The sequence below is a fragment of the Sphingomonas cellulosilytica genome, from assembly GCF_052321755.1.
Taxonomy (GTDB): domain Bacteria; phylum Pseudomonadota; class Alphaproteobacteria; order Sphingomonadales; family Sphingomonadaceae; genus Sphingomonas.
This window is the reverse complement of record NZ_JBQRTT010000002.1, coordinates 323,847-438,611: the sequence shown is the minus strand read 5'-3', so window position 1 is coordinate 438,611 and position 114,765 is coordinate 323,847. Positions and strand designations below refer to the sequence as shown.

The 114,765-nt window shown below is 69.0% G+C and carries 93 protein-coding genes, 1 tRNA gene and 1 other RNA gene (2 of these 95 running past the window's edge); 29 read left to right on the top strand and 66 right to left on the bottom strand.

Annotated features, from left to right (window positions below; all coding sequences use genetic code 11):
- Positions 1–689 carry the 3' portion of a copper resistance protein B gene (locus ACTZQ5_RS05355; RefSeq protein WP_443584124.1) on the top strand. 376 nt of this gene lie to the left of the window's left edge, so only the last 689 of its 1,065 coding nucleotides appear in the window; its start codon lies off the left edge, out of view; its stop codon occupies positions 687–689.
- Positions 690–858: 169 nt separating this feature from the next.
- Here the strand turns inward: ACTZQ5_RS05355 and treY are convergent, their stop codons facing one another.
- From treY to ACTZQ5_RS05310, 9 genes are all read right to left on the bottom strand, one after another.
- A complete protein-coding gene (gene treY, locus ACTZQ5_RS05350) occupies positions 859–3,153 on the bottom strand; it encodes a malto-oligosyltrehalose synthase (RefSeq protein ID WP_443584123.1) in 2,295 nt (764 codons plus the stop codon).
- Positions 3,150–5,045, bottom strand: coding sequence for a 4-alpha-glucanotransferase (malQ, locus tag ACTZQ5_RS05345; protein ID WP_443584122.1), 1,896 nt, complete (start codon positions 5,043–5,045; stop codon positions 3,150–3,152). The genes treY and malQ overlap by 4 nt, the downstream gene beginning before the upstream one ends.
- A gap of 307 nt (positions 5,046–5,352) precedes the next feature.
- Positions 5,353–7,059 (bottom strand): malto-oligosyltrehalose trehalohydrolase, encoded by a 1,707-nt coding sequence (treZ, locus tag ACTZQ5_RS05340; RefSeq protein ID WP_443584121.1) that lies wholly within the window; start codon positions 7,057–7,059, stop codon positions 5,353–5,355.
- Positions 7,056–9,170 carry a glycogen debranching protein GlgX gene (gene glgX, locus ACTZQ5_RS05335; RefSeq protein ID WP_443584120.1) on the bottom strand — a complete coding sequence of 705 codons (2,115 nt, stop codon included), beginning with the start codon at positions 9,168–9,170 and terminating at the stop codon, positions 7,056–7,058. Before glgX ends, treZ begins: the two co-directional genes overlap by 4 nt.
- Positions 9,171–9,276: 106 nt before the next feature.
- Positions 9,277–9,504, bottom strand: coding sequence for a hypothetical protein (locus ACTZQ5_RS05330; protein ID WP_443584119.1), 228 nt, complete (start codon positions 9,502–9,504; stop codon positions 9,277–9,279).
- Between the two features lie 146 nt (positions 9,505–9,650).
- On the bottom strand, positions 9,651–10,250 hold the full coding sequence (locus ACTZQ5_RS05325; protein WP_443584118.1) for a DNA-3-methyladenine glycosylase: 600 nt from the start codon (positions 10,248–10,250) through the stop codon (positions 9,651–9,653).
- Between the two features lie 17 nt (positions 10,251–10,267).
- Complete coding sequence (locus ACTZQ5_RS05320) at positions 10,268–11,230, bottom strand: alpha/beta hydrolase (RefSeq protein ID WP_443584117.1); 963 nt, start codon at positions 11,228–11,230, stop codon at positions 10,268–10,270.
- Position 11,231: 1 nt separating this feature from the next.
- Positions 11,232–12,314 (bottom strand): rhamnogalacturonan acetylesterase, encoded by a 1,083-nt coding sequence (locus ACTZQ5_RS05315; protein WP_443584116.1) that lies wholly within the window; start codon positions 12,312–12,314, stop codon positions 11,232–11,234.
- Positions 12,315–12,454: 140 nt separating this feature from the next.
- Complete coding sequence (locus tag ACTZQ5_RS05310; protein ID WP_443584115.1) at positions 12,455–13,240, bottom strand: rhamnogalacturonan acetylesterase; 786 nt, start codon at positions 13,238–13,240, stop codon at positions 12,455–12,457.
- Between the two features lie 163 nt (positions 13,241–13,403).
- Here ACTZQ5_RS05310 and ACTZQ5_RS05305 point away from each other — a divergent pair, with 163 nt between their 5' ends.
- Entirely contained in the window at positions 13,404–14,060 is a 657-nt protein-coding gene (locus tag ACTZQ5_RS05305; RefSeq protein WP_443584114.1) for a DUF6250 domain-containing protein, read from the top strand.
- A gap of 11 nt (positions 14,061–14,071) precedes the next feature.
- Positions 14,072–16,789: an exo-rhamnogalacturonan lyase family protein gene (locus tag ACTZQ5_RS05300; RefSeq protein WP_443584113.1), complete on the top strand. Its 2,718-nt coding sequence runs from the start codon at positions 14,072–14,074 to the stop codon at positions 16,787–16,789.
- A 27-nt stretch (positions 16,790–16,816) separates the two neighbouring features.
- On the opposite strand, the gene ACTZQ5_RS05295 is transcribed toward ACTZQ5_RS05300, so the two are convergent.
- Positions 16,817–17,071, bottom strand: a complete 255-nt coding sequence (locus tag ACTZQ5_RS05295) for a glutaredoxin domain-containing protein (protein ID WP_443584112.1) — start codon at positions 17,069–17,071, stop codon at positions 16,817–16,819.
- Positions 17,072–17,148: 77 nt separating this feature from the next.
- On the opposite strand from ACTZQ5_RS05295, the gene ACTZQ5_RS05290 reads away from it, so the two are divergent.
- Positions 17,149–17,532 (top strand): reverse transcriptase-like protein, encoded by a 384-nt coding sequence (locus tag ACTZQ5_RS05290; RefSeq protein ID WP_443584111.1) that lies wholly within the window; start codon positions 17,149–17,151, stop codon positions 17,530–17,532.
- Between the two features lie 82 nt (positions 17,533–17,614).
- Complete coding sequence (locus ACTZQ5_RS05285; protein WP_443584110.1) at positions 17,615–17,905, top strand: CsbD family protein; 291 nt, start codon at positions 17,615–17,617, stop codon at positions 17,903–17,905.
- A gap of 428 nt (positions 17,906–18,333) precedes the next feature.
- Here ACTZQ5_RS05285 and ACTZQ5_RS05280 read toward each other — a convergent pair whose 3' ends face one another.
- Both ACTZQ5_RS05280 and ACTZQ5_RS05275 read right to left on the bottom strand, forming a co-directional pair.
- Entirely contained in the window at positions 18,334–18,828 is a 495-nt protein-coding gene (locus ACTZQ5_RS05280) for a group I truncated hemoglobin (protein WP_443584109.1), read from the bottom strand.
- A 44-nt stretch (positions 18,829–18,872) separates the two neighbouring features.
- Entirely contained in the window at positions 18,873–19,757 is an 885-nt protein-coding gene (locus ACTZQ5_RS05275) for a DUF3034 family protein (RefSeq protein ID WP_443584108.1), read from the bottom strand.
- A gap of 86 nt (positions 19,758–19,843) precedes the next feature.
- Between ACTZQ5_RS05275 and ACTZQ5_RS05270 the strand changes: the two genes are divergently transcribed.
- Both ACTZQ5_RS05270 and ACTZQ5_RS05265 read left to right on the top strand, forming a co-directional pair.
- On the top strand, positions 19,844–20,449 hold the full coding sequence (locus ACTZQ5_RS05270) for a methylamine utilization protein (RefSeq protein WP_443584107.1): 606 nt from the start codon (positions 19,844–19,846) through the stop codon (positions 20,447–20,449).
- Positions 20,449–22,815, top strand: a complete 2,367-nt coding sequence (locus tag ACTZQ5_RS05265) for a putative bifunctional diguanylate cyclase/phosphodiesterase (protein WP_443584106.1) — start codon at positions 20,449–20,451, stop codon at positions 22,813–22,815. Before ACTZQ5_RS05270 ends, ACTZQ5_RS05265 begins: the two co-directional genes overlap by 1 nt.
- Here ACTZQ5_RS05265 and ACTZQ5_RS05260 read toward each other — a convergent pair.
- From ACTZQ5_RS05260 to ACTZQ5_RS05250, 3 genes are read right to left on the bottom strand one after another with little or no spacing between them, the layout of a single operon-like run.
- Positions 22,812–24,284 (bottom strand): tryptophan halogenase family protein, encoded by a 1,473-nt coding sequence (locus tag ACTZQ5_RS05260; RefSeq protein WP_443584105.1) that lies wholly within the window; start codon positions 24,282–24,284, stop codon positions 22,812–22,814. The genes ACTZQ5_RS05265 and ACTZQ5_RS05260 overlap by 4 nt on opposite strands.
- Positions 24,281–25,717: a tryptophan 7-halogenase gene (locus ACTZQ5_RS05255; protein ID WP_443584104.1), complete on the bottom strand. Its 1,437-nt coding sequence runs from the start codon at positions 25,715–25,717 to the stop codon at positions 24,281–24,283. The genes ACTZQ5_RS05260 and ACTZQ5_RS05255 overlap by 4 nt, the downstream gene beginning before the upstream one ends.
- Positions 25,714–27,213: a tryptophan halogenase family protein gene (locus ACTZQ5_RS05250; RefSeq protein WP_443584103.1), complete on the bottom strand. Its 1,500-nt coding sequence runs from the start codon at positions 27,211–27,213 to the stop codon at positions 25,714–25,716. The genes ACTZQ5_RS05255 and ACTZQ5_RS05250 overlap by 4 nt, the downstream gene beginning before the upstream one ends.
- Before the next feature lie 228 nt (positions 27,214–27,441).
- On the opposite strand from ACTZQ5_RS05250, the gene ACTZQ5_RS05245 reads away from it, so the two are divergent.
- Complete coding sequence (locus ACTZQ5_RS05245; RefSeq protein WP_443584102.1) at positions 27,442–30,825, top strand: TonB-dependent receptor; 3,384 nt, start codon at positions 27,442–27,444, stop codon at positions 30,823–30,825.
- A gap of 104 nt (positions 30,826–30,929) precedes the next feature.
- A complete protein-coding gene (locus tag ACTZQ5_RS05240; RefSeq protein WP_443584101.1) occupies positions 30,930–31,952 on the top strand; it encodes a cupin-like domain-containing protein in 1,023 nt (340 codons plus the stop codon).
- On the opposite strand, the gene ACTZQ5_RS05235 is transcribed toward ACTZQ5_RS05240, so the two are convergent.
- Together ACTZQ5_RS05235 and ACTZQ5_RS05230 are read right to left on the bottom strand one after the other, a co-directional pair.
- On the bottom strand, positions 31,927–33,759 hold the full coding sequence (locus ACTZQ5_RS05235) for a glycoside hydrolase family 9 protein (RefSeq protein ID WP_443584100.1): 1,833 nt from the start codon (positions 33,757–33,759) through the stop codon (positions 31,927–31,929). The genes ACTZQ5_RS05240 and ACTZQ5_RS05235 overlap by 26 nt on opposite strands.
- Positions 33,756–34,997 carry an ROK family protein gene (locus ACTZQ5_RS05230; RefSeq protein ID WP_443584099.1) on the bottom strand — a complete coding sequence of 414 codons (1,242 nt, stop codon included), beginning with the start codon at positions 34,995–34,997 and terminating at the stop codon, positions 33,756–33,758. Before ACTZQ5_RS05230 ends, ACTZQ5_RS05235 begins: the two co-directional genes overlap by 4 nt.
- A 238-nt stretch (positions 34,998–35,235) precedes the next feature.
- Between ACTZQ5_RS05230 and ACTZQ5_RS05225 the strand changes: the two genes are divergently transcribed.
- Entirely contained in the window at positions 35,236–36,135 is a 900-nt protein-coding gene (locus tag ACTZQ5_RS05225) for an ROK family protein (protein ID WP_443584098.1), read from the top strand.
- A gap of 35 nt (positions 36,136–36,170) precedes the next feature.
- On the opposite strand, the gene ACTZQ5_RS05220 is transcribed toward ACTZQ5_RS05225, so the two are convergent.
- From ACTZQ5_RS05220 to ACTZQ5_RS05205, 4 genes are read right to left on the bottom strand one after another with little or no spacing between them, the layout of a single operon-like run.
- A complete protein-coding gene (locus ACTZQ5_RS05220; RefSeq protein WP_443584097.1) occupies positions 36,171–37,643 on the bottom strand; it encodes a carboxylesterase/lipase family protein in 1,473 nt (490 codons plus the stop codon).
- Positions 37,640–38,383: an SGNH/GDSL hydrolase family protein gene (locus ACTZQ5_RS05215; protein WP_443584096.1), complete on the bottom strand. Its 744-nt coding sequence runs from the start codon at positions 38,381–38,383 to the stop codon at positions 37,640–37,642. The genes ACTZQ5_RS05220 and ACTZQ5_RS05215 overlap by 4 nt, the downstream gene beginning before the upstream one ends.
- Positions 38,384–38,403: 20 nt before the next feature.
- Positions 38,404–40,353 (bottom strand): glycoside hydrolase family 97 protein, encoded by a 1,950-nt coding sequence (locus ACTZQ5_RS05210; RefSeq protein ID WP_443584095.1) that lies wholly within the window; start codon positions 40,351–40,353, stop codon positions 38,404–38,406.
- A complete protein-coding gene (locus ACTZQ5_RS05205; RefSeq protein WP_443584094.1) occupies positions 40,350–43,760 on the bottom strand; it encodes a glycosyl hydrolase 2 galactose-binding domain-containing protein in 3,411 nt (1,136 codons plus the stop codon). Before ACTZQ5_RS05205 ends, ACTZQ5_RS05210 begins: the two co-directional genes overlap by 4 nt.
- A gap of 196 nt (positions 43,761–43,956) precedes the next feature.
- Between ACTZQ5_RS05205 and ACTZQ5_RS05200 the strand changes: the two genes are divergently transcribed.
- Complete coding sequence (locus ACTZQ5_RS05200; RefSeq protein ID WP_443584093.1) at positions 43,957–46,425, top strand: glycoside hydrolase family 3 protein; 2,469 nt, start codon at positions 43,957–43,959, stop codon at positions 46,423–46,425.
- Positions 46,422–47,384, top strand: coding sequence for an alpha/beta hydrolase (locus tag ACTZQ5_RS05195; protein WP_443584092.1), 963 nt, complete (start codon positions 46,422–46,424; stop codon positions 47,382–47,384). The genes ACTZQ5_RS05200 and ACTZQ5_RS05195 overlap by 4 nt, the downstream gene beginning before the upstream one ends.
- A 147-nt stretch (positions 47,385–47,531) precedes the next feature.
- On the opposite strand, the gene ACTZQ5_RS05190 is transcribed toward ACTZQ5_RS05195, so the two are convergent.
- From ACTZQ5_RS05190 to ACTZQ5_RS05175, 4 genes are all read right to left on the bottom strand, one after another.
- A complete protein-coding gene (locus ACTZQ5_RS05190; RefSeq protein ID WP_443584091.1) occupies positions 47,532–50,390 on the bottom strand; it encodes a TIM-barrel domain-containing protein in 2,859 nt (952 codons plus the stop codon).
- 8 nt (positions 50,391–50,398) lie between these two features.
- Positions 50,399–52,027: a DUF5597 domain-containing protein gene (locus ACTZQ5_RS05185; protein ID WP_443584090.1), complete on the bottom strand. Its 1,629-nt coding sequence runs from the start codon at positions 52,025–52,027 to the stop codon at positions 50,399–50,401.
- Positions 52,028–52,283: 256 nt separating this feature from the next.
- Positions 52,284–53,156 carry an NAD(P)H-hydrate dehydratase gene (locus ACTZQ5_RS05180; RefSeq protein WP_443584089.1) on the bottom strand — a complete coding sequence of 291 codons (873 nt, stop codon included), beginning with the start codon at positions 53,154–53,156 and terminating at the stop codon, positions 52,284–52,286.
- On the bottom strand, positions 53,153–53,917 hold the full coding sequence (locus ACTZQ5_RS05175) for a histidine phosphatase family protein (RefSeq protein ID WP_443584088.1): 765 nt from the start codon (positions 53,915–53,917) through the stop codon (positions 53,153–53,155). The genes ACTZQ5_RS05180 and ACTZQ5_RS05175 overlap by 4 nt, the downstream gene beginning before the upstream one ends.
- A gap of 65 nt (positions 53,918–53,982) precedes the next feature.
- Here ACTZQ5_RS05175 and ACTZQ5_RS05170 point away from each other — a divergent pair, with 65 nt between their 5' ends.
- The 4 genes from ACTZQ5_RS05170 (at position 53,983) to ACTZQ5_RS05155 (ending at position 59,292) form a co-directional block, all read left to right on the top strand.
- Complete coding sequence (locus tag ACTZQ5_RS05170; protein ID WP_443584087.1) at positions 53,983–54,480, top strand: methylated-DNA--[protein]-cysteine S-methyltransferase; 498 nt, start codon at positions 53,983–53,985, stop codon at positions 54,478–54,480.
- A 224-nt stretch (positions 54,481–54,704) separates the two neighbouring features.
- A complete protein-coding gene (locus tag ACTZQ5_RS05165; protein WP_443584086.1) occupies positions 54,705–56,048 on the top strand; it encodes a dicarboxylate/amino acid:cation symporter in 1,344 nt (447 codons plus the stop codon).
- A 132-nt stretch (positions 56,049–56,180) separates the two neighbouring features.
- The gene (locus ACTZQ5_RS05160) at positions 56,181–57,674 is read left to right on the top strand and encodes an alginate export family protein (RefSeq protein WP_443584085.1); all 1,494 of its coding nucleotides are present in this window, start codon (positions 56,181–56,183) and stop codon (positions 57,672–57,674) included.
- 10 nt (positions 57,675–57,684) lie between these two features.
- Positions 57,685–59,292 (top strand): NAD-dependent malic enzyme, encoded by a 1,608-nt coding sequence (locus ACTZQ5_RS05155; protein WP_443584084.1) that lies wholly within the window; start codon positions 57,685–57,687, stop codon positions 59,290–59,292.
- A gap of 135 nt (positions 59,293–59,427) precedes the next feature.
- Here ACTZQ5_RS05155 and ACTZQ5_RS05150 read toward each other — a convergent pair whose 3' ends face one another.
- Positions 59,428–62,424, bottom strand: a complete 2,997-nt coding sequence (locus ACTZQ5_RS05150; protein ID WP_443584083.1) for a PAS domain-containing protein — start codon at positions 62,422–62,424, stop codon at positions 59,428–59,430.
- A 105-nt stretch (positions 62,425–62,529) separates the two neighbouring features.
- Between ACTZQ5_RS05150 and ACTZQ5_RS05145 the strand changes: the two genes are divergently transcribed.
- From ACTZQ5_RS05145 to ACTZQ5_RS05135, 3 genes are all read left to right on the top strand, one after another.
- Complete coding sequence (locus ACTZQ5_RS05145; RefSeq protein WP_443584082.1) at positions 62,530–63,573, top strand: enoyl-CoA hydratase/isomerase family protein; 1,044 nt, start codon at positions 62,530–62,532, stop codon at positions 63,571–63,573.
- 18 nt (positions 63,574–63,591) lie between these two features.
- Complete coding sequence (locus ACTZQ5_RS05140) at positions 63,592–64,368, top strand: enoyl-CoA hydratase (RefSeq protein ID WP_443584081.1); 777 nt, start codon at positions 63,592–63,594, stop codon at positions 64,366–64,368.
- A gap of 251 nt (positions 64,369–64,619) precedes the next feature.
- Positions 64,620–65,723 carry an IS630 family transposase gene (locus ACTZQ5_RS05135; RefSeq protein ID WP_443584080.1) on the top strand — a complete coding sequence of 368 codons (1,104 nt, stop codon included), beginning with the start codon at positions 64,620–64,622 and terminating at the stop codon, positions 65,721–65,723.
- A gap of 10 nt (positions 65,724–65,733) precedes the next feature.
- On the opposite strand, the gene tmk is transcribed toward ACTZQ5_RS05135, so the two are convergent.
- Genes tmk through ACTZQ5_RS05120 form a run of 3 tightly spaced genes read right to left on the bottom strand, consistent with a single transcriptional unit; the run spans position 65,734 to position 67,072 of the window.
- Positions 65,734–66,375, bottom strand: coding sequence for a dTMP kinase (gene tmk, locus ACTZQ5_RS05130; RefSeq protein WP_443584079.1), 642 nt, complete (start codon positions 66,373–66,375; stop codon positions 65,734–65,736).
- Positions 66,376–66,379: 4 nt separating this feature from the next.
- Positions 66,380–66,769 carry a DUF2147 domain-containing protein gene (locus ACTZQ5_RS05125; RefSeq protein ID WP_443584078.1) on the bottom strand — a complete coding sequence of 130 codons (390 nt, stop codon included), beginning with the start codon at positions 66,767–66,769 and terminating at the stop codon, positions 66,380–66,382.
- Positions 66,770–66,793: 24 nt separating this feature from the next.
- Complete coding sequence (locus ACTZQ5_RS05120) at positions 66,794–67,072, bottom strand: chorismate mutase (protein ID WP_443584077.1); 279 nt, start codon at positions 67,070–67,072, stop codon at positions 66,794–66,796.
- A 101-nt stretch (positions 67,073–67,173) separates the two neighbouring features.
- On the opposite strand from ACTZQ5_RS05120, the gene ACTZQ5_RS05115 reads away from it, so the two are divergent.
- Positions 67,174–68,184, top strand: a complete 1,011-nt coding sequence (locus ACTZQ5_RS05115; protein WP_443584076.1) for a polyprenyl synthetase family protein — start codon at positions 67,174–67,176, stop codon at positions 68,182–68,184.
- 79 nt (positions 68,185–68,263) lie between these two features.
- On the opposite strand, the gene ACTZQ5_RS05110 is transcribed toward ACTZQ5_RS05115, so the two are convergent.
- Together ACTZQ5_RS05110 and ACTZQ5_RS05105 are read right to left on the bottom strand one after the other, a co-directional pair.
- A complete protein-coding gene (locus tag ACTZQ5_RS05110; RefSeq protein ID WP_443584075.1) occupies positions 68,264–69,211 on the bottom strand; it encodes a cation diffusion facilitator family transporter in 948 nt (315 codons plus the stop codon).
- 93 nt (positions 69,212–69,304) lie between these two features.
- The gene (locus tag ACTZQ5_RS05105) at positions 69,305–69,622 is read right to left on the bottom strand and encodes a hypothetical protein (RefSeq protein WP_443584074.1); all 318 of its coding nucleotides are present in this window, start codon (positions 69,620–69,622) and stop codon (positions 69,305–69,307) included.
- A gap of 88 nt (positions 69,623–69,710) precedes the next feature.
- On the opposite strand from ACTZQ5_RS05105, the gene hrpB reads away from it, so the two are divergent.
- The gene (gene hrpB, locus ACTZQ5_RS05100) at positions 69,711–72,152 is read left to right on the top strand and encodes an ATP-dependent helicase HrpB (protein ID WP_443584073.1); all 2,442 of its coding nucleotides are present in this window, start codon (positions 69,711–69,713) and stop codon (positions 72,150–72,152) included.
- A 10-nt stretch (positions 72,153–72,162) separates the two neighbouring features.
- Entirely contained in the window at positions 72,163–72,444 is a 282-nt protein-coding gene (locus ACTZQ5_RS05095; protein ID WP_443584072.1) for an ETC complex I subunit, read from the top strand.
- A gap of 54 nt (positions 72,445–72,498) precedes the next feature.
- On the opposite strand, the gene ACTZQ5_RS05090 is transcribed toward ACTZQ5_RS05095, so the two are convergent.
- From ACTZQ5_RS05090 to ACTZQ5_RS05075, 4 genes are read right to left on the bottom strand one after another with little or no spacing between them, the layout of a single operon-like run.
- Entirely contained in the window at positions 72,499–73,035 is a 537-nt protein-coding gene (locus tag ACTZQ5_RS05090; protein ID WP_443584071.1) for an NUDIX hydrolase, read from the bottom strand.
- A complete protein-coding gene (locus tag ACTZQ5_RS05085; RefSeq protein ID WP_443584070.1) occupies positions 73,032–73,703 on the bottom strand; it encodes a TPM domain-containing protein in 672 nt (223 codons plus the stop codon). The genes ACTZQ5_RS05090 and ACTZQ5_RS05085 overlap by 4 nt, the downstream gene beginning before the upstream one ends.
- A gap of 1 nt (position 73,704) precedes the next feature.
- The gene (locus tag ACTZQ5_RS05080) at positions 73,705–74,622 is read right to left on the bottom strand and encodes a TPM domain-containing protein (RefSeq protein ID WP_443584069.1); all 918 of its coding nucleotides are present in this window, start codon (positions 74,620–74,622) and stop codon (positions 73,705–73,707) included.
- A gap of 5 nt (positions 74,623–74,627) precedes the next feature.
- Positions 74,628–75,233, bottom strand: coding sequence for a LemA family protein (locus tag ACTZQ5_RS05075; protein ID WP_443584068.1), 606 nt, complete (start codon positions 75,231–75,233; stop codon positions 74,628–74,630).
- 110 nt (positions 75,234–75,343) lie between these two features.
- On the opposite strand from ACTZQ5_RS05075, the gene mscL reads away from it, so the two are divergent.
- Positions 75,344–75,778: a large conductance mechanosensitive channel protein MscL gene (gene mscL, locus ACTZQ5_RS05070; protein WP_443584067.1), complete on the top strand. Its 435-nt coding sequence runs from the start codon at positions 75,344–75,346 to the stop codon at positions 75,776–75,778.
- Positions 75,779–75,931: 153 nt separating this feature from the next.
- Here the strand turns inward: mscL and ACTZQ5_RS05065 are convergent, their stop codons facing one another.
- The gene (locus ACTZQ5_RS05065) at positions 75,932–76,363 is read right to left on the bottom strand and encodes an RrF2 family transcriptional regulator (protein WP_443584066.1); all 432 of its coding nucleotides are present in this window, start codon (positions 76,361–76,363) and stop codon (positions 75,932–75,934) included.
- A 42-nt stretch (positions 76,364–76,405) separates the two neighbouring features.
- Between ACTZQ5_RS05065 and ssrA the strand changes: the two genes are divergently transcribed.
- Positions 76,406–76,776, top strand: a transfer-messenger RNA (tmRNA) gene (ssrA, locus tag ACTZQ5_RS05060).
- 168 nt (positions 76,777–76,944) lie between these two features.
- On the opposite strand, the gene ACTZQ5_RS05055 is transcribed toward ssrA, so the two are convergent.
- The 8 genes from ACTZQ5_RS05055 to ACTZQ5_RS05020 form a co-directional block, all read right to left on the bottom strand.
- Entirely contained in the window at positions 76,945–78,486 is a 1,542-nt protein-coding gene (locus ACTZQ5_RS05055; protein ID WP_443584065.1) for an MFS transporter, read from the bottom strand.
- Between the two features lie 130 nt (positions 78,487–78,616).
- Complete coding sequence (bglB, locus tag ACTZQ5_RS05050; protein ID WP_443584064.1) at positions 78,617–79,732, bottom strand: beta-galactosidase BglB; 1,116 nt, start codon at positions 79,730–79,732, stop codon at positions 78,617–78,619.
- A 1-nt stretch (position 79,733) separates the two neighbouring features.
- Complete coding sequence (locus ACTZQ5_RS05045) at positions 79,734–82,559, bottom strand: beta-galactosidase (RefSeq protein WP_443584063.1); 2,826 nt, start codon at positions 82,557–82,559, stop codon at positions 79,734–79,736.
- A 274-nt stretch (positions 82,560–82,833) separates the two neighbouring features.
- A complete protein-coding gene (gene rhaM / locus ACTZQ5_RS05040; protein ID WP_443584062.1) occupies positions 82,834–83,148 on the bottom strand; it encodes an L-rhamnose mutarotase in 315 nt (104 codons plus the stop codon).
- Between the two features lie 74 nt (positions 83,149–83,222).
- Entirely contained in the window at positions 83,223–84,728 is a 1,506-nt protein-coding gene (locus ACTZQ5_RS05035; protein ID WP_443584061.1) for a rhamnogalacturonidase, read from the bottom strand.
- A 13-nt stretch (positions 84,729–84,741) separates the two neighbouring features.
- Positions 84,742–85,503: an L-rhamnose 1-dehydrogenase Lra1 gene (gene lra1, locus ACTZQ5_RS05030; RefSeq protein WP_443584060.1), complete on the bottom strand. Its 762-nt coding sequence runs from the start codon at positions 85,501–85,503 to the stop codon at positions 84,742–84,744.
- Positions 85,504–85,522: 19 nt separating this feature from the next.
- On the bottom strand, positions 85,523–86,323 hold the full coding sequence (locus tag ACTZQ5_RS05025) for an IclR family transcriptional regulator (RefSeq protein WP_443584059.1): 801 nt from the start codon (positions 86,321–86,323) through the stop codon (positions 85,523–85,525).
- 90 nt (positions 86,324–86,413) lie between these two features.
- Positions 86,414–89,656, bottom strand: a complete 3,243-nt coding sequence (locus tag ACTZQ5_RS05020; protein WP_443584058.1) for a TonB-dependent receptor — start codon at positions 89,654–89,656, stop codon at positions 86,414–86,416.
- A gap of 350 nt (positions 89,657–90,006) precedes the next feature.
- Here ACTZQ5_RS05020 and ACTZQ5_RS05015 point away from each other — a divergent pair, with 350 nt between their 5' ends.
- Positions 90,007–91,932, top strand: a complete 1,926-nt coding sequence (locus ACTZQ5_RS05015; protein WP_443584057.1) for a rhamnogalacturonan lyase — start codon at positions 90,007–90,009, stop codon at positions 91,930–91,932.
- Here ACTZQ5_RS05015 and ACTZQ5_RS05010 read toward each other — a convergent pair whose 3' ends face one another.
- Positions 91,933–93,240, bottom strand: a complete 1,308-nt coding sequence (locus tag ACTZQ5_RS05010) for a DUF418 domain-containing protein (protein WP_443584056.1) — start codon at positions 93,238–93,240, stop codon at positions 91,933–91,935. It lies immediately after the preceding gene.
- Positions 93,241–93,459: 219 nt separating this feature from the next.
- Here ACTZQ5_RS05010 and ACTZQ5_RS05005 point away from each other — a divergent pair, with 219 nt between their 5' ends.
- The gene (locus tag ACTZQ5_RS05005) at positions 93,460–95,310 is read left to right on the top strand and encodes a YhjD/YihY/BrkB family envelope integrity protein (RefSeq protein ID WP_443584055.1); all 1,851 of its coding nucleotides are present in this window, start codon (positions 93,460–93,462) and stop codon (positions 95,308–95,310) included.
- 13 nt (positions 95,311–95,323) lie between these two features.
- Here the strand turns inward: ACTZQ5_RS05005 and ACTZQ5_RS05000 are convergent.
- From ACTZQ5_RS05000 to nusB, 9 genes are all read right to left on the bottom strand, one after another.
- Positions 95,324–95,399: transfer RNA gene (locus ACTZQ5_RS05000), tRNA-Phe, on the bottom strand.
- A 41-nt stretch (positions 95,400–95,440) separates the two neighbouring features.
- Positions 95,441–95,614 (bottom strand): DNA gyrase inhibitor YacG, encoded by a 174-nt coding sequence (gene yacG, locus ACTZQ5_RS04995; RefSeq protein WP_443584054.1) that lies wholly within the window; start codon positions 95,612–95,614, stop codon positions 95,441–95,443.
- Positions 95,611–96,552: a ribonuclease gene (locus ACTZQ5_RS04990; RefSeq protein ID WP_443584053.1), complete on the bottom strand. Its 942-nt coding sequence runs from the start codon at positions 96,550–96,552 to the stop codon at positions 95,611–95,613. Before ACTZQ5_RS04990 ends, yacG begins: the two co-directional genes overlap by 4 nt.
- The gene (locus ACTZQ5_RS04985; RefSeq protein ID WP_443584052.1) at positions 96,545–97,114 is read right to left on the bottom strand and encodes a Maf family protein; all 570 of its coding nucleotides are present in this window, start codon (positions 97,112–97,114) and stop codon (positions 96,545–96,547) included. The genes ACTZQ5_RS04990 and ACTZQ5_RS04985 overlap by 8 nt, the downstream gene beginning before the upstream one ends.
- Positions 97,115–97,173: 59 nt before the next feature.
- Positions 97,174–97,419, bottom strand: a complete 246-nt coding sequence (infA, locus tag ACTZQ5_RS04980; protein WP_017977808.1) for a translation initiation factor IF-1 — start codon at positions 97,417–97,419, stop codon at positions 97,174–97,176.
- Positions 97,420–97,719: 300 nt separating this feature from the next.
- Positions 97,720–99,387 carry a DNA methyltransferase gene (locus tag ACTZQ5_RS04975; protein WP_443584051.1) on the bottom strand — a complete coding sequence of 556 codons (1,668 nt, stop codon included), beginning with the start codon at positions 99,385–99,387 and terminating at the stop codon, positions 97,720–97,722.
- A gap of 159 nt (positions 99,388–99,546) precedes the next feature.
- Positions 99,547–101,715 (bottom strand): sodium-translocating pyrophosphatase, encoded by a 2,169-nt coding sequence (locus ACTZQ5_RS04970; RefSeq protein WP_443584050.1) that lies wholly within the window; start codon positions 101,713–101,715, stop codon positions 99,547–99,549.
- 108 nt (positions 101,716–101,823) lie between these two features.
- Positions 101,824–102,723 carry a thiamine-phosphate kinase gene (gene thiL, locus ACTZQ5_RS04965; protein ID WP_443584049.1) on the bottom strand — a complete coding sequence of 300 codons (900 nt, stop codon included), beginning with the start codon at positions 102,721–102,723 and terminating at the stop codon, positions 101,824–101,826.
- A 40-nt stretch (positions 102,724–102,763) separates the two neighbouring features.
- Entirely contained in the window at positions 102,764–103,216 is a 453-nt protein-coding gene (gene nusB / locus ACTZQ5_RS04960) for a transcription antitermination factor NusB (protein ID WP_443584048.1), read from the bottom strand.
- Between the two features lie 356 nt (positions 103,217–103,572).
- Here nusB and ACTZQ5_RS04955 point away from each other — a divergent pair, with 356 nt between their 5' ends.
- Positions 103,573–104,127 carry an outer membrane protein gene (locus tag ACTZQ5_RS04955; RefSeq protein ID WP_443584047.1) on the top strand — a complete coding sequence of 185 codons (555 nt, stop codon included), beginning with the start codon at positions 103,573–103,575 and terminating at the stop codon, positions 104,125–104,127.
- A gap of 38 nt (positions 104,128–104,165) precedes the next feature.
- Here ACTZQ5_RS04955 and ACTZQ5_RS04950 read toward each other — a convergent pair whose 3' ends face one another.
- From ACTZQ5_RS04950 to hisG, 3 genes are all read right to left on the bottom strand, one after another.
- Positions 104,166–104,522: a PilZ domain-containing protein gene (locus ACTZQ5_RS04950; RefSeq protein WP_443584046.1), complete on the bottom strand. Its 357-nt coding sequence runs from the start codon at positions 104,520–104,522 to the stop codon at positions 104,166–104,168.
- Positions 104,523–104,611: 89 nt separating this feature from the next.
- Positions 104,612–105,907: a histidinol dehydrogenase gene (gene hisD / locus ACTZQ5_RS04945; protein ID WP_443584045.1), complete on the bottom strand. Its 1,296-nt coding sequence runs from the start codon at positions 105,905–105,907 to the stop codon at positions 104,612–104,614.
- The gene (gene hisG, locus ACTZQ5_RS04940; protein WP_443584140.1) at positions 105,904–106,644 is read right to left on the bottom strand and encodes an ATP phosphoribosyltransferase; all 741 of its coding nucleotides are present in this window, start codon (positions 106,642–106,644) and stop codon (positions 105,904–105,906) included. The genes hisD and hisG overlap by 4 nt, the downstream gene beginning before the upstream one ends.
- Positions 106,645–106,736: 92 nt before the next feature.
- Here hisG and ACTZQ5_RS04935 point away from each other — a divergent pair, with 92 nt between their 5' ends.
- Positions 106,737–107,837: a DUF2332 domain-containing protein gene (locus ACTZQ5_RS04935; protein ID WP_443584044.1), complete on the top strand. Its 1,101-nt coding sequence runs from the start codon at positions 106,737–106,739 to the stop codon at positions 107,835–107,837.
- A gap of 363 nt (positions 107,838–108,200) precedes the next feature.
- Here ACTZQ5_RS04935 and ACTZQ5_RS04930 read toward each other — a convergent pair whose 3' ends face one another.
- The 4 genes from ACTZQ5_RS04930 to ACTZQ5_RS04915 form a co-directional block, all read right to left on the bottom strand.
- Positions 108,201–108,683 (bottom strand): RcnB family protein, encoded by a 483-nt coding sequence (locus ACTZQ5_RS04930; protein WP_443584043.1) that lies wholly within the window; start codon positions 108,681–108,683, stop codon positions 108,201–108,203.
- 144 nt (positions 108,684–108,827) lie between these two features.
- Entirely contained in the window at positions 108,828–109,712 is an 885-nt protein-coding gene (locus ACTZQ5_RS04925; RefSeq protein WP_443584042.1) for an alpha/beta fold hydrolase, read from the bottom strand.
- A gap of 34 nt (positions 109,713–109,746) precedes the next feature.
- Entirely contained in the window at positions 109,747–110,646 is a 900-nt protein-coding gene (locus ACTZQ5_RS04920; protein WP_443584041.1) for a pirin family protein, read from the bottom strand.
- Positions 110,647–110,648: 2 nt separating this feature from the next.
- Positions 110,649–110,939 (bottom strand): BolA family protein, encoded by a 291-nt coding sequence (locus tag ACTZQ5_RS04915; RefSeq protein ID WP_443584040.1) that lies wholly within the window; start codon positions 110,937–110,939, stop codon positions 110,649–110,651.
- A 95-nt stretch (positions 110,940–111,034) separates the two neighbouring features.
- Between ACTZQ5_RS04915 and ACTZQ5_RS04910 the strand changes: the two genes are divergently transcribed.
- A complete protein-coding gene (locus ACTZQ5_RS04910) occupies positions 111,035–111,589 on the top strand; it encodes a J domain-containing protein (protein WP_443584139.1) in 555 nt (184 codons plus the stop codon).
- A 443-nt stretch (positions 111,590–112,032) separates the two neighbouring features.
- Here the strand turns inward: ACTZQ5_RS04910 and ACTZQ5_RS04905 are convergent, their stop codons facing one another.
- The 5 genes in view from ACTZQ5_RS04905 to ACTZQ5_RS04885 are tightly spaced (at most 15 nt apart) and all read right to left on the bottom strand, a layout consistent with a single transcriptional unit that may run on beyond the window.
- Entirely contained in the window at positions 112,033–112,485 is a 453-nt protein-coding gene (locus ACTZQ5_RS04905) for an SRPBCC family protein (protein WP_443584039.1), read from the bottom strand.
- The gene (locus tag ACTZQ5_RS04900; protein ID WP_443584038.1) at positions 112,482–112,979 is read right to left on the bottom strand and encodes a VOC family protein; all 498 of its coding nucleotides are present in this window, start codon (positions 112,977–112,979) and stop codon (positions 112,482–112,484) included. Before ACTZQ5_RS04900 ends, ACTZQ5_RS04905 begins: the two co-directional genes overlap by 4 nt.
- Complete coding sequence (locus ACTZQ5_RS04895; protein ID WP_443584037.1) at positions 112,979–113,773, bottom strand: VOC family protein; 795 nt, start codon at positions 113,771–113,773, stop codon at positions 112,979–112,981. The genes ACTZQ5_RS04900 and ACTZQ5_RS04895 overlap by 1 nt, the downstream gene beginning before the upstream one ends.
- Positions 113,774–113,788: 15 nt before the next feature.
- Entirely contained in the window at positions 113,789–114,502 is a 714-nt protein-coding gene (locus tag ACTZQ5_RS04890; protein ID WP_443584036.1) for a DUF1428 domain-containing protein, read from the bottom strand.
- Positions 114,499–114,765: the 3' end of a glutathione S-transferase family protein gene (locus ACTZQ5_RS04885; RefSeq protein WP_443584035.1), read on the bottom strand. The gene runs 429 nt beyond the window's last position; only the last 267 of its 696 coding nucleotides appear in the window; its start codon lies off the right edge, out of view; the stop codon is at positions 114,499–114,501. The genes ACTZQ5_RS04890 and ACTZQ5_RS04885 overlap by 4 nt, the downstream gene beginning before the upstream one ends.

The window sequence follows — 114,765 nt, the reverse complement described above, 5'->3', positions numbered from 1 at the left end:
GGGATCCCGCGGCGATGGCGCGGGGCCGTGCGATCATGATGGGGCGTGACGGCGGCGGGCGCCGCTTCGCGCAGGTGATGGTCAACATCGCCGAATATGCCGTGCGCGACGGGCGAGACGGCTATCGCTGGGACGGCGAGGCGTGGCTGGGCGGCGATATCGACCGGCTGGTGGTGAAGAGCGAGGGCGAAGGCGACGTCCGCGGCGCGCTCGGATCGGCGGAGGTGCGGGCGCTCTACAGCCATGCGATCGGGCCGTACTTCAATCTGCAAGGCGGCGTCCGGCGGGATATCCGGCCGACTCCGGCACGCACCTATGCGACGGTCGGCATCGCCGGCCTCGCACCCTATTGGTTCGAGGTGGAGGCTGCCGCCTTCGTCTCCACGCATGGCGAGGTGTCGGCGCGGCTGGAGGGCTATTACGACCAGCGGCTCACCCAGCGGCTGATCCTGCAACCGCGCGCCGAACTCAACCTGTCGGCGCAGCGGGTGCGGGCGACCGGCCTCGGCAGCGGCCTTACCTCCGCCGACCTGGGCCTGCGCCTGCGCTACGAGATCCGGCGTGAATTCGCGCCCTACGTCGCGGTGACGTGGGAGCGGCGGCTGGGCGACACCGCACGCATGGCGCGCGCTCAGGGGCAGGACACGGGCGGGCCGGCGCTGGCGCTCGGTATCCGCGGCTGGTTCTGACCGCGGCCGGGTCGTCAGCGAGCTCACGCGGAGGCGCGGAGGCGCGGAGGCGTCGCGTCTGCCGCGCATGCAGCCCTCCGTCTACGGCCGCTTGTTGATCGAATAGCGCTGCCGCGTGCGAGACATCTCCGCGCCTCCGCGCCTCCGCGTGAACCATGCATTCAATAAGCTAAGCGACCTCGTACCACACCGGTCCGGCAGCGAAGATCGACGGCGCGCTCGCCACAGGTGCATCGGCGAAGCGGATCGTCGCGTCCGGCACGTCCGTCCCGCGGATCAGCACCGCGACGCGCAGGCGGCGGTCGCCCGCGCTGCGGGTGAAGGCGAGGATGCGGTCGCTGCCCTCGACGCCGGCGGGCGCATAGTCGCCATCGGCGAACAGCGCCGGATCGGCGCGGCGCAGCGCCAGCAGGTCGGCGATCAGGCGGAACTTGGCGGGCGCCGTGTCGCTGCCCAGCGCCGCTTCGCGCGCGGGGTAGTCGACGGCGCGGCGGTTGTCCGGATCGACCAGCGTCAGGTCGGCGAACTCCGTGCCCTGATACAGGTCCGGCACGCCCGGCAGCGTATAGCGCAGCGCCGTCTGCACCAGCGTGTTCGCCGCTGCCACCGGCGCGAGGTCCGCGACGAAGGCGCCGACCTCAGCCACGAACCGCGCATCGCCGAGCCAGGCTTCGGCCAGCGCAGCCGCCGCCTGCTCGTAATCCTCGTCCGGCGCCTCCCATGACGAGCGCAGCTTCGCCTCGCGCAGCGCCTTCTGCTGCCACGCCTTCACCCGCTCGACGAAGTCGGGGGTGACGCCGCTTTCCGGCCAGGCGCCGACGATCGTCTGGAGCAGCATGTAGCGGTCGCCGCCATCGACATCATGGCCCCAGCCCCAGGACAGTGCGTCCCACGCCTCGACGCGCGCAGCCCACGCCTCCGGCATCGTGCTGATCGCCGCGAGCCGGGCGCGCACGTCCTCGCCGCGCTTGTGGTCGTGGGTGGCGGTGGTCAGCATCGCATGCGGCACGTCGCGCGCACGCTCGACCATCAGCCGGTGGAAATCGTCGACCGGCAGGCCGAGGATCGTCGCGTCGAAGCCGACGTCGTTGCGCGACAGCAGCCGGCCGGAGCGGTAGAAGGCGGTGTCCTCCACCGCCTTGGCCGCGATCGGTGCGGACAGCTGCTGGAAACGGCGCACGGCGTCGGCGGCATCGCCCGGTCCTTCGCCGGCGAGCCAGGCGAGGATGCGGTCGACGACATGCGCCTCGCCCGGCGGCACCAGCCAGGCGACGCGCTCACGCACGCTGCCGCGGATCGCCGCATCCTGCGCAGGGGCGGCATCGCCGGTGCCATAGGTGCGATAGACGGGGAACACCCACAGCAGCCGCTCGATCGCGCGGCGCAGCATCGCCGGCGTCACCGCCTCATCCGTGTTGAGCGCCACGAATGCGGCGACGCAGCCGTCGAGCTGGCCGGCGAACTGCCACGCCAGCAGGTCCTGCCGCGCCTCGAATTCCTCCGTCTCGAAACTCTGGTAGCGGCCGCTGACGTCCTGCCACAGCTCCTCCAGCGGCAGCGCGCCGAGCGGATCGTGGATCAGCGTCGCCACCTGTTCCATGAAGTCGTAGCCGCTGGTGCCGTCGACACCCCAGCCGACCGGCTGGCCTTCGCCGGCGCCCAGGATCTTCTCGATGACGATCCACGCGTCGGGACCGAGCCGTTCGCGCAACCGCCGGCAATAGCCGATCGGGTCGGTCAGGCCGTCGACGTGGTCGATGCGGACGCCCTGGATCAATCCTTCGTCGTACAGCCGGAAATACAGCGCATGCGTCGCCTCGAACACCGCCGGATCCTCGATCCGCACCCCGGCGAGATCGTTGACGGTGAAGAAACGGCGCCAGTTGAGCAGGTCGTTGGCGACGCGCCAGCTGGCGAGGCGATAATGCTGCCGGTCGAGCAGCGCCGCCAGATCGTCGGTAGCCCCGCGATCCTCCAGTCGGATCGGGAAGCGGTGTTCGCCATAGGCGACGATCTGGTCGCCCTCGACCGTTATGTCGCCATTGGCGAGCGTCGCCGCCAGCGTGTCGCCCAGCACGGGGAGCAGGATCGGCCGGCTCCAGTCGATATCGAACACGCGCGCATGCTCGCTCGCTCGTCCCTGCGCGAGCACGTCGTTCCACCAGGCGTTGCCGCCGCCGGCGACGCCCATGTGGTTGGGGACGATATCGATGACGACGCCCAGCCCGCGCGCCTGTAATGCGGCGACGAGGCTGCGGAAGCCGTCCTCGCCGCCCAGTTCGGGGTTGATCCGCGTCGGATCGATCACGTCATAACCGTGCATCGATCCCGCCGCCGCGACGGTGATCGGCGAGGCGTAGAGGTGGCTGATCCCCAATCGGTCGAGGTAGGGCACCAGCGCCTCGGCATCGGCGAAGGTGAAGCCCTTGTGGAACTGCATCCGGTAGGTGGCGCGCGGGATCATGCGGGGCTTTCCGTGGAGAGGATGGCGGTGCGGCGTGCGACCTCGGGCCGGGTGAGCAGGCCCACGGTGGTGTCGGGCATGCGGCGGCGCCAGTTGGGATGTTCGTCGGTGGTGCCGGGCAGGTTGGGCTGTTCCTCCAGCCCGACCAGATCCTCCAGCGGCACGATGGTGAGCGGGCAGGGCGCCTGCGCGACGAAGCGGAGTGCGGCATCGATCGCCGGGGCGGCGTCATTGGGCAGCGGGCCGGTGGCGGCGACCGCGGCCTCGCATGCGGTCCACAGCGCCTTCTTCTCGCCGATGCGGCGCAGGCGCTCGGCGGGTTCGTCGCCGCTGCTGCGCTTCAGCTTGTGGTTCCAGGTAATGTCGCGCCCCGTCCACCAGCCGGCGAGCGTGGCGGTGTCGTGCGTCCCGGTCATCGCCACCGCCTGCGCGTCCCACTCGCGCGCCGGCGTGAAGCCCGCCTCGTCGCGCTCGAACGGCAGCACGCGCATGCCCAGCATGCCCTTTGCCGCCATCGTGTCGCGGAAACCGGGCGGCACGGTGCCGAGGTCCTCGCCGATCACGATCGCGCCGGCACGGTGCGATTCGAGCGCGAGGATGCGGAGCAGGTCGTCGAACGGCATCGACAGATAGGCGCCGTCGCTGGCCTTGCCGCCTTCGGGGATCACCCACAGCCGCTTGAGGCCCAGCGCGTGATCGATGCGGAGGCCGCCGGCATGGCACAGGCTGGCCCGCACCGTGCGGATAAAGGCGTCGAATCCGGTGCGGCGCAGTGCGAAGGGTGACAGCGCGGTGATCCCCCAATTCTGGCCCAATGGCCCCAAGGGGTCGGGCGGCGCACCGATCGACAGGCCGGTGAGCAGGTCGCCGCGCCGGCTCCACGCATGGCTGCCGCCCGCATCCATGCCGACGGCGAGGTCGGCGATCAGCCCGATCCGCATGCCTGCATCGCGCGCCGCGGTGTGCGCGGCGGCAAGGCTATCCTCGGCCAGCCATTGCAGGAAGGCGTAGAAGGCGACCTCCGTCGCACGATCGGCGACGAAGCGCTCGACCGCGGGAGCGGCGGGGTCGTGGAAGGCGGCGGGCCAGTCCTGCCATCCCGATACGCCGAAATGCGCGTGGAGCGCATCGTAGCGGGCATGCTCCTCCCAATCGGGCCGCTCCGCGCGCGCCGCCTCGAAGCGCCGACGCAGCGTGTCGGGCGCGGAATCGAAGGCGGCACGCAACGCGGCGAGGCGGGCGGGCAGCGCCTGTTGCCAGTCGATCAGCGCCCCGCCGTCCGCTTGCGGCTGCGTGATCCCGGCCCGCGCCGGGTCGGCGAGCAGCGCATGATGGAACAGCCGGCTCGACGGCGCATACGGGCTGAACCGCGTGGGATCGTCGGGGAACAAGGCGTGCGTGGGGCTGATGGCCAGCGCATCGGCCCCCGCCGCGGCAAAGGCACGCACCGCCTCGGCCAGCGTGCCGAGATCGCCATAGGGGCCGGGCGTCGCGCCGCGCAGGGCCGGGATCTGGACCGCCGGCCCCCAGCAATGCCCCGCCGGCGGTGCGACGCAGCGCGCGGGCGCGATGGCGAGGGCGATGGTGGCGCCGCCGGTGTCCAGCCGGTGATAGCCGGGCATGGCGATGGCGGGAATCGATCCATCCGCGGCGATCGTCACCGCGCGGCGGGTGCCGTCCTCCAGCACCAGTTCGGCTGCGCCCGCCGCCGCGCCGGTCGGGATCGCCATGCCGACATCGGCGGTGACGAACGCCTGCCCGCCGGTACGCGTATCCAGCGTATCGAGGATCGCCCGCAGCACCGCGTCGGCGACGCGATGCCGCTTGCCGTCGGCGTCCTCCCACTCGGCCTGCAGTCCTGCCGCTGCTGCATCGCGTGCGAGATCACTCATGCGGCAGGCACCTGCGCGCCAGTGCACCCCAACCCATCCGTTCGCCCCGAGCCTGTCGAAGGGCACGCTGCCGCGAGCGCATCACTCGTGGAGAGCCGCCCTTCGACAGGCTCAGGGCGAACGCGAGCGGCGTCGTGTACGTCGCCGACGTGGGAGCCGAGAGGTTCGCGCGAAGCCGCGAAGACGCGAAGGACGACATCTTCGCGTCTTCGCGTCTTCGCGTGAACCTCTATCCTGCGACGGAGACAGGCACCGCCGCCGGCAGCGGGTACGGCATCGCCGCGTCCTGCGCGCCTCCGCGCGACCATCATCGTCCCAGCCATGCCCGGAAGCGCTCGCCCTCGGTGTGCAGCACCTCGCCATCAAACGTGGGCAATGCGGCAGGTTCCGCACCGAGATCGATCGCGATCGTCAAAACGCTGCCATCGCCAAGCCGCCAACGCGCGGTAACCGCCGCGTCGCCGGTCGCCTCCGCGCCGAGTGCCGTGGCGCCCGCAAGATGCGGCACGATCGCCGTCTGCCGCAACGCGATCAGGTCGCGATACAGCGCACGCCACGCCGCCGCATCGGGGCCGGGCTGCGGGCGGCTCGCTTCGAAGGTCGCCAGTGCGTTGGGATCGGGGATGCGTTCGCGCGCCGCCGGATCGGCGAAGGCGTCGAACTTGGCGAATTCCTTGCGCCGGCCCTCGCGCACCGCGTCGGCGAGTGCGTCGTGGAAATCGGTGAAGAACAGGAACGGCGTCTCGCTGCCGTCGACGTCGCCCATGAACAGCAGCGGGATCTGCGGGCAGAGCAGCAGCAGCGCCGTCGCCGCGCGCAGCGACTCGCGATCGGTCAATTGGGTCAGCCGCTCGCCCAGTGCCCGATTGCCGATCTGGTCGTGATTCTGGAGGAAGGACACGAAGCGCGTCGGCGGCAGGTGGCCGCTCGGCTTGCCGCGTGGCTTGCCGTCGTGGTTGGGCGAGCCCTCGCCCTGATAGATGAAGCCTTCCGCCAGGCAGCGCGCCAGCCGCTCGGCGGGACGTTCGGCGAAGTCGCCGTAATAGGCGCTGGTTTCGCCGGTCAGCAGGACGTGCAGCACGTTGTGGAAATCGTCGTTCCACTGCGCGTCATAGCCGCCCTCGTCTCTGTCCGCTCGCAGGCGCTCCGCGTCGTTCTCCTCGTTTTCGAGGACGAGGTGAACGTGGCGATCGGGCAGGCGCTCGCGGATCTCCGCGGCCATCGTGTCGAGGAAATCGGGGTTGGCGATGGCGTGCACCGCGTCGAAGCGCAGGCCGTCGATGCGATACTCGTCGAGCCACATCAGCGCATTGTCGACGAAGAAGCGCTGCACGGCCGGGCGCTCCACCGCGACCGCGCCGCCCCAGGGGGTATGCACCTCGGCATCGAAGAAGCCCGCGGCATAGGCGCCGAGGTAATTCCCGTCGGGGCCGAAGTGGTTGTAGACGACATCGAGGAACACCGACACGCCGAAGCCGTGCGCGGCATCGACCAGCGCCTTGAGGTCGGCGGGCGAGCCATAGGCCTCCGCCGGCGCATAGGGGAGGACGCCGTCATACCCCCAGTTGCGCGTGCCGCCGAAGGCATTGACCGGCATCAGCTCGATGGCGGTCACACCGAGCGCGGCGAGGCTCGCCAGTTGGTCGATGACCCCGCGGAACCCGCCGCACAGACCGGCATGGAGTTCGACCAGCACCGTCTCCTCCCAGGGCCGGCCACGCCAGTCGTCGGTCGTCCATGGATAGGCGGGGTCGATCACCAGGCTCCAGCCATGTACGCCGCCCGATTGCGCACGCGACGCAGGGTCGGGGACGGCGAGGTCGCCGATGCGGAAGCGGTAGCGCGTACCGGCCGGCGCGTCGGTGGCGAGGACGAACCAGCCCTCGTCCGCAGCCGTCATCGGCTGCGGCGCGGCGCCGTCGATCTCCAGCAGCACCGCGTCGCGATCGGGCGCCCAGAGCGCGAACCGCGTGCGTCCGTCGTCCAGCAGGCGAGCGCCCCAGGCCTGCGTCATGCCGCCGCATCCTCCGTGGCATCCACGGTCCACGTCACCAGCACCGCGCCCTGCGGCGACACCTCATAGCTGTCCTCGATGCCGATCTCGCCCTGTTCGGGCTTGGCGCTGTCGATCAGCACCGTCCGGCCGGCATGCGGCGGCGGCAGGTGGAAGGTCACCGGATCCGGCGATCCGTTGAGCAGCAGCGACACCGCCTCCACTTCGCCCGCGGCGTTGCGGCTGGCGCGGCGCATCATCAGCGCGCGGCCTTCCGGGTTCTGCCAGTCCTCGGGCGACAGCTGCTGACCGCGCTCGTCCCACCATTCGATGTCGTTGATGCCCTGGCCCGGCGAATCCTGGCCGTAGAGGAAGGTCGCGGCGCGCAGCACCGGATAGCGGCGGCGCAGGTCGGTGAGCCGCGCGACGTAATCGATCTGGCGCTGCCCCTCCGGGCTGGCCGCGGCCTCCCAGTCGAGCCAGCTGATCGCATTGTCCTGGCAATACGCGTTGTTGTTGCCGCCCTGCGTGCGGCCGAACTCGTCGCCCGCCACCAGCATCGGCGTGCCGAGCGAGGCGAGCAACGTCGTCAGCATGGAACGTTGCACCCGCCCGCGCGCATCGTTGATCGCGGGATCGTCGGTCGGCCCCTCATGGCCCCAGTTGCGCGAATGGTTGTTGTCGTGGCCGTCGCGATTGTCCTCGCCGTTCGCCTCGTTGTGCCGCTCCTCGTAGGCGACGGTATCGGCGAGGGTGAAGCCATCGTGTGCCGACAGCAGGTTGATGCTCGCCCACGGCCGCCGCGCGCGCCGGTCGAACAGGTCGCCCGATCCCGACAGGCGTGCGGCAAGGTCGGCGCGCTGCCCGGCATCGCCGCGCCAGAACTGGCGCACGGTGTCGCGGTACTTGTCGTTCCATTCGGCGAAGCCCGGCGGGAAGTTGCCGAGCTGGTAGCCGCCCGGCCCCACGTCCCACGGCTCCGCCATCAGCTTGAGGCGGCCGAGCACCGGATCCTGCCGCACCACGTCGAAGAAGGCCGCGCCGGGATCGAACCCCGTCTCCTCGCGCCCCAGCGTCAGGCCGAGGTCGAAGCGGAAGCCGTCGATGCCGAAGCTGGTCGCCCAATAGCGCAGCGAATCGGTCACCATCTGGATGACCCGCGCCTTGCTGAGGTTCAGCGTATTGCCGGTGCCGGTGTCGTTGATCGAATAGCGCGGGCTATCCTTGACCAACCGGTAGTAGCTCGCATTGTCGAGCCCGCGCCACGATAGCGTCGGCCCCTTTTCGCTACCCTCGCAGGTGTGATTGTAGACGACGTCCAGGATCACCTCGATCCCCGCCTTGTGCAGGCGGTGGACGGCGCGGCGCAGTTCGTCCTGGCTGTCGGAGGACATATAGGCCTGTTCGGGCGCGAAGAAGCCGAGCGTGTTGTAGCCCCAATAATTCTTCAGCCCCTTTTCCTGCAGGAACCGGTCCTGCGTGAAGCTCTGGATCGGCAGCAGTTCCAGCGCGGTGACGCCGATCCGCTTGAGATGCGCGATCACCGCCGGATGGCCGAGGCCCGCATACGTGCCCCGCTCCCGCGGCGGCACCAGCTCCATCAGCTTGGTCAGCCCCTTGACGTGCGCCTCGTAGATGACGGTTTCCGACCAGGGCGTGTTGGGTTTGGTATCGCGCGACCAGTCCCAATGGTCGTCGACCACCACCGCCTTGGGCATCGCCGGCGCGCTGTCGCGCTTGTCGAAGCTCAGGTCTTCGCGTGCGTGGCCGACCTTGTAGCCGTGCAGCGCGTCGGTCCACTTGATCTGGCCGGCGAGCCGCCTCGCATAGGGGTCGAGCAGCAGCTTGTTGGGATTGAAGCGGTGGCCGTTCTCGGGCTCGTAGCGGCCGTGCGCGCGATAGCCGTAGAGCAGCCCCGGCGCGGCATCGGGCAGATAGCCGTGCCACACCTCGTCGGTGCATTCGGGCAGGGTGATGCGCTGCATCTCGCGCTTGCCGGACGGGTCGAACAGGCACAGCTCGATGCGGTCGGCATTGGCGGAATAGACCGCGAAATTGACGCCCAGTCCATCGAACGTCGCGCCGAGCGGATAGGGCGAGCCCGGCTCGAGCCGGTCGGGCAAGGTGTGCAAGCGGATGGCCCCCATTGGATCGTTGAGGCCGTGTAACGCGGGTGCAGCATGGAAGGTCCCGACCCGCGCCGGACAAAAGGTCCGGCGCGGCCGGTGCGGTCGAGGGTCAGCGCTTGGGCAGCGGATCCACGCCGTCGGCGCGCCAGTCGTTCAGGCGCTTGCAGACGCGCAGCGGGATGCGCGAGCCGGTGACGTCGTCGACGATGCAGACGCGCGGGTTGCGGCTGACCCGGCTGGCCTGTGCCGTGGCCGCGGGAGCGGGAGCGGGGGCGGGCGTCTCGCTGGCGGTCGGCGTGGCGGTCGAGAGGATGGCGGCGGCGATGGTGATGAGCATGGACGTTCTCCCTGGCGAGCAGCCCGTCTTGGCTGCACGTGTAGCAGTGCATTATGCATGCCAAACACCTCGCATGAGGGAAATCAGGGACTTAGTCGTTCCACACCCGTGATGATGCGCCAGAAGTTGGCGTTTGGCGCCGATCGTCAGCCATTCCGCGCCGGCTTGCTGAGGAAGCGCGACCCGATCAGGCAGAACCGCCATGGCGTGTCGATTGCGCGGGTGATGCCGATCCGCGGCCCCGCGTGGATCGGCAGCGGGGTAGGGGCGCCCTCCAGACGAAACGGCGGCCGAGCGAGCGGCGCTCCGTCCAGTGCGATATCCACGCCGAGCGCCTGGCACAGCCGCCCCGGCCCGGCGCACAGCAGGCGCGGATCGGCCAGTCCGCGGCGGCCGATCATCGCGTCCAGCCCGTGCGTCGGTTCCAGCGCCCGGATCAGCACCGCGCTGCCCGGTCGGCAGACCAGGTTGAGGCACCAGTGGATGCCGTAGCTGCGATAGACGTAGGCGTGTCCGGCCGGCCCGAACATCGCCGCATTGCGCGGCGTCGGCCCGCGCGCGCTGTGCGAGGCGGGATCGGCCGGGTCATAGGCCTCCGTCTCGACGATCGTGCCGCCGACGCCGTCGACCAGCAGGGTGACGCCGATCAGGTCGCGCGCCACCGTCGCCACGTCGCGATCGAAGAATGAGGGGGCGAAGAATGAGGGGGCGAAGGACGAGGGCGGCAGCATAAGCGTGACGCTCAACGCCCCACCGCGCGCCGCTATCCCGCCCAGCCGTGATCGTTCGCCCAGGCGACGAACAGGTCCTGCCACGGCACCGGCCGGCCGTCCTTGTGCGCCGCGGGCGGGCCATGACCGCCGCGTTCGAAGATCATCAGTTCGGTCGGCACCTTGGCGGCGTGCAGCGCCTCCCACATCAGCACCGCGTTGCGCGGCGGCACCACCGGATCGTCGGCATTGGCGGCGACGAAGGTCGGCGGCATGTCGGCGGGCAGGTCGATCTGCGCGGCATAGCGACGCTGCCAGGCCGGATCGTCGGCATGATCGCCGAGCAGTTCGCGGCGCGACTGCGCATGGACGCCGTCGTCGAACATGGTGATGACGGGAAAGAAGAGGCCGGCGACATCCGGGCGCGCCGACAGCCGATCGGCGGCATCCACGGCGTCGTAGACCGGCGTCCCGGCCCGCGCGGCGAGCCGCGCGGCGACGTGTCCGCCCGCCGAAAAGCCGGTCGCCGCCACCCGCGCCGGATCGACCTGCCAGCGGGTGCCGGCACCGGCGCGGATCACCCGCATCGCGCGCTGCGCATCCTGCAACGCTACGTCGGGGCCTGCGGCCCAGCCGTCGTGCGGCAGGCGATAAAGCATCTCGAACGCGGTCACGCCGCGTGCCGCGAAATCGCGGGCGATGCCGCCGCCGGTGCGGCCGACGGCGACGCGTGCATAGCCGCCGCCCGGACAGATCAGCACCGCCGCCCCGTTGGGCCTGGCCGGCCGGACCACGGTGAGCATCGGCGTCCCGACGTGCGGCCAGGCGATATCGTCCGGCCCGCCGGTCGGCGACCGCTTGACCCATTGGTCGGCGATGCTGCGGCCTTCGCCACCCGGCGGCGCCTTGGGCCAGAGCGGGAAGCGCTCCACCGCGGAAGGCTGCGTTTGTGCCGTAGCGGGCAGGGGCAGCATCGCGGCAAGGCTGCCGGCGATCAGGGTGCGGCGTGTCGTCATCTCAATTCCCGTCCGGACGCGTCGCGTCGCGCGTCATGCTGGCAGCGAGGCGAAGGCGCGCCGGATCGGGCGGCCGGTGCGGATCGAAGGGCGTCAGGTCGCCGCGCAGATGCGTACCGACGGGCAGGGCGGCGAGCCCCTGCGCCACCGCCCGCGCCAGCACCCAGGCGCCGTAATTGTCGTGGTGCGTCGCGTCCTTGCCGCCGTCGTTGAAGGCGAGCGGCGCGCGAGCCGGTCCCAGGGCCTCGTAGAAGGCGATGCTGGCGGCGTTGAGGTCGATCACCGGCACGCCCGCTTCGGCGCCGACCGCGCGCACCGCGGCGGCATAATCGCCGAGCGTCGGCTTGATCCGGTCGCCGCTCCACATCCGCCGCTCGGGCGAGGTGACGAGGATCGGGGTGACCCCGCGGCGGCGGAACTCTCCGATCCATGCGCGCAGATAGTCGCGATACGTCGTCTCGGCCGCGGCATAGGTTTGCGGCCACTGCGCCTTCTGATCGTTGTGGCCGAACTGGATCAGCGCGACATCGCCCGCCTTCACCGATTCGAGCACCTTGGCGAAGCGCAGCTCGGACATGAACGATTTCAGCGTCTCGCCCGATTCGGCATGGTTGGCGACCGCGATGTCGGGCTTGAAGAACACCGGCAGCATCTGCCCCCAACTCGCCGCGGGTTCGGCAGGCTGGTCGGTGACGGTCGAATCGCCGAGCAGGAACAGCGTCGGCACCGTCACCGGCTCGACTGCGATCTGCGTCACGCCGGGATGCTCGCCGAGGATCTCCAGGCTCAGCCGGTCGTCCCAGTTGAGCGAATCCCGCTCCCGCGGCTTGAGCAGCACTGCGGTGCCGCCGGGTGCATTGGCCGGCGGCGGCGTCAGCGCGGAATCGCGGACGTTGACGACGAAGCTGCGGGTGACGCTGCGTCCGGCGGGGACGGCGACGGCGTCGAGCATCAGCCGGCGCGACTCCGCCTTGATCGTGGTGACGGTGGCGGCATGCGGCAGCCCGAGCGTGACGGTGACGCGATAATTGCCCGGCGTGGCGGGAACGGAGAAGACGCCGGGGGACGTGAAGGACTTCGTCACTCCGGACGCGTTCCGGTGTCCACCGTTCCGCGCGGCCATCGGCTGCGACACCTGCGGCGCGGTCGACGCCGGAACAGGTCCGGGGTGACGGACGGGCGTGGCGTGCGCGCCGGACGCCATTATCAGCGCCACTATCCCGATCAGCCGCACGACGGCCCGCCCGCCGGCGTCGTCCGCGTCAGCGCGGGCACGTGCGGGGTGATCCGCTTCGCGATCGGCAACCGCGTCGCCTTCAGCCCTACCGCGACCAGATCGGCAACCCGGCGCGCCCCCAATTCGCTGAAATGCGTATCGTCGGACACGCCATTGGGATAACCCGGCGCACCGGCCGCGCCTTCGTAATGCAGGTAATAGGCCTTGGCCGCGTCCGGCCCCGCCGCCTGTACCCAGGCCTGCGATGCCTTGCCGAGGTCGATCAGCGGCGTGCGCGTGCTGCGCGCGACCTCTCGCGCCGCGTCGGCATAGGTCGGAAAGCTCGGCTGCTCGACACCGTCCTTGAAGTCCCGGCGGGCGACCGGGGTCAGGATCACCGCCTTCGCACCCGCGGCCTTGGCCACATCGAGGAAGCGCAGCAGGTTCGCCTTATACTGGTCGATCGTGGTGTAGCGTTCGGGCTTGTCGATGCTGGCGTCGTTGTGGCCGAACTGGATCAGCAGCGTATCGCCCTTGCGCAAATCCTTGGCGATGCCGTCGAGCCGCCCTTCGCGGATGAAGCTGTTGGTGCTGCGGCCGCCGATCGCGCGATTTTCGACCGTGACGCCGGGCACGGCGCAGCGCAGCATCGTGCCCCAGCCGGACTGCGGGTATTTTTCCGGCTTGTAGTCCTGCGCGGTGGAATCGCTGGCGATGAAGATGCGCGGCTGCGGATCGCTCGCTCCCGTCGCGAGCATAGCCAGAACCATCGCCAGCGCGCCGCCAAGCTTCATGCGATCTCTCCACATCCTGTTGTCGTGTTCCGCATCATGCGCGCCTCTCTCGGCAACCGCAATGGCCATAATATGGGACTGATGGCGATTATCCGGGATAGGCTTGGCAGGCTGACCCAATCCCCCTAAGCTGGACCGCAAGGCGAGAGGATGCGCAGCCACGATGAACAGCCGCACGATGCTCCTGGCGATGGCGACGGCTCCGATGCTGGTCGGGGCGGTGCCCGCACCCACGTCTCTGCGCGACTGGGTGGTGGAGGCGGAATCGCCGGACACTCGCGTGACGGTGCGTGCCGGGGTGATCGACGTCGACAGTCCCAAGGGCGTGACGCTCTGGTCGCGGCGGCCGGTGACCGCACCGGTGACGATCGCGTTCGAGGCGATGGCGGTGCAGGCCGGCGGCGCGAACGATCGGGTCAGCGATCTCAACGCCTTCTGGATGGCGAGCGATGCGGACGGCGGATCGGTGCTGGCGCATCGCCGCAGCGGCGCCTTCGCCGCCTATGACGACCTCAAGACCTATTACGTCGGGATCGGCGGCAACCGGAACAGCACGACGCGCTTCCGCCGCTACGTCGGCCAGCCCGGCAACCGGCCGTTGCTGCCGGAACATGACCTGTCGGCGCCCGACACCCTGCTCCGCCCCAACGTCTGGACGCGCATCCGCCTGATCGTCGACGGACGTCATGTCGCGGTCGAGCGCGACGGGCGGCGGCTGTTCACGCTGGCCGACGATCATCCCTACACGCGCGGCCATTGGGGGCTGCGCACCACCTGGAGCCACTTGCGCATCCGCCGGATATCGGTGACGCGCCGTTGACGGAGACTGCCATGCACCCGAGCCGACGCGATACCATCCGGGCAGGGCTGCTCGGCGGGGCGACCGCCTTGCTGCCGTCGCGGCTGGTCGCCGCAGCGCCGCCGGCGTTCGCGCCCGCGCCTGTGCGCTGGATCGATGGCGCCGCACCGGCGCTGCATGCCGGGCAGACGTTCGGCGTCGCCTGGCCGCGCGGCGTGGTGAAGGCGGGCACGCGCCTGGCGGTGCAGGGCGCCGGCGGAGCGGCGGTGCCGGCGCAGAGCTGGACCACCGCGACCTGGCCCGATGGTTCGATCAAGTGGACCGCGCATGCCATCCCCGCCGACGTGACGCCCGCCGATCTCGTCGTCACCCGCGGCCGCGAAACCGCGCCGCGCCAGCCGGTGCGCGTCACCGAAACCGCCGATGCGGTGACGATCCAGGTCGGCGACCTCGCGTGGGAGGTCGGCAAGTCGGGCGAGGCACTGGTCCGCTCCGCGCGCGTGGCGGGCAAGCCGGTGCTCGGCCCGGTGACGCTCGTCGGCGCGGTGCGCAGCGATCCCCTGCACGGGGAGGCGACGCCGTTCGCCGGTGCGGTTGAGCGGGTGACGGTGGAGCAGCGCGGCCCGGTCCGCGCCGTGGTGAAGATCGAGGGGCGCCACCGCGCCGCCGACCGGCAGTGGCTGCCCTTCACCGTCCGCCTCTACGCCTATGCGGGCAGCCAGGCCCTGCGCATCGTCCACAGCGTGGTGTTCGACGGCGATGCGTCCAGGGACTTCCTGTCGGCACTCGGCGTTCGCGCCGCGGTGCCGCTGGCCGGTGCGCTGCACGACCGCCACGTCCGTATCGTCACCGACGGCCAGACCTTTGCCGAAGGGGTGCGCCCGCTCACCGGCCTGCGTCGCGATCCGGGCAAGGCGTTCCGCGACGCGCAGATCGCCGGGCAGGCGGTGCCGCCGCTCGGCCGGATGGCGCCGGCGGTGCGCGACACGCTGGAGCGCATTCCGGCTTGGGGCGACTTCCGCCTCGAACAGCCCAATGCCAACGGCTTCGCGATCACCAAGCGGACCGGCCCCGATCACGGCTGGATCGACAGCGCGCAAGGGCGGCGTGCGCCCGGCCTCGCCTATGTCGGCACGCCTGCGGGCGGCGCGGCGATCGGCGTGCGCTATTTCTGGCAGCGGCATCCGACCGCGCTCCACATCGACGGCGCCACCGGCGACACGGCGCAGCTCACCGCCTGGCTCTGGTCGCCCGAGGCTCCGGCGATGGACGTGCGCCCCTATCACGGTACGATGGGGATGGAGGGCTTTGACGCCCAGAACGAAGGCCTGTCGGTCACCTACGAGGATTACGAGCCCGGCTGGGACGATGCCTCCGGTATCGCGCGCACCGCCGAGCTGATGCTCTGGGCGCTGCCCGCCACCCCGCCGACCGACACGCTGGTGGCGATGGCCCGCATGCAGGCCGAGCCGCCGCAGCTGATGACCGCACCCGCGCACCTCCACGCCGCGCGGGTGTTCGGCGACTGGACGCTGCCCGACCGCTCGACCCCCAATCGCACCGCGATCGAGAACCAGCTCGCCAACCTGATCGATTTCTACACGGGCGAGGTCGATCGCCGGTCGTGGTACGGTTTCTGGAACCACGGCGACGTGATGCACACCTATGATTCCGACCGGCATCAGTGGCGCTACGACATCGGCGGCTTCGCCTGGGCGAACAGCGAACTATCCCCCGACCTCTGGCTGTGGACGCAGGTGCTGCGCACCGGCGATGCCAAGGCGTTCCGCTTCGCCGAGGCGATGACGCGGCATACGGGCGAGGTCGACGTCTACCACACCGGCCGCTTCCGGGGGCTCGGCACCCGCCACGGCGTGCAGCATTGGAGCGACAGCTCGAAACAGCCGCGGGTCAGCAACGCGAGCTACCGCCGCATCTTCTATTACCTCACCGCCGACGAGCGCGTCGGCGACCTGCTGCGCGACCTCACCACCTCCGACCAGGCGCTGACCCGCGTCGAGATCGGCCGCAAGGTGCCCGGTGCCAGGCGGCCGCAGCTGCCGCCCGGCACGATCGAGATGACCTTCGGCACCACTTGGTGTCCGCTCGCCGCGGCGTGGCTGACCGAATGGGAGCGCACCGGCGACACCCGCTGGCGGGATCGTATCCTGGCGGGGCTCGAAACGATCGGCCGCCTGCCGCACGGCTGGATGACCGGCAGCGCGCCGTTCGACATGGCGAGCGGCCGCTTCATCGACCAGAACCGCAAGATCACCCTGTCGCACCTCAACGCGGTGTTCGGCGCGGTGGAGGTGAGTTCCGAACTGATCCGCCTGCTCGACGTCCCGCGCTATCGCGCCGCCTGGCTGGAATATTGCCGCTGGTACAATGCGCCGCAGGCCGATTACCTCGCCAAATTCGGCGCGCCCTACGGCCCGCGCAACCTTCGCGAGGGGCAGTCGCGGCTCACCGCCTATGCCGCCTTCCAGGACAAGGACGCCGCGCTCGCCGCCCGCGCCGCGGAGGAATTCCTGTCGGGCGATGCCGGCCTCGGCACCTGGCCCGCCGATCCGCGGCACACCGTCGATGGCGTGCTGGAATGGCCCGGCGTCTCGACCAACGCCGCCTCGCAATGGGGGCTCGCGGCGATCCAGACGCTGGCGCTGATCCCCGAAGCGCTCGATCGCACGACCATCGTGCCGCCGGACGCTCCGGGGCGCAAACGGCAGAAGGACGCCGGCCGCGACTGACGGCCGGCGCGTGGCCTCGGCTCCGGCTCAACCCGCCCCGCTGGCCAGATAGCGTTCCAGATCGTCGCTGCCGCCGATCGTCTCGCCGTCGATGATGACCAGCGGGGTGGTGTCGACGCCCCGCTCGGCCTTGAACGCGTCCACCTCCTCGCGCGAACGCAGGATCCGGTCGTCGACCTCGAAGCCCTCCGACTGCAGGATCTGCTTGGCGCGCACGCCGAACGGGCAGGTGTGATCGGGCAGGACCATGCGGTACAGCGTGGCGTGGCGGCGGTCGGCCATGGGCGATTATCCTTGCAGAGGTCGGTTCGGTCCTACAGCGCGGCAGCGCACCCAAGCGTTCCATGGAAAGGGGCAGGATGGCCGAACGGATGACGCTCTATTTCGATGGCGGCGCGCGGCCCAATCCGGGGCGGATGGAGATCGCCGTCGTCACCGGCGGTCGTGCCGTCATCCGCGACGATTGCGGCGAAGGCGACAATTGCACCGCCGAGTGGCTCGCCCTGCTGCATGCGGTGGAGATCGCGCGGGCGGCCGGTGCGCAGGACGTGCTGCTGATCGGCGATGCGCTGTCGGTCGTCGAGCAGGCGCGGGGCACGTGGCGGCCGCGCAGTCCGCAGATGCAGGCGCACCTCGCCGCCTTTCGCGCCGCGACCGCCACCCTGGCGCGGGTGACGGTGCGCCACGTCGGGCGCTCCAAAAACCTCGCCGGCATCGCACTCGCCAGCCGTTATCCGCGCTGATCGCTTGCCGCGTTCGCAGTTGCGGAAACTCTCCACGCCTTGCGCGTTTGTCGCCGTCTCATCATCACAGGAGCGAGCCGAGATGAACCAGGACCAGATCGAAGGCACCGCCGGCGACCTCGCGGGCAAGGTCAAGGAAACCGTGGGTCAGGCGACCGGCGACACGCAGACCCAGAACGCCGGCCTCGCCGACCAGATCAGCGGCAAGGTGCAAAAGACGTTCGGCGACACCAAGGAAACCGTCGCCCGCAACGCCGCCCCGCTCGCCGACAAGGCGCGCAAGTTCGCCAACGAGCGCCCGTTCGCCACCGCGGCCCTCGCCGGCGTCGTCGGCCTGGCGATCCTCAACACGCTCCGCGGCAAGACGGCGTAAGCGAACCGCCCCGAAACCCTCCTTCGCGGCAGCGGGGGAGGGCGTCCCTCTTCATCCTCCCCCGCCAGGGGGAGGTGGCGCCGAAGGCGACGGAGGGGGAGGACTCCCAACGTTGGTCGTTGCTTACCTCCCCCTCCGTCAGGCTGCGCCTGCCACCTCCCCCTGGCGGGCGAGGATGAATGTCGTTGGTCCCAATATTTCCCGTCACCCCGGACTTGTTCCGGGGTCCACCGTGCCGCAAAATCAAGAGCGTATTGGTGAGCGGCCCGGTGGATGCCGGACCGAGTCCGGCATGACGGAGGACTGAAGAATACCGCCGCGGATCAGACAGCCGATAAGTGCTGGCCCCGTTTCAGCGGGCAGGGGACAAAAGGCCGCAATGCCGAACCGTGGCGGCACGACACCACCGGCGGCGATGCAGCCCACGGCTATTGCGCCGGCCGCGGCCCGCGGATCTTCACCACGTCGCGGTGCATCGGCGCGAGCTTCGCAAGGAAGCGGTTCTGCGCCGCGAACCCGACGCCCTCACGGCGCATCGCCGCCTGCAAATTCTCGACCAGCGCCGCCATGTCGGCCTGCTGCACGCCCATGTCCTGATGCGCCGCGCGCATCGTCCGGCCGCTGTAACGGCAGCCGCCGTTGAGGATGTAGCAGAACTGCTCCTTCAGCGTCCGCCGCAGCCGGACGAGGTCCTGCCCCTTGAAGATGTCGCTGATCCGCGGATCGGCGACGTTGCGCGCCACCATATCCTCGACGATCCGATCGACCCCGTCGCGTCCGTGAAAGGCGCGCCACATCCCGTCGCCCGCGAACGGTGTGGCGCCGGCATTGGCGTCCGCCGCGACATAGGGCGCGACGGGCTCTTCGCCCGGCGGCGGCGTCGCCGGCACGGCCTGAAGCGCGAGGAGGAGCGGGAGGATCATCGGCAGGTCCTTGGCAGGATAGGGTTACGGCACGGGCCGAAGGGTCAGAACGCGCCTTGCAGCGACAGGAACAATCCGCGCTGCCCGCGCACCGTGGCGATATCGCCCAGGTCGACATAGGCAGCCGTCACCGACACGTTGCGATGCACGGCCCAGGCGGCGAACAGGTCGTAGCTGTCGTCTTCCTGCGCGAAGCCGAGCGTGTCGGGCTTGGTGCGATATTCCGCGCCGACGACCAGCTTGCGGGTGAGCATCTTGCCGAGCGACCCTTCGAACTGCGCGCTGCGGGCCTGCCCGCGCGGGCCGCCGAAGCCGAGCAGGCCGAACTGGTTGGCCTTGGTGAAGCGCACCGTCGCGTCGGCGACCACGCCCTGCGCCAGCCACACCTTGGTGGCGGCGACGTACAGGTCGGTGCCGCGCGTCCGTTGCGCGCCCACGGCTCGCAACACGGCGCCGCGCTCGGCCGCCTTGTATTGCACGCCCAGCGCGATCTGCGGCAGGATCGTATCCTGCGCCCAGACGGCATCGCCGGCGATCTTCAGCTTGGCGCCGACGATATGCTGGCCGAAGGTGAAGCCGCGGCCCAGCCCCAGCGCGGCCCCCGCGGCACGCGTGTCGAAACGCTGATAGGCATAGGACAGCTCGACCCGGTCGGACAGGCCGATCGCGGCTCCGGCGCTGGTCAGATCGAAATCGGGCAGCGCCACATAGGTCGCGTGCACGGCAGCGCCGTTACCATCCTCGGTTTCGTTGCCGGCGATCACCGCCCAGGTCGCCAGCCCGCCGCCAGCCGCTCCCTCGACGGAGGACACGCCGTTGGTCAGCAACAATTTGCCGCCGTTTCGGCGCTGATTGGCCGCCGCCGGACCGGCGGTCATGGCCGCGGCCAGCATCAGGACACCGGCAATGCAGGACTTGGGGAACACCATGCCGCGGCTTTATGTCCGTTATGGTGAAGATTGTGTAAGTACCGGTTTCAGGAAGTTTCAACGTCGCATGCGCTACGGTTGCGCACATGCGTGTCCTGTCCCCCGTCGCCTGCCTGCCGCTCGTCATGTTGACCCTGCTGTTGCCATCCCTCGCCTCGGCGGCGACGGTGACCATCGCCGTGCGCCAGCCGGACGGATCGCCGCTGACCGACGGCGTGGTGATGATCGAAAGCGCGGCCGCACCGCGTGCCGTGCCGCGCGGCCCCTATGTGATGGAGCAGAAGGCGATCGCCTTTCAGCCGCACATCCTGGTCGTGCCGGTGGGGGCGCAGGTCTCCTTCCCCAACCGCGATACCGTGCGCCACCACGTCTATTCCTTTTCCAAGGCCAAGCGCTTCGACCTCAAGCTCTACGGGCGCGAGGATCAGCGCAGCGTCACCTTCGACACCGCCGGTGTCGTCGCGCTGGGGTGCAATATCCACGATACGATGAGCGGCTTCGTGGTGGTGACAGCGACGCCTCTTTATGCCCGGACGGATGCGCAGGGGCGGGTCAGCATCCCCGACGTGCCCGCCGGCGCGGTGACGCTCCGCCTGTGGTCGCCGTCGATCCGCGCGCCGGGCAATACATTGGCGCAGAGTGCCAGCGTGCCGGCATCGGGCTATGCGACGACGCTGACGATCCGCCGCTGATGCGTCTGCCGAGATCCCTGGCCCGTCTGTTGCCGTTGCCGCTGCGGTTCCGCACGCTGCGTGGGCGGCTGGCGGTGCTCTATACCGGCATGTTCGCCGCGGCGCTGGCGGTGCTCGGGATCACCGCGCAGGTGATGATCTGGACGCATGCGCGCACGTCGGTGGCCGCCGAACTGACGGCCAGCGGCAGCGTCTACGACGGCCTGTGGACGCTGCGTGCGCGCACCATCGCTGGCATCGCCGACGTGCTGGCGCACGATTTCGGCTTTCGCACCGCGGTGGCGACCGGCGACCGCGCGACGATCGAATCGGCGCTCGAAACGCTGCGGGCGCGGGCCGGCGTCGAACAGGCGATGGTGGTCGAACCGGACGGACGGGTGATCGGCGCGGGCAGCGCGCTGGCGCCGGCGCTCGCCCGCCTGCCGGATCAGCTGCAGGACGGCCGGCGCGACGCTGTGCTGGTGGCGCGCGGCCGCATCTATCGCGTCGTCGTCTCGCCGGTGCTGGCGCCGATGCAGATCGGTACGGTGGTGCTCGCGCTGCCGCTGGACGCGGCCGAGATGCGCGGGCTGGAGCGGCTGTCCGCCATTCCGCTGACCGCGACCATGCTCCACCGCGACGCGGGCGGTCAGTGGCGCGCATCGGACGGCTCGGTGCCGTCGAGCCGCGCGGTCGACGCACTCGTCGCGCGTTCGGCGACGCAGCGGCCGCTGGTCACGCTGTCGCTGCCGAGCGGCCATGCCTTTGCCATCGCCAAGCCGCTCGCCGGGCCGGACGGGCGCGCCGATGCGGCGCTGCTGATCCGCTATCCGTTGCAGGCGGCGCTGGCCCCGTATCTGCCGTTGCAGCTCGGCCTTGCGCTTGCCGGGCTCATCGGCGTCGCGCTGGTGGTGCTCGGCAGCCTCAGGCTCGCGCGCACCATCACCCGGCCGCTGCACGCGCTCGACGCCGCCGCACGGACGCTGGAGGAAGGCGCCCGGACCGAGGTCGCGGTGACCGGCGAGGACGAGATCGGCCGCCTCGCGCAAAGCTTCAACCGCATGTCGCAGGGGATCGTCGACCGCGAGAATCGCATCTCGCACCTCGCCTTCCACGACACGCTCACCGGCCTGCCCAACCGCATCTCGTTCCGTCAGGCGCTCGACCAGGCGATGGCGCTTGCCGCGCGCAACGACGACAAGGTGGCGGTGCTCTGCCTCGACCTCGACGGGTTCAAGGGCGTCAACGATACGCTCGGCCATCCGGTCGGCGACGCATTGCTCCGCCAGGTCGGCGCGCTGCTGTCGCGGCTGGCGCCCGACGGCCTCGTCGCCCGGCTGGGCGGCGACGAATTCGCCATCATCCTCTCGGGGAGGGTCGATCCCGACCGGCCGCGAGCGCTCGCCCAGTCGATCCTCGATGCCGCGGCGCAGCCGATCGAGGCCGCCGGCCATCAGATCGCCACCGGCTTCAGCATCGGCATCGCGCTGTCCCCGTCGGATGGCCGCGACTCCGAACAGCTGCTCAAGAACGCCGATCTCGCGCTCTACCGTGCCAAGCGCGACGGGCGCTGCGTCTACCGCTTCTTCGAAGAGGCGCTGGACATCGCCGCGCGCAAGCGCCGCCAACTCGAACTGGACCTGCGCGAAGCGCTGATAACGGGCCAATTCCGCCTCAACTTCCAGCCGATTTACGACCTGAAGGCAGACCGCATCGGCGGCTTCGAATCCCTGTTGCGGTGGCACCACCCCACCCGTGGCGAGGTGTCGCCCGTCGAGTTCATCCCGGTGGCGGAGGACACGGGCCTGATCGTCGGCATCGGCGAATGGGTGATGCACGCGGCGTGCCGGCAGGCGATGCACTGGCCCGACCATGTGCGTGTCGCGATCAACGTATCGCCGCTCCAGTTCCGCAGCCATGGCTTCGCCGCGATCGTGATGCAGGCGCTGTCGCGCAGCGGCCTGCCCGCCAGGCGGCTGGAGATCGAGATCACCGAATCGGTGTTCCTCGACGGCGAGGATCATGTGCTGAAGCTGCTGCACCAGCTGCGCGAAATGGGCGTGCGCATCGCGCTCGACGATTTCGGCACCGGCTATTCGTCGTTGAGCTACCTGCGCAGCTTCCCCTTCGACAAGCTCAAGATCGACCGCTCGTTCGTTACCAACTGTGCCGCCGACGAGAGCAGCGCCGCGATCGTGCGCGCGATCGTCGACCTCGCCGGCGCGCTGCACATGGAAATCACCGCCGAGGGGGTGGAGGATGCGGCACAGCTCGGCTGCCTGCGCGGCCAGGGTTGCGACAGCATCCAGGGCTTCCTGCTCAGCCGCCCGGTGGAGATCGAGGGCATCGCGCGCCTGCTGCCCGCGCGCCTCGCCCGGGCGGCCTAGCGGACGACGGGCATCTGCTGCGCCATCGCAGCGTAGTTCGCGCGCATCTGGCGCAGCGCACCGGCGACCTTGTCCGCATCCAGTGCATCCACGACGGGGTCATACCCGTCGGGCATGATCCCCTGTCCCACCATCACCGCGACCCAGCTCGGGATCGCGAACAATTCGTCGTCGTAGCGGAAGATGCGCCCTTTTTCGCGGAACAGCGCGATCTTGCGTGCCAGCGTGTCGGGCAGCGCCATGGTACGGACGTAGTTCCAGAACGGCGTGTCGTCGCGCCGCGTCGCGGCATAATGCAGGATGATGAAGTCGCGGATTGACGCATATTGATCCGCCATCAGCCGGTTGTATTCGTCGCGCTCGATGTCGGTGAAGCGCATGTCGGGGAACAGGCCGAACAGCTTCGATATGCCGGCCTGGATCAGGTGGATGCTGGTCGATTCGAGCGGCTCCAGAAAGCCGCCGGCAAGCCCCAGCGCGACGACGTTGCCCGCCCACATCCGCTGCCGCCGCCCCGCGGTGAAGCGCAGGCGGCGCGGCTCGGCGGTCGGCGCGGCGTCCAGGTTGCCGCATAGGACGCGCTCCGCTTCCTCGTCGCCGATGAACGCGCTCGCATAGACGTGGCCGTTGCCGGTGCGATGCTGCAACGGGATGCGCCATTGCCAGCCCGCGCCGTGTGCGGTCGCGCGGGTATAGGGTAGCAACGGCTCGGTGCGCGCGGTCGGCACGGCGATGGCGCGGTCGCAGGGCAGCCAGTGCGACCAATCCTCGAACGCGACGCCCATCGCCTCGCCCAGCAACAGGCTGCGGAAGCCCGAACAGTCGATGAACAGGTCGCCCTCGATCCGGCGATCGCCCTCCAGCCGCACCGCGGCGACATGGCCGCGCGCGTCATGGTCGACGCCGACGATCCGCCCCTCCACCCGCTTCGCCCCCTGCGCCTCGGCCCGGTGGCGCAGGAATGCGGCGTAGAGTCCGGCGTCGAAGTGATAGGCATATTCCAGCCCCGACAGCGGCGAGCGGGGGTCGGGAGAGGGAGGCGCGAACCGGCCGGCACGTGCCGCCACCGCCGACATCGCATAGTCGTCGATGCCGCCGATCCCGTCCCGATCGCGCAGTTTCAGCCACAGCTGGTGGAAGTTCAGCCCCTCGATATCACGGCCATGCGTCCCGAACGGGTGGATGTAGCGGTCGCCGCCATCGGTCCAGCCGACGAATTCTATGCCGAGTTTGGGCGTGCCCCCGGTCGCACGCAGGAATTCCCCCTCGTCGATCCCAAGCCGCGCGTTGAAGCCGCGGATCGGCGGGATCGTCGCCTCGCCGACGCCGACGGTGCCGATCGCGTCCGATTCGACCAAGGTGACGGTGCGCTGGCCGTCATCCAGGAAGCGCGCTGCGGCGGCGGCGGCCATCCATCCCGCCGTGCCGCCGCCGACGATCACCACGCGTCCGATCGATTCGCCACTCATCGCATCAGTCTCGCCAGATAATCGGGGTAGGGGGGAAGCGACGGCGCCAGTCCGCCGACCGCGGCGCGCCATTGCGCCAGTGCCGCGACCGCGCTTGCCCGCGGTACCGACAGCGCCACCGGATCGGGGCGCTCCGGGCGCACGCCGAGGCCGATCAGCGCCTGCTGCCAGAGCGCCTTCGGGATCATCGCTTCGTCCAGCGGCGGCAGCGTACCGCGGCGGCCGAACTGCGCCAGTGCCCGTTCCAGCTCCTCGGGCGGCAGCGCCCGGCGCGCCGCGTGCCAGAACGGCCCCTTGCGGGCAGCGCCGGCAAGATAGAACGCCGCGGCATAAGCGTGCATGCGATCGGCGGCGAGGCCAGCACGCCGATTGTATTCGACGGCAAGGCGCGGTCCGTCGCCCCGCGCAGGCATCAGCTCCAGCGCCAGTTCGATCTGCACCAGCGCCAGCGGCAGGCCGAGCCAGCCGAGTGGCCCCAGCGCCGCCGCCGCATCGCCGATCGCCAGCACATTGCCCGTAAACGGCGCCTCCTGCCGGCGCGCGTGCAGCGCGATCCGCTCCGCCTCGTGTGGGAACAGACGGCGCGCGCGGGCGTCGTTCGTCACCGCGGCGGTGTAGGCGAAGCCGCGCAGCGTGCGACTGGCCAGCGGCCAGCGTGCGCTCCAGCCATCGCCGACCGCTTCATAGCCATCGGTCGGGGATGGGCGCGCAGGGCCGACGGCGAGCAGCAGCCGATCGGCCGGCAAGGTCGCGTGCCAGTCGATCCATGCGGTACTCGGCGCTGCGAGGCAGGCAGCCGGGCCGCTCGCATCGATGAACAGGTCGGCGGCCAAGGTCGCGCCGTCGACCGTCACGCCGCCGAGCCGGCTCTCCTCATATACCGCGGCGGTCCGTTGCGCCGCGACGGTCCGCACGCCGGCCGCGCGTGCGGCGCCCGCCAGCAGTGGCGCGGCGCAGGCGGCATCGAGACGCAGCGCATAGTCGATCCGCGACAGCAGCGATCCAGCGTCGTCGGACGGGTGGACGAAGCGTTCCTGCGTCGCGAGCGCGGCACCCGGTACCAGCGCATCGAACGGGCCATCGCCGTGCGCCCGCCACAGCTGGTGCAGCGCTGCTCCCGCCAGCGTCGCGGTGCCTTCGCCCTCGCCGATCGCGAACGGCGCTGCGCCCCAGTCGAAGCGCGTGCCCACGCGGTGGGTCGCGGCGCCGGCAGCGACCAGCGCGTCCTCCGATATCCCCAGCCGCGCAAGCAGCACCAGCCCACGCGCGTCCACGGCGGGGAATCGATCCGCGCAGGCTGCCGGATCCACCGGGATCGCGATCTGCGTCACCACCGCCCGAGGCAGGGCACGCGCGAATCCGATCGCCGCACAGGTCGCGACGAGGCCGCCGCCGACCACGACGATCTGCTGCAAGCTCGACCGGTCGTTCATGCGGCGTCGGCCGCCAGATAGGCCTTGTGGTCCGGCATGCCGGCAACCGCGCTCGCGATGCCGCCGTGCAATCCCGCCAATGCGCGGTCGAGAGCGTCCGCCTCCGGCAGGTCGGCGCGCGGATCCCAGCCGTCCGGTACGATGCCCTGGCCGAGGTAAACCGCCACCCAGCTGGGTTCGAGGAACAGGCCGTGGCTGTAGCGGGAAACCTGGGCGGTTTCGCGCCACAGCGCCATCTTCTCGGCCAGGCTGTCGGGGATCGTCATCGTCCGGACATGGTTCCAGAACGGCGAATCGTCGCGGCGGGTGGCGTGATAATGCAGGATCAGGAAATCCCTGATCCGGTCGTATTCGGCATCGACCAGCGCATTGAAGCCGTCGCGATCGGCGTCGGCCACGCGGGCGTCCGGAAAATGTTCGATCAGCTGGGTGATCGCCATCTGCGCCAGATAGATGCTGGTCGATTCCAGCGGCTCGAGGAAGCCGGACGCCAGCCCTACCGACAGCACGTTGCCGACCCAGCTGCGCCGCCGCCGTCCGGCGCGAAAGCGCAGGGTCCGCGGCTCGGCAAGCGGCGGGCTTTCGAGTCCGGCGACCAGCGCATCGGTGGCTTCGCCGTCCGACAGATGGGCGCTCGCATAGACATAGCCATTGCCGACGCGATGGGTGAGGGGGATGCGCCAGCGCCAGCCCGCTGCCATCGCGATGGCGCGGGTATAGGGCTCGATCCCGCCCGGCGGCGATGCGCAGGGCGCGGCGACGGCACGGTCGCACGGTAGCCAGTGCGACCAATCCTCCCATGCCTCACCCATGGCACCGCCGATCAGCAGCGCGCGGAACCCCGAACAGTCGATGAAGAGGTCGCCCTCGATCCGCCGCCCGTCATCGAGCCTGATAGCGGTCACGTCACCGTTGCTTTCATTGCGGTCGACCTGGATCACGCGCCCTTCGCTGCGCACCGCACCGCGCGCTTCGGCATGCGCGCGCAGGAACGGCGCGAATCGCGTCGCGTCGAACTGGTAGGCATAGCCATAGGCGCCATCCAGCGCGTCGGGGTCGGCTGCCGGTCTGGCGAATCGCAGAGCCTGCGCCGCCACGATGCCGGTAGAATAGTCACCGATCGGTGGCACGGCGCCTGCCCGGTGGTGGCGTAGCCAATAATGGTGGAACCCGACGCCGGCGAGCGGCCGGCCCAACGGGCCGAAAGGATGGATGTAGCGCTCGCCGATCGAACCGAAGTCGCTGAACTCGATACCCAATTTGAACGTGGCGTGGGTCTGCGCCATGAAGGCCGCTTCGTCGATCCCCAGACGGGTGATGAACGCACGCAGGTGTGGCAGCGTCGCTTCGCCGACCCCTACGATACCGATCTCCGCCGATTCGACGAGATGCACCCGCGCCGCCCCCGACGCGAGCGTCGCGAGCGCAGCGGCGGTCATCCACCCCGCCGTGCCACCGCCGACGATCACCACCCTGATCCGTCGATCCGCCTCCACGCCATCTCCCTCCGCCGGAAAGCCGTCCCTATCCGGTCATACCTGTTGCTCAAAAACCTACCCAACGGAATACTTATATCAAGTTGCGATAATTCCGCTTGTGGCGTGATTTTGGTCACGATACCACGTGAGTCAGACACATTGAGCAATGTGCTCAAGCACCTACAGCCAGACCTTTCGGCTTCGCACTGAAAGGCGGTTTCGGGATGAGGACTGAAAGGGGACAACATGATCGTTCGTGGTACGTCAGATGCTGGCCGCAATGCCGGCCGCCTTCGGCTGCGTGACCTCAGCATCGGCGTTTCGGCGCTGGCGATGCTGTGCGCCGCTCAGCCGGCTTTCGCGCAGGATACGACCACGCCGACCAAGCCGGTAACCGATGGATCGCAGGGCACGACATCGGGTACCCCGGCCGTGGATGCCGGCACCGCGCCGACCGCGCAAGGGCAGGCCGGCGCCACCACCGGCACCTCCGGCGCGTCGCAGGACGCCTCGGTCACCCCGCCCGACACCGATCGCGACGAGATCGTCGTCACCGGCGTGCGTCAGAGCCTCGCCACCGCGCAGAACATCAAGAAGAACAGCGACACCGTCGTCGACGCGATCACCGCGCAGGACATCGGCGCGCTGCCGGATCGTTCCGTCAACGAAGCGCTGCAGCGCGTCCCCGGCGTCGCGATCAGCCGCTTCGCCGCGCCGAACGACTCGCAGCACTTCTCGGTCGAAGGTTCGGGCGTCGTCATTCGCGGCCTCAGCTATGTGCGCGGCGAATTCAACGGCCGCGATACCTTTGCGGTGTCGGGTGGACGCGAGATCGGCTTCAACGACGTGCCGAGCGAACTGATCGGCTCGGTCGAGGTGTTCAAGAACCTGACCGCCGATCTGATCGAAGGCGGCATCTCGGGCACCGTCAACATCAACACGCGCAAGCCCTTCGATCAGGATCAGCGCCTGATCTATCTGTCGGGCAGCATGAACTGGGGCGACCTGGAGCGGCGCGGTGCGCCCTCGGTTGTCGGCCTGTATAGCCAGCAGTGGGATACCGCAGGCGGCAGCCGCTTCGGCGTGCTCGCAAGCGCCAGTTATTCGCAGCAGTACAGCCGCTCGGATTCGGTATTCCTCGCCTCCATGCTGCCGCGCTATAACGACGACCGCAACGGCAACGGCGTGCAGGATCCCGGCGAAGGCCGCACGATCAACGCCGGTACCGGATTCTCATCGTCGCTGTTCGATACCTATCCGGTGCCCAACGGCGGTGCCGGCCCCGTCTACGCGCCGGTCGGCGGCGGATCGCGCACGCAGACCTTCGATCGCAAGCGCATCGGTGTGTCGGCGGCGGCGCAGTTCGAGAACGCGGCCAAGACCTTCCTGCTGACGGCGCAATATCTGCGGACGGAAGGCGAGCAGAACTGGCTGGAAAAGACGATCGAGCCGAACGTCTATTATGGCGATGTCACCACCACCTTCCCGCGGGCCGGTACGACCAACACCTATGACGCGAACGGCGTCTTCACCAGCGGATCAATCGTCAAACGGTCGGGACCGGTGTTCGGCACCGATCCCACGCGCGTCTGCGGCACCAACGCCGACGGTTCGCCGAGCCATTATTGCCAGCTCAACCAGTTCGCGCCGAACGGCATCTTCACGACGTTCTCGAACCGGTATTTCTATCAGAAGGCGACGACGCAGGATTTCTCGCTCAACGCGAAGATCGATCCGACCGATCGGCTGCACATCAACCTCGACGGCCAGTACGTGAAGTCGAACTCGGAAAATATAGACGATATCGTCGATATGGCGACCTATTCCGGCGTCGATATCGACCTGCGCGGCAAGGTGCCGCAGATCACGCTGCGCCCCGATGGCTTCAACACCGCCGCCTATTTCGGCAACAAGGCGTCGACGTACTTCCGCGACGCGTTCAACAACCGCGCCGACAATGATGGGGACGAGTGGGCGTTCCGCGGCGATGTCCAATATGACCTCAGCGAGGAAAGCTTCCTGCGCAAGGTGCGTGTCGGCGGCCGTTATGCCAAGCGCGACCAGACCGTCCGAACCAACGACTACAACAACTGGGGCGCGGTGTCGGACACTTGGACCGGCGGCGGCCCCGTCGGCTTCAACAGCGTCGCGGCGAACCAGGCCTCGCTGTTCGGCTATAACGACTTCTATCGCAACCAGGCCGTGCAACCGCCCGCGACCTGGTACATCCCGGACAACATCATGCGCGATCACGATGCGCTGATGAACCTGCTGCGCAATGTCACCAAGCAGGGCGGCGGCAACTACACGCCGATCGAGGATCGCAGCGGCGTGAAAGACGGATACTTCCTGCCGAACGAATTTTATCGGAACAAGGAAACGACCTGGGCTGCCTATGCCCGTGCCGACTTCGGCATCGACGATTTCGCGGGCGGGATGAGCCTGTCCGGTAACATCGGCGTGCGCTATGTGCACACCAAGGACGATTCTTTTGGCGCGCTCACCTTCCCGACGCCGAACAACGTCTTCACGCCGGATACGCAGAACCCGCCCCGCTACACCGATCTGGCGAGCTATTGCGCTTATTCGATCGCCAATCCGTCCCAGCAGGGCACGATTCCGGTCATCTGCTCGCTGAGTCCGGCGCAGCAGACTGCGGTCCAGGCTTTTTCAAATGGCGGTTCCCGACCGGATGTCGTCAGCCAGAAGTTCGGCAATTGGCTGCCCAGCCTGAACCTCAAACTGCAGGCGACAGACAAGCTGCTGTTCCGCTTCGCCGCATCGAAGGCGATCTCGCGGCCTAATTTCGGCGATCTGCGGGATTACACCGGAGTGCAGCCGTCGGGCGGCAACAGTCTGGGCAACTACAGCTTCCAGGCATCGGCCAAGAACCCCTATCTGCGGCCGATCGAGGCGACGCAGTTCGATCTCACCGCCGAATGGTATTTCGCCAAGGTGGGCTCGTTGACTGGCGCGGTCTTCTACAAGGACCTGACCAACATCATCCTCGACAACTACGGCTACCAGCGATCGTTGACCAACAACGGGCAGACGTTCAACGTGACCGTCAACGGCCCGGCGAACGCTCCCGGTCATGGTAAGGTCAAGGGCTTCGAGCTGAGCTACCAGCAGACCTACGACTTCCTGCCGGGGCTGTTGTCAGGTCTAGGCACGCAGGCAACCTTCACCTTCGTCGATCCGAGCAACATCCCCAACGGCGTGCCGACCAATGGCGCGGCGGACGGATCGCGCCCGCCGCTCGACGTGACGGGCATCTATTCGAACCTGCCGCTCGCTGGCCTGTCGAAGTATAACTTCAACGTTGCCGCCTTCTACGACAAGGGCGGGATCTACACGCGCTTTGCCTATAGCTGGCGTTCGAAATTCCTGCTGACCAACCGCGATTGCTGCTTCCCGTTCCTGCCGGTCTACGCGCTGTCGACCGGTCAGCTCGACGGATCGGTCTTCCTGACGGTCAACAAGAACTTCAAGATCGGTATCGAGGCGCAGAACCTGCTCGATACGACCACCCGGACGGTGTTCCTGCTCAACCCGCAGGGGCTCACCGCACCGCGTTCGTACTTCAAGAGCGACCGCCAGTTCTCGATCACGACGCGCCTCACGTTCTGATCCGTTCCATTCCTCCCCGGCGGGTGGGGAGCCTTCGGGCTCTCCACCTGTCTTTGTTTCAGGGCGTTGGATCGGCTAAGCGATGGGACGGGAAGGGTAAGTCCATGAGCAAGGCGATCGAGTCCGCGGCGCGCGTCCCCGAAATCCGCGATATCACGCCCGAGCGGTTCGCCGCGGAGGTCGTGCCCGCCTACCGTCCTGTGGTATTGCGCGGTCTTGTCCGCCATTGGCCGGCTGTGGCAGCCGGGCAGGGTGGCCCCGCCGCGATGGCGGCGTACATCCGCCGGTTTGACGGGGGGCGTCCCGCAGACGTGATGGTCGCCGCGCCGGAGGTCGGCGGGCGCTTCTTCTATTCGCCCGACCTCACCGGCTTCAATTTCACCCGGGCGCAGGTATTGTTGCCGATCCTGCTCGACCAGTTGGTCGCCCAGGTTGCCGATCCGGCACCCGCGGCGCTCTATGCAGGCGCGGCCAGCGCGCCCGACAGCTTCCCGGGATGGGTGGAGGCAAATCCGTTGCCGCTCGCGACTCCCGATGCCACCCCGCGGCTGTGGATCGGCAACGCCAGCCGCGTCGCGACCCATTACGACGTGTCTAGCAACATCGCAGCGGTGGTCGCAGGGCAGCGACGCTTCGTGCTCTTCCCGCCCGACCAGGGACCGAACCTGTACGTCGGGCCGCTCGACCGGACGATCGCGGGACAGCCGACGAGCATGGTCGACCTCGAAGCGCCCGACCTCGCGCGCTACCCCAGGTTCGCCGCGGCGATGGCGACGATGCAGGTCGCCGATCTGGAGCCGGGCGATGCAATCTTCGTGCCCTCCTTGTGGTGGCACGACGTGACGGCGCGCGGGCCGCTCAACCTGCTGGTCAATTATTGGTGGGGGCAGCAGGCGGCGGCCTCTCCCTTTGCGGCGATGATCCACGCGCTGCTCGCGGTGCGTGATCTGCCGCCGGGCGAGCGCGAGGCGGTGCGCGGCTGGTTCGACCATTATGTCTTCGGCGACGGTGCCGCAGCCGCCGGCGACCACCTGCCGCAGCCGGCGCGGGGCGTGCTCGACACGCCCTCGCGTGAGCGCACCGAGCGTATCCGCAGCTACCTTATGCGGGCGTTGGGGCGCCCCTGACGCGGGTCGCGTCGAGGAAGGCGGTGACCCAGACGAGCGGTGCGTTCCAGTTGATCGCGACCTCGTTCATCGTGAAGGCGCGCCAATCGTCGCGCCAGCAGGTCTGGCCGACGCACTTGCCTTTCAGCACGGCATCGTCGGTACGCGCGCTGCTGTTGGGGCCGCCGGAGATCACGCCGGGCGGTGGCGCGGGATAGCGTGGATCGGCGGCCTGTGCCCAAAAACGGTGGTGCGGCTGGTGCATGGTGCGGCCGCCGAAGCCGGTGACAAAGGAGCGATCCAGCGCGTTGCGGCCGAAGACGTAATCCGCAACATCGACGACGGCTTCGCGATACACCGGCTTGCGGGTGATCTGCCAGGCGACGCCGAGCACAATGGCCCGGTTGAGCATCGTCGAATTCGAACCCCAGTCGAACGTCGCTCCAGCCTTCGGCATGCGATAGCCGCTCGTCGCCCGTTCGGCGAGGATGCGGTCGGCGAGCGATACGACCTGTTTGCGGATCGCGGCAACGGTTGGCGCGGGCAGCCGGTTGGGCATTGTCGCGAGCGTCAGCAGGCCAGGCAGCGCGGTGCCGCTCCAGCCGAAATCGGGACTGTCGTCGTGCAGGAACGGGGAGCCAGCGATCGCCTCGCGATACGGGGCCTCGCCGGTCGTCGTGAACAGCTCCGCCGCGGCCCAGAAGCGTTCGTCGGCGATGGTCCGGTCGCCATAGCCGCCGCTGCCGGCGAAATCGGAACTGGCATAGAGATCGGGAACGCGCTGCGCCGCTGCCCAGCCACGACGGGCGGCGGCGAGTGCGCGTGCGGCGAAGGCAGGATCGCTGTTCCGCCATATCCGCGCCGCCTGCGCCGCGACGGCGACCATGTTGTAGGTCGCAGCCGTCGAGGGCGGATAGAGGAAGCGGCGCATCGGGTCGTCGGCCGGCGCCATCGGCAGGCCGGTCCACTGCTCGTCGGCGACCTTGGTGTGGACGAGGCCCCCGGCGTCGATCGTCCGGAAATCGCTCGCCGGCGCGCCACTGTCGGTCTTGAAGGCGACGGTCAGCCGCTTGCCGTCCGGTATCTGCATGGCGAGCAGGAACGCGACCTCCACGCGCGCCTCGTCGAGCAGGTCGTCCTGGCCGTTGCCACGCTCCGGCAGCGCCAGCCGGCCGTCGGCGAAGGCCTGCGGATCGCCCCATTGCGCCAGCCGTTCGTGCAGGTCCAGCAGCGTCCACGCCGACAGGCCGCCGTTGACGACATATTTGCCGTGATCGCCCGCGTCGTACCAGCCACCGGTGGTATCCAGCCGATAGGCGCAGCCCGGCCAGTTGACGCCGCGCTGATCCTTGCCGGAGAAGCAGGTGACGACCTCCTTCGGCTGGCCGGCGGGGCGGGCGAGATCGGGGCGCTGGACGTAGCGGGGGTCGATCGGCACGCCGCTGCGCTGTTGATAGAAGAAGCTCATCGCCGCCGTTGCGGCGTCCGCAAACGGACGATCGGCGATTGGGAAGGGCTGGCTGCGCTCACCGGCGATCCCCAGCCGATAGCCGGTGCCCGGGCGCGTCACTGTGCCGAAGTCGATCCGCTGCACGATCTCGCCGGACGATGCCTCGGGGCCGAACGGGATGGTCCGCCCCTCCGCCACCACCGTGCCGGCCGCGTCACGCAGCGTCCATGGTCGCGGCGCGGCATCGGGCGTGGCGACGATCGCGATCTTGGGACCGAACGTCTCATAGCCCGCTTGGTCGACCCGGATCGTGCTGGGGGACGGCTCGTTCGCCGCCACCAATGCCAGAGCGGCGAGCAGTAGCGGCTTGCTTGTCATTGGCGGCCGCTCTGGATCAGGATCGAGTCGGAGGGGAGGATGTGATCCAGAAACGGCAGGATCGCCGCGCCGATCGCGGGCGCGTCCTGCGCCATCACCGCCGGCATGATCGCGGCGCGCGAGGGCTGCGGCACGGCATCGAGTGCGAGGGTGAGGCCGGCGGCGAGCCGCTCGATCAGCGGCACCGGCAGCCGTCCCCCGATCAGGATCGCATCGGGATCGAGCAGGCAGTTGATCGCCACCAGCGGCGCGGTCAATGCACGCACCGCATCGGCGATCCAGCCGTCGATCACCGCGGTAAAGCCGGGATCCTCGTTGGCGAGGCCGGCGACGCCGGGGCGGGCGAAGCCGGCCGTTTCCAGACGTGCGAACAGGGCGGAGAGTGACACGGTATCCTGCACCGTCGCGCCGGGCCGGCCCGTCGTATCGGGCATCAACCCGATCTCGCCGCTCCGCGCATTGGCGCCGCGATGATAGGAGCGGTCGATCACCGGCCCGCCACCGAGCCCGGCGCTGATCAGCAGGTAGAAGAAGCTCGGATTGTCGAAGGCGGTGCCATATTCCGCCTCGCCCAGCGCCGCGGCGGCGGCGTCATTGTCGCAATGCACCGGCCAGGGCAGCACCGACAGCATGGCGGACAGGTTCACCTCGTTCCACCGGTCATAGCCTTCAGGACGATGCGGCAGCGCGATGCGGCCGAGATCGTCGGGGATGGCAACGCCGACGCCGAGCACCCGGTCGCGGTCCACGCCGCCCTCCGCGATCACCTGATCGATCACGTCGGTGACGAAGGCAACGACATCGTCGGGCATGGCGAAGGCGATCTCGCGCGTCGCACGGCTGCGCACCTGCCCGGCCAGATCCAGCGTCACCAGCGTCAGGTGATCGCGATCGATGTTGAGGCCGATGCCGAAGGCGCCGTCCGGGTTGATCTGAAGCCGCAGCGCCGGCTGTCCGCGGCCTCCCTGCATACGCCCCGCGTTGCGGACCAGCCCCATGTCGATCAGTCGGCCGGTGATGTTGGCGATCGTCGGCGCGGTCAGTCCGGTCTGTTGGGCGATGGCGACGCGCGTCGTATCGCCGCCCAGCCTCACCGCCTGGAGCACCGTGCGCAGGTTGTAATCGCCGGCCCGTTCCAGATTGGTGCCCGACAGGCTGCGCGACAGCCGTGCATCGCGCCCGTCCGTCGCTGACGGATCGGCACGCCGGCCGGTCTTGGCGCCGAAGCTGATCTGCATCCCCCATCCTTTGCTGCGCCGTCACCCTAGACGGGCCCGGTGCTTTCGTCATCCGAACAGGTACGACAATCGAGCCCGCAGGACATTAGAAATATTTCAATTTGTGTTTATTATTAAGGCGGTACGATACCAATGTAGACCATAGCAGCGGTGCTGCCTAGGGTGTCGGCAACGAAGCAGAGGATGGCGGGAAGCGCGACGACGCGCCGCTGCCGTCCCGGACGAGAGAGGGACGCACGTGATTCAGATCGGCATCGATTTCGGCGGCACCAAGATCGAGGCGGCGGCACTCGACGCGGGTGGCCAGTTCCTGGCGCGGGTGCGGGCGCCCAATCCCGGCGATTACGACCGCGCGATCCGCGACGTGCGCGAGCTGATCGTGCGTGCGGAGGCGGAGGCGGGCAGCGCCGGCACGGTCGGGATCGGCACGCCCGGGTCGATCAATCCGCGCGACGGGCGGATGCGCAACGCCAACGCGACGTTCCTCAACGGGCGGACGTTCCGCGAGGATCTGGAGGTGGCGCTGGGTCGCGAAGTGCGGATGGCGAACGATGCCAATTGCCTCGCCCTGTCCGAAGCGGTGGATGGCGCGGCGGCGGGTGCCCGGTCGGCCTTCGCGGTGATCGTCGGGACCGGCGTCGGCGGCGGTCTGGTGGTCGAGGGGCGGATCGTCGAGGGTGCCAACGGCATGGGCGGCGAATGGGGGCACGTACCGCTGCCGTGGATGACCGCGGCGGAATATCCCGGGCCGAAATGCTGGTGCGGCCAGCATGGCTGCCTCGACATGCTCGTGTCCGGCACCGGCCTGCAAAAGGATATGGCGACGCGCACCGGCCACACGCTCGACGGCCCCGCCATCATCCAGGCCGCACGGCGCGGTGACGAAGCCGCGGTCGCGGCGCTCGATGCCTATGTCGACCGGCTGGGGCGGGCGATGGCGATGATCGCCAACATCGTCGATCCCGACGTGTTCGTGATGGGCGGCGGCATGAGCAACGTCGCCGAAATCTACGACCGCCTGCCGGCGGTGATCGACCGCTACAGCTTCGGTGGCGACTGGGAAGGCCGGATCGTTGCGGCGAAATGGGGCGACAGTTCCGGCGTGCGTGGCGCCGCCCGGCTGTGGGCGAGTGGGTGATCCTGTACCCCTCCCCCTCACGGGGGACGAATGGATCAAGGCACGTCGCGCAGCGCGCAGATCGACTGGCGCAGGCCGGTCTTCGCGACGGGACCGTCCTGATCGAACGCCATATAATCGCGGCGCGTGCGGTCATAGGCCGGCCAATGGACGAGGCCGGCGCCGTTCGGCTCGCCGGTGCGCACGAAATTCACCCAATAGGCCTGCAGCGGCGGCTGGCCCGGCTGGGGCGTATTGAAGAGGTAGCCGAGTTCGCTCGCATGGCTGACGGTGCCGCCCGGCGGCGCATAATCGAATTGATACTGCCATACCCGGCCGCCGTGCGCTGCGAGCGCGTTCGAGACGGCAATGGTCGGGCAGCGGAAGGTGAGGTCGGTCGCCAGTTGCTGCGTCACGTCGCCGAGGTGCGGATCGGATACCGGTGTGCCGCCGGGTTGCAGGCCGTACAGGGTAAGCGCGCGGCCGGAGTTGGCGCCGAATTCCCGCCGCACGGTCGCCGCTGCGGCGGGCAGGCCGCCGTGCAGCCCCAGTTCCTTGGCATTGACGCCGATCACCAGCGGGGCGGGGTTGATCCGGCCGCTCGCCAGCAGGCGGGCAGGGGCATCGGGCAGCACGCGTCCGTCGACCACCGCCTGCAACCACACGAAGCTGTCGTCGTCGAGCCCCGGCACGTCCACCGCATCGTCGGCCTTGAGCACCGCCGCCATCGACAGGGCACGCAGTTGTGCAGCCGTGGCGGTGCCGGGCAGGCCGGCGCGCTTCGCGATCAGCGTGCCGAGCGCCTCGTTGGCGGCAAGGCTGCGTGGCTGTGTGCCGAAGCCTGCCGTGCCGCTTTCGGCGATCGCCTGCCGGAACAGGCCGCGCGAGCCCGGGCTGAGCATGTGGAGGCCGACGTCCATCGCGCCCGCCGATTCGCCGGCGATCGTCACCCGCGCAGGATCCCCACCGAAGCGCGCGATGTTACGCTGCACCCAGCGTAGCGCCGCCTGCTGGTCCATCAGCCCGTAATTGCCGCTGTGCCCGCCCTGTTCGCGGCTCAGCGCCGGGTGCGACAGAAAGCCGAGCGTGCCCAGACGATATTGGACGCTGACCAGCACGATCCCCTTGTCGGTGATCCGCGACTCCACTGTGCCGCCGCCACCGCCGGCGCGATTGCTGCCACCATGGATCCAGACCAGCACCGGCAGCTTGCCCGTCAGGTCGGGCGTGCGCACGTCGACGAAGAGGCAATCTTCGCTGCTGGCGTTCGCCGCGGCGCGGTTCCAGTCGCCGTAGACGATCTGCGGACAGGCGGCATGCTCGGCCACCGTCGCGCGCGGCTGCGTCCAGGGCCTGGGCCGCGCGGGCGCGCGCCAGCGCAGCGGGCCGACCGGCGGCGCGGCGAAGGGAATGCCGCGGAATGCCGCGCCGCCGCCCGCCGCGGCCTCGCCTTGTACCGGACCGTCGTCGGTCCGGACGATCGGCCCGGTCGCTGCCGCCGCAAGTGCCAGCGCCAGCACGATCGTCATTGCGCGATCGCCTTCGGCGCGGGCTTGGCCATCGCGCTGCGGATCGCCGCCTCGGCGACGGGCGCCATCACCGCATAGCCTGCCTTGTTGGGATGCACGCCGTCATAGGTCCATGCCGCCTTCAGCGCCTGACCGTCGTGGAGCGCCCCCCAATAGTCCGCATAGGTCGCGCCGGTGCGCGCCGCATATTCCTTCATCCAGCCATTGAGCGCCGCGATCTGCGTCGCGGTGTCGAGGCCCGGCCGCCACGGGAAATGGTCCGCGGGCGGGATCGAGGCGAGGATGACGCGGATACCGTGCGCGCGCGCCAGTTCGGCCATCGACATGATGTTGTCCTTGGTCTGCTGCGGCGTCATCGGGCCGGTATTGCCGGCGATGTCGTTGGTTCCGGCCATGATCTGCACCACCTGCGGGTGGAGGTCGATCACATCCTGGCGGAAGCGCAGCAGCATCTGCGGCGTCGTCTGCCCGCCGATGCCGCGGCCGTAGCGGCCGGTCGTGAAGAAGCCGGGCACCATGTCGAACCACCCCTGCGTGATCGAATCGCCCAGGAAGACGACCTTCACCGGACCGGTGACCTTGGCATTCGCCTCCTGGTAGCGGCCGAGCCAGGCGAAGTCCTTGTGCAGCCGCTCCTCCGCCTCGCGTTCCCATTGCGCCTTCTGCTCAGGCGTAGGCTGCGTCTGCGCGAGCGCGGGGCTGGCGAGCGTTGCGAGGATCAGGGCGGCGGCGAGCTTCATGGGAGGCACCTTTCGAGCGATCAGCGGGCGGGGGCGAGGATGGCGGCGGCACCGCCGGCGGCGTGGAGGTCGAGCATCAGCGTGTCGGTGGCAGCGACGGTGCGGCTGGCGGTGACGAGGTCGGTCGGTGCCGTGCCGTCCTGCCACAGGCGCGCGGCATAGCGCCCCGTGCCCAGGAAGGAGAGCGGCACCGCGACGCTTCGCGCGGCGTCGGTCATCGCGCCGATGTACCAGCGCTCGCCCTTGCGCCGGGCGATGGCGATCGATTCCCCCAAGGTGCCGGTGACGAACCGCGTTTCGTCCCAGCTTGCCGGGACTTCGGCGAGGAAGTCGAGGCCGGGCTGGCCGCGATAGGCATCGGGCGTGTCGGCGACCGATTGCAGCGGGCTTTCGTAGACGACGTATTTGGCGAGTTCCGCCGCGCGCGTGGTCTGCGTCTCGGGACCGGTGGCGGCGATCGCGAAGGTCGCGGGCGTCGCGTTGCGATAGCCGCCCGGCGTATAGTCCATCGGACCTGCCAGCATGCGCGTATAGGCGAGCGTGATGTTGTGCCGTGGCGTTATCCGCTTCGTCCACTTGTTGTATTCGGCGCCGAGCACGCCTTCCTGCGTGATGAAGTGCGGCCAGGTCCGTGTCATGCCCCAGGGATGCGTGGCGCCGTGCAGATCGAGCAGCAGGTGGTGGCGCGCGGTCGCTTCCGCCAAGCGATGGTAGAAGGCGATCATGTCCTGATCGTCGCGGTTCATGAAGTCGACTTTGATCCCCTTTGCGCCGACCTGCGCGACGAAAGACAGGATCTTTTCCATGTCGCGGTCGAGCAATTGCCAGTGGATCCACAGGATCAGCCCGACCCCGCGGGTGCGGCCGTAGGCGACGAGGCCGGGCAGGTCGATGCCCGCCACCGGCTGCGTCGGGTCGGCGCCGGGATAGAGCGTGCCGCCGCCGCCGCTGTTCACGTACCAGCCCTCGTCGACCATCATATAGGGCAGCTTGAGCGAGGCGGCGAAGTCGATGAAGGCGCGCTCGGTCGCGGCGTTGGAGCCGGCCTTGGGCACGCCGGCGAGCAGCGGGCCGGACCACCAGTCCCATGCGGTCTTGCCCGGCTTCACCCAGCTGAAATCGCCGACGGGGGCGGGATTGAGGCTGGTGAGCAACGTGTTCTCGATCAGCTTGCCCGCCTGCGGTGCCACCATCACCACGCGCCACGGCGAAACGACGCCGGTGCCGACGTCGCGGGTCAGCGCGACCGTGGGATCGTCGGGCTTGCGGGTCAGCTTGGCGGCGACGCCGAGCGCGCCCGTCTCGGTTCCGGTCAGGTACATCGCCGGCCAGTTGTCGACCGCCGCCTCGGCGATGGCGATCGTCGGGCCGCCGGCACCCGTCTCGCAGACTAGGGGGAGTTCGTAGAGATTGTGGGGGCGGAGGAGCGAGGCGCGGATTGGGTCGTATTCGCCTTCATGGCTGGTGCCGAAGCTGCCGAGATTGAGGCCGGTGCAGGCATAATCGGCCGGGAAGGCGAACTGGGTGAGTTCGTTGACGAGGCGCAGCGAGGTGAGGTCGGGCTGCTGCGGCACCGCGTAGCGGAGCGCGATGCCGGTGTCGTAGGCGCGGACGACGAGGTCGAGCCGGCGGTGCTTGCCGTCCCGTTCCGCCATATGGACGACGATCTGGTTGTAGCGTTCGGCGACCTGCGCAGTCTTGCCGGCGATCAGCGTGTAGCGATCCTCGCCGCGGCTCGCGTCGGTGGAGGTGGCACGCAGGCCGTTCGCCAGCTTGGCATAGCGTTCGAATTCGAGGCCGAGCGGGGAGGGGGCGATCACCGTCCGGCCGGCGACGGCCAGCGTATAGGTCGGCTGGTCGTCGGCATTGGTGCCGAGCGTCACGGTCAGCCGGCCGTCCGGCGAGGAGACGCTTTGCGCGGTGGCAGGCGCGGCGACCAGCGCGGCGGCGGCGAGCAGCAGCGCCTTCAACGCACCGGCTCCACGGCGGCGGCGGCGACGTTCCAGCCGCGTAGCGCGATACGCGCACCGTTCGCCTTGGCGGCAGGATAGCGGACCGTCACCGTGCGCGCCTCGCCGGGCAGCAGCGACACGTAATTGTCGCTGAAATAGGCGGGCAGCACCTGGCTGCCGTCGGCATTCATCACCGTCAGCTTGGTTTCGATCGCCGGCGTCGCGCCGGGATTGGTGAGCGTCACGCGCACCTCCGTCTCGTCCCCGACAGGCGTCGCGGTGGCGCCGGTGGTCAGCGTCACGGGCGCGAGGCGGGTGAGGCCGCGATAGGCGGCATCGTCCTTGCCCTGCCAATAGAGGTTGTTCGACAGTTCCGCGCCCTCGGCATCGGTCGCCTTGAGGCTGACCAGCACCATGCCGTCGGCGGTCAGGCCGGGGAGATCGAGCGCAAAGGCGTCGTTCGCCGCCTCCGCCCGGGCGGTGATCGTCGTGCGGCGTTCGGCGAGCGTCCTGCCGGTGAGGTCGACCACCTTTGCCGTCACCGTCGCACCGGGGATCGGGCGGAGCCGGTTGTTGACCAGCACGACCTTGCCGTCGGGCAGGTTCATCTGGACGTGCACCGGCTCCGACGCCTTCTTGACGCCGTAGAAGCTCGCATGCGTGTCATAGTCGGACGAAAAGATCTGCCACGCCGACGATGGCCAGGCGGGCTGCGTCATCCACAGCATGCGGCCCGAATTGACCGTCCATAGCCCGGCATTCATCCCTTCGAAGATGGCGCGGTAGCTTTCGTACTGCATCATCTGCGCCTTGCGCTCGAAATCGGGCAGGCTGGTGCCGGCACCGAAGCGTGCTTCGAGCGCCTGCATGTAGGACCCGACGCCGCCGTTCCCGGTCTGGTGCCAGTCGTGATAGGCCCAAGTGTCGCTGATCGGCCATCGATCCGCCTGGGGGATCGCACGCTGCCATGCCTCCAGCGTCGGCAGCGACGGCGTGCCGCTTTCGACCGAGAAGCCGCGGGCATGTTCGGTGAAATATTCCACCGGCGGGCGCCAGTTGTAGGGGCCGGAATTCTGCAGGTTCACCCGGTTGGACGAGCCCATGTAGAGCCGCGTGCCATCTTCGCGCGCGATCAGATCCTCCAGCCGTTCGTTGAGCAGCGGCTGCGGCACGCCCTCGTTGCGGCCGAACCACAGGACGATCGAGGGGTGGTTGCGATAGCGCTTTACCACGTCGGCGGCATTGGCCATGAACAGGCCGACGTCCTGCGCCTCAATATTGTAATCCTGCGTCGATTCCCAGAAATCGCTGAGCACCATCAGGCCGTATTCGTCGGCGAGGTCGAAGAAATTCTCGCTGGTGTCCTGCCCCACCCAGTTGCGGACGATGTTGAGATGCGCATCCTTGTGCAGGCGGAACATCGGTTCGAGATGCACGCGATCGACGCGCTTCATGAAATCGTCCATCCCGATATTGCCGCCGCGCGCGGCGATCTTCACGCCGTTGACGCGGATGACGAGATAGGGCGACAGGCCGGGGGCGTCCTTGACGGCGGTCACCGCCGGGCTGGTTTCGGCGCCCGGCAGCAGGCTCGCCGCCCAGCCGTTGGGCACCTTGCGGATGCCGTCGTGGTTGCCGTCGACGATCCGCTGGCCCAGTGCGCGTGCCTTGGTGAGGTCGATGCCGACGCGCGCCAGATCGCCCTGCGGGTCCATCAGCGAGATGTCGTAGGTCACCTGCCGCATGCCGAAACGCAGCCGCCGGGTGTCGCTCGCCTGACCGTCCACGGTCGCGGTCAGCGTCAGGTCGTGCAGCGCCGGGTCGCCATAGCCATTGGGCCACCACAGCTTCGGGTTCTTGACCGCCAATGCCGGGAAGTCGGCGAGCGTCATCCGGACGTCCGCGGTCTGGCCGGGGGCGAGGGCGACCTGCTTTTCGACCGCCACATCGTCGAACGCCGCGCGCACGGTCGCGGTGACGGCCTGCGTCGAGGTGTTGGCGACCGGCACGGTGATTTCGACGTTCGCCACCGAATTGTCGGCGCGTGGCAGGCTGGTGACGACCTGCGCATCGCCGAGGTTTGCCGCGCCCGTCGCCGACAGGCGCACCCCCTGCCATAGGCCGGTGTTGCGGTCGCGGATCGACGGGATCCAGTCCCAGCCCTCGGTCGCGACGAAGGTCGGCCCGTCGAGCATCTGCATGCCGCCGTTCTCGCCGACCCCGGCGGTGAGCGACTCCTCGTGCGCGAGGCCGGGATGCGGCGGCGGCGAAACCTTGACCGCGATCGCGTTGCGGCCCGCGGCCAGCGTCACCGGGAAGCGGCCGCGGATGAAGGCGCCCTTCATGTCGCCGACGCGCGTGCCGTTGACCCACACCTCGGCCGCGTAATTGACGCCGTCGAAGATCAGCACCTGTCGTTTGCCGGCCGCCGCAGCCGGCACGTCGAATTCGGTGCGGTACCAGTAATCCTGCCGGGCGAGGCTTTCGGGAATGACGGTGTTGTTGAGGCCGTAGGCGGGATCGGGATAGACGCCGCGATCGACCAGCGTCGTCAGCACGGTGCCGGGAACGGTCGCGGCATACCAGCGGCTGGCATCGAAGCCGGTGCGGCTGATGATCGTACCGGCGGCGGCGACCTTCGGCGCCTCGGCGAGCCGCCAGCCGTCGATCGCCCAGCTGCCGTCCGCCTGCCGCACCGGGCCGCGCACGGGCGGGAGCGGTTTGGCGACGGGGGCGGGGATCGGCGCCTTCGACCGCGGCAGCGTCCAGGCGTCCTGCGGCGCGACCTGGCCATACATCTGGCGGACCTGCACGGGCCAGTGCGGGCTTCCTTGCGTGAAGGCGATCAGCGCCGGGTCCGGCGGCGTCGCCGCACGGCGGCGCAGCGCGGCGGCAGGCAGCGCGCCCGCCTCAAGCTGGAAGCCGGCGATGCGGCCGGCGAACACCGGATCATCGGCGCTGCGTGGTGCCAGGGTCGCGACGGGAGCGACGGCCGCGCTCGCCAGCCTCCGGCTCGCGACCTGCCGGCCATCGACGAACAGGCGGACCGTGCCGCCGTCGGCGCTCGCGGCGACGAAATGCCATCGGTGCGGGGAGAGCCGCGAGCCGCCGGCCAGCGTTCCCGCCTCCGTCGCCAGCGCCGCGCGCCCGTCCTGCAACGCCAGGAATCGTCGCGGCCCGGTGTCGGTGCCGAAACCGGCGATCCGCGCCAGTCCCCGCGGGTTCGTCTGCGGTTCCACCCACGCCGACAGCGTCCAGCGATCCGTCGCGACCGGCGCGGCGCCCTCGCCGCCGATCGCCTGCCGGATCGCTTCGCCGCCGGCGGGCAAATCGGCGTTGAACGGCCCCCAGGTCTGCGCGCCCGCGCTGCCGGCGACCAGCCCTGCCGCCATCGCCGCCGCCATCACCGTCGCGGAAACCGCCATCCTGCCGCGCATCGCCATCGTCATCCGCCCCCTGAAGGTCCCGCGTCCTGCCGGACGTCGTCATTGCCCCACAGGAAGCACAGCACGCCGAAAAAGCCAAATTGAAATATGTATTGTTGAACCCGTCCGGTCATGGCACGGCATGTCCCGGTAACGACGACAAAGATCGCACCGATTGCAACGGCGAGGGGAGAGGATGATGGTTTCGAGGTTCGGCACGGCGTGCGCGGCAATCGCACTGGTGATCGGCGCAGGCCCGGCGATGGCGCAGCAGCAGCCTGCCCAGCCGCCCGCCTCCATCGCGCATCCCGACCAATGGCCGGTGCTGCCGATGCAGTTGAAGCGCGATCCCAAGGTGGAAGCCCGTGTCGAATCGATCCTGTCCAAGATGTCGATCGACGACAAGGTCGGCCAGCTGATCCAGGTCGACATCGCGAGCATCACGCCCAAGGACCTTGAGACGTACAAGCTCGGATCGATCCTCAACGGCGGCAATTCCGCACCGAACAATGACGAATTCGCGCCCGCGCCCGAATGGCTGAAGCTGTTCGACGCCTTCTACGACGCCTCGGTCAAGCGATCCGACGGGCGCCCCGTCGTGCCGGTGATCTGGGGGACCGACGCGGTGCACGGCGCCAACAACATCGTCGGTGCCACGCTCTTCCCGCACAACATCGGACTGGGCGCCATGCGCGACCCGGCGCTCATCAAAAAGATCGGCGCGGTGACCGCGCTGGAGACGGCGGCGACCGGTATCGACTGGAGCTTCGCGCCGACCGTGGCGGTGGTGCAGGACGACCGCTGGGGCCGCACCTACGAAAGCTATTCGGAAGATCCCGCGATCGTCGCCAGCTACGCCGGGCAGATGGTGGAGGGGATCCAGGGAACGCTGGGGCAGGACTTCATGAAGCCCGGCCATGTCATATCCTCGGTCAAGCACTTCCTCGGCGACGGTGGCACCGGCGGCCATGACCAAGGCGACACGCGCGTGTCCGAAACCGTGCTGCGCGACGTCCATGCCGCCGGATACATGACCGCGCTGCCGGTCGGCGCGCTGACCGTGATGCCGAGCTTCTCGAGCTGGAACGGCGAGAAGATGACCGGCAACAAGAGCCTGCTCACCGGCGTGCTGAAGGACCGCTGGGGCTTCCAGGGCTTCACCATCGGCGACTGGAACGCGCACGGCCAGGTGCCGGGCTGCACCAACGAGGATTGCGCCCCCGCGATCAACGCCGGGCTCGACATGTTCATGTATTCCGGCCCGAAGTGGAAGGACCTCTACGCCAACACGCTGCGCGAGGCGAAGGACGGGACGATCCCCGCCGCCCGGCTCGACGATGCGGTACGGCGCATCCTGCGCGTCAAGGTGATCGCCGGTACCTTCGATGCCGGCCGCCCCTCGTCGCGGCCGATGTCGGGCAAGTTCGACCTGCTCGGCGCACCGGCGCACCGTGCCATCGCCCGCCAGGCGGTGCGTGAATCGCTGGTGCTGCTCAAGAACAATGGCAGCGTGCTGCCGGTGAAGCCGGGTGCCAACATCCTGGTCGCCGGGCGCGGGGCCGACGATATCGGCCAGCAGTCGGGCGGCTGGTCGATCACCTGGCAGGGGACGGGCGTCACCAACACGAATTTCCCCAACGGCCAGTCGATCTGGTCGGGGATCGACCAGGCGGCGCGTGCGGCCGGCGGCAAGGCGACGCTGGCGGTCGACGGCGCCTACGCCGCCAAGCCCGATGTCGCGATCGTGGTGTTCGGGGAAATGCCCTATGCCGAGTTCACCGGGGATCGGCCGACGCTGGAATACAGCCCCGACGACAAGAGCGATCTGGCGCTTCTCAAGAAGCTGAAGGCGGCAGGCGTGCCGACCGTCGCGGTGTTCCTGTCGGGGCGACCCTTGTGGGTGAACCCGGAGATGAACGCTGCCGATGCCTTTGTCGCGGCCTTCCTGCCCGGCACGGAGGGCGGCGGTGTCGCCGACGTGCTGATCGCTCGGAAGGACGGGCGGCCCGCCAACGACTTCCACGGCAAATTGTCGTTCAGCTGGCCCAAGCGCGTCGACCAATATGTGCTCAACAAGCGCGATCCCGGCTACGATCCGCTGTTCCCGATCGGGTACGGCCTGACCTACGCCGATCGCAGCACCGTCGGCCGCCTCGACGAGACCAAGCCCAAGGTCGCGGCGGGCGACCAGAATGCGCTGTTCGTGCGCGGCCGCGTCGCGGGCGGGGCGCGGATCAACGCCAATGGCGCGGTGGTGCTGACCCGCACCGATCGGTCGGGGCAGGAGGACAGCCTTCGCCTCGCCTACAAGGGGGCGGGCAGCATCGCGATCGAGCAGGCGATGCCGATCGATCTCACCCGCGAATCGAACGGGCAGCTGAGCCTGATCGTCGACTATCGCGTCACCGCCGCGCCGGCGGGCGAGGTGACGCTGGGCATCGCGGACACGGCGAAGACGGTGACCGTGCCGATGACCGGCGCGATGACGGTCGGCGACTGGACCACCGCCGCGGTGCCGCTGCGCTGCTTTGCGGACAAGGGGATCGCGATGGACAAGGTGACGCAGCCGTTCGTGCTGGCGAGCACCGGCGCGCTGGGCGTCGACATCTCCGCCATCCGCGTCGGCAGCGCGCCTGCCGGCCCGGTCACCTGCGGGGTGAAATGAGCGACCTCACCCGACGCGGCCTGATCGGCGGTGCGACGCTGCTGGCACTCGCCGGCAGCGCAGGCGCGCAGACGGTGGCAGGCGACGAGGTCGTGCCGTTGTGGCCGGGGGCGATCCCCGGCGCCGCGACCGGGCCGATCGCCCGCAAGGTCAACGAGCGGGCGAAGACGCCGGACGGGCACGACCGCTGGGTGACCGGCATCGATGTGCCTGCGCTGGTGGTGAAGCGGCCGGCGCAGCCCAACGGCGCGGCGGTGCTGCTGGTGCCGGGCGGTGGCTATGGCTTCCTGTCCTACGACAATGAGGGGATCGAGCAGGCGCGCTGGCTCAACGCGCTGGGCGTCACCTGCTTCATCCTCCTGTATCGCCTGCCGGGCGAGGGCTGGAGCGAACGCCGGCTGGTGCCGCTGCAGGATGCGCAGCGCGCGATGCGGGTGATCCGCGCGCGGGCCACCGCCTTCGGTGTCGACCCTGCGCGGGTGGCGGTGCTGGGCTTTTCGGCGGGCGGGCATCTGGCGGGATCGCTGGCGACGCGCTTCGCCGAGCGGGTCCATGCGCCGGTCGATGCCGCCGACCGGCTGTCGGCGCGGCCCGATCTGGCCGGGCTGATCTACCCGGTGGTCAGCATGGATGCCGGAATCACCCACAAGGGGTCGCGCGACAATCTGCTGGGGCCGACGCCGGCTGCCGCCGACGTGGCTGCCGCCTCGGTCGACAAAAGGGTGACCGCGGAGACGCCGCCGATCTTCCTCGTCCACGCCAGTGACGACGGCACGGTGCCGATCGCCAACAGCCTGTCGCTCTATGCCGCGCTGCTGGCGGCGAAGCGCCCGGCGGAGATGCACCTGTTCGACGAAGGCGGCCACGGCTTTGGCGTGCGCCTGCCCAAGGCGGTGCCGACGGCGGCTTGGCCGACGCTGTTCGCGGCCTATTCGCGGCGCAAGGGGGTGTTCGCCTAAATTCCTCCCCCGCCAGGGGGAGGTGGCGTCGCGCAGCGACGACGGAGGGGGAGGTAAGCAGCGCACGTCTCGCTCGCGGAACCGCCCCCTCCACCACCCCGCTGCGCCGGGCGGTCCCCCTCCCCCGCTGAAGCGGGGGAGGACTGATTACGGCATTCGTATGGACATCTGCTTGCCGGTGTAGGTGACGCGGGTCGCGGCATTCTCCGTGAAGTCCATCGCCTCCGCCTTGCCCGGCGTGTGGAAGCGGACCGAGATCGCGCGGGTCGTCGGCATGCCCGGATAGCGCCCGTCGCGCGCGCCGATGGTCAGCGTCTTCGTGCCCTCGTTCCACGTCAGCGGCACGCGGGCGAACTGGCCTTTGGCGTAACCCGGCGACACGCCGTCGTCCTCGTACAGCGAGAAGCGGCCGTCGCGCCCGGTGAAGACATGCAGCACCAGCGGCCCGTCCGGCCGCTCGCGCGCATATTGCACCGCCGGCCCCGTCGGCAGGATCGCACCGGCCCGGACGAACAGCGGCATCCGGTCGTAGGGTGCCGCGGCGGCGATGCTCTGCCCGCCCGTGTAGAACCGCCCGGTGGCGGAATCGTACCAGTCGGCGCCGGCGGGCAGGTACACCGATCGCTCACGCGCCTTGAACACCGTCACCGGCGCGACCAGCAGGTCGCGGCCGAAGAGATACTGGTCGTCGATCCCCCAGGTGCGGCGATCGGCGGCATAATCCATCACCAGCCCGCGCATGATGCTGCCGTCCCGGTGATAGGTGTCGGCGGCGACCGTGTAGATATAGGGCATCAGCCGATAGCGCAGCTGGTCGTACCACAGCATCGAAGCCATCATCGCCGGATCGTCGGCGCCCAGTTCGTAGATCTCGCGCTTGGGCTTTTCGCCATGGCTGCGGAATAGGGGGCTCAGGGCGCCGAACTGGAACCAGCGCAGGTTGAGTTCGCGCCATTCGGGCTGGGCGGCGGGTTCGGCGTTGGTGTAGCGATCCTCGACCGCGAAGCCGCCGATATCGTGCGTCCAGTTTGGCACGCCTGACATGGAAAGGTTGACGCCCGCCGAGATCTGGTCGCGCAGATCGTCCCAGCGCGCGGCGACGTCCCCCGACCAGAGCGCCGAACTGGTCCGCTGCACGCCGGCGAAGCCCGAGCGCGTCAGGATGAAGGGGCGCTTGTCCTGATGGGTGTCGCGCAGGCCGTCGGCGAAGCCTTGCGCGTGGACCAGCGGGAAGCTGTTGAAATAAGCGCCGCCCGGTCCCAGCGCATTGGGACCCATCACGAACTTGCGTTCGTCGATCGACAGGTTTGAATGGATGTCGGGTTCCGTCGCATCCATCCACCAGGCATCGATGCCGAGCCTGACGAGATTGTCGCGTACCTGCCGGAAGTAGATCTTGCGCGCTTCGGGGTAATAGGGGTCGTAATCGGTGTTGAGATAGCCGGGGCCGACCCAGTCCTTGTTCCCCATTTCGAGATTGCCCTTGTAGAGGAAGCCCTTGGCGGCAAGTTCCTTGGCGTTGTCGGTGTTGGGGTAGAACTTCGGCCAGACCGAGATCATCAGCTGGACATTGTGCTTGTGGACCTCGTCCACCATGCCCTGCGGATCGGGGAAGCGTGCCGCATCAAACCGGTGGCTGCCCCATTGGTCCTGCGGCCAGTAGAACCAGTCCTCGACGATGTTGTCGAGCGGGATCTGCCGTTTGCGATATTCGCGCACGACGCCGAGCAACTGGTCCTGCGTTTCGTAGCGCTGCCGGCTCTGCCAGAAGCCATAGGCCCATTGCGGCATCATCGGCGCCTTGCCGGTAAGCCCGCGATAGCCGGCGATCACATCGTCCATGTCGCGGCCGCCGACGTAGTAATAATCGAGCGCCTTGCCCGCCTCCGACGACAGCCACAGCGAATGGCTATCCGCCTGCGGCAGGGGATCGTTGTGGAAGAGCGCCATATAGCCGGCGTTCGGTTCCCATTCGATCCGCACCTCCACCGGCCTGCCCGCGGTCATGGCGAGGTCGACGTTGTGGAACCACGGGTTCCAGTTCTGCCGCCAGCGGTCGAGGACCAGTTTGCCGTCGGCATAGACCTTGAAATAGCTCGATCCGTAGACGCGGAAGCGATGGGTGCCGGTGATGGCGGGCGAGAGCGTGCCGGTCCACACGACGCGCTGCTTGCCGACGACCTTGCCCGCGGTGTTCTGGCCGCTTTCAGCCGAGGCGACAGTCTGCGCCTTGGCCTCCGCCGGCCAACGCGCCTGATCGCGGATGAACTGATAGGCGATCGTCGGTTCCTGGCGGCTCACCGCCAGCCTGTCGCCGAGGTAATAATCGGCCTTCCACCCCGGCTTGCCGCCGCTGCTGACTGTGAGGTCGTCGGCGCCGGCCAGTGCATAGGGCTTGGGGTTGCCGAAGCGGGTGATCGAATTGTTGTCCCACAGCAGCCCGTAGTTGCGCGTCGAGACGACGAACGGGACGGCGATGTCCATGTTGTGCTGGGCGAGTTCGACGTCCTCGCCATTGTAGTTCATCTGCCGGTTCTGGTGCTGGCCGAGACCGTAGAAGCCCTCGTCCGTGCCGCGGTTGAACTGCTGCCGGGTGGCGAGATAGCCCTTTTCGTCGACGCTGGGCGCGAAGGCGCCGCGCGCCGCTTCGTCGAGCGTCACCTTGCCTGCCGCATCGAGGAAGCGGACATGGCCATCCGTCAGGCGGACCTCCGCCGTCGCCTTGGGGAGGCGCAGCGTGACGAGGCCGTTGCCCTGCGCGATGACCGGGTCGCCGTGGGGCCTCGCGATGACCATCAGGCTGTCGGGAATGGCGAGGTCGGTGCCGGGTACCGCGGTGACGCGGAAGCTGTCGTCGCCATAAGCGGTGACGCGGACCCGCTTCGCCGGGCCGCTGTCGGGGGTGACGATCACGCCCTGGTCGATGCGCCGCACGTCGGAGGCGAACGCGGTGCCGGACACCGACAGCGCGAGACAGGCGAGGGACGGAGCGAGGATGCGGGTCATCGATGATCCTAGCGGTAGGTGCCGAGCGTCACGCGCAGCAGCGTGGGGCGGGTGAGATTGAGGCCGTAATCGGTCTGGTCGCCGTTCCAGACGCGCGTCGTCGTCCAGGTGCCGGCGGCATCGAAGCTGCCTTCCTCGACGATGAGCAGCTGCGTCGCCTCGCCCTTGGCCGGTGCGGCGCGATCGAAGCGGACGCGCACGTCCGATCCGACGACGAGGAACCGGTCGGGGCCGATCTGCGCCACCGCGGTGCCGCCGACCGGCTGGTCCCTGGTCGGGTGCGGATCGGTCTTGAGCCAGGGCGAATCCTTTTCGCCGAACTGCCACAGGCCGTATTGGGCGGTGACCTTCCAGCGGCCGAGCGTGCCGCTTTCGTCGGCGCCGTCGGCGGGCTTGGCGCTGCCCCAGGTCGGGCGTTCGAAGGCGATCCGCGCCCAGTCGCGGGCGATCGGCGCCATCAGCGCGTATTTGTCGCCGAAGGCATCCACCGTCGCGGCATCGACCACCTTGGTGCCGAGCGGATAATTGACGTAGCCGGTATCGTCGAAGCCGAAGGGGGCGAAACCGATGCCGCCGCGGCCGAGCACGGTCCACAGGAAGCGCGCATAATCGGCGGCGTTCCCCGTCTCCGGCACCATCAGCGCATTGTCGGGCCGGTCGTAGAGCCTGAGATAGGCGGCATAGGCCTTGGGATCGCGGTTGTAGATATCGGGCGCGACCAGATCGAGGTGCGGCGCCGCCGCCTTCCACACGTCGATCACCGGCCAGTTGGGGCCGCCGCTCGCGCCGCCATCTTCGCCCGGTGTCGCGAACGGGCTGCCGACCGCGGCGTTGGTGTACATCGGCAGGTCGAGGACGGCGCGTCCGGCGGCGGCGATGGCGTCGACGTAGCGGCCGACGTACCAGCTGTTGAACGCAGCGTCGGCAAGCTTGCCGAAGGCGCTGGTCCAGTCGCCGCTCTTGCCGGTCTTTTTTGCCAGCTCGGCGGGGATCGGCTGGCGGAACAGTGCCTGTGCGGCGGGGGACAGGTCGCGGTTCTGGCCGTAGACGCCGGTTTCGTTCTCCACCTGCACCATGATGACGCGGTGGTCGGGGTCGTTGGCCTTGATGTGCCGCATCAGCGCGACGAAGGCGCGTGTGTCCGCCTCCAGCGTCGTTTTGGCGTGCGGCGTGAGCGCGTAATGCGCGGTGCCGTCCGCCTTGCGCATGCGGGGGAAGCGCTTGCCGCCGGTCTTCACCCATTGCGGAACGTAGCCGGCGCTGGTGTTCTTCCAGGTGCCGAACCACAGCAGCACCAGCCGCGTGTCGTGCGCCTTCGCGCCGGCGAGCAGCGCGTCGACCCAGGCGAAGTCGAAGCGGCCCTCGACCGGCTCCACCTGTTCCCAGGCGACGGGGATTTCCAGCGTGTTGGCGTGGATGCGCTCCACCATCGGCCACACCTTGGGCAGCATCGCGGGATAGTTGCTGCTGTTGTTCGCCTGGATGCCGAGCATCAGGAATGGCGCGCCGTCGACCATCAGCGCGTGCCGGCCGTCGCGCGCGACGGTGCGGGGCAGGGGGGACTGGGCGGGCAGGGGTGAGGACCACAGGCTTGCCGATGCGAGCAGTGCGAACCCCCGCCACCACGTCCGTGCCATGATCCCGCTCCCCCTCTTCGCCGGCCCTTGCATGGGCCGATCCGATGATCGCGCTACCACAATGCGGCGGAGAGGGGGAATAAGCAAAACAAACTTCGTTAAATTGCGCGGGCGGGTGGAGAGGGACTGACCAAGCTATTCCGTCATTCCCGCGCAGGCGGGAATCCCTAGTCGCCAGATGCAGGGAGACTCGCTGCGATCAGCCAGTATGGATTCCCGCCTGCGCGGGAATGACGGGCGGGTGTGTCGGCGGCCATCAGCGCGGCAGCAACGCGGGCAACAGCGGCGGGAGTTCGCGGGCGAGGAAGCCGATCGGGCCGCTGCGCTGGGCGAGCGTGCGGCCCGCCTCGCCGTGCAGCCAGACGCCCCAGGCGAGCGCCTCCACTGGGGAGGCGCCGCGTGCGGCGAGGCCGGCGACCGCACCGGCCAGCACGTCGCCCGATCCACCGGTGGCGAGGCCGACGCCGCCGCCGGGATAATGGAGGGGTTCCGCGCGCGGCGCGGCGACGATGGTCTGCGATCCCTTCAGGGCGAGCGCCGCGCCGAACCGCTCGGCCGCTGCCACCGCCAGCGCCTCGCCCTGTTCGCTCACCGTGGCGGGATCGCAGGCCATCAGCGCCGCCATCTCGCCGGGATGCGGGGTCAGGATCAGCCGGCCGGCGAGCGGCGCGAGCGCATCGCACAGTCCTCCCGCGCAGGCTACCGCCGCGCCGTCGAGCACCAGCACCGCCTGCGTGGCCAATCGGGCAGCGGCCCAGCGCACCACCCGTGCGGCAGCGTCTGGATCGCCCATGCCCGGACCGATGGCGACCGCGTCGACGCGCTCCAGCGTGCGGGCCAGCGCAGGCTCGTCGGCGATCACGATCTCGCCCGCCGCATCTTCGCGCAGGCCGATCACGCCGATCTCCGGCATCGCGATGCCGAGCGGGAGTGCCGCGGCGTCGATGGTGGCGATCCGCACCTTGCCCGCGCCGACGCGCAGCGCCGCCTCCGCGGTCAGCGCGACCGCGCCGGGGACGCGCCGGGCGCCGCCGATCACCAGCACCTGCCCGCGGCTGTTCTTGCTCGTCTCGCCGGTCGGCATCGGCAGCGGGTGCGCGGACCGCCAGGCGGCATCGAGCGGGATCATCCGCGCGCGCCCACGATCGGGTCGTCGGCGGTGGTGACGGCGACGGGGCTTTCGTCGACCGGCGCGGTGACGTTGAAGCGGACCAGCGCGAGGCCGCCGTCCTTGCCGGCGTGCGGGTCGTAGCGATATTCGGTGACCGAGCAATTGGCGACGTTGCCGGCGCGATCGATCGCCAGGATCTCCTCCTCGGTCAGATTTTCGAGGATGTAGCGCAGGCAGAGCACCACGACCTGATGCGCGACGATCATCACCCGCCGCCCGCGATAGTGGAAGGCGATGCCGTCGAGCACCGCACGCAGGCGGAAGATGACGTCGCACCAGCTCTCGCCGCCGGGCGGGCGATGGTAGAATTTGCCGAGCAGCCGGCGGAGGGCCGCCTGTTCGGGCTGCAACGCCGCGATGCCGCTGGTGGTGAGGCCGTCGATGATGCCGAATTCCTTTTCGCGCAGGCGCTCGTCGAGGCAGATCGGCTCGTCCGGGTCGCAGCCGCCGGCGTCGCGGAACAGCCGGGCGGTGTCGCGCGCGCGGATGTAGGGCGAGGCGAGCAGCACGTCGGGCCGGCCGTGCGCGGCGCCGCGCGCGAACCAGCGGCCGAGCGCACGTGCCTGTTCCTCGCCGAGCGGCGACAGCGGGATGTCGACGTCGCGTGCGGTCAGTTCGATCCGTTCCGCTCCCTGCGCCATCGCCGCGGCGCGGGCGACGTTGCCGGCGCTCTCTCCATGGCGGACGATCCAGAGCGTGTCGGGCCAGCGTTGCGTCATGCGGCGGTGAACGGCGCGGGGCAGGGGGCGTTCCCGCACGCGCGGATCGGGCCTATCGTCCTGGCATGACCCTCGTCGCCACCACGCTCGATTCGCCGGTCGGTACGCTGACGCTGGTAGCGAGCGATGCCGGGCTGGTCGCCGTGCTGTGGCCGGATGACGATCCGTTGCGGGTGCGGCTCGGCCCTTTGGCAAACGGCGCCGGTTCTCCGATCCTGCAAGCGGCGGCGGATCAGCTTGGCGGCTATTTCGCCGGCGAGCGGCGCAGTTTCGACCTGCCGCTCGACTGGCGGGGCACCGACTTCCAGAAGCGCGTCTGGGCGGAACTGCTGACCATCCCCTATGGCGAGACGCGGAGCTATGGCGCCATCGCGCGCGCGATCGGCAGGCCGGGCGCCAGCCGGGCGGTGGGGGCGGCGAACGGTCGCAACCCGCTGTCGATCGTCGCGCCGTGCCACCGGGTGGTCGGGACGAGCGGTCACCTCACCGGCTTTGCCGGCGGATTGGAGGCGAAGGCGCTGCTGCTCGCGCTCGAACGTCGCGCGGGCGAATTGCCGCTGTAGCGATCGTCGCTCGGTGGTGTGCAATTTTCGGCACACTTTCGCGTGACGCGGAGCAGCCATATGGTGTCGGTCGATCCGGCATTTTATATAAGCCGTTGTTTAATAACGATAATATGTGGAAGAAGGCGGCATTGTCCGTCCCCGACCGATCGCGGCATGATCGGGCGACGCGCACGACCATCAAGAGTCGGACCCGCGTCGCCACAGAGGATGAAAGGCCGCCCATGACGATCAGTGCCATCGCACCCGGTGCCCCCCCGACGCCACCCGCCGCCAAGCCCTGGTATGCGCAACTCTACCTGCAGGTGCTGGCCGCGATCGTGGCGGGCGTGTTGCTCGGCCATTTCGCACCGGCGACGGGCGAAGCGATGAAGCCGATCGGCGATGCCTTCATCAAGCTGGTCAAGATGGTGATCGCTCCGGTGATCTTCCTGACCATCGTCACCGGTATCGCCGGCATGCGCGATCTCGGCGCGGTCGGGCGCGTCGCGGGCAAGGCGTTCCTCTATTTCCTCTTCTTCTCCACGCTGGCGCTGATCGTCGGCCTGATCGTCGCCAATGTGGTGCGGCCGGGCGCGGGGCTCAACATCGATCCCGCCAGCCTCGATACCAGCAAGGTCGCCGAATACGCCGAGAAGGCGCATGATTCGAGCATTACGGGGTTCCTGACCGGGATCATCCCAGACACGTTCCTGTCCTCGCTGACCGAAGGCAACATCCTGCAGGTGCTGTTCGTGTCGATCCTGTTCGGCATCGCGCTGGCGCTGGTCGGCGACCGCGGCACGCGCGTGCTGTCGGTGCTGGAGGACGTGTCGCTCGCCTTCTTCAAGGTGGTCAGCATCGTGATGAAGGCCGCGCCGATCGGTGCGTTCGGCGCGATGGCCTTCACCATCGGCAAATATGGCGTCGGCACGCTGGCCAATCTCGCGATGCTGGTCGGCACCTTCTACCTCACCTCCCTATTGTTCGTGCTGGTGGTGCTCGGCACGGTGGCCTGGGCGTGCGGTTTCTCGATCCTGCGGCTGATCGCCTACCTCAAGGCGGAGCTGCTGCTGGTGCTCGGCACCTCGTCGTCGGAAAGCGCGCTGCCCGCGCTGATCGAGAAGATGGAACGCGCCGGCTGCCCCAAGTCGATCGTCGGGCTGGTCGTGCCGACCGGCTATTCGTTCAACCTCGACGGCACCAACATCTACATGACGCTGGCGGCGCTGTTCATCGCGCAGGCGTGCAACGTCGACCTGACGCTGGGGCAGCAGTTGCTGCTGCTGTCGGTCGCGATGTTGTCGTCGAAGGGTGCGGCGGGCGTGACCGGCGCGGGGTTCATCACGCTGGCCGCGACGCTGTCGATCGTGCCGAGCGTGCCGGTGGCGGGCATGGCGCTGATCCTGGGCGTCGACCGCTTCATGAGCGAATGCCGCAGCCTCACCAATTTCATCGGCAATGCGGTGGCGACGGTGGTGGTGTCGCACTGGGAAGGCGCCCTTGATACCGCGCAACTGGATGCGGCGCTGCGCGGACGGGCGCTGCGTGTCGATCAGCTGCCCGCCGACGCCGTTCCCGCGGAATAACTGCGCGCGCCGCACTCACCCTCACCCTTCCGCGGCTGCGCCGCTCCCTCCCTCTCCCATCGGGAGAGGGAGAAGACGCCGAAGGCGGCGAGAGGGTGAGGGTGGGCGCGACGCCCTCGAAGGATCATCCCGATGCCCCATTGCTCCAGCGCCGTGCTCGGCGCCACCGCCCTGCTCACGCTCGCGACCGGCGCTGCCGCGCAGACCAGCGTCGCGCCGACCGAGGCGGACCAGACCCGCAATCGTGCCACGCCGACCGTCACCTCCTACCCCGCGGCGGCGGCGGGTGACGGCGCCACCACCAACGGCTTCAACCTGTCGCGCTGGGCGGAAGATTGGCGGGGAATGCGCGATCCCGCCAAGCGCGACGATCCGCTCGATCGCCTCAAGTTCCTGCCGCTCGACGGCGATGGCGACGTCTATCTGACGCTGTCGGGGGAATTTCGACTGCGCGTCAACCACACCACCAATCCCGGCCTGCGCGATGCGCGGGCGCAGCGGCAGGACATCAACCGCATCGTCGCCGGTGCCGACCTGCACGTCGGGCCGCATTTTCGCGCCTTTGCCGAAGTCGCGCACGGCGGCATCTCCGGCGTCGAGCTGGGCGCGCCGGCGGCGACGCTGCGCAACGACCTCGTCCTCCAGCAGGCCTTCGTGGAGGGCAATGCCGAGGTGTCCGGCGTCGCGGTCGGTGCCCGCTACGGCCGGCAGGAGTTCACCGACGGCCCCAACCTGCTCGTCTCGCAACGCGACAACAACACGATCCGCTACACACTCAACGGCTGGCGGGCGTGGGCGCGCGGCGCACGGGTGCGCGCCGACCTGTTCGACCTCAAGCCCACGCAATATGGCGACCTCGGCACCGACGACGACGTGGTCGATCCGGCACGGCGCTTTTCCGGCGTGACCCTGGGCTTCGCCGCGCCGCCGACGTGGTTCGGCGGGTCGAAGCTCTACGTCGATCCCTTCCTCTGGCGGCGGCGCAACCAGGTGGGCGCGTGGGGCGGGCGGATCGGGCCGGCGACGCGCTACTACGTCGGCACGCACGTCTGGGGCGATGCCGGGCGGGTGACGATCGACTGGACGGTCAATCACCAATTCGGTCACTATATCAACCAGGATATCGACGCCTGGCAGGTGTTCCTCGCCCAGACCTATCGCCTCGGCGCGAGCAGGACGGCGCCGCGGGTCGGCGTGCATTTCGACTATGCGAGCGGCGGCGGGGGCTATGGCGACGGCAAGCTGCGCGATGCCTATGCGCCGTTCGGCAACAACATCTATTATAGCTACGGCCTGTTCCTGACGCCGTCGAACCTGATCGCGGTCGCACCCAACGTCACCGTTTCGCCGACCAAGCGGCTGCGCGTCACCGCCGAATACCAGCTCGCCTGGCGCGACAGCGTCACCGATGCGGTCTACCGTGCCAATGGTCAGCCGTTCGCCGGTACGCAGCGGATCGGCGATGCCAAGATCGGCGACGTCGCGCGGCTCCAGGCGGTGTGGGCGATCAGCCCGCGGCTGTCGGTGACCGGCCGCTACGAACATCTCGCCGCCGGCCCCTCGCTCAGCAAGGCGGGCTTCCAAAGCTCCGACTTCCTCGCCGGCTGGATCAGCTTCCGTTTCTGAAGGACCCCGCATGTCTCCCGCCCATCACGCCGCCGCCCGCGCGCTGCTCGCCGATCCGCTGACCAACAAGGGCACCGCCTTCACCGAGGCGGAGCGCGATGCGTTCGGGCTCCACGGCCTGTTGCCGCCGCACGTCGGCACGCTGGAAAGCCAGATCGCGCGGCGGCGGCGGGTGCTCGACGGCATGGCGGACGATTTCCACCGCTACGCCTTCCTGCGCGAATTGCAGGATTCGAACGAGGTGCTGTTCCATGCGCTGGTGCAGGCCGACCTGCCGCGCCTGCTGCCGCTGGTCTACACGCCGACGGTCGGTGCCGGGTGCGAGCGGTTCAGCGAGATCTGGCGCAAGCCGCGCGGCCTGTTCCTCAGCTATCCCAATCGCGACCGCATCGCCGATATCCTCGCCGACCCGGCGCTCGACCGGATCAAGGTGATCGTGGTCAGCGACGGCGAGCGGATCCTGGGCCTCGGCGATCAGGGCGCGGGGGGCATGGGCATTCCGATCGGCAAGCTGGCGCTCTACACCGCCTGCGCCGGCATCCACCCGGCCGAGGTGCTGCCGATCCTGCTCGACGTCGGCACCGACAATGCCGCGTTGCGCGACGATCCGCTCTACGTCGGCTGGCGCAACCCGCGGGTGCGGGGCGAGGATTATGCCGCCTTCGTCGACAGCTTCGTCGAGGCGGTGGCGGCGCGCTGGCCGGACGTGCTGCTGCAATGGGAGGATTTCGCCGGGCACAATGCGCACGACCTGCTCGGCCGCTATCGCGACCGGCTGCCGAGCTTCAACGACGATATCCAGGGCACCGCCGCGACCGCGGTCGGCACCCTGCTGTCGGCGATCCGGCGGACCGGCGCACGGCTGGCCGACCAGCGTATCGTGCTGTTCGGGGCGGGCGCGGCGGGCAGCGGCGTCGCCGAACTGCTGGTGCAGGCGTTGCAGGCGGAGGGGCTGGACGAGGCGGCGGCGCGGGCGAGGATCTGGGCAGTGGATCGCGACGGGCTGATCGTGTCCGACATGGCGACGCTGACCCCGCCGCAGGTGCGCCTCGCACGCGATGCGGCGGAGGTTGTGGACTGGCCGGCGCAGGACCTGCTCGGCACCGTGCAGGCGGTGCGGCCGACCGTGCTGATCGGCGCATCGGGGCAGGCCGGCAGCTTCACCGAAGCGGTGGTGCGCGCGATGGCGGCGGGATGCGCCCGGCCGGTGATCTTCCCGCTCTCCAACCCGATATCGCGGGCGGAGGCGCATCCCGCCGACCTCCTCGCCTGGACCGAGGGGCGGGCGCTGGTCGGCACCGGCAGCCCGTTCGGCGTCGCCGGGGTGACGCAGGTCAACAACGTCTACATCTTTCCCGGCGTCGGCCTGGGTGCGATCGCGGCGGGTGCGCATCGCGTCACCGATGGCATGTTCATGGCCGCCGCACGGGCGCTGGGTGCGATGGGGGGCGAGGGCGACACGTTGCTGCCGCCGATCGCGGCGTTGCGCGAGGTGGCGCTGGGGATCACGGTGGCGGTGGCGCGGGCGGCCGTCGCGGACGGCGTGGCGAGCGTGGCGGCGGTGGATCTGACGGAAGAGCGGATCGCCGGGCTGATGTGGCAGGCGGTGTACGATTGATTCCTCCCCGGCACGGGGGGGGGGGGGACCGCGCCGCGCAGCGGCGGGGTGGAGGGGCAGCCGCTGGCGACGGTGCTGCTTGGCTGCCCCTCCGTCAGCCTTCGGCTGCCACCTCCCCGTGGCGGGGAGGATCAATCAGGCGTCCTGCTTGCGTCCGGCCGTCTGCACCGCGCCGCGCGGAAGCGCCGCGGCGATCGCCGCTTGCAGCGCCTCCGTGCCATAGGGTTTGGCCAGCAGCACCGCGCCCGTGCCTGTCGGCACCGCCGCGGTGTCACCGGTGGCGAAGACGATGCCCACGCCGGGCCGCAGTTCGCGCGCCTTCACCGCAAAATCCGGTCCCGATGCGCCGGGCAGGTTGACGTCGGTCACCAGCGCATCGATCGGCACCGTCTGCAGCGCGGTCATCGCATCCTCCGCACTGGCGGCATCGACCACGACATAGCCGCTGGCCTGGAGCAGTTCGGCGGTGGTCGCGCGGATCACCTCGTCGTCCTCGACCAGCAGCACGGTGACCTGCCCCGCCGCGCCCGGCGTCGCGCGTAGCGGCGCGGGCGCGCTCGTCATCCGCCGGGCGGCGAGGCCGGCATTGCGCTGGCGCTGGTTGGCCAGCACGTGGCGGAACTTCCGCGCCAGCGCCTCGCGCGTATAGGGCTTTGACAGCAGCTCGACGCCGGCATCCAGCCGCCCGCCGTGGACGATCGAATTTTCGGTATAGCCGCTGGTGAACAGTACCGCGAGGTCGGGTAGCCGCTCCTTCGCCTTGCGCGCGAGTTCGGGGCTCTTGAGCGTGCCGGGCATCACCACGTCGGTGAACAGCATGTCGATCGGGATGCCGCTCTCGATGACGTTCAGGGCGCTTTGCGCGTCCACCGCCTTCAGCACGCGATAGCCGAGGTCGCCGAGCATCTCGACCACCGTCGCGCGGACCTCAGCGTCGTCCTCGACGACCAGTACCGTTTCCGTGCCGCCCTGCACCGGGCCGGTGTCCACCGTCACCTCGACGTCCTCCGCCTCGCGGCTGCGCGGCAGGTAGAGCTTGATGGTGGTGCCCTCGCCGACCTCGGAATAGATCTTCACGTGGCCGCCGGACTGTTTGACGAAGCCATAGACCATCGACAGCCCGAGGCCCGAACCCTTGCCTTCCGATTTGGTCGAGAAGAACGGCTCGAACACCTTGGCGACGATATCGGGCGCCATGCCGCTGCCGGTGTCGCTGACCGCGAGCATGACATATTGCCCGGGATCCACCTCGTCATGGGTGCGCGCGTAATCGTCGTCGAGGTGCGCGTTGGCGAGTTCGATGGTCAGCCGGCCGGTGCCGTTCATCGCGTCGCGCGCGTTGATCGCGAGGTTGAGCAGCGCATTCTCGATCTGCGCGGGATCAATGAAGCAGTTCCACAGGCCCCCGCCGAACACCGTCTCCACCTCGATGCCCTCGCCGATCGCGCGGCGCAGCATGTCGTCCATGCCCTGGACGAAGCGGGTGACGTTGACGACCTTGGGCTCCAGCGCCTGCCGCCGACCGAAGGCGAGCAGCTGGGCGGCGAGCTTCGACCCGCGCGATACGCCGGCCATGGCATTGGCGACGCGGCGTTCGGCGCGGTCGTTGCCGGCGATATCCTTGGCGAGCAGCTGGAGGTTGCCGGAGACGACCTGGAGCAGGTTGTTGAAATCGTGCGCGACGCCGCCGGTCAGCTTGCCGATCGTCTCCATCTTTTGCGCCTGGGCGAGGGCGGCCTCGGCCTGGCGGCGCTCGCCGATCTCGGCGATGACGCGCGCTTCGAGATTCTCGTTCAGCTGGCGCAGCTGTTCTTCGGCGCGCTCGCGGTGGCGGACCTGGCGCTGGAGGTGCTCGGCCTGATCGCGCAGCGTCTGTTCGGCGGCGCGTTGTTCGGTGATGTCGGTGTGGACGCCGACCCATTCGATGATGGCGCCCGCCGCGTCGGTGATCGGCAGCGCGCGGATCAGGCAGTTGCGCCACGCGCCGTCGTAGCGGCGCACGCGATGTTCGAAGATGAAGACCGACTTGGCCGCCACCGCCGCATGCCAGGCGGCGAGCGTCGGCGCGGTATCGTCGGGATGCACCGCGGCGGTCCAGCCATAGCCTTCATAGGCTTCGATCGTCTGGCCGGTCAGTGCGGTCCATCCCGGTTGCTCGCCGGTCATCCGCCCGTCGGCGGTGTTGGTCCACAAGACGCCGTGCACCGCCTCCATCGCGGCGCGGAAGCGGCCGTTGCTTGCCTGTACCGCCGCCTCGCGCTGTGCGCGTTCCTCGATATCGGTGACGAGGACGTGGAAGCCCTCTACCTCTCCGGCGGCGTCGCGGCGCGGGAGGTAGCGGATGTCGCACTGGCGAAAGCCGCCGTCGCGATGCGCCATGCGCCCCTCGGTCGCGATCCGCTCCCCGGCGAGCGCGCGTTCGACCAGCGGCAGGCGCTCGGTATAGACAGTCTCGCCGACCACATCGCGCAGGTGGCGCCCGGTCACCGCATCGGGCGCGATGCCGAACCAGTCCTGATAATAGCTGTTGGCGAAGCGATAGATATGGTCGCGATCGACATAGGAGATCAGCACCGGCAGCGCGTCGGTGATCGACCGCAGTTCGGCGGCGCTGGCCGTCACCGCCAGCTCCGCACCGATCCGCGCGGTATTGTCGATCACGGTACACATCACGCCGCCGACGCTGCCATCATCGCGGTGGACGGGCGTGTAGAACAGGTCGAAGAAGAACTGGCGCGGTCTGCCGTCGTGCTGCAGCACCATCGGCTGGTCGCGATAGGCGACGACCTCTCCGGTGAAGCCGCGTTCCAGGATCGCCTTGTTCCAGTCCCAGATCTCGGGCCAGATGCCCTCGACGGTGCCACCGAGCGCCTGCGGGTGCTTGCTGCCCGCAATGGCGGCATAGCCGTCGTTGTAGAGCATGACATGGTCGTCGCCCCACATCAGCACCTTGGGCACCGGCGAATTGACGATGTTGCTGACGGTGGTGCGGAGTGTCGCCGACCATGTATCGATCGGGCCGAGCGAGGTGGCGCTCCAGTCGAAGGCGCGGATCAGCGCGCCGCAGTCGCCGCCGCCGAACGGCCAGGCGAACGTGGAATCAGGCTGCGGGCCGGGATGCAGGGGAGGCATGATCCCGGGCATGCGCTTGCGATCCCACGCGTGTCAAACATCCAGATCAGCATTTCGGCGGTTCGGTATGGACGCGCGGCCGATCGGGGGCCAAAGGCTGGGGCCATGAGCCAGGACCTGCTGATCGACACCCAGGGCGCCGTCGGACGCCTGCGCCTCAACCGGCCCAAGGCGCTCCACGCGCTCAACCTCGCGATGTGCGAAGGCATGCTGGCGGCGCTGGACGACTGGCGTACCGATGCGGGTGTCGCGGCGGTGCTGATCGACCATGCCGAGGGCCGCGGTTTCTGCGCCGGCGGCGACATCCGGCTGCTGAGCGAGAGCGGGGCGGGCGACGGCGTCGCGGCGCGCGCCTTCTTCCACACCGAATATCGCCTGAACCATCGCCTGTTCACCTACGCCAAGCCGACCGTCGCGTTCATGGACGGGGTGACGATGGGCGGCGGCGTCGGCATCGCGCTGCCCTGCCGCTGGCGGATCGCGACCGAAAACACCCGCTTCGCGATGCCGGAGACGGGGATCGGCCTGTTCCCCGACGTGGGTGGCGGCTGGTACCTCTCGCGCCTGCCCGGGCGGATCGGGCAGTTCCTGGCGCTGACCGGTCATCGGCTCGACGGGGCGGAGGCGCATGCGCTGGGTCTTGCCACCCATTACCTGCCCGCCGCGGCGCTGGAGGAGGCGAAGGCCGCGATCGTCGCCGATCCGCAGGGGATCGAGGCGGCGCTCGATCGGCTCGCGGTCGCGCCCCCGCCGGCGCGGCTGCTCGACCAGCGCGCCGCGATCGATCGCCTGTTCGCGTCCGACACGCTGGAGGATGTCTTCGCCGCACTGGCGGCCGATGGCAGCGCCTTCGCTGCCGAACAGCTCGGCGTGCTGCGCAGCAAGTCGCCGCAGACGATGAAGGTGTCGCTGCGCCTGCTCTACGACGGCGGCCTGATGCAGAGCTTCGCCGACGAGATGGTGCAGGAATATGCCGTCGCCAGCCGCGTCGTGCAGCGCCACGATTTCCTGGAGGGCGTCCGCGCCGTGCTGGTCGACAAGGATCATGCCCCGCGCTGGCAGCCTGCCACCCCGGAAGGTGTAACGGATCACCTGATCGACCAGATCTTCGCGCCGCTGCCGCCTGCGGAAGCGTGGACGCCGGCATAACGACATAAGGAGAGCATGATGTCGGACTATCAGACCATTCTCGTCGAACGGCGCGAGCGCGTCACGCTCATCACGCTCAACCGGCCCGAGGCGCTCAACGCCTTGAACGCGCAGGTGCTCGCCGACCTGCTGGCGGCGCTCGCCGCCTTCGATGCCGACGAGGGGCAGGGCTGCGCGGTGCTCACCGGCAGCGCCAAGGCCTTTGCCGCGGGCGCCGATATCAAGGAAATGGCGGCGATGGACTTCGCCGCCATGTACGGCACCAACCATTTCGCCGGCTACGAACGGCTGACGCAGACGCGGAAGCCGATCATCGCGGCGGTCGCCGGCTATGCGCTGGGCGGCGGCTGCGAGCTCGCCATGATGTGCGACTTCATCCTCGCCGCGGACACCGCCAGGTTCGGCCAGCCCGAGGTGAAGCTGGCGGTCAGCCCCGGCATGGGCGGCTCGCAGCGCCTCGCCCGCGCGGTCGGCAAGGCCAAGGCGATGGAGATGTGCCTCACCGGACGGATGATGGACGCCGCCGAAGCCGAGCGCGCCGGCCTCGTCAGCCGCGTCATCCCCGCCGCCGACCTGATCGAGGAGGCGCTGAAGACCGCCGCCACGATCGCCGCCATGGCGCCGCTGTCCGTGCTGGCGAACAAGGAGATGGTCGACGCCGCGTTCGAGACGACCCTGGCGCAGGGCGTGCAGTTCGAACGCCGCCTGTTCCACGGCCTGTTCGGCACCGCCGACCAGAAGGAAGGCATGGCAGCCTTCGTCGAGAAGCGGCCGGGGAACTGGACGGGTCGGTGAGGGAGCAGGCTTAGGGCTGATCGACATTCGAGATGAGGGATCCTCTTCATCCTCCCCCGCCAGGGGGAGGTGGCGCCGAAGGCGACGGAGGGGGAGGACTCCCAACGCTGGTCGTCGCTTACCTCCCCCTCCGTCAGGCTACGCCTGCCACCTCCCCCTGGCGGGGGAGGATTGAATATTGATTGGCCCTAGTCATCTGGAACTGAAGTAAGGTTCATTGTATGCTGTGATTCCTTGTGGAGGAACGCGGCATGGCGAATGCGGGTGGCCGACGAACTGCACCTCTTGTTCTGGAGCCGAACGAGCGGGAATATCTGGAACGGCAAGTGCGCCGGCGGCGGGTGACGCGATCCTTGTCTGAGCGATGTCGGATCATCCTGCGCTGCGCGGACGGCGTTCAAAGCAAGGTGGTAGCGGCCGAACTGGGTATCGGCGAACACACGGTGGGCAAGTGGCGACGGCGTTTCCTGAAGGATCGCGTCGAGGGGTTGCTGGACGAGGCCCGACCCGGCAGGCCGCGGACGATCGACGACGATCAGGTTGCCGCCGTGATCGAGCGGACGCTGCGCTCGACGCCGACCGATGCGACCCACTGGTCGATCCGCTCGATGGCAGGCGTGACGGGTTTCTCCCATACCACGATCCGACGCATCTGGAGGGCGTTCGGGCTGCAGCCGCATCGTTCGGAGACGTTCAAGCTGTCGAGCGATCCCCTCTTCGTCGACAAGGTGCGCGACATCGTCGGGCTCTACCTGTCTCCACCCAATCGCGCCCTGGTGCTCAGCGTCGATGAGACGTCACAGATCCAGGCATTGGACCGCGAACAGCCCGTGCTGCCGATGATGCCCGGCGTGCCCGAGCGCCGCACCCACAGTTACGTTCGCCACGGCACGACATCGCTATTCGCCGCGCTCGACATCGCCTCCGGCTTCGTCATCGGCAAATGCTACAAGCGGCACCGCGCCACCGAGTTCCTCGACTTCCTCAAGCAGATCGAGGCCCGGGTGCCGCCCGACCTCGACATCCACATCATCATGGACAATTATGCCACCCACAAGACCGCGCTGGTCCGTGCGTGGCTGGCCCGCAGGCCCCATTACCACGTCCATTTCACGCCCACCTCGGCATCGTGGATCAACCAGGTCGAGCGCTGGTTCGCCGAACTTACCCGCAAGCAGTTGCGGCGCGGTGTGCACACCTCCACCGCACAGCTCGAGCAGAGCATCCGCACCTTCATCGAGCAGCATAACCAAAATCCGAAACCCTACCGCTGGACCAAGTCCGCCGACGATATCCTCGCCTCCGTCAAACGATTCTGCCAAACCGTCGAACAAACATTATGCAACGAACTTTAGATTCAGGTGACTAGATAGCGGGCAGGAACCTCTCCACCGCCGCTAGCGCTGTCGCCTGCACCGCCTCCGGCGTGCCGCTCGCGTCCACCACGACGTGGCGTTCAGGCGCTGCTGCTGCCTGCGCGAGGAAGGCACCACGGATGCGCTGGTGGAAGGGGAGGGCGAGGCTTTCGAAGCGGCCTTCGTCGATGGCATCGTCGCTGAGCCGCTTGCGGCTGCGGGCGAGGCCGATCGCGGGGTCAAGGTCGAGCACCAGGGTGAGGTCGGGCCACAGGTCGTCGACCACCGCCGCGTGCAGGTCGCGGATCAGGCGTTCGTCCATGCCGCGGCCGGCGCCCTGATAGGCGAGGGTGGAGCCGGCATAACGATCCGACACGACGATCCGCCCGGCGGCGACCGCGGGGCGGATGACGCGGGCGACGTGCTGGACGCGCGCGGCGGTCATCAGCAGCAGTTCCGCCCGCGGCTCCCACGCATCGTCGCTGCCGGCGAGCAGCAGGCCGCGCAGGCTTTCGCCCTGCGGCGTGCCGCCGGGCTCGCGCGTGCCGAGCACGTCGTGGCCGCTTGCTGCGAGCCCCACGACCAGCGCGCGGACGACGCCGCTCTTGCCCGATCCGTCGACGCCCTCGACCGCGATGAACGCACCCGCCATCCGCTCAGTCCCGCCGCCAGATCTGCGATTTGCAGATGAACCCGCCGATCAGGCAGCCGCGCACGTTCAGCGTATCGGCATCGACCATGGTGACCGTCGATCCAAAGGCGCGGCCCATGTCGGGAACATAGATCTGGCCGGACCAGCGCCCCTTGCCGCTGGTGCGATAGCCACGCAGCAGGGCGGTGCCGATCAGCGGCGGATAGCCCTTGCCGGCGACGTCGCTCTTCGCCTTGTCGGTGGCGCGGACCACCCAGCCGCACAGCCGCTCGCCGCAATGGCCGGTCTTTACCGCGACGCTGTTCCTGGGATTATGCCATACGCCGAGGATCGCCGCCTGATGATCCAGGGCAGGCGTCGCGGCGGTGGAGGCGAGGATCAGGGCGGCGATCACGGCAGCGGAGATGGTCGGCCGCGCTCAGCCGCGCAACTGCTCGTGATGGCGGATCACCTCGTCGATGATGAAGCGCAGGAACTTCTCGCTGAATTCGGGATCGAGCTCGGCCTCTTCGGCGAGGTGGCGCAGGCGGGCGATCTGCCGCTCTTCGCGGCCCGGATCGGCGGCGGGCAGGCCGGAGGTCGCCTTGTGCCGGCCGACCGCCTGCGTCACCTTGAAGCGCTCGGCGAGCAGATGGACCAGCGCCGCATCGATGTTGTCGATGCTCTTGCGGTATCCTTGCAGCACGTCGTCGCTCATCCGTTGCCCCCTACCGCCCGTTTCAGCATCCCCATGGGGCGTGTTGCGGCTGCGAGCAAGGCTTGCCTTCGCGCGCGCCACCCGTCACAGCGCGAGGCGAGATGACCGCTACCATCCATCGCCTCGATCGTCCCGAGCCTTCGCTGGAGCCGCTGCTCCAGCTCGTCGCGGGCGACATGAACGCCGTCAACACGGTGATCCTCGATCGCATGCAGTCGCAGATCCCGCTGATCCCGGAGCTGGCCGGGCATCTGATCGCGGGCGGCGGCAAGCGGATGCGCCCGATGCTGACGCTCGCGAGCGCGCGGCTGATCGGCTATACCGGCACGCGGCACCACCGCCTCGCCGCCGCGGTGGAATTCATCCACACCGCGACCCTGCTGCACGACGACGTCGTCGATGGATCCGATCTGCGGCGCGGCAAGCGCACCGCCAACATCATCTGGGGCAATCCGGCGAGCGTGCTGGTCGGCGACTTCCTGTTCAGCCGCAGTTTCGAGCTGATGGTGGAGGACGGCAGCCTCAAGGTGCTGAAGATCCTCTCCAATGCCTCCGCGGTGATCGCGGAGGGCGAGGTGAACCAGCTTACCGCAGCGCGGCGCATCGATCTGGGCGAGGACCGCTACCTCGACATCATCAACGCCAAGACGGCGGCGCTGTTCGCCGCCGCCTGCCGGATCAGCGCGGTGGTGGCCGAACGCAGCGAAGGCGAGGAGGCGGCGCTCGATGCCTATGGCCGCAATCTCGGCATCGCCTTCCAGCTGGTCGATGATGCGATCGACTATGTTTCGGACGCGGGCACGATGGGCAAGGATGCGGGCGACGACTTCCGCGAAGGCAAGATGACGCTGCCCGTCATCCTCGCCTACGCCCGCGGCGATGCGGACGATCGCAAGTTCTGGAAGGACGCGATCGAAGGCCGGCGCGCCTCCGACGCGGATTTCGCGCATGCCATCGATCTGGTCCGCAAGACCCGCTCGGTCGACGATACGCTCGCCCGCGCCCGCCATTATGGCCAGCGCGCGATCGACGCGATCGGCGGCTTCGCTGGCGGCAAGGCCAAGGATGCGATGATCGAGGCGGTCGAGTTCGCGGTCGCCAGAGCCTATTAGGCTTTGGTGACCCGGCCGGCGGGTCGGCGCAGCCGAACCCGTCCGACGTCACGCCGGCGGCCCTGCAAGCGGTCCGCGTTCAACAGCTCTCGCAATCGTCCCCCGTCTCGACCTGCAACGTCGCATGGCCGATGTGGAACCGGTCGTGCAGCATCGCCCGTGCCGCGGCGAGGAAGGCATCGCCCGGATAGCCGCCGGGGATCACCAGATGCGCGGTCAGCACCGGTTCGGTGGTGGACATCGGCCAGATGTGCAGATCGTGGACCTTGGCGACGCCGGGCAGCGCGGCGAGCGCGTCGGTGACCGCGTCGTAATCGATCGCGCGCGGCACCGCGGCAAGGCTCATCTCCACCGTTTCATGGAGCAGGCCCCAGGTCTGCCAGAAGATGATCGCGGCGATCACCAGGCTGACCAGCGGGTCGATCCAGCCGAGCCCCGTCGCCCAGATGGCGATGCCCGCCAGCACCACGCCCGCCGACACCGCGGCATCGCTCAGCATGTGAAGGTAGGCACCGCGGATGTTGATGTCGCCCTTGCGCCCGCGCGCGAACAGCCAGGCGGTGAAGGCGTTGACCGCGATCCCTGCGGCGGCGACGACCGACACGGTCAGGCCGGCGACGACGGGCGGGTCGCCGAAGCGCTGCACCGCCTCCAGCACGATCGCGCCGAGCGCAACCAGCAGGAACACGGCGTTCGCCAGCGCGGCGAGGATGGTCGAGCCCTTCAGGCCATAGGTGAAGCGCTTGGTCGGCGCGCTGCGGGCGAGCGCGGCACCGCCCCATGCGACGGCGAGGCCGAGCACGTCCGACAGATTATGGCCGGCATCGGCGAGCAGCGCGACCGACCCGGTCCACAGCCCCGTCGCGGCCTCCGCCACCACATAGGCGATGTTGAGCCCGATGCCGATCGCGAAGGCGCGGTCGAACGAGGCGGGGGCGTGGGAATGGCCATGGGCGTGACCATGGCCGTGGTCATGCCCGTGCCCGTGCCCGTGCCCGTGCCCGTGGTGATGATGATGTCCGCCCACTCGTCCCGCCCGGTTGTGCCGTCGCGCCGTGTCTACCACCCGATCGGCGGGAGATACTAGGACGCGGCGGATGACCTTTTCGTCATCGCAGCGTCACGACTTGCCGAACAGACCGCCCAGGTTGCCGAGCACTCCGCCCAAGCCACCTTCGCCCGCCTGCCCCAGCAGCGCGCCGAAATTGCCGAGCGCGCCTTCGCCGCCGAGATGGCCGAGGATCTGCTGCAACACGTCGGGCGACAGCCCGGTGGAATTGGCGGCGCCCGCGACGGTGTCGCCGGGCTGGACGTGCGCTGCGCCCAGCGCCGCGATCGCTGCGCTCACCTGTTCGGGCGACAGGCCGATTTTTTCCGCGAGATTGGCGATCGCCGGATTGCCGGCCGCCTGGCCGAGGATAGTGTCGAACAGACCCATCGTGCGTCTCCCGTGTCGTGTCGCCGTGCGGCATAGCAGCCCCAGACCATCGCGTCGCCCGCCGATCCGCGATAAGGGCGCAGGCGCCGTGACTAACCTGCCGATCTTCGCCGTCCTGCCCGACCTGCTTGCCGCCCTGCGGGTCGGCAGCAACGTGGTGCTCGTCGCTCCACCGGGGGCGGGCAAGACGACCGCCGTCGCCCCAACCTTGCTGGAGGAGCCGTGGTGCACCGGCGAGGTGCTGCTGCTGTCGCCGCGTCGGCTGGCGGCGCGCGCGGCGGCGGAGCGGATGGCGGCGCTGGCGGGCGAGGGCGTCGGCGGCACCTATGGCTATGCCACGCGGATGGACAGCCGGCGTTCGGCGGCGACGCGGGTGACGGTGGTGACCGAGGGCATCTTCGTCGCGCGTATCCAGGCCGATCCCGAACTCGCCGGCATCTCGGCTGTGCTGTTCGACGAGGTGCACGAACGCAGCCTCGACGGCGACTTCGGCCTCGCGCTGGCGCTCGACGCGCAGGCGGCACTCAGGCCGGACCTGCGGCTGGTGGCGATGTCGGCGACGCTCGACGGCGCCCGATTCGCGGCGCTGATGGGGCAGGCACCGGTGATCGAGAGCGAGGGACGGAGCCATCCGCTCGACCTGCGCTACCTCGGCCGCGCCGGCGATGCGCGGATCGAGGATGCGATGGCGCGTGCGATCCGCCGTGCGTTGGCCGAGGAAGAGGGCGGCGTGCTCGCCTTCCTGCCCGGCGTCGGTGAGATCGAGCGGACGGCGGAGCGATTGGCTGACCTGCCCGCATCCATCGCGATCCATCATCTGCACGGCAGCCTCGAACCTGTTTCCCAGCGTGCCGCGATTCGCCCCGAACCCGATGGCCGGCGCAAGCTGGTGCTGGCGACCGGCATCGCCGAGACCAGCCTGACCCTCGACGGCATCCGCATCGTCGTCGATTCGGGGCTCGCCCGCCGCGCGCGATACGACCGGGCGGCGGGGATGACGCGGCTGGTGACGGAGCGCGCCAGCCAGGCGGCGGTGATCCAGCGCGCCGGGCGTGCGGCGCGGCTGGGGCCGGGCGTCGCCTATCGCCTGTGGGAAGAGGCGGCGACCGGCGGGCTGCCGCGCTTCGATCCGCCGGAGATCCTGGAGGCGGACCTGTCGGGCCTCGTCCTGGCGGCGGCGCTATGGGGTGTCGGCGACCCGCGCGATCTCGCCTGGCTCGACCCGCCGCCCGCCGCGGCGGTGGCGGAGGCGCGCGAGCGCCTTGCGCTGGTGGAGGCGATCGACGGCGATGGCCGCCCGACGGCGCACGGCCGTCGGATCGCGACGATGCCGATGCCGCCGCGGCTTGCCCACATGCTGCTGCGCGCCGGCGACATGGGGCAGGGGCGGATCGCCGCCGAAGTCGCGGTGCTGCTGTCGGAGCGCGGCCTCGGTGGCACCGATCCCGATCTCGACACGCGCTTGCGCCGCTGGCGCAGCGAGCGCGGGACGAAGGCGGTGGCGGCGCGGCGGCTGGCCGAACGCTGGGCGACGCTCGCGGGAGGTGGAACGGGCGAAGGGGAGGAGGGCGTCGAGGTGCCGATCGCGCTCGCCTTTCCGGATCGGATCGCGCGCGCGCGCGACGCCAGCGGCGAATTCTGGGCGTCGGCCGGCGGGCGCGGCTTTCGCCTCGATCCGGGCAGCGCGCTCGCCCGTAACGGCTGGCTGGCGGTGGCGGAAACACAGGGCGCCGCATCGGGCGCGCGCATCCTTGCCGCGGCCCCGATCGCGCTTGCGACGATCGAGCGGCTGTTCGCCGACCGGATCGAAACGCGCCGGACGGTGGAGTTCGATGCCGCGACCGGTGGCGTGACGACATTGCGGGAACGGCGACTCGGTGCGTTGCGGTTGTCCTCCGGGCCGGATGCGCAGGCCGATCCTGCCGCGGTCGCCGCGGCGCTGCTGGAGGGCGTGCGCACGCAAGGGCTGCACCTGCTGCCGTGGAGCGCGGGCGCGGCGGCGCTGCGCGCGCGGGCGACCTATGCGGGCGTGCCGATCGAGGCGCTGATGCGCGACCGGCTGGACGAATGGCTGCCGCCGCTGCTGGAGGGGCGCCGCCGGCTCGATGCCATTCCGGCGGGCGCGCTGGCGGACACGCTGCGCGGCCTCGTCGGCTGGGACGGGATGCGCCAGGTCGATCGGCTGGCGCCGGCCGATTTCACCAGCCCGGCCGGCAGTACCCACGCGATCGATTATGCCGCGGACGGGGGGCCGCGCGTCGAATTGCGCGTGCAGGCGCTGTTCGGCCTCGCCGACCATCCGGTGGTCGGCAGCGCGCGGGTGCCGCTGGTGCTCAGCCTGACCTCGCCTGCCGGCCGACCGATCCAGACGACGCGCGATCTGCCCGGCTTCTGGGCAGGCAGCTGGCATGCCGTGGCGAAGGAGATGCGCGGCCGCTATCCCCGACACCCATGGCCCGACGATCCCGCCGCGGCATCGGCGACATTGCGCACCAAAAAGGCGGATGCGCGTTCGGTCGGCACACGCTAAGGAAACGTCCATGCCTACCGTCCGTATCTTCCAGCGCCCCAAGAATGCGATGCAGTCCGGCAAAGCCCGGACGCAGGTGTGGCGCCTCGAATTTGAACCCGCCGAGCCCAAGCACGCCGACCCGCTCACCGGCTGGGCAGGCAGCGGCGACACCCGCGAACAGGTTCGCCTCAGCTTCCCGACGCAGGAAGCCGCGGTCGCCTATTGCGAGGCGCAGGGCTTCGACTACGAGCTGGTCCCGGCACCCAAGCCAAAGCTCAAGTTGCAGGCCTACGCCGACAATTTTCGTTGAGGCAGTGACAAGCCGCTGACGGCGCTCCTGCGGAAGCAGGAGCCCCGATGCGCTTCAGGCGACCGGCTCGCCCGTCACTTCGGCGATCAGGCCGCTGCCGAGCAGCAGCAGCATCTTGGCATCGATAGCCACGCCCTCGCGGCGCTTGGCGGCGACGAAGCCCTGCACCGCTTCCGGTGCGACGCGGTGGACGGTGATGTTCTCCTGTTCGTCGCCGCCGCCTTCGCCGGTGCGGGTCAGACCGGTCGCCAGCACCAGCGTGAAGCTTTCGGAGGTCATGCCGGGGGAGGAGAAGAACTCGCCGCGCTCCTCGACCACGGCGGCGTGATAGCCCGTTTCTTCCTCCAGCTCGCGGCGTGCGGCTTCCGCGACGCTTTCGCCGGCGCTGTCGTCGCCGACGAGGCCGGCGGGCAGTTCCAGGCAGGTCCGCCCGAGTGGCACGCGATGTTGCTCGACGAGCAGCAACTGCCCCTGCGCGTCGATCGCGACGATCACCGCGGCGGTGATGCGCCCCTTGCGCTCGGCATATTCCCAGGTGCCCGCTTTGCGGACGGAGAGGTACTTGCCCTCCCAGACGGTGTCGGTGGTCATAGCTCGATCAAACGGTCCGGCAGTTCGTTGGTGTCGTCGGTCCGCGGCGGAAAATGCTCGGCGAGGACGAGGCCGATCTGGCGCACCGCCTCGGCCATGCCGTCGCCCGGCCGGCCGTCGCGCGTCGCGGCGATCAGCGCCGCCATCGCCGCGCCCCACACATCGGGGGTGACGCGCGAATGGATCGCGGCGTCGGCGATGATTTCCGCCCGGTGCTCGTCGAGCGACAGGTAGAGGAGGACGCCGGTGGCATCGCGCGTGCGCGCCTCGGCACTGGCGCGGAACAGCGTCAGCGCGCGGGCATGGACGCGGCGTCCGGCAGTGCTGCCCGGCGTCAACGCCATGCGCAGCGGCCGATAGGCGAGGATGACGCGCACGATCAGGAAGGTCGCGGCGAGCAGCAGCAGGGCGACGGTGAACAGCCCGCCCGGTGCCGGTGCGCCGTCCCATGGATCGGCGACGAGGCCATGCAGCCATACCGCCACGCCCGGCATCAGCGCCAGCAAGGCCAACACCAGCAACATCGCCAGCACCGCCCAATGCAGCGCGACGTCGTGATAGGCGTCGGACCGGCGCGCGACCACGGTGACGATCTCGCCTGCGGTGTCCCGCTCCGCCTCGGCCACCGCCGCGGCGACCCGCGTCCGATCGGCATCGGTCAGCCGCATCTCACCAGCTCCCCGAGGCGCCACCGCCTCCGAAGTCGCCGCCACCACCGCCGGTGAAGCCGCCGCCGCCCCAACTGCCGTCGCTGCGCCCGGAATCGCCGCCGCCACCCCAGCCGCCGCCACCGCTCCCCCAGCCACCGCCGCTGTGCGAGGATCGACCGATCTCGTTGGCGATGCCCCACAAGACGATCGGCAGCGCGCTGCCGCCGCCATCGTCGTAGCGTCGGCCCCATGGCCCTGCTCGACGCCGCCCGCGGATCAACGGGACCAGCACGAACAGCAGGATGACCGCCCAGACGATCAGCCCGAACGGCACGCCGCCGCCGTTGCGGTTTGCCGAGGTGCGGCGATGCGCCTGATCGAACTGCTTCGTCGCGGCATCCAGCCGGGCCTGCGCTTCCTCCGGGGAGGCGCGCAGCTGTTGGGCAAGGGCATCGACGCCTGCATTGAGCCCGCCGGCGATATCACCGGCCTTCAACTGCGGCAGCATGTCTTGGTTGATGATGACGCTTGACAGCGCATCGGTGATGATCGGTTCGAGGCCGCGTCCGACTTCGATCCGGGCACCGCGCTGGCCCGCGGGCGCATTGGGCGCGATGAACAGGACGACGCCGTTGTTCACGTCACGCAGGCCGACACCCCAATCGCGGCCAAGCTTGTAACCGTAGTCTTCCTGCGGATAGCCTTGCAGGTCGGCGATCGTCGCGACGACCAGCTGCCGCTTGGTATCCTTTTGGACCGCCTCGAGCTTCGCCGTCAGCGCCGCCTCCTGCTCGGGCGTCAGCACATTGGCATCATCCACCACGAGGCCGGTGAACTTGGGAAAGGTCTGCGCCGATGCGGGCGAGACGATCAGTCCCGCCAGCATCAGCAGCATCGCCGCCCGCCAGATGGCGAGCGCCCGGACGAGGGCGGTCATCGCCGTCAGCTCGCATTCCCGAAGTTGACGCTCGGTGCCACCTCTGCGTTCGGCGAAGTTGCGGCGAACGGGGTGAGGGGCTTGGCACCGTAGAAGATCTTCGCGCCGACGGCGTCGGGGAAGGTGCGGATGCGGGTGTTATACGCCTGCACGGCCGTGTTGTAATCGGTGCGGGCGATGGTGATCCGGTTCTCGGTGCCTTCCAGCTGGCTCATCAGCGTGGTGTAATTGCCCTGGCTCTTGAGCTCCGGATAGGCCTCCTGCAACCGCTGCAGCGACAGCGTGACGGCACCCTGTGCGCGTTCGAAGGCCTGGACCTTGGCGGGGTCGCTCAGCTGGTCGCCCGACACCTTGACCTGGTTGGCGCTGGCGCGGGCCTGCGTCACCTGGGTGAGGATATCCTTCTCTTGCGCGCCGGCGGCCTTCACCGTGGCGACGAGGTTGGGGATCAGGTCGGCACGGCGCTGATACTGGTTCTCGACATCGGCCCAGCGCGCCTTGGCGTTCTCTTCCGCAGTCGGCACCGAGTTGATGCCGCAGCCGGCCAGCGAGCCGCTCGCGACGGCGGCAAGGGCGAAGGCGGCAACGGGGCGAAGCGACGGCATGAACATCCTCCTGGGTGTATCTGTGCTATCCATATAGGACAGCAGGCGGGCTTGGCGAAGGGGAAAACGCCCCCTAACCTCGGGCAACCTCATCGGATAACGAGGAAAGGGCGGTCATGTTCAAGGAATTCAAGACGTTCATCGCGCGCGGCAACGTGCTCGACCTGGCCGTCGCGGTCATCATCGGCGCGGCGTTCAGCAAGATCGTCACCTCGCTGACCGAGGACGTCATCATGCCGGTGATCGGCAAGATCTTCGGCGGCCTCGATTTTTCCGGCTATTTCCTGCGCATGGGGCCGGTGCCGGCGAACTACACCGGCTCGCTGACCGACTATGCCGCGCTCAAGAAGGCGGGCGTGCCGCTGCTCGGCTATGGCGAGTTCATCACCCAGGCGGCGAATTTCCTGATCGTCGCCTTCATCATCTTCCTGCTGGTGCGCGCGGTGAACAAGCTGATGCCGAAGCCGGAAGCGCCCAAGGCCGCCGAGCCGGCGGACATCACGCTGCTGCGCGAAATCCGCGATGAACTGAAGGCGCGGCCGCGGGTGTAACCTCATTTCTCCCCCGCTTTAGCGAGGGGGGAGGGGGCCGCGCCCGTAGGGCGTGGTGGAGGGGGCGTCTCCGCAAGCACGACGTGCGTCGCCTACCTCCCCCTCCGTCAGCTTCGCTGCCACCTCCCCCTGGCGGGGGAGGACGTGAACGATCTACGCCGCGACCAGCTGCTCCGCCGTCGCATCGGCGAGGCTGGTGCCGTCGAGGATGCGCGCGGTCTCGTCGCGCACGCGCATCATCGCGTGGCGGATGGCGCAGTCCGCCTCGCTCTTGCAGTCGTTGCAGGGGCGGTAGGCGGTGCGGCTGACGCAGGGGACGAGCGCCAGCGGTCCTTCGATCACGCGGATCACCTCGCCCAGCGAAATGAGATGCGCGGGGCGGGCGAGGACGTAGCCGCCCATCTTGCCGCGCGTGCTGCTGAGCAGGCCGGCGTCGCGCAGGTCGGCGAGGATCAGCTCCAGGAACTTGCGCGGCACGTTCGCGGCGGTCGCGATCCGGCCCATGGGGATCGGCGGCGTGGCGGCGGGCGCTTCGGCAAGGAACAGCATCGCGCGCAGCGCGTAGCGGGAACGCTGGGTCAACATGATGGGTCGCCTATGGCCCTATAATGTGGCGAGCGAAAGGCGTGGATTGCAGCGGCGCGGCATCGCGCCTATATCGGTCGGGCCGGCTTCCAGCCGGCTATGGCGATAAACGGTGGCGTTAAATAGGCGCAGCGGACCCGGGGGCAGTACCCGGCGGCTCCACCACATGAGCCGCTAGATCGACACGCATGAAGCGTGCCGACCAAGCGGCTCAGCTGATGGGGCCGAACTAGGATCGACGTGTGTTGAAAAGCGCTGTCTTTCGCTCGGAATGGGACCACCGCAACGGCCCATTACACAAGTGCCAACGATAACGAAGCACTCGCGATTGCGGCGTAACTGAGGGCCTCACGGCCTAAGGTTACACCAAGATAGCGCGGTCGGACCCCACCGGGCAACAGAAGGGGATTCCAGCGGTACGGGGAGCACCGGGCAACAGAAGCTCCCCACCTTTCCCATCTCACCTTTCCGTCATCCCGGCGAATGCCGGGATCCATGGCGGGTATGCCACCGGTGGTGCGCGCCGACGCTGTTGGCGCGCTGTCCATGGATCCCGGCGTGCGCCGGGATGACGAGGGTTGTTATTTCTTCGCCGCCGCCACCGGGTTGTTGCCCCACAGCCGGTTGTAGGACCAGCCCGACAGATCCTCCACCACCCGCGCATGCTCCGCATCCGCCGGATGCCGTTCGCCGGCGCGGAAGCGTTCGATCTCGTCGAGCAGGATCGCATGGGTCCGCGGCGTCAGGCGGAAACGGGTCGAGACAGCCACGCCGAACACCAGCATCGCCAGCGTTCCCGCGCCGAGCACGCCGACGATCGCGGCGATCGCGGTCGGGCTCTGCACGGTCGCCTTGGAGACGAAGCCCGAGGCCTGCATCACCTGCCCGACGAGGATGACGGCGAGCGCCTGGCTCATCTTGCGCACGAAGGTCATGACCCCGGCGAACGCGCCTTCGCGGCGGCGGCCGGTAACGATCTCGTCGACGTCGGCCATGTAATTGTACGTCGCCCAAGGGATGTAGTTGAGCGCGCCGCGGCCCAGGCCGGCGAACACCACCGGCAGCCAGAACAGGGCGGAGGTCGCGCCATAGCCGGCGGCATACATGGCGAGGAAGATGACGACGCCGATGGCGAAGCTCAGCGCCGCGAAGCGGTAGGCGGCAGCGGGCGACAGGCGCAGCGCGAAGTTGATCGCGAGCACCACGGCGACCAACTGCACGATGTACGTCACGCCGACCAGGTTGGCGACGATGCCCGTCGTGCCGGCGAGCGCGAAGATCACGAAATAGGTGAAGGCGGCGTTGTAGATATCCTGGCTGATATAGCCGCCGAGATACATGCCGAGATGCAGCCGGAACGCGCGGATGCGCAGCGTCGAGAACAGGTTGCGATACAGCGCGGCGAAGGCGGCGCCCAGCGTCGGCCGGTCCTTCGCCTCCGCCTCGTCGAGGCCGGGCGGGCGCTGCCGCTCCCAGCTGAAGGTGTAGAGCAGCGCCGCCGCGCCCATGAACAGCACGGAGAAGATGATGCCCATGTAGAGGTAGGTGTCGGGGGAGTCCGGCCCCAGATAGGCGATCAGCCAGCCGGGCAGGAAGGCGGCGCCGATCGCCGACACCTGCCCGCACAGGATGCGTGCGCCGGCGAACTTCGCCTTGGTCTTGTAGTCGGTCGCCATTTCGGCGGCGAGCGTCTCGTAGGGGATGATTTCCAGCGCGTAGACCATCTCGAACAGGACGTAGGTGACGAGATAGTACCAGAAGCTCTGGCCCGACACCCACATGATCGCGAACGAGGGGAGAAGCGGGATCGCGGCGAGGATGAAGAACCGCCGGCGCCCGAACCGGCGGGCAAGCGCGGTTCGACCGATATTGTCGGAGAGGTGACCGATCAGCGGGCTGGTGAACGCGTCGAGCACGCGCGCCACGCCGAAGATGATCGTCGCCTGCGCTGCGGAGAGGCCGCAGAAGCTGGTGTAGAAGATCAGGATCCAGGTCGAGATGACCGCCATCGACCCTGCGCCCAGCACGTCGTTCGAGCCGTAGGCGAGGAGGTTGTACCAGCGAACCGGGCGGGTGGGCGCGGTGGGCAGGATGGGTCGGGCGGCGATGGGGTCGGTGGCCATGGAACTCTCCTTCACCCCCTTCTTATCGTCACCCCGGACTTGTTCCGGGGTCCACCGAGCCGCATGCTCTCAGGCCGGCGGGTACGCGGCGCAGTGGATGCCGGAACAAGTCCGGCATGACGGTAGTGACTCAGATGTACGTGCGCAGGAATTCGGCCAGCGCGATCATCGCGAGGCTTTGGCCGTAGGGCATAGAGGTCAAGGCGATGTCCTTGTAGAATTGCAGGGTGTCGCCCATCGCGGTGCCGAAGCTCACCTGTTTCAGTTCGCCCGCCTCGTCGATGTTGGCGAGCACGCCCTGCACCGCCTTGATGCCGACCGCCTCGTAATGGCGCGGCAGATAGCCCTTCCGGACGCCCTTCAGGATGCCATAGGCGAAGCCCGCGGTTGCCGAGGCCTCGAGGTAGCTCGACGGATCGACGATCAGCGTGTGCCACAGGCCGGTGTCGGGGTCCTGCGTCTCGGCCAGCGTCTTCACCTGCGCGGCCAGCGTGTCGATCAGGAAGGTGCGGAACGCATCGCCCTCAGCCAAGTCGAGAATCTCGATGATCTCCGGAATCGCGATCGTCACCCAGCAATTGCCGCGCGCCCATAGCGCCTCGGCGAAATTGTGCCGGCCGTTGAAGTCCCAGCCGTGGAACCACAGGCCGGTCTTCTTGTCGAACAGGTACTTGATATGGACGAGGAACTGGCGCTTCGCCTCCTCGACATAGTGCGGCCGGTTCAGCAGCAGGCCGATCTTGGCGAGCGGCAGCACGCTCATCATCAGCGTGTCGTCCCACATCTCGCCCGGATTCTCGTCGTTGTAGACGATGTGCTGGAAGCCGCCCTCCTCGGTCTTGGGCAGGCCGTCGGGCGCCATCAGCCATTCGGCCCAGGTGTCGAGATAGGGGATATAGCGCGGATCGGGCTCGTGCTCGTAGAGGTAGGCGAGCGTGATGAACGGCGCCATCGTGTTGATGTTCTTGGTCGGCGTGCCCTCGGCGAAGCGATCCTCGAACCATTGCTTGATGATGCCGAGCGCGGCCTGGTCGCCGGTCTGCTCGTAATAGCGCCACATGCCGAACAGGCCGACGCCGTGGGTCCATTCCCAGCCGGCCCAGCCCTTGGTGTCGATGATCCGCCCGTCGTCCAGATGGAGCAGGAATTCGCCCGTCTCGTCCTTGATGTTGACGAGATTGTCCATCAGCTTGTGAATGGCGGCGGTGACGTCCTGGCGGGGAACGTCGTGGGTGAGGGCGGCCAAGTTACTTCTCCTGTGGGATCGACGGGCGGACGGGGATGCCGCCGCGCACGTTGCGTAGGGTGACGAGTTTCACCGGCTCCAGCACGTCGCCGGGTGCGCCGTCGGAGGTGACGGCGAGCGCGATCGTGTTGGGGCCATGATGGTTCAGCACGCCTTCGGGGATCGGAAAGACGCGCTGCGGGCCGACATGGGCGATGAACTGGCCCATGTTCCAGCCGTTGACGAACAGCAGGGCGCGGTACCGCGCGACCGAGCGCGGGACGGTCGTGTCGCCGAACGCGACCGCGATCGTCGCATCCTGCTCCTTGGGCAGGGCAAGGGTGAAGCGGCTGCGGTACCAGGTGGTGCCGGGCCGGACGCTGGTCGGCGCGGCCTGCCAGCCGGCATCGTCGAAACCGGGAAGGTGCCAGCCTTCGCGCTCGCCGTACTGGCCGCCGTTGTTGGCGGGGCCGCGGGCGGAATCGGGCAGGTCCTCGCCGCCCGCCTTGCCCTGGATCCGCCACGCGATCGGCACGGCGAAGCTGCGCCCGCCCGGTGCCTCCAGCGATGCGGAGATCAGGCCGCGCGCCTCCTTGTGCGCATCGTCGCTGTCGAGATCCCAGTTATGGCCGTTGTTGCGGACCATGATGCTGAGCACGTGCTCCTGCGGGGTCTGCGCGGAGTCCGGCAGGTCGAACCGGGCGGTGCCGGTGGTCATCGGACGCGGCAGGCCGCCGGGCAGCTCGTTCTGGCCGACGAACCGGCCGTCGAGCCACACCTGCACCATCCCCGATCCGCCGGCGCCGTAGAACAGCGCGATCTGTTTTGCATCGGGTGTGCCGGTGAAGCGGCCACGATACCAGACGTCGCCATCGTGGAAGCCATAGGCATCCATCGACAGATTGGGCTGGCCATCGGGCCGCGCGGTGATGCTGGCGTAGGGCTTGCCCTCGGTCGCCTGCCAGCGGCTGTCGTCGAAGCCGGGCTGCGCCTCGGGCGAGCCGTAGGCGGTGCGCCATTCGAGGGCGGGAAGGGTGAATGCGGCGGGGCCGGCGAGCGGCTGCGTGGTGATGCGGCTGCCGATCGCGGTGGTGCGGGTCGCGATCCGCCGGCCGTTCCAGCGGATCTGCCTGGCGCCCGACCACACCTCGAGCGGCGTCGCCTCGCGCGTGTCGCCGGCAAGTGCGAGCGTGCTGCCATCGATACGTACGCTGCGCAGCAGGGCGGGGCCGCGGACCAGCGCGGCACCCTGCCGCCAGTAGCGTGCGCCCTCCGCCTCGTCGGCGAGGATCAAAGTCAGCGGCGGGCGGCCGCCGCCGGTGATCGCCACGACGCTGCGGCCCCGATGCGGATAATCGAGGCGCAGGTCGCCCTTGGCCGCGTCGAACCGGCTGGTGACCGTGCCTTCGAGCACGCGCACCTGCGGCGCCGAGGCATAGCGCAGCACCGTCTCGCCACTCTCACCGGTGCGGCCGTAGAGCAGCAGCACGTCGGCGCCGCTCATGGTGAGCGCGGCCTGCAACTCGGACGTCGAATAGACCAGCCGCTGCCCGCCGAGCGTCACGCCGGCGACCAGCCATTTCGCATCGAAGCCGTTCAGCCGCATCGGCTCGGCGGCAGGAAAGGTGTAGCGGCCGTCGGGCAGGTCGGCGGTGATGGTGAAGCGGTCGTCGCCCGTGCCGTTCGACGGGTTGTGCGTCACCATCAGGAAGCGGGCGTCGCTCTCCGGGCTGCGATCGTGGTAGACCTGCACGGCGGATGAGGAGGCAGTAGCGGGACTGGCCGGCACCATGCCGGCAAGGTCGGGCACGCTGGCGATCAGGCCGCCCAGCTGCTTCATCTCCTCCGCTTTGGGCCGCAGTTCGCGATCCTCGGAGATGGCCGAGCCATAATCGTAGCTGGTGAACACCACCGGCGCGGGCAGCCAGCCCCAGCTGGTGCCGCCATAGCCCATGTAGACGCTCTGGATGTCGATGCCGTTGGCGAGGTTGGTGCCGTAGAACACGCGCTGGAAGCGCTTGCCGCGCTGGATCGCGTTGCATTCGTAGCCGCCGTTCGACCCCCAGTAATCGAACCAGCCGCCGCCGAACTCTGCAAGAAAGGCGGGGGTGTCGGGCGAGGCGGAGGCACCGCCCTTCGCCCCGCCGGGACCGTAATAGCCCCAGTCGGGCGCGGGGGAGCCGCGCGTCGGCTTGCCGCCCACGGTGCAGGTGCCGCCGGGATAGCCGTCGAAGGCGTAGAGGTCGTTGGGGCCGTGGACGACGTTCTCGACCTTGGACGATTCCGGCACCCAATAGCCGTTGCGACCCTGGTCGTTGTGGAACAGCGGCACGGTGATGCCGTCGGCCCGCGCCTTGGCGTACAGGTGGTCCATATAGCGGCGCTGAGCCGGGGTAGTCAGCGCCAGCTCGTTCTCGATCTGGTGGAGGATCACCGATCCGCCGTTATTGATCTGGTGGCGGGCGATGATCGCGTCGATATGGCCGAGCCATTCGTCGACCGCGGCGAGATAGGCGGGATCGTCGGTCCGCGCACGGCCGCGCTGGTTGACCAGCCAGCCTGGAAAGCCGCCGCGCGACAGCTCCGCGTTCACGTACGGCCCGGCGCGGGTGATGACGTAGAGCCCCTCCTCCTGCGCCATCGTCAGCACCCGGTCCATGTCGCGGATGCCGGTGAAGTCGTACACGCCCTGCTTGGGGCTATGATACCCCCAGTCGAAATAGAGCGCGACGGTGTTGAAGCCGCTTGCCTTCAGCTTTTGCAGGATGTCGCGCCACAGGTCGGGGCTGGGCAGGCGGAAGGGGTGGAATTCCGCCGACCAGATCACCTGCCGCTTGCCGTCGATCATCAGCGAGCGTGCGTCATAGCTGACCCGGCCGAAGGTCTTGACCGGCGCGGCGAGGTTTTCGGTCGGACGCGCGGTCTGGGCGTGCGCGGTGGTGGCGAGAAGGGCCGCGGAGATCAGGGCCAGGCGCCGCCCCGATTTCCATCCGTCACCCCGGACCCGTTCCGGGGTCCACCTTGCGGCGAGCGAAACGGCTAGAGCCTCTTGCCCTGAGCCTGCTGCACCGTGGACCCCGGAACGAGTCCGGGGTGACGAAGAGGAAGGAGCGGCGTTCCGATCAATCATGGTGAAAGATCAGCGGCAGCGCGGTTTCCACCGGGCGGTTGTCCGCCTCCACCTCCATCAGCGGCGCCATGTAATCCCACCAGCGCTTCATCACGGGATGATCGGGCAGTTCCGCCTGCCGGTTGTCGTCGGCGAGCTTGAGCACCGCGAACAGCGACAGCGTCACTTCGTCGAGGAAGATCGAATAATCGTGGATGCCGCTGTCGGTGAGCAGCGCGGACAGTTCGGGCCAGATTGCATCGTGGCGGCGGCGATATTCGTCGACCACGCCGGGCTTCAGCTGCATCTTGAATGCGTGGATCGCCATGCTCACCCCTCCAGCCCATTATGTGGTATTGGTCTGTAGGATTTGGTAATGGCTTATCGGCCTGAGGTCAAACGCTAACCGCGCCAGAGCGGCGTGCCGGTGACATGCAGGTCGACGACATCCTCGGTTGCGAAGGGCGGGCGCGCATCGGGGGCCACGGTGGCGAGCGACAGGCCGCGGATGGTGAGGCCACGCGCGTGGCGCGCCCACAGGCCCCAGGCGGGCGTGACGCCGAACATGCTCGGTTCGGGATAGGCGGAGGCGAGGTCCTCCGGCCGCCGCGCCGCATCCGCGGTGGTGCCGCCACCGGCATAGCTCAGGTGGATGTCGCGAAGCGTCACGTCCTCGATCCTGTGGCCGGGCAGGCCGGCGATCGTCGCGGCGAAGCGATGATCGATGCCGGTCGCGCTGATCTCGCCCAGCGTCACGCCGCGGATCGCGCCGACGCCGGTGCCGGCCGGCCCGCGGCGGCGGTCGCCGATGCGCAGGAAGAGGGGCGCGGTGGTGACATCGTGCATCGTTAGCCGGCGCGCGATCACATTCTCCATCACCCCGCCGTCGACCGTCTCCAGCGCAAGGCCACGGCAATGGTGGAAGCTGCAATCCTCGATGCGGATGTTGCGATAGCCGCCGTTGCTTTCGGTGCCGAGCTTGATCCGCCCGGTCGGTCGATCACGGTCGGGCGCCATCGCTTGCGTGGTGCGGCGGCTGCCGTCGAGCATCGTGCCGAGATCGTAGCCGCTGACCGCACAATGGCGGATGGTGACGTTCTCCGCCGCTGCCGCGCGGCCGAGCGCATAGCTGCTCTTGACGACGATAGCGTCGTCGTTGGGCGTGTTGACGCGGCAGCGCTCGACCAGCACGTCGCGCACGCTGTCCAGATCGATGCCGTCGCGGTCGGTATCGATGCTGAGGTCCTGGATCGTCAGGCGCTGCGTGCCGGTGGCGAGGATGGCGAAATGGCCGCATTTCGCCATGGTGAAGCCGGCGAGGCGGATGTCGCGGCCGTTCTTGAAGGCTATGGCCTTGTTGCCGAGGCCGTTCATCCGCGCCGCGTCGGGTTCCAGCCTGGCGATCTCCGCCGCGGTCATCTGGCGCATCGACAGCGGACGTTCGCCGGTCTGCGCCTTCCAGCGGGCACCGGGACCGTCGCGAGTGAGGCCGCGGCCATCGATCAGGCCGGGGCCGAGGATCGCGATCTGATCGACATCCTCGCCCCAGATCAGGCTGTTGCGCCAGTGGCTGTGGCCGAAGTCCTGATAAAGTTGCTCGCCATTGTCTTCGGGCAGGTCGTAGCCGGTGCCGGCTGCGGCCTCGATCACCGCACCCTCGGCTAGCGCCAGGGTGACGTGGCTGCGCAGGCGGATCGAATAGCAACGGTAGCGCCCCGCAGGCACGACGACGGTGCCGCCATGCGGGCGCGCGGCGGCGGCGGCGATGGCGGCGTTGAAGGCGGCGCTGTCGATCGCGCGCCCGTCGCCGCGCGCGCCATGGTCGCGCACGTCGATCGTCGCGGCGGCATGCGTGGGGAAGGGGAGGAAGGCGGCCATGCCGAGGATCGCGTCGCGACGGGTCGGCATGGCAGCCCGATCCTTATTGCAGGTTCACGTACATGCCGCCGTCGACCAGCAGCGAGGCGCCGGTGACGTAGTTCGACAGGTCGGAAGCGAGGAAGACGGTGGGGCCGACCAGGTCGTCGGGCTGGCCGAGGCGGCCCAGGGGAATGCGCCCTTCCATGTACGCGCGCTTGCCCTGATCGGCGAGGTCTTCCTTGTTGATGTCGGTGAGGATGGTGCCGGGGAACAGCGAGTTGCAGCGGATGCCGTGCTTGCCGAGCGCGATCGCGACCGACTGCATCAGCGAATGCAGGCCGGCCTTGGTGGGCGTGTAATGCGTCTGGTACTCGCCGCCGACCAGCGCCGAGATCGACGACATGGCGATGATCGAGCCGCCATCGCCCTGTTTCACCATCTGGTTCGCCGCCGCCTGCACCATGAAATAGGCGCCGTGCAGGTTGACGCGCATCGTTCGCTCGAACGTCTCGACCGGCATGTCGAGGAAGGCGTGGAAGGGGCAGATGCCGGCGTTGTTGACAAACACGTCGACGCGGCCGAGCGCCTCTACCGCCTGCGCGACGAAGGCGGTGGCGGTGGCGGGGTCGGATACGTCGCCCTGGATCGCGATGCCCTTGCGACCCAGCGCCTCGATCTCGGCGACCGCGGCATTGGCGCCGTCGACATCGCGGCTGAAGTTCAGCGCCACGTCGGCGCCATGGGCTGCGCAGCCGATCGCCACGGCGCGGCCGATCCCGGCCGACGCGCCGGTGACCAGCACCGTCTTGCCTTCGAGCAACATTGCATTCTCCTTGAGGGGATTAGTCCGTCTGCGGCTCGAAGCCGAGTTCGTGGCTGATCGCGTCCGCCGTGCCGCGCACCTCGTCGGTCAGCGTCGTCATGCGATCGTCGCTCATATATTGCGCGGCGCTCGACACGCTGATCGCGGCGACGATCTTGCCGGCGGCATCGCGGATCGGCGCGGCGACGCAGCGGATCTGGTCCTCGTTCTCCTCGAGGTCGAAGGCGCGGCCGGCCTTGGCATAGCCCTCCATCCGCTGCGTCCAGACCATGGCATCGGCCTTCATCGCGCCCGCCGCCTGGTCGGCCGCGAACCGCTCCTGCCAATAGGCCGGGGAGGAATCGATCATCAGCGCCTTGCCGAGCCCGGTGGAGCTCAACGGCTGGCGGTCGCCGACGCGGCTCGAAATGGTGATGCGGCGGCGGCCGGGCACCTTGTCGAGGTAGAGCGCGAAATCCCCGTCGAAAACGCCCAGATGCACCGTATCCTCCGTCGCGGCGGCAAGCTCCTCGAGATAGGGCCGCGCGACCTGGACGAGATCGGCCTGCGCCTGTGCCAGCGTGCCGAGCAGCAGCAGCTTCGGCCCCAGCCGGTAGCCTGAGCGCGGGGTGAAAGCGAGATAGCCGCGGTCGACCAAGGCCGACAGCAGGCGGTGCGTGGTGCTCTTGGTGAGGTCGAGCTTGGCGGCGAGTTCGCTCAAGGACAGCACCTCATGGCTGACCGCCTCGATCAGGTCGAGCCCGCGCATCAGCGTCTGGCTGCCTGCGCCGACCGAACCGGCGGCGTCGGGTTTCTCGATGGTTGCCACGGAAGCTTTCATGCCCACTCCTTAGGACGCCTTCTTACATCCTGGCAATCGACGAAGCGACCGGTCGTTCGCAGAAACGACCGGTCGCGGGGAGGAACGGTTCTAGAACTTCAGCTGGAAGCCGGCAAAGAAGCGCTGCCCGGGGTAATAGACCTCCGATGTGCCGATGTTCTTGATATAGCTCTTGGAATATTCCTTGTTGATGTTCTGCATCTCCATGAACAGGCTGTAATGCCATTCCGGGAAGCGGAAGGTGATCTTGCCGTCGAGATACCCTTCGCCCTTTCGGTAGATCGGATTGTTGCCGTTGTTCGAATCGGCGACGATCACCAGCCAGTCCGACCGGTAATTGTACGCCAGCCGCGCGTTCAGCCAACCTTTGTCGTAGAACACGCTGGCGTTGTACGTCCATTTCGACAGGCCGGGATATTCGTCGAGGGGCTGACCGGTTGCGGTGTTGGTCAGGTTGGTGCGGATCGCCCGGGCATAGGTAGCGTTCCCCGAGATGCCGAGGCCGTCGAACGGCTTGGGCAGGAAGGTGAGCGCGGTCTGGGCGTTGACCTCGACACCGTCGAGCAGCGCGCCGAACCCGTTGATCGGCTGGCGCACCGTGTAGAGCAGGCCGTCCTGGAACAGGTCGACGTTGCTGCGGGTCACGTTGGGAACGACGAAGCTCTTCTCATACTTCTTGTAATAGCCGACGCTGATGAGCGTATCGCGATTGGGATACCAAGCGAGGTTCGCTTCCCACTGGTCGGCGCGATACGGGACCAGCGCCGGGTTACCGGCCGTGCACGTGTCGTTGGCCGCCGCAATCGTCGCATCGTCGAGGCAGTTGATGTTGGGAACGAGGTCGAGCGGCTTGGGCCGGGCGAGGTTCTTTGCCCAGTTTGCCCGCAGCACGAGGTCCGGCGTGATCTCGAGGGCCGCGTTGAACGCGGGCAGGATGTCGTGGTAGCTGTTGGTCAGCGAAAGCTGCTGCGACGTCAGGATGACCGTCTCGGTACCACCGGTCGCCGTGAAGCGGGTGACGCGCGCGATGTTCGTTCCGACGCCGGTATCACGTGTGTAGGTATAGCGAACGCCGGCATTGCCGGTGAGATGCATGCCGAACACCTGCGTATCCAGATTGCCCATCAGATAGCCCGAGGCGATCTTTTCGGAGATCTTCGCCTGCGGGATCTGCGGCAGGCCGTTGGCCTGGAACAGCAAATCCTGATCGAAGCCGGACAGGTCGTAATATTGGGCGAGCAGCGCCGAGTTGAAATTGGCGAAGGCGATACGCCCGGGGATCGCGGATGGTGCGCCCTGCAGGCCGGTGAACAATGGTGCGCCGCCACTGGTCGCACCGAGCGAGGTGAGCAGCGAGGCATATTCCGCCGGCGTCAGCTGGTTGGTGTAGCCGCCGCTACCGATGGTGCCCGTGGGGGTCGAGCGGGCGGTCACCACCGGCACGATGTTGGTCGTGTACGAGACGTTGGCGCTTGTCTGGTACGTCAGCGGCGTGGCGCCCGGCGCACTGAGCAGACGCGTGCCGCCGCCGTTGTAGAGCACATAGTCCTGGCTGCGGAACTGGCCGCCATATTCGATGCTCTTGAGCGGCCCCAGTTCGACCTGCCAATCGACGTCGAGCTTGATCTGGTCTTCGGTGTTGCTGGTGTAGGTCGGGCGATATTGCACGGTCGGCCCGGCGAGGCCGAGGTTGTTACCCGGACGGGTGAAATTGGTGTAGATGCTGGGGTCGGCTGGGTCGATCGTGCTCGGATAGGTGAAGACCGGAATGCCGAGATCGTTGCGCGTATCGACCGAAACGCCCGAAATGCCGGTCGACAGCCCGACGAGGTTTGTTTGCCCGTTGGTCTTCGCCGTGGAGCGTGAGACGAGCCCCTTCACCTGGATGCGGTCGAAATCCCAGTCGAAGCCGCCGATGTAGTAGCGCGACTGTTGATCATACTGGAAATCGCGGCGTTGTACGCCGAGGATGTTGCTCGAACCGCTGTAGTTCGGCGCGGCGGCTGTGCCGATGTTCACCGGATTGAGTGCGGTGGTGTAGCTGGTGACGACGTGGTTCGCGTCCACCGTCGCGCTGCTTTGCACCACCTGCGGCCGCGATGTGGCGCCATTCAGCCCGGCGGGCAGCGTCGGATCGAGCTGGAAGCGCTGGAAGCGGCCGAGATCGAGAGAATAGTTGGTGTCGAACAACCGCTGGTTACGGTTGTTGATGTTGGCCTCTCCATAGATGCGGAGATTGGGCGCGACTTCATATTGGACGGTCAGGTCGCCCGAGATGCGCTTGTCGCGGCGGACCAGGGTACGATAGCGCGGTACCGTCGGCGCCCAGTCGAAGAACTGCGTTTCGCAGGCGAGCCGCCGCGCGGTGGCGTTGGACGTGTTCTGGCCGCCGACGCCCGCGCAGCTCGCATAGGTGTTGAAGTTGGAATAGAGCGGATCGGCCACCGTCTTCTGATCCGAATGGTCGAAGTCCGCCAGGCGGTTGTAGTTGGTGTTGCTGGCAAAATCCTGGCGCGTCGACTTGTCGTCGTAGGTGACGTTGAGCAGCACGCCCAAGCCTTCGGTCAGGAACTTGGGGGTGCCGAGGATTACGGTGCCACGCGGACGCCAGTCCTGCGTCAGGTCGAGATGCTGTTCGGAGAAGACGACGCTGCCCAGCGGCTTCTTGAGTTCCAGCGGCTTGCGGGTCTCGATGGACACGGTGCCGCCGAGGCCGCCCTCGGTCAGGTTGACTGCATAGCCTTTGTAGACGTCGATCGACTTGACGAGTTCGGTGGCGAGTTCGCGGAAATCGCCCGCGCGCGTGCCGTTCGCAGAAGCTTGGCTGACGCCGTTGATCTCGACGCGGTTGAGGTCGGGCTCGACGCCGCGGATCGACACGGCGACACCCTCGCCGAAATCACGGCTGAGCTGCACGCCGGTAATGCGGGCGAGGGAATCGCCGACGTTCTTGTCGGGGAAGCTGGCGATATCGTCGGCGACGATCGAGTCGACGACCGTGTTGGCCGCGCGCTTGCGCGCGATCGCCGATTGCAGCGAGGCGCGGGTGCCGACGACCAGGATGTCGTCCGGCGCGGCTTCGGGATTGTTGCCGTCCTGCTGCGTCAGGTCCTGGTTGGTGGCGACGGGAGCGTTCGTTTGGCCGCCGGGGTTGCCGGCCGGGGTTTCGGCGGGCGTCTTGGGTTCGACCGCCGCCGACGAAGGCGCGACGTTGCGGTCGCCGGGGATCGGATTGGTCTGCGCGGCGGCGGGCGCGATCGCCCAGCCGAGAGCAAGGGCGAGGGCGGAGGTCGTCGCAAGCGTGCGGCGAGCAGCCAGGCGGCTGGCGGTCATGGATCTGTCTCCCTGTTGGGGGCCGCGGCGGGCGGCCGATGGGCGCTGCACCCGGCAGCCGCCCGAGCTAGATGGCGAAGGTCAGCGTCAGCCCGTCGTGACGGCCGCGTACGTGCGCACGGCGGGATCGGACGCGGTGGTCGTCCCGGTGGCGGCGGCTGTCGTGCATGTCAGGCTGTTCATCGCGTAACCCCTCCAGATATCGACGCGGATTTTACCGTCGCCGCGGCGTGTCGCCGGCTCCCTAGTCCACATACTGGACTGGCGTTCCGATCCTATGTTGCCAAAATTTGAAATGCAATCATGATTATTGAGACAAGCTGATTCGCCAGCGCTGGAGAGGACCGAAGATGACGAGACGCTGCAACAGGATAGCCGCGGCATTGCTGATGGGATCGATGCTGGCGGGCGGTACCCTCGCGCAGCCGCCGCGGATCGCCGAGCGGCTCGATCGTGGGCTGGTGGCGTCGCCGGCGAAGGACGGGGGCTGGCTGGTCAGCTGGCGGCTGCTCGCCGACGATCCGCGGGGCATAGCGTTCGACGTCTATCGCGACGGTCGCAAGGTGAATGCGCAGCCGGTTGCTGCCGCCACCGCCTTCGTCGATGCGAACGGCAGCGCAACCGCGCGCTATACCGTCCGGCCGGTGGTCGGCGGCAAGAGTGGTACGGCGAGCGGCCCGGCCCTGATGCTGCCGCGCGGATACCTGTCGATCCCGCTGACCCCGCCGCCGGGCGGCACCACGCCCGACGGGCAAGGCTACACCTACACCGCCAATGACGCCTCGGTCGGCGATCTCGATGGCGACGGGCGGTATGAGGTGGTGTTGAAATGGGACCCGACGAACAGCCACGACAACAGCCAGGCGGGCTATACCGGCAACGTCTTCCTCGATGCCTATACGCTGGAGGGCAAGCGGCTGTGGCGGATCGACCTCGGCCGCAACATCCGCGCCGGCGCGCATTACACGCAGTTCCAGGTGTTCGACTTCGACGGCGATGGCCGGGCCGAAGTCGCGATGAAGACCGCCGACGGCACGGTCGACGGCGCCGGTACGGTGATCGGCGATGCCAAGGCGGACTGGCGCGGCCATGACGGCGAGGTGCCGCAGCCCGATCGTACCGGGGCCAAGGTGCTGGCCGACGGCACCAAGGTCGCGCCGCTGCAAGGACGCATCCTGAAGGGGCCGGAATATCTGACGGTATTCGACGGGCGCAGCGGCCGTGCGCTGGCGACCGCTCCTTACGACCCGCCGCGCTTTCCCGGCGGCAACCCGAGCTTCGAACAGCTGCGCGATACCTGGGGGGATGGCTATGGCAACCGGTCTGACCGGTTCCTCGCCGGCGTCGCCTATCTCGACGGCAAGCGGCCGAGCATGATCTTCGGACGCGGCTATTATGCGCGCACCGCGGTGGCCGCCTGGGATTACCGCGGCGGCAAGCTGACGCGGCGCTGGCTGTTCGACAGCGCGGCGCCGGGAAATGCCGATTATGCGGGCCGCGGCAATCACGAACTCAGCATCGCCGATGTCGACGGCGACGGACGCGACGAGGTGATCTACGGATCGATGGCGATCGACGACACCGGCAAGGGCCTGTGGACGCAGCCGCTGTACCATGGCGACGCGATGCACGTCAGCGATCTCGACCCGCTGCGTCCGGGCCTGGAAAAATGGGGGGTGCATGAGGATGTGAAGCGCAACGGCGGCATCGGATCGGCGCTGCTCGATGCACGCACCGGCGCGGTGTTGTGGACCAAGCCGGCCGATCGCGACACCGGCCGCGGCCTTGCCGCCGATATCGATCCGCGGCACGTCGGCGCCGAACTGTGGGGCTCGAACAGCCGCGAGCTGTTCGACGTGAAGGGGCAGCCGATCGGCCCGGCACCGCGGCAGACCAACTTCGCGCTCTATTGGGACGGCGACCTGCTGCGCGAGCTGCTGGACGGCACGACGATCAGCAAATGGGACTGGCGCACCGGCAGCGCTGTCCCGCTGCTTCACCCCGACGACGTCGCATCGAACAACGGGACAAAGGCGAACCCGGCGTTGCAGGCGGATATCCTGGGCGACTGGCGCGAGGAGGTGATGTGGCGGTCGGCGGACAATCGCGAACTGCGGATCTACGTCACGCCCTATCCGACGACGCACCGGCTGGTGACGCTGATGCAGGACCCGGTCTATCGGCTGGGCGTGGCGTGGCAGAATACGGCGTACAACCAGCCGCCGCACCTGTCCTATTTCCCCGGGCCGCTCACCCCGCGCGATACGGCGGAATGATCAGAGCGGGGCGGGGTGCGGCCGCGCCCCGGCCCCGCCATAGGCGATCAGGCGGAGCAGCGTCTCCGCCGGTCCCATCGCGTGGCGCGCCAGCCACCAGCGGCAGAGCAGGGCGGAAACGATCCAGATGCCGCATGCGATCAGCCACAGCTGCGGCAGCGTGAAGACGCCGAGATAGCCCGCCGCATAAAAGATCAGCGCGCCGAGGAGCGACTGCAAGGCATAGACGCTGAGCGTCATCCGCCCGAGCGCGCGCAGGGTAATTGCCTGTCCCAACACGCCGGAGCGCAGCAGGGTGACGGTCAGCCCGGCATGGCCCAGCGTCACCAGCAGCCGCGCCGGCTCGGCCATCGCCTCCGCGGCGATCCACGCCCAACCGGGCACGAGCGGCGATCCCATGTCGAGTTCGGTGCGCGCCAGTAAGGCCAGATGCAGCCCGCGCAGCAGCAGCCCGCCGCCATAGCCGCCGATCAGCATCAGGCGGTAGGTCGCGGCCGGAGCGGCGCCGGTCAGGATGCCGAGCCGGAACAGCGCCATGCCGATCAGCATGAAGCTGACGCTTTCGGCGATATCGACCCAGCCGGTGATCGTCAGGTTCTCGCGCATCCAATAGCCGGCGCTCCAGTGCAGCAGGCCGGTCAGCTGGGTGCGCTGTGCGATGCGATGCGCCCGCTCCTCCGGCGACGGGTGGAGGACGGCGCGATGCTCGCGCTCGGCGGCGACGGCGCCCTGTGCCGCCGCATCGTAGGGCGGGCGGGCGATGGCACCGCGCTCCAGCTCGGTGACCTGCTGGTGTGTCCAGAAGGCGCCGTTCGCGCCCAGTCCGGCGATCAGGACTGCGGCGGCGAGCAGCAGCGCGCGCGGCCGGGCCGAGCGGAAGACGAGCAGGAACAGCCCGCTGACCCCGTAATTCCACAGGATCTCACCCGGCCACAGCAGCACCAGCCACTGCACGATGCCGAAGCCCATCAGCGCGACGCAGCGCCGCGCCCAGATGTCGAGCGGGCGTGTCGAGGCGCCGGCCCCCTCCGCCCGCCGCAGCATGATAACTATGCCGGCGCCGAACAGCAGGGTGAAGAGGCCGCGCATCGCCCCTTCGACGAACAGCATCTGGATGCCCCAGCTGATCCACTGCGCATTCCATGCCGCGGGAAAGCGCGTCAGCGGATATTCCGACACATCGCCCATCGCATGGATGTTCATCAGCAGGATGCCGCAGATCGCGACGCCGCGCAGCACGTCGAGCGTGTGGATCCGCTCCGCCGATGGTCCGATTGCCTGCGGCGGTGCTGCGGGAGTGTCGGCCATGGTCGAGGTGTCGCGCGTCATGGCTTTCAAGCCGCTGCCCTGGTTCGAAAAATCCTGCCCCCGGCGCTGACCGCATGCGCGCATCGGACGTAACGGACCAGCGGTTAACGCCGCTCGGCGCCGTATCGAAACGGGAACGCAGCCGGACCGGCCGCGCGAGGGAACCCCGCCCGCGCCCACCGGTTCGCCTAGGTTCCTATATGCGCGCAGGGGAACGACGTGAACAATCGCGGGGACGACCAAGGCCATCAGGCGACGAGCCCATGGCAGATGCCGCGTGGCGGCTGGATGGCGGTGCTGCGCCGGACCTGGGCGGAAACCAGCAACGACAATGTCGGCCTGATCGCGGCAGGTGTCGCCTTCTACGGCTTTCTGGCGCTGGTGCCGCTGCTCGGTGCGATGGTGCTGAGCTATGGCCTGATCGCCGATCCGCAAACCGTCATCGCCGACATGCAGCGGCTGACGTCCGTGATGCCGGCCGATGCTGCGCGGCTGGTCGGCGAGCAGCTGATGGCGGTGGTGCAGTCGTCCGACGGCAAGAAGGGGTTCGGCCTGCTGATCGCGATCGGACTGGCGCTGTTCGGTGCGCGCAACGGCGCCGGTGCGGTCATCACCTCGCTCAACATCGCCTATGAGGAAGAGGAGCGGCGCGGCTTCATCAAGGTGAACCTGCTGGCGCTGGGCATCACTGCGGCGGCGGTGGTGGTGGCGCTGGTCGCGGCGGTGGCGATCGCCGCGCTCGGCAAGCTGGAGGCGCTGCTCCCCGGCGCGCCGGAAGCGGTGCTGGTGATCGGCAAGGTCGCCTCGTACCTGTTGCTGCTGGGGGCGGGCGCAGGCGTTGCGGCGACGCTGTACCGGTTCGGCCCGTCGCGGGCGCAGGCGCGCTGGGCGTGGCTGACGCCGGGATCGCTGTTCGCCGCGATCGGCTGGCTGCTGCTCAGCGTCGGCTTCGGCCTGTATGTCGCGAGCTTCGGCAATTACAACGCCACCTATGGCTCGCTGAGCGCGGTCGTCGTAATGCTGACCTGGCTGTACCTGTCGAGCTACATCCTCGTGTTCGGCGCCGAACTGAACGCCGAGCTCGAGCACCAGACGCGTATCGACACCACCACGGGCAGCGCGCAGCCGCTCGGCAGCCGCGGGTCCTGGGTTGCCGACCATGTCGCCGGCGACGGGGCGGAGCGTGGTGCGCCCGCCGAGGGCCGGCAGCGTCACGCCGGCCCGGCCGCCGATTTCGCGGCGAGCCGGGCCGGTGCCTATGCCGGCGCGGCGGCGGGCATCGGCAAGGCGGGGCTCGTCACCAGCGCGGCGGCCACGCTGGGCTTGCGGCTGCTGCGCCGGCGCGGCTCGGCGCGCACGGGGGCGGCGCTGCTCGGCGCGAGTGCGCTGGCCGCCTGGCTGACGCGGGAGCGGCCGGCGGTGCGCACCGTCCTGTTCGATCTCGACGGGACGTTGGTCGACAGCAACGACTATCATGTCGCGGCATGGGAGCAGGTGTTCCGCGAGGCGGACCATCCGATCGACGCCGACACGATCCGCGCCCAGATCGGCAAGGGCGGCGACCTGCTGGTGCCCGCGCTATGGCCGGAGGCCGACGACGCGGCGGTGGAGCGGCTGGCCGAGCGCCACGGCGCGATCTTCAAGCGTCGCTATCTCGCGCAAGTGCAGCCGTTCCCCGGTGCCGCCGACCTGCTGCGCCGGGTGGCGGCGAGCGGGCGCCAGGTGGTGCTCGCCTCCTCGGCCAACGGCGAGGAGCTGGACCATTACGTCCGGCTGCTCGACGTCGCCGACGTGGTCGACGCGACCACATCGAAGGACGACGTATCCACCACCAAGCCGGCCGGCGATATCTTCGCCGCCGCGCTGAAGAAGGCGCGGACGCTGCCGGCGCATGCGATGGTGGTGGGCGACACCCCGTATGACATCGAAGCAGCGGCGAAATGCGGCGTGGCATCGGTCGCGGTGCGATCGGGCGGGTTCGACGAAGCGGCGCTGGCCGATGCGGTCAGCCGCTACGACGACGTCGCGACCCTGCTCGACCGGTTCGAGGAGACGCCGCTGGCGCACTGAGGAGGAAGAGGGATGGTGCCCGGGGACGGATTCGAACCGCCGACACTGCGATTTTCAGTCGCATGCTCTACCAACTGAGCTACCCGGGCAGGGTGCAGCGCGGCGGATCGCCGCGTTGGGAAGGGCGCCTTTAGTCAGCGGAATCGCTGCTGTCCAGCCCGTCTTGCGCAGGATCGCTCGCCGGGAGGCGATATCCTTCTCCTAGCCATTGCAGGAGGTCGCGATTGGCGCAGCCGCGCGAGCAGAATGGCGTGTATTCGGGGGCGGCGGGCGTGTCGCAGATCGGGCAGGTGGCGGGGTTCATGCAGGGTCCAGTCGGTGGATGACGCCGGTGCGGCGGGCGAGTTCGGCGAGCCAGTCCGGCTGGGCGGCGAATCGCGCGTGGACGGCGGCGGGGATGCGGTGGTGGATCGGGCTGCCCGGCGGTTCGCGCTCCAGCCGGCGCAGCCACGCGCGGGCCGCGGCGCCGATCGGATCGGCGCGCAGCAACTCGGGTAGCGACGCGCGCGGGCGGGGGCGGACGATCTGGAGGAAGCCGAAGCCATTCACCGCCGTGCGCTCGAAGGGTTGCGGCAGGGCGGCATCGATCGCCTCGGCCACCGCCTGCCGCGCCGCCTTGCCGGGCAGAGTCGGAAAATCGATGCCGATCGACCCGCCGATGCCGTGGCGACGGATCGCGCGGGCCACGGCCTCCGCCGCCGCGCGGGCGAGCGGTTCGAGCGGCGGCGGACCGTCGACGTCGAACAGCGTCATCGCCGGCGTCGGCGACAGCCGCAACGCGCCGAGCGGGAAGGGGATGGCACCGCCGCTCGCCTCTTCGAGCAGTTCGGACCAGCCCGCCGCCTCCAGCGCATCGGGTTCGTAGGCGCGAAGCTGGCGAACGGGATGGCCGGTGGCGCGCAGGCGGTCGGGCAGGTCGGGGCCGGGCCGTTCGGGCGCATCGCTGGCTTGCGCGCGTGCCGGCTTGGGGCGGCCGGGTTCAGGAATCGCCTCTCGCGTGATCTCGACGGTGAGGTGCGCGCCCTTGGTGACGCCGGGCGGGATGCGGGCGATCACCGCCTCGTCGCCCGCCACGTCGAGCCGGCCCATGCCGCCGGCGGTCAGCTCGACCAGTTGCGCGCGTGCGACGGTGCCGAGGCGCAGCGCGGCCGGCAGGTCGATGACGGCTTCGACGATCGTGTCGCCTTCGACCAGAGCGGCGCGGGATTCGCCGATCCCCGCCTCCCAAATCCACTCAGGCAAGCGGCAGTCCGGCAGCGCGCAGCAGCGCGCGGGTTTCGGTGAGCGGCAGGCCGACGACGCCGGAATGGCTGCCGTGGAGGAAGCGGACGAACGCCTCGGCGCGGCCCTGGATGGCGTAGCCCCCCGCCTTGCCCTCGCCCTCGCCGCTGGCGACATAGGCGGCGATCTCGCCCGCATCGAGCGGGCGGAAGGCGACCAGCGTGTCCGACAGGCGGTGGCGCAGCGTGCCGGCGGCGTCGATCACCGCGACCGCGGACAGGCAATGGTGGCGCCGGCCGGAGAGCAGCGCGAGCATGCGGGCGAGGTCGGCGTCGTCGGCGGGCTTGCCGAGGATGCGGCGGCCGACGGCGATGGTGGTGTCGCCGGCCAGCACCACCTCATCGGCGGCACGCTCTACCGCGCGCGCCTTGGCACAGGCGATGCGCAGCACGTAATCGCGCGGAGGTTCCGCAGGACGCGGCGCTTCATCGATATCGGGCGCGGCGATGCGATCGGCCACGATGCCGAGGCGGCCGAGCAGTTCGCGGCGGCGCGGCGAAGACGAGGCGAGGACGAGCGGCACGGGACGCGCTGTGACGGACGGGCAACAGCCGGGGGCGGCACGCGGCCGCCGCCGCGCGCTTATTGCGGGCCGGGGCCGCCGCGGCCGGGCATGAAGCGGTAGGTGATCCGCCCCTTGGTGAGATCGTACGGGGTCAGTTCGACGAGCACCTCGTCGCCGACCAGCACGCGGATGCGGTTCTTGCGCATCTTGCCGGCGGTATGCCCCAGGATCTCGTGATCGTTTTCGAGCTGCACCCGGAACATCGCGTTGGGGAGCAATTCCACCACGCGGCCGCGCATCTCGAGCAATTCTTCCTTGGCCAAAAATCAACCTCTGTTCGTGCAAGTTCGGGCGCGCCCATAGCGCAACACACCGAAAAAGGGAAGCAAGGCAGGCGGCCCCGGCATCCGTTGCGGACGGGGGCGATCTGCCGAACCGCAAGATGGGGATGCGGGGGCGATTCGGCAACGCCGCCGCGCGGCGGAAGTTGGCGAAGTTTACGGCACGTCCCGTTCGAAATCACCCTTTCCGGACGATCGCGCGGGGGGGGCAGCATCGACGGTGTCAAAGAGCGGTGCGGATACGGATTGGCACGGAAGGGGGCGTGTAGGACAGGGGCGTCGTCAGAGCAGCCGATCCTGCCGCGCAATATCCTCCCGCGCCGCGCGGCGGAAGGCGGCGGTGGGATCGGGATAGGGCAGTTCGGGGCGCTTGCCGGCGAAGAGATCGGCGATCGTCACGATCTGCAACCGGGGATAGGTGCGGCCGAAGCCATCCTCGAAACGCCCGGCGGCGGCCGCTTCCTTCAACATCGGTCCCGTCGGTGCGGTGAGGGTGACGAACACGCCGATCGGCGCGCCTTCGCGGGTCATGGCGGAATGCAGGTCGCGGATCATGGTCACGCCGACATTGTCGCCGCCCTTGACCGACACGATCGCCCGTTCGGTGCGCTTGCCGTCGGGCTTGAAGTAGATGAGGCCGTCGATGCCGCCATCGGCGCCTTTCCTGCGGCCGCCATAGGGTTGCGCGTCGACCATCGACACCGCCCACCATTGGAACTGGTATTTGTCGCGGCGGGCGAGATCGCGGGCGGACTCGAGGTCCTTGGGCGTGCCCTCCACGGTAAAGGCGGCGTCGGGAAACGCCGCCTGCATCCGCTTTTCGATCAGCGAGATGGCGAGATGCGTCACGTCGATGCCGATCCAGTGCCGGCCGAGCTTCTGCGCGGCATGCACCGCGGTCCCGCAGCCGCAGAAGGGATCGAGCACCACGTCGCCCTCGTTCGAGGAGGCGGCGACGATGCGTTCGAGGAGTGCGACGGGCTTTTGTGTCGGATAGCCGAGGCGTTCGCGCGCTTGCGAATTGAGCGGAGGGATGTCCACCACGACGGATTGCAATGGTACGCCCTCGTTGAGATAGCGTTTGAAGCGCGGAAATCCCGACCCTTTGGCAGGCCAGTAGATCAATCCAGCCGCATCCAGCCGGTCCAGCTTTTCCTGCGTGGAGATAGCGTGCCAGTCGGCCATATGCACCGAGCCGTCAGAGACTTTGCGCGGTACGGCCCAATGGCGGCCGAGCGCATCCGGTGCGAACCCGCGCCACGGCAAACCTGAATCGCCGGAACGCCTTTCGGCACCGGTCAGGTCGGCTGGCATGAACGCGCCGCGTGCGTCCTGGTTCGCGTATTTCTGGGCAACATGCTGGGCGTCATGGGATTGACGGATGAGGTTCCATGTCGCCGACGTGCCGCGCGCATAGTGGAAGATGGCGTCGTGTGTCGGCGCCCAGCGTTTCGCCCCTGCGTGGCTGCTCGTACGTTTCCAGATAATCTCGCTGCGGAAGCGGTCGGCGCCGAATACGCCATCGAGCAGGACCTTCAGATAATGGCTCGCTGTGGGATCGCAGTGGAGATAGAGGCTGCCGGTCGGCTTGAGGACGCGGTGCAGTTCGGTCAGGCGGATCGCCATCATCGTCAGATAAGCCATCAAGTCGTTCTCACCCAGGAAACGGCGTGTGGCCCGCATCAATTCAAAAGCCTGGGTGTAGCGACTCCGTGACAACTGGTCGAAGGCGTCCTCAGCCGCGTCGCTCCAACTCCAGGTATCCTCGAACGCTCCCAACTGAGCATCCGAACCGATGCCCATCGGAGACTTGTAGAGAATGTTGTAGTTGGCGTTCGAGTTGAACGGCGGATCGAGGTAGATCAGGTCGACGCTCGCATCGGCGATATGATCGCGCAGCACCTGCAGGTTGTCGCCATAGTATAGGTGATTGTCGACGCTGTTTCGCATGGGCGAAACGGTGTCGGGAAAAGATGTGATTTAGATTGGCGGATCATCCGTGGCGGATGTTGTTGTGGCTGCCGCGGAGGAATCGGATGCGCGGCTTTCATCCATTCCGGCGGCGATTGGCGATCGGCGACCCAGTGCAGGTCGCCGATCGCCGGGACGTCAGCCGTGCCCGCCCGCCAGTGCCGCGAGCAGCAGCAGCGCGACGATGTTGGTGATCTTTATCATCGGGTTCACCGCCGGGCCGGCGGTGTCCTTGTAGGGATCGCCGACCGTGTCGCCGGTGACGGCGGCCTTGTGGGCTTCCGAGCCTTTGCCGCCGTAATTGCCGTCCTCGATATATTTCTTGGCATTGTCCCATGCGCCGCCGCCGCTGGTCATCGACAGCGCGACGAACAGGCCGGAGACGATGACGCCGAGCAGCATCGCGCCCAGCGCCGCAAAGCCCTGCGCCTGCCCCGCCACCCAGCGGATGACGAAATAGAGCGCGATCGGCGAGAGGACGGGGAGCAGCGAGGGGACGATCATCTCCTTGATCGCGGCGCGGGTGACGAGGTCGACGGTGCGGCCGTAATTGGGGCGGCTCGTCCCCTCCATGATTCCCGGATTGTCGCGGAACTGGCCGCGCACCTCCTCGACGACGCTGCCCGCCGCGCGGCCGACCGCGGTCATGCCGAACGCGCCGAACAGATAGGGGAGCAACGCGCCGAGCAGCAGCCCGACGATGACATAGGGGTTGGACAGGCTGAAATCGACGGTGATGTCGGGGAAATAGGTCTGGAGATCGGTGGTGTACGCGCCGAACAGCACCAGCGCGGCGAGGCCGGCCGAACCGATCGCATAGCCCTTGGTCACCGCCTTGGTGGTGTTGCCGACCGCATCGAGGGCGTCGGTGCGGGTGCGCACGTCGTCGGGCAGATGCGCCATCTCTGCGATGCCGCCGGCATTGTCGGTGACCGGGCCGTAGGCATCGAGCGCGACGACCATGCCGGCGAGCGCGAGCATGCTGGTCGCGGCGAAGGCGATGCCGATGATGCCGGCGAGTTGATAGGTGGCGATCACCGCGACGACGATGACCAGCGTGGGCAGCGCCGTCGCCTCCAGGCTGATGGCGAGGCCCTGGATGACGTTGGTGCCGTGGCCGGTCTGGCTGGCGGCGGCGATCGACTTCACCGGGCGATAATTGGTGCCGGTGTAATATTCGGTGATCCAGACGATGAGGCCGGTGACGGCGAGGCCGATCACCATGCACCAGAACAGGTCCATCCCCGTGAAGCTCGCCACCGCGCCGGCCGCCGCGGCGGGCCGATCGAAGCCGGTGGTGAGGTCATCGGACACGGCATCGAGGAAGCCGGCGCTGCCGATCGTGCGGGAAAGGTCGCCGAGCACGTAGCGCATCGCGAGGTAGATCGCCGGGATCGACAGCAAGGCGGAGGTCCAGAACCCCTTGTAGAGCGCGCCCATGATCGTGCCCTTGCCAAGCCGGACCATGTAGGTGCCGATGATCGAGGTGACGATGCACACGCCGCCGACCAGCAAAGGCAGGCTCATCAGCCGCATCAGCTCGGCGGCGTCGGCGCGGATGAGCAGGGCGATGGAGATCATCGTCACGCCGAGGGTGACGACATAGGTTTCGAACAGGTCGGCGGCCATGCCGGCGCAGTCGCCGACATTGTCGCCGACGTTGTCGGCGATCACCGCGGGATTGCGGGGATCGTCCTCCGGAATGCCGGCCTCGACCTTGCCGACGAGGTCGGCGCCGACGTCGGCGGCCTTGGTGAAAATGCCGCCGCCCAACCGCGCGAAGATCGAGATGAGCGAGGCGCCGAAGGCGAGGGCGGTCAGTGCCTCGACGATGATCCGGTCATTCGGCGCATGGCCGGCGGGACCGGTGAGGTACCAGAAGAAGGTGCTGATTGCGAGCAGGCCGAGCCCCGCCACCAGCATGCCGGTGACCGCGCCCGAGCGGAACGCCATGGTGAGCCCGCCCTGCAGCGAGGTGCGCGCGGCCTCCGCGGTGCGGACGTTGGCGCGGACGGAAATGTTCATGCCGACATAGCCGGCGACGCCCGACAGCACCGCGCCGACGACGAAGCCGATCGTGGAGACGGCGTTGAGCGTGAGGAACAGGACGATCGCGACGATCACCCCGACGATGGCGATGGTGGTATATTGCCGGCCGAGATAGGCCTTGGCCCCTTCCTGGATGGCGGCGGCGATATCCTGCATCCGGGCATCGCCGGGCGAGGCCTTCAGCACCTGTTGGCTGGTGACGAAGCCATAGACCACGGCGATGACGCCGCAGAGGATGGCGATGGTGACCGTGGTCATTCGCGCATGTCCTTCTCCTGTTGGCCACGGACCGATGTGTTCCCGGTTCCGCTCGGCTGGGGGGAGGCTATGGCGAGTGCGCGGGGAGCGCAAGCGTTTGGGGGCGCTTCAGTGCTGGAAGCCGAGATGCTCGGGCGGGTCGATCGGCTCGCCGCCCTCGTGCAGGCGCAGGCCGGCGCCGCGGGCGAAGCGGCCGAGGTGCGTCGCAGGGACGGGCGGCACGGCATTGGCGGGCATCGCGAACAGCAATTCGTAATCGTCGCCCGCGGTGGCGGCGGCGAGGCGCGCGGCGCGGGTCTCGCCGACATGCGCGCGATAGGCGGTCGACAGGGGGACGGCGCTAAGGTCGAGGATGACGGCGAGGCCGCTGGCCGCCGCCATCCGGTGGGCGTCGATCAGCAAGCCGTCGCTGACGTCCATCATCGCATGCGCGATCCGGCTGAGCACGCGGCCCTCGGCGAGGCGCGGCGCCGGGCGGCGGTAGCGCGCGAGGAGTTCGGGCGGCCCGTCCCCCCCGCGCGCGATGGCGAGGCCGGCGCCGGCATCGCCGATCGTGCCGGTCACCCACAGCGCGTCATTCTCGCCGGCCCCGCCGCGGGGCGGGGCGGGCGTGTCGCAGCCGAAGGCGGTGACGGTGAGGATGCGCGGCGCGCCGGCAGGCAGCCGCACCGTGTCGCCGCCGAGCAGCGCGGTGCCGCAGGCGGCGAGCACCTCGGCGAGCCCGTGCAGGAAGGCGCGATCCCAGGCGTCGTCGGACAGGGGATAGTTGAGCAGGATGCCGTCGGGCTTCGCACCCTTGCCGGCGATGTCGGAGAGGTTGGTGGCGACCAGCTTCCACGCGACGTCCTGCGGCGGATCGTGGGGGAGGAAGTGGACGCCCTCGACCAGCGTGTCGGTGGTGACGACGAGCGGCGCATGGACCAGCCTGGCGGTGTCGTCGCGCAGGCCCCGTGCCGCCGGGTGCAGCGGCAGGGTGCGCAGGGCGGCGAGGAAGTCGGCTTCGGTCATGCTGTGCTCCCTCTCCCCGGGAAGGGAGAGGGCTCATCGATTACCGCACGTCCTTGGCGATGGCGTCGAGCAGGCCGTTGACGAAGCCCGCCTCGCGCCGTTCGTAGAAGGCGTGGGCGACATCGACATATTCGCTGATCGTCGCCGGCACCGGCACGTCCTTTCGCGCCATCAGTTCGTAGGTGCCGGCGCGCAGGATCGCCTTCATCGGCTTGTCGAGCCGTGCCAGCGTCCAGCCGCTCGCCAGCTTCTTTTCGATGGCGAGGTCGATCTCGCCGGCGCGGGCGGTGGCGCCGCTGACGAGGTCGTCGAAGAAATCCTGATCCGCCTCGGCGTAATCGGCATCCTCGATCGTCGCGCCGAGCCGGTGGTTGTGGAATTCGTGGAGCAGCGCGGGCACGGCGGTGCCCTCCATCTCATGCTGGTAGAGCGCCTGGACGGCGGCGAGGCGGGCGGCGGCGCGCGCCTGGGTGCGGGTGGGAGTACGGGACATCGCGCGGGCATGTAGTCGCGCAAGGGCGCGGCGTCACCCCTCCGGCTGCGGAGGCGGCATCCTTCCCTTGGGACGGCAGGGGCGGGGGGTGACTCAGAGGACGCCATGTGTTCGCCGGGTTGGAGACAGGTTAGCCGCAAAATAGATCCTCATAACAGCAGCAGCCATGACGTACTTACATCCGATCGTGCAGATCTGGCCCGGTTTCGCATGATAATGCAAGGATCAGGATGAGTACCGATTGTTGTATCATTGCATCGCTTGTAAGTGGGCGTCGTGCAGCCCGTAGTTTACGGGTGCGCGTCGAGTAGATGGGGGGCAAGATGTTGAAATATGTAGTTATCGCCAGTGTGGCGATGATGGGGTCGAGTGCGGCGTCGGCCCAGGATGCGGCGGATTCGTTCATCGGCGTCCATGCCGGGGCGGGAGCGGGCCTGGTGACCCACGCGTTCGAAATAGAGGAAACGACCAACGGCGTCGACCGGACGCGCGATCTGTCGCGCAGCGGCGTCGGCGGCGAGGTGTTCGCCGGCTATGACGGCAAGATCGCGCGGCGGCTGGTGCTGGGCGTGCAGGCGGCCCTGGATTTCGGCGGGCGATCGGTGGTCGAGCGCAACAGCTTCTACAGCTACTCGATCGACCCCAAGATCGGCTTCGGCGTGACGGCGCGGCTCGGCTATGCGGCATCGTCGCGCCTGCTGCTCTACGCCGGTGCAGGCGTCGGCGGGCAGGATTACGACCAGCGCTCCACCGGCTATGCAGACGTAAACCCCGATCTCGACCGGGTCCGCGGCGTCCTCATCCGCGGCGGCGTCGAATATGCGCTGTCCCGCCGGATCTCCGCGCGGCTCGAAGCGCAGGCGATGAATTCGCGCGGCCAGGTGATGCTGGCGGTGCCGATCCGCTTCTGATCCGGGCCGGTGACGGAGCGGACATTCATCCGCATCCGTCACTGCTCGGACGGGTTGGAACGGGTGGCGGCGCGCGGGGCAGGCGGTGCGCGATAATTGGCTCGTACCGCTTTCAGCGGCTCTATGTCGCGATCGAAATGCAGGCCGTATTCATCGTCGACACGCCGCGTGACTTCTCCGTCGACAAGCAATCCGTCCGCCATCAGGGTCATCCGCAGCCCCACGGCAAGGCGGATGATCGTGGCGTGTGGGCGGATACGGGCGCCACGGATCGAGATGTCCACCACCTCGACATCAATCAGGTGGCCGGCTTGCTGGAGGCGGGCCGGAAACGTCGTCGGAAATCGCTGATGCGCACGGTTGCCAATCAGGAGTCTCCTGCGAGCCAGAGGCATGGTGGCATTCCCCGTCCTGCGAGATGCAGAGTGAAAGGGAACGTGGCGTCTATGCTATGGTTCCGGAACGGTACTATTAACCCTGTCAATCAATGATTGCGTCTGAGCCGCAGCGCCACCGAACGGGCGTGCGCCGGCAGGCCTTCGGCCTCCGCCAGCGCGACGGTGGCCGGGCCGAGTTCGGCGAGCGCGGTTTCGTCGAGCCCGAGGAAGCTCGTGCGCTTCATGAAATCGAGCACCGACAGGCCGCTGGCGAAGCGGGCACGGCGGCCGGTCGGCAGCACGTGGTTGGGGCCGGCGACGTAATCGCCGATCGCCTCTGGCGTGTGGCGGCCGAGGAAGACGCTGCCGGCGTGGCGGACGCGGTCGAACAGCGCCTGCGGATCGTCGACGGCGAGTTGCAGATGTTCGGGGGCGAGGCGGTCGACCAGCGGGCAGGCGTCCTCCAGCCGCTCGACGACGACGATCGCGCCATTGGCGTCCCAGGCGGCGCGCGCGACCGCTGCGGTCGGCAGGATCGCGAGCTCGGCGTCCACCGCCGCGGCGACGCGGTCCGCATAGGCGGTATCGTCGGTGAACAGGATCGATTGCGTCGTGGTGTCGTGCTCGGCCTGGCTCAGGAGGTCGGCGGCGGTCCATTGCGGGTCGTTCTGCGCGTCCGCGACGACGACGATCTCGCTCGGGCCGGCGACCATGTCGATGCCGACGACACCATAGACCTGGCGCTTGGCCTCGGCGACCCAGGCGTTGCCGGGGCCGGTGACGACATCGACGGGCGCGATGCGGCCGGCGCCATAGGCGAGCGCGGCGATGGCCTGCGCGCCGCCGATCCGCCACACCTCGTCGACGCCGGCGAGGTGCGCGGCGGCGAGGACGAGGGGGTTGATCTGCCCGTCCGGCGTCGGCGTCACCATCACCAGCCGCTCGACGCCAGCGACCTTGGCGGGGATGGCGTTCATCAGCAGCGACGAGGGATAGGCGGCGCGGCCGCCGGGGACGTAGAGGCCGGCGGCATCCACCGGCCGCCACCGCGCACCGAGCCGGACGCCGGCGCCGTCGGTATAGTCGCTGTCGGTCGGCCGCTGGCGTTCGTGATAGGCGCGGATGCGGGTGGCGGCGAGGTCGAGCGCGTTGCGCAGGCCGGGCTCCAGCGCCTCATAGGCGGCGGCGCAGGCGGCGGGTTCGATGCGCCAGCCGGTTTCGGCGAGGTCGTGGCGGTCGAGCTTGCGGGTGAAGGCGGCGACCGCCGCCTCGCCGTCGTCGCGGACGGCGCGGATGATCGTCGCCACGTCGCGGGTCACGTCGCTCGACGCTTCGCGGCGGGCGTCGACCAGGGCGACGAAGGCGTCGGCGAAGCCGGCGTCGCGCGTGTCGAGGCGGATCACTTGCTCCCCTCCCCTTCAGGGGAGGGGCTGGGGGTGGGGGAGTCATGAGCGCCGGTCTCGGTGAGACTTCCCCCACCCCCAACCCCTCCCCTGAAGGGGAGGGGCTTGTTTTCGCCTGCCACCGCCGCCCGAAATGCCTCGACCAGCGGCACCACCTCGGCGCGCGTCTTCATCGCGGCGCGGTTGACGATCAGGCGGCTGGTCACTTCGGCGATCACCTCCACCTCGACGAGGCCGTTTTCCTTCAGTGTCTTGCCCGAGGAGACGAGGTCGACGATGCGCGGCGCGAGGCCCAGGGTCGGTGCGAGTTCCATTGCGCCGTTGAGCTTCACGCATTCCGCCTGCACGCCCCGCGCAGCGAAATGCGCGGCGGTGGTGTGGGGATATTTGGTGGCGACGCGGACGTGGCTCCAGCCGCGCGGGTCGTCACCCGCCGCCATCGCCGCAGGCTCGGCGACCGAGATGCGGCAATGGCCGATCCCTAGATCGACCGGGGCGTAGAGTTCCGAATAGTCGAACTCCGCCAGCACGTCGGACCCGACGATGCCGAGCTGCGCCGCACCGTGCGCGACGAAGGTCGCGACGTCGAAGGCGCGCACGCGGATCAGCTCGATGTGCGGCACATCGGTGGCGAAGCGCAGCGCGCGGCTGTCCGGGTCGCCGAAGGCGGGCTCCGGGCGGATGCCGGCGCGGGCGAGCAGCGGCAAGGCTTCCGACAGGATGCGCCCCTTGGGCACGGCGATGACGAGGGGGGGCGGGGTCGACACGGCCCGGGCTTTACTGACGGGGCGGGGGAGGCGCAACACGGGCAGAAGGAGGGCGTGAGTCGATGACCAACGAGGCGGCCGTGCGGGGGGCGTTCCGCATCCAGGAACATTACTGCCGCAGCAATGCGGCGCCGATCTATGCGGACCTGTGTGCGGCGCTGGCCGAGGGGCTGACGCGCGAGACGCGCACCGGCGCGCGGGTGCTGGGCTGGGCGGGCGAGCCGACGCGCGATGCGGTGCCGCTGCGGCTGATCGGGGGCTTGCACGCGTCGGTGCTGGCGGGTGCGGACGCGGATTTGGCGGCGGTGTTCGCGGGCGCGGTCACCGATGCGGCGCGGGTGGCGGCGGTGGTCGCCGAAGCGCTGCGGCGGCACGACGATGCGCTGTATCCCTGGCTGGACGGGCCGCCGCAGACCAACGAGCCGGGGCGGTCGGCGGCGCTGATGACCGGGCTGCTGGCGGTGGCGGCGCGGTTCGGGCCGCGGCTGGAGGTGCTGGAGATCGGGTCGAGCGCGGGGCTGAACCTGCTGATCGACCGCTATCGCATCGCGCTGGGCGGAACGGCGGTCGGCCCGGCGGACGCGCCGGTGCGGATCGTGCCGGACTGGCGCGGACCGCCGCCGCCGGCGGTGCCGATCGCGATCGGCGCGGTGCGCGGCTGCGACGTGGCGCCGATGGATGCGACCGATCCGGCGGTCGAGCGGCGGCTGGCGGCCTATATCTGGGCGGAGGCGCCAGAGCGGCTGGCGCGGGTAAAAGGCGCGATCGCGATGATCCGCGAACGCGGCGTCGACCTGGTGCAGGCCGACGCCGCCGACTGGGTGGAGGCGCGGCTGGCCGAGCCGCAGGCGGCGGGGACGGTGCGCGTACTGATGCATTCGGTGGTGTGGCAATATCTGCCGGAGGCGACCGCCGGGCGGATCAGGACGGCGATGCATGCGGCGGGCGATCGCGCGACGGCGGAGCGGCCGCTCGCCTGGGTGGCGATGGAGCCCGACCGGGCGCTCGGCCACCAGGTGGTGCGGATGCGCGGCTGGCCGGGAGCGGAGGGCTGGCAGGTGCTGGCCACCGCGCATGCGCATGCGGCGTGGATCGATGCGGGCGCGGCGGCCGCAACGGGTGAGGGCATCGCGCTGCCGGAGGGCGCGCAGGTACGGGTGTAGGGAGCGGGCGTTTCGATCCTCCCCGTCACGGGGAGGTGGCACCGCGTAGCGGTGACGGAGGGGCAGCCAAGCAGGGCAATCGCTTGGGGCTGCCCCTCCACCACGCCGCTGCGCGCCGCGGTCCCCCTCCCCGTGCCGGGGAGGATTTTGCGGGGGGCGGGCCGTTCCAATCCTCCCCGGCACGGGGAGGTGGCACCGCGTAGCGGTGACGGAGGGGGTTCTCCACGCATGGCACCGCTCGCGGCGGTCCCCCTCCACCACGCCGCTGCGCGCCGCGGTCCCCCTCCCCGTGCCGGGGAGGATTTTGCGGGGCGCGGCGCCTTCGTGGAGTGGGGAGGGGCCGAACCCCTCCCCAGTCACGCCTCAGTAGAAGAAGCGGTTGTAGACCTGGACGACGCGGCCCGAGCGGGTGTCGACCAGCACCACGTCGTTGCCGTAGCGCACCCAGCGCTGGTAGCCGTAGCCCGGACGCGGCAGGCGATAGGTGTAGGGGTCGTTGATCCAGTAGCGGCGGCCGTAATAATCCGGCGTGAAGCGATAGCCGACGCTCACCGGGCGATAGCGATAGCCGCGCGGCCCCTCGTAGCCGCCGCGGCGGTAGACGTCGCCGTGCGCGCGGCGATAGTCGCGCCAGTCCTCGCGCAGCTCGCGGCGGTCTTCGCGGACCTCGCGGCGCGCTTCGCGGACATCGCGGCGGTCGCCGTAGCGGCGCGCCTCGGCGAGTTCGCGCTGCGACTCGCGCACCTCGCGCTGGCTCTGCCGCACCTCGCGCGCGCTCTGGGCGCTGGCGACGCCGGCGGGCAGGATGGTGGCGGCGGCGAGTGCGGCGATCATGATCTTACGCATGGATATCACTCCTTCGTTACGTGCGCTGCGCTTGGGGGAAGCGTAACGCATGACCGGCTTTTGGGTCCAAGCGCCTGAACGGACGAGGAATGTGTCGGTCAGCGTAACGAAAGGTGATGGTGTGCGGCAACGCGGCGCAGCGCCTCAGATGCCCCAGCGGCGCATCGCGGCGACCACCGCATCCGGCTTTTCCCAGGGCACGAAATGGCCGGCGTCGATCTTTTCCACGGTCAGCTGCGGCACATAGGGCGGCAGGCCGTCGACCAGCACCGGCAGCAGCGCCGTGTCGCGCGTGCCCCAGATCACCAGCGTCTCCTGCGTCACCGGCGGGAAGGGCCTGTCGAGGAAGGCGGGGCGGGGCGGCTCCTCGTCCATGGCGGGGACGACGACGCCGGACGCGCGATACCAGTTGAGCATCGCGGTCATCGCGCCCGGCTGCGACCATTCGTCGAGATAGGCGGCCTTGTCCGCCCCGGCGATGGCGCCGGTGATATGCTGGGCGAAGGTGGAGCCGAGGAATTTTTCGAGGCCGGCGCCGGTCAGCCCCTGGTCGATGCGCGTGTCGCGGAAGCGGGTGATATACTGGCTGGCACGGCGCTGTTCGGGCTCGTCGAACAGGGCGCGCTGGAAGAGCAGCGGATGCGGCGCGTTGACGATCACCAGCCGCGCGATGCGATCGGGCCGGCCGAGCGCCGCCATCCATGCGACGGCCCCGCCCCAGTCGTGGCCGACCAGGGTGAAGCGGTCGATGCCGAGATGGTCGGCGAGCGCGATCAGGTCGGCGAGAATCCTGTCCGCGGCATAGGCCTCGACCCCGTCGGGCTTGGACGAGCGGGCATAGCCGCGCTGGTCGGGGGCGATCACATAATGGTCGCGGGCAAGGTCGGGGACGATGCCGCGCCACGTGCGGTGCGATTCGGGGAAGCCGTGGAGCAGGATCACCGGCGGACTGGCGGGATCGCCGACGATCTGCACGTCGAGCGCGACGCCGGTGGACAGCGCGATGCGCTGGAGTGCGGGGTGGGTCATCGGCCTCTCCTTGTGTCGTGTCGGTGCCGGCGCCTTACGGGTAGCTTACCGTGTTGGGCACTTCCGGGATGGGGATCCATTCCTTGTCGTCGCCCGGCACCGCCGGGAATTCGCCCGCCTTCCACGCGCGCTTCGCCTCGTCGATGCGGTCGCGGCGCGAGCTGACGAAATTCCACCAGACGTGCCGCGGGGTGCGGAAGGCGTCGCCGCCCGCCAGCATCACCCGCCCGCCGCTGCCCGAGCGCAGCGTCGCCGCGATGCCGGGGCGCAGGACGTAGAGCTTCATCGGTTCCAAGGGCATGCCCTCCAGCGTCGCCTCGCCCATCGCGAGGTAGACGCAGCGTTCCTCGGCGGCGACGTCGATCGGCACGCTGGCGCCCGCCTCCAGCACCACGTCGGCGTAGATCGTGCCGGCATAGGTGGTGGTGGGAGCGCGCAGGCCCCACAGTTCGCCCATGATGATCCGCGCGCGGGCGCCGTGCGCGTCGAGCACCGGCAACGCGGCCTTGGCGACGTGCTCGAACGCCGGGTCCATCTCCTCGCGCTCCTCGGGCAGGGCGAGCCAGGTCTGGATGCCCGACAGCGCCGGCCCGGCCTGGCGCTCCTCGCCCGGCGAGCGTTCCGAATGGACGATGCCGTGGCCAGCGGTCATCAGGTTGACCGCGCCCGGCTCGATCCGCTTGGCGGTGCCGAGCGAATCGCGATGGTCGATCGCGCCGTCGAACAGATAGGTGACGGTGGCGAGATTGATGTGCGGATGCGGCCGCACGTCGATGCCGCCGCCCACGTCGAGGTGCGCCGGCCCCATCTGGTCGAAGAACAGGAACGGGCCGACCATCGTCCGCTCCTTGTTGGGCAGGGTGCGGTGGACCTTGAAGCCGCCCAGGTCGTGGGTGACGGGGGTGATCGTCTGCAGGACGAAGTCGTCGAACATGGTCATTCTCCCGGTGCCCGCGCCTTGATCGCGAGGGCGTGGATGCGGGTGGCGATGAGGTCGGCGAGCGCGGTGTTGACCGCGCGCTGGCGGGCGACGCGGCTCTGCCCGGCAAAGGCGGGGCTCTCCACGATCACGGTGAAATGCGATTCGCCGGTGCCGTCGTCGCCCATGTGGCCGGCATGATGATGGCTGTCGTTGACCACCTGAAGATGGGTCGGCGCAAGTGCGGCGGTGAGGCGGTCGGCGATGATGTCGGCGAGCGGGATGGCGGCGGTGGCGGTGTCGGTCATCGCGCCTATATACCGGCATTGCGTGAGTTTAGGGAGCGTTCGTGACACGCGCGAGTGACAGGAAGGACCGGCCGCACACGCGGTTCCACGGCCGGATGGAAGCGCAGGGCCGATTGTGTGCCGAGCCCGGTTGCGAGGAGCCGGGGGAGTTTCGCGCGCCGCCGCTGGAGGGTGCCGCTGATGGGAGCGGCCCGGGCGCGTTCCGTTGGCTGTGCCTCGACCATGTCCGCGCCTTCAACAGCCGCTACAATTACTTCGACGGCATGACGGCGGAGGAGATCCATCACGCGCAGCGCCCGCTGGCGGGATGGGAGCGGGAAACGCGCGCCTTCGCGCGGGCCAACGGCGGCGACCAGGGGCCGCGCTGGGCCGATTTCAGCGACCCCCTCGACGCGATCGGCGCGCGCTACCGGCGCGAGACGGCACCCGAGCGGCGCGACGGCAAGCCGCTGTCGGGGCAGGACCGCGCGAGCCTCAAGGTGCTCGGCCTTGCGCCGGATGCGGATCGCATGGCGCTGCGCAAGCGCTATTCGGAGCTGGTGCGGCAATATCACCCCGACCGCAACGGCGGCGATCGCAGCCACGAGGCGATGCTGCAAAAGGTGATCGCGGCCTATCAGCAGCTGAGGCAGGCCCCGGCGTTCGCGTGAGCGATCCTCCCCGGCACGGGGAGGGGGCGCGACGCGCAGCGGCGTGGTGGAGGGGCGGCTACAGGCGTCGCGCTGCTTGGCTGCCCCTCCGTCACCGCTGCGCGGTGCCACCTCCCCGTGCCGGGGAGGAGTTGTGGGGTGCCGGCGTTCGCGTGGCGCCAATCCTCCCCGGCACGGGGAGGGGGACCAGCGAAGCTGGTGGAGGGGGCTTTCCGCGAGCGGGGTCGTGTGGGGAGAGCCCCCTCCGTCACCGCTTTGCGGTGCCACCTCCCCGTGCCGGGGAGGAGTTGTGGGGTGCCGGCGTTCGCGTGGCGCCAATCCTCCCCGGTACGGGGAGGGGGACCAGCGAAGCTGGTGGAGGGGGCTCTCCGCGAGCGGGGTCGTGTGGGGAGAGCCCCCTCCGTCACCGCTGCGCGGCGCCACCTCCCCGTGCCGGGGAGGAGTTACGGATTCGCCAAGCTTTTCGCGATTGCCTCCAGCTGGTCGGTCGCGGCGTTCCAGCCGGGTTCGAAGCCCATGGCCGCGTGATTGTCCCGTGCCTCCTGGGTCCAGTGGCGGGCGGTGGCGGTGTAGCGGGTCTTGCCGCCGTCCTCCGCGAAGTCGTCGATGCGGACCATGAACGGTCCCGCCGGCCGCCAGCCGGCGGTGAAGGCGTCGGTGGAGACGATCCGCCGGTGACGCACCACCTCCAGATAGACGCCCTCCAGCCGGTTTTCCTCGCCGTTCGGGCCGCGCATCACGATCTCGGACCGGCCGCCGGCGTGCAGTTCCTGGGTGACGAAGTCCGCCGTCCAGGGCCTGGGGCAGAACCAGGCGCCGGTATCCTCGGTCCAGGCGCGCCATACCGCATCGATCGGCGCATCGATCAGCCGGGTGATGGACAGTTCGTAGCTCATGCGGCCTCTCCGTCTACAGCCGCCGCGATGGCGGCATGATCGATCTTGCGCATGCCCATCATCGCGGTGAAGGCGCGGGCTCGCGCGTCGGGATCGGGGTGCGACAGCGCCGCAGTCAGCACGCGCGGCACGATCTGCCAGTTGACCCCCCAGCGATCGGCGCACCAACTGCACGCATGCTCCTGCCCGCCGTTGTCGACGATCGCGGCCCACAGCCGGTCCGTCTCGCCTTGCGTATCGGTGAAGATCTGGAACGAGATCGCCTGGCCATGCGGCACGCCGCCGCCGCCGTTCAGGCCGAGGAAGGGCGTGCCGCAGACGGTGAATTCCACCGTCAGCACATCGCCCTGCCGGCCGGCCGGATAGTCGCCCGGCGCGCGGGTGATCGCGTCGATCCGGCTGTCGGGGAAGGTCGCCGCGTAGAAGCGCGCCGCCGCTTCCGCCGCGCCGTCGAACCACAGGCAGACCGCCATCGCCTTCGCCGCGTCGCCCATCACGCGGCCGCCCGGCGCGGTCCGACCAGCCCGACCTGGTGGCCGTGGCCGTCGATGATGTTGGCCGAATAGTCGCCGCCGGGGATTTGGTCCGGCCCCTGGATCAGCTTGCCGTCGTGCGCCTGGGCGGTGGCGATGGCGGCATCGATGTCGGGGACCAGGAAATAGCTGTTCCACTGCACCGGCGCGCGGGTGAGCGTGCTTGACATCATTGCGCCGGGCCGCACGCCCTCGCCCGCGCCGATGAAGGCATATTCGCCCATCGCGCCCATCGGCATCGCGCCCTCGCGTGTCCAGCCGAACAGGCTGCCGTAGAAGGCGAAGGCGCCGTCGGGGTCGGGCGTCGCCAGTTCGATCCACACCGCATGGCCGTGCGCGTCCGGCATCTGCTTGAACGGACGCGTCGCCTCCTCGCGATCGGGCTGCATCACCGTCAGCGGGACGCCCTGCGCATCGAGCAGCACGGCGAAGCGGCCGACGTGCGGAATGTCCATCGGACCGAAGACGGTGCGGCCGCCCAGTTCCGCCGCCTTCGCCAGCGTCGCGTCGAGGTCGCGGGCGAGGAAATAGATCGACCAGCCGGTCGGCGCGCCCGCCGGCATCGTCGGCGGCGGCGTCATCAGCCCGGCGACGCCCTCGCCGTCGGGCGCGGTGGCGATCAGATAGCCGCCATGCTCCGCCATCGGCGACGGCTGCGCCGTCCAGCCGAGCACCGCTGCGTAGAAGGCGGCGGCAGCCTGCTGGTCGGGGGTGGTGAGTTCGAACCAGATCGGGGTTCCGTCGGCAAGGGACATAAGCGCGTGCTCCGGTCAGTCGAGGGGAAGGGTGGCGAAACCGCCGTAGATCATCCGTCGGGCGTCGAAGGGCAGGGAGGCGGGCGGCGTCATCCGCCCGCTCGCTTCCAGCGCCGCCCAGCCGCCGTTGCGCGCCGCCTTGTCGGGCCAGGCGATCCAGGAGAAGACGACCGCCTCGTCCTCCCCGGCCAGCACCGCACGGCGGAAGTCGGTGACCCTGCCGTCCGGCACGTCGTCGTCCCAGGATTCGACGACGCGCAGCGCGCCATGATCGAGGAAGAGGGCGGCGGCGTCGCTCGCCTGGGTGCGATAGGCGTCGCGGTTGGCGCGCGGCACCGCGGCGACCAGACCGTCGACGTAGCCGCCGGTGCCCGATCCTTGCTCGACCAGCGCGGTGAAGCCGCCGTGGATCATGCGCTTGCCGTCGAACGGCATGGTCGCGGCCATCTGCGTCATGCGATCGTCCGCCATCATCGCCGCATTGGCGGCGTCGCGGGCGGCCCGGTCGGGATATTCGAACCAGCTGAAGACGATCGTCTCGTCATCCTGCGCCTGCACCGCGCGGGCGAAATCGGTCGTCCTGCCGGCGGGCACGTCGTCACCCCAATGTTCGGCCATGTGGCGGACGCCCGCCTCGCGGAGCAGGGCCTGCGCCTCCTTGGCATGCGCGATATAGGCGTCGCGGGCGGCGGTCGGCACCGGAGTGACGAACCCTTCGACATAGGTCATGTGGTTTCCTCCTGTGCCTTCAGCCATGCAAGGATCGCGGGCGGTGGCGATCCGGTGAAGCCCGCCATCTGCGCGGCGAGCGCACGCGCGAATGCCGGCCGCCCCTCGCCCCGCGCGACATAGGCGACAAGGTTGGGATAGGCAGCGAGCAGGCCGTCGCCGGCGACGATGCGCAGCACGCTGACCATCAGCAGGTCGCCGGCGGTGAACGCATCGCCATCGAGCCATGTCCGCTCACCCAGTCGCCGCGACAGTTCGCCGAG

Excerpts from the sequence above, each read along its gene's own strand:
- treY (WP_443584123.1), bottom strand. The coding sequence starts at position 3,153 with ATGATCCCGCGCGCCACCTACCGGATGCAGTTCCACAAGGGCTTCACC.
- malQ (WP_443584122.1), bottom strand. The coding sequence starts at position 5,045 with ATGAGTGATCTCGCACGCGATGCAGCAGCGGCAGGACTGCAGGCCGAG.
- treZ (WP_443584121.1), bottom strand. The coding sequence starts at position 7,059 with ATGACGCAGGCCTGGGGCGCTCGCCTGCTGGACGACGGACGCACGCGG.
- ACTZQ5_RS05330 (WP_443584119.1), bottom strand. The coding sequence starts at position 9,504 with ATGCTCATCACCATCGCCGCCGCCATCCTCTCGACCGCCACGCCGACC.
- ACTZQ5_RS05320 (WP_443584117.1), bottom strand. The coding sequence starts at position 11,230 with ATGACGACACGCCGCACCCTGATCGCCGGCAGCCTTGCCGCGATGCTG.
- ACTZQ5_RS05310 (WP_443584115.1), bottom strand. The coding sequence starts at position 13,240 with ATGAAGCTTGGCGGCGCGCTGGCGATGGTTCTGGCTATGCTCGCGACG.
- ACTZQ5_RS05305 (WP_443584114.1), top strand. The coding sequence starts at position 13,404 with ATGAACAGCCGCACGATGCTCCTGGCGATGGCGACGGCTCCGATGCTG.
- ACTZQ5_RS05300 (WP_443584113.1), top strand. The coding sequence starts at position 14,072 with ATGCACCCGAGCCGACGCGATACCATCCGGGCAGGGCTGCTCGGCGGG.
- ACTZQ5_RS05295 (WP_443584112.1), bottom strand. The coding sequence starts at position 17,071 with ATGGCCGACCGCCGCCACGCCACGCTGTACCGCATGGTCCTGCCCGAT.
- ACTZQ5_RS05290 (WP_443584111.1), top strand. The coding sequence starts at position 17,149 with ATGGCCGAACGGATGACGCTCTATTTCGATGGCGGCGCGCGGCCCAAT.
- ACTZQ5_RS05285 (WP_443584110.1), top strand. The coding sequence starts at position 17,615 with ATGAACCAGGACCAGATCGAAGGCACCGCCGGCGACCTCGCGGGCAAG.
- ACTZQ5_RS05280 (WP_443584109.1), bottom strand. The coding sequence starts at position 18,828 with ATGATCCTCCCGCTCCTCCTCGCGCTTCAGGCCGTGCCGGCGACGCCG.
- ACTZQ5_RS05275 (WP_443584108.1), bottom strand. The coding sequence starts at position 19,757 with ATGGTGTTCCCCAAGTCCTGCATTGCCGGTGTCCTGATGCTGGCCGCG.
- ACTZQ5_RS05270 (WP_443584107.1), top strand. The coding sequence starts at position 19,844 with ATGCGTGTCCTGTCCCCCGTCGCCTGCCTGCCGCTCGTCATGTTGACC.
- ACTZQ5_RS05265 (WP_443584106.1), top strand. The coding sequence starts at position 20,449 with ATGCGTCTGCCGAGATCCCTGGCCCGTCTGTTGCCGTTGCCGCTGCGG.
- ACTZQ5_RS05260 (WP_443584105.1), bottom strand. The coding sequence starts at position 24,284 with ATGAGTGGCGAATCGATCGGACGCGTGGTGATCGTCGGCGGCGGCACG.
- ACTZQ5_RS05255 (WP_443584104.1), bottom strand. The coding sequence starts at position 25,717 with ATGAACGACCGGTCGAGCTTGCAGCAGATCGTCGTGGTCGGCGGCGGC.
- ACTZQ5_RS05245 (WP_443584102.1), top strand. The coding sequence starts at position 27,442 with ATGATCGTTCGTGGTACGTCAGATGCTGGCCGCAATGCCGGCCGCCTT.
- ACTZQ5_RS05240 (WP_443584101.1), top strand. The coding sequence starts at position 30,930 with ATGAGCAAGGCGATCGAGTCCGCGGCGCGCGTCCCCGAAATCCGCGAT.
- ACTZQ5_RS05235 (WP_443584100.1), bottom strand. The coding sequence starts at position 33,759 with ATGACAAGCAAGCCGCTACTGCTCGCCGCTCTGGCATTGGTGGCGGCG.
- ACTZQ5_RS05230 (WP_443584099.1), bottom strand. The coding sequence starts at position 34,997 with ATGCAGATCAGCTTCGGCGCCAAGACCGGCCGGCGTGCCGATCCGTCA.
- ACTZQ5_RS05220 (WP_443584097.1), bottom strand. The coding sequence starts at position 37,643 with ATGACGATCGTGCTGGCGCTGGCACTTGCGGCGGCAGCGACCGGGCCG.
- ACTZQ5_RS05215 (WP_443584096.1), bottom strand. The coding sequence starts at position 38,383 with ATGAAGCTCGCCGCCGCCCTGATCCTCGCAACGCTCGCCAGCCCCGCG.
- ACTZQ5_RS05205 (WP_443584094.1), bottom strand. The coding sequence starts at position 43,760 with ATGGCGGTTTCCGCGACGGTGATGGCGGCGGCGATGGCGGCAGGGCTG.
- ACTZQ5_RS05200 (WP_443584093.1), top strand. The coding sequence starts at position 43,957 with ATGATGGTTTCGAGGTTCGGCACGGCGTGCGCGGCAATCGCACTGGTG.
- ACTZQ5_RS05195 (WP_443584092.1), top strand. The coding sequence starts at position 46,422 with ATGAGCGACCTCACCCGACGCGGCCTGATCGGCGGTGCGACGCTGCTG.
- ACTZQ5_RS05190 (WP_443584091.1), bottom strand. The coding sequence starts at position 50,390 with ATGACCCGCATCCTCGCTCCGTCCCTCGCCTGTCTCGCGCTGTCGGTG.
- ACTZQ5_RS05185 (WP_443584090.1), bottom strand. The coding sequence starts at position 52,027 with ATGGCACGGACGTGGTGGCGGGGGTTCGCACTGCTCGCATCGGCAAGC.
- ACTZQ5_RS05180 (WP_443584089.1), bottom strand. The coding sequence starts at position 53,156 with ATGATCCCGCTCGATGCCGCCTGGCGGTCCGCGCACCCGCTGCCGATG.
- ACTZQ5_RS05175 (WP_443584088.1), bottom strand. The coding sequence starts at position 53,917 with ATGACGCAACGCTGGCCCGACACGCTCTGGATCGTCCGCCATGGAGAG.
- ACTZQ5_RS05170 (WP_443584087.1), top strand. The coding sequence starts at position 53,983 with ATGACCCTCGTCGCCACCACGCTCGATTCGCCGGTCGGTACGCTGACG.
- ACTZQ5_RS05165 (WP_443584086.1), top strand. The coding sequence starts at position 54,705 with ATGACGATCAGTGCCATCGCACCCGGTGCCCCCCCGACGCCACCCGCC.
- ACTZQ5_RS05160 (WP_443584085.1), top strand. The coding sequence starts at position 56,181 with ATGCCCCATTGCTCCAGCGCCGTGCTCGGCGCCACCGCCCTGCTCACG.
- ACTZQ5_RS05155 (WP_443584084.1), top strand. The coding sequence starts at position 57,685 with ATGTCTCCCGCCCATCACGCCGCCGCCCGCGCGCTGCTCGCCGATCCG.
- ACTZQ5_RS05150 (WP_443584083.1), bottom strand. The coding sequence starts at position 62,424 with ATGCCTCCCCTGCATCCCGGCCCGCAGCCTGATTCCACGTTCGCCTGG.
- ACTZQ5_RS05145 (WP_443584082.1), top strand. The coding sequence starts at position 62,530 with ATGAGCCAGGACCTGCTGATCGACACCCAGGGCGCCGTCGGACGCCTG.
- ACTZQ5_RS05140 (WP_443584081.1), top strand. The coding sequence starts at position 63,592 with ATGTCGGACTATCAGACCATTCTCGTCGAACGGCGCGAGCGCGTCACG.
- ACTZQ5_RS05135 (WP_443584080.1), top strand. The coding sequence starts at position 64,620 with ATGGCGAATGCGGGTGGCCGACGAACTGCACCTCTTGTTCTGGAGCCG.
- tmk (WP_443584079.1), bottom strand. The coding sequence starts at position 66,375 with ATGGCGGGTGCGTTCATCGCGGTCGAGGGCGTCGACGGATCGGGCAAG.
- ACTZQ5_RS05120 (WP_443584077.1), bottom strand. The coding sequence starts at position 67,072 with ATGAGCGACGACGTGCTGCAAGGATACCGCAAGAGCATCGACAACATC.
- ACTZQ5_RS05115 (WP_443584076.1), top strand. The coding sequence starts at position 67,174 with ATGACCGCTACCATCCATCGCCTCGATCGTCCCGAGCCTTCGCTGGAG.
- ACTZQ5_RS05105 (WP_443584074.1), bottom strand. The coding sequence starts at position 69,622 with ATGGGTCTGTTCGACACTATCCTCGGCCAGGCGGCCGGCAATCCGGCG.
- ACTZQ5_RS05095 (WP_443584072.1), top strand. The coding sequence starts at position 72,163 with ATGCCTACCGTCCGTATCTTCCAGCGCCCCAAGAATGCGATGCAGTCC.
- ACTZQ5_RS05090 (WP_443584071.1), bottom strand. The coding sequence starts at position 73,035 with ATGACCACCGACACCGTCTGGGAGGGCAAGTACCTCTCCGTCCGCAAA.
- ACTZQ5_RS05085 (WP_443584070.1), bottom strand. The coding sequence starts at position 73,703 with ATGCGGCTGACCGATGCCGATCGGACGCGGGTCGCCGCGGCGGTGGCC.
- ACTZQ5_RS05080 (WP_443584069.1), bottom strand. The coding sequence starts at position 74,622 with ATGACCGCCCTCGTCCGGGCGCTCGCCATCTGGCGGGCGGCGATGCTG.
- ACTZQ5_RS05075 (WP_443584068.1), bottom strand. The coding sequence starts at position 75,233 with ATGTTCATGCCGTCGCTTCGCCCCGTTGCCGCCTTCGCCCTTGCCGCC.
- mscL (WP_443584067.1), top strand. The coding sequence starts at position 75,344 with ATGTTCAAGGAATTCAAGACGTTCATCGCGCGCGGCAACGTGCTCGAC.
- ACTZQ5_RS05065 (WP_443584066.1), bottom strand. The coding sequence starts at position 76,363 with ATGTTGACCCAGCGTTCCCGCTACGCGCTGCGCGCGATGCTGTTCCTT.
- ACTZQ5_RS05055 (WP_443584065.1), bottom strand. The coding sequence starts at position 78,486 with ATGGCCACCGACCCCATCGCCGCCCGACCCATCCTGCCCACCGCGCCC.
- ACTZQ5_RS05045 (WP_443584063.1), bottom strand. The coding sequence starts at position 82,559 with ATGATCGACGGCAAGCGGCAGGTGATCTGGTCGGCGGAATTCCACCCC.
- rhaM (WP_443584062.1), bottom strand. The coding sequence starts at position 83,148 with ATGGCGATCCACGCATTCAAGATGCAGCTGAAGCCCGGCGTGGTCGAC.
- ACTZQ5_RS05035 (WP_443584061.1), bottom strand. The coding sequence starts at position 84,728 with ATGCCGACCCGTCGCGACGCGATCCTCGGCATGGCCGCCTTCCTCCCC.
- lra1 (WP_443584060.1), bottom strand. The coding sequence starts at position 85,503 with ATGTTGCTCGAAGGCAAGACGGTGCTGGTCACCGGCGCGTCGGCCGGG.
- ACTZQ5_RS05025 (WP_443584059.1), bottom strand. The coding sequence starts at position 86,323 with ATGAAAGCTTCCGTGGCAACCATCGAGAAACCCGACGCCGCCGGTTCG.
- ACTZQ5_RS05020 (WP_443584058.1), bottom strand. The coding sequence starts at position 89,656 with ATGACCGCCAGCCGCCTGGCTGCTCGCCGCACGCTTGCGACGACCTCC.
- ACTZQ5_RS05015 (WP_443584057.1), top strand. The coding sequence starts at position 90,007 with ATGACGAGACGCTGCAACAGGATAGCCGCGGCATTGCTGATGGGATCG.
- ACTZQ5_RS05010 (WP_443584056.1), bottom strand. The coding sequence starts at position 93,240 with ATGGCCGACACTCCCGCAGCACCGCCGCAGGCAATCGGACCATCGGCG.
- yacG (WP_443584054.1), bottom strand. The coding sequence starts at position 95,614 with ATGAACCCCGCCACCTGCCCGATCTGCGACACGCCCGCCGCCCCCGAA.
- ACTZQ5_RS04975 (WP_443584051.1), bottom strand. The coding sequence starts at position 99,387 with ATGCGAAACAGCGTCGACAATCACCTATACTATGGCGACAACCTGCAG.
- ACTZQ5_RS04970 (WP_443584050.1), bottom strand. The coding sequence starts at position 101,715 with ATGACCACGGTCACCATCGCCATCCTCTGCGGCGTCATCGCCGTGGTC.
- thiL (WP_443584049.1), bottom strand. The coding sequence starts at position 102,723 with ATGACCGAAGCCGACTTCCTCGCCGCCCTGCGCACCCTGCCGCTGCAC.
- nusB (WP_443584048.1), bottom strand. The coding sequence starts at position 103,216 with ATGTCCCGTACTCCCACCCGCACCCAGGCGCGCGCCGCCGCCCGCCTC.
- ACTZQ5_RS04955 (WP_443584047.1), top strand. The coding sequence starts at position 103,573 with ATGATGGGGTCGAGTGCGGCGTCGGCCCAGGATGCGGCGGATTCGTTC.
- ACTZQ5_RS04950 (WP_443584046.1), bottom strand. The coding sequence starts at position 104,522 with ATGCCTCTGGCTCGCAGGAGACTCCTGATTGGCAACCGTGCGCATCAG.
- ACTZQ5_RS04935 (WP_443584044.1), top strand. The coding sequence starts at position 106,737 with ATGACCAACGAGGCGGCCGTGCGGGGGGCGTTCCGCATCCAGGAACAT.
- ACTZQ5_RS04930 (WP_443584043.1), bottom strand. The coding sequence starts at position 108,683 with ATGCGTAAGATCATGATCGCCGCACTCGCCGCCGCCACCATCCTGCCC.
- ACTZQ5_RS04925 (WP_443584042.1), bottom strand. The coding sequence starts at position 109,712 with ATGACCCACCCCGCACTCCAGCGCATCGCGCTGTCCACCGGCGTCGCG.
- ACTZQ5_RS04920 (WP_443584041.1), bottom strand. The coding sequence starts at position 110,646 with ATGTTCGACGACTTCGTCCTGCAGACGATCACCCCCGTCACCCACGAC.
- ACTZQ5_RS04915 (WP_443584040.1), bottom strand. The coding sequence starts at position 110,939 with ATGACCGACACCGCCACCGCCGCCATCCCGCTCGCCGACATCATCGCC.
- ACTZQ5_RS04910 (WP_443584139.1), top strand. The coding sequence starts at position 111,035 with ATGGAAGCGCAGGGCCGATTGTGTGCCGAGCCCGGTTGCGAGGAGCCG.
- ACTZQ5_RS04905 (WP_443584039.1), bottom strand. The coding sequence starts at position 112,485 with ATGAGCTACGAACTGTCCATCACCCGGCTGATCGATGCGCCGATCGAT.
- ACTZQ5_RS04900 (WP_443584038.1), bottom strand. The coding sequence starts at position 112,979 with ATGGGCGACGCGGCGAAGGCGATGGCGGTCTGCCTGTGGTTCGACGGC.
- ACTZQ5_RS04895 (WP_443584037.1), bottom strand. The coding sequence starts at position 113,773 with ATGTCCCTTGCCGACGGAACCCCGATCTGGTTCGAACTCACCACCCCC.
- ACTZQ5_RS04890 (WP_443584036.1), bottom strand. The coding sequence starts at position 114,502 with ATGACCTATGTCGAAGGGTTCGTCACTCCGGTGCCGACCGCCGCCCGC.